This is a genomic window from Virgibacillus dakarensis (assembly GCF_900155625.1).
Classification (GTDB): domain Bacteria; phylum Bacillota; class Bacilli; order Bacillales; family Amphibacillaceae; genus Lentibacillus_C; species Lentibacillus_C populi.
Window position 1 is genome coordinate 2190725 of record NZ_LT732554.1, and the last position, 115343, is coordinate 2306067.

The window sequence follows — 115343 nt, forward strand, 5'->3', positions numbered from 1 at the left end:
CCGGAAAAGAAACATTACAACTTATACGTGAAAAAACGGTTGATTTGGTGCTTTTAGATATATATATGCCTGATAAACTAGGGACAAACCTTATTCGTGATATTCGTAATGTCAATCCGAATATTGATATTATCATGATTTCTGCTGCCACAGACAAACAAATAGTTGAAGATGCAATTCGGGGTGGTGTGTTTGATTACATTATCAAACCAGTAAAAATGGATCGATTCATGGAAACAATTGAAAAGTACAAACAGACAAAAAGAAGATTGGATGCAAGTTCGGAAGTAGATCAATCCTTTTTGGATGATTATTTTGGACATGCTTCATTAGAGAACCCAAATGTGAAAAAAACCCCAAAAGGAATTGATCCATTGACATTAAACAAGATTCAAGAGATATTACCAAAGCTGAATGGCGGAATTACTGCTGAGGAAATGGGAATGGAAGTAGGTGTGTCCCGAACGACAGCCAGACGGTATTTGGAATACTTAATTTCGGTTGGCACATGCATTGCTGAACTGGAATATGGAATTGTTGGCAGGCCAGAGCGAAGGTATCATATGGCTTCAAAAACATCTTGATAGTATATCAAGATGTTTTTTTGTGCATTTTTGCGCGTGAACAAAATAAACAAAATACGCAAAAAATTCTTATTGTCCATTATTTTGAAAACGATTACATGATAGGGGAATTGGATTAAAATTAATGGGACTAGCAATGATCTGAATCATTGCAAAAATAGAACAAGGGGGAATTTGTAGTGAAAAAGCGATTATCTTTATTTATCCTAATCTTGTTAATGGTCGTCGCTACCGCATGTTCAAGTGGAGACAAAAATGCTAGCGGCTCATCAGATGACCAGGGTGACTCAGGTGAGTGGAAACCAGAAAAGCCGATTGAAATTGTCGCTCCATCCGGGGCAGGCGGCGGCTGGGATACAACCGCCAGAATGACAGCTAAAATATTTAATGAAGCTGGTATTATCGACCAGGATATTGGCGTAGTGAATAAAGAAGGCGGTGGTGGTGCGGTAGGCTGGGCTTACACTGCCGGGAAAGATGGCAGTCCATATAATTTATTTGTTTCTTCACCACCGATCTTATTAGTACCTTTAAATGGACAATCCGAATATGGGCATGAAGATTTTACACCGCTTGTCAACGTAATTGCTGACTATGCTGCATTTGCAGTTGCGGCTGATGCGAAATGGGATAACTTGAATGAGTTATTCGATGATATGAAAAAGGATCCATCAAGTATTACCGTCGTTGGGGCATCATCTCCAGGCAGCATGGATCATATTCAGTTCATTAAAGTTGCCAAAGCTGCCGGAGTTGATATAACAAAAATCAAATACGTATCTGATCAGGATGGTGGAGCATTAACTGCTTTATTAAATGGCAGTGTGGATGTTTATTCAACTGGCGTTGCAGAGACGGTAGAACAAGTGAAAGCCGGCAAAATTAAAGTTTTGGGCGTTACTTCCGAAGAACGCCTGGAGGGAGATGTTCTCTCTGACTTCCCTACAGCGAAGGAACAGGGAATAGACGCTACATTCGTTAACTGGCGTGGATTCTTTGGACCGCCAAATATGGATCAAGCAGCAGTAAAATATTATGAAGAAAAATTCAAGGAATTAAGTGATTCTGATGAATTCTCCGAAGTCCGCGAGAAATATGGATGGGACGAAATGTATATGGACAGTGAAGAATACAAGACATTTTTAGATGAACAAAAAGAAGACATTAAAGGATTGCTTGATGAGTTAGGACTTGCAAAGTAGGAATAAGATGGTAAGCCAATGATTTTGGTCATTGGCTCTGCCTTTTAGAAAGGGCGTGTATGTATGTTTCAAACAATGAATAAAAAGGTTTCTATTATTTTAATTCTCATAGCTATTTTTTATCTTGTATTAAGCTTCCGGCTGCCAGCTTATGCCTACGTTCCGATTGATAGTGATATTGTACCAATCGGACTTGGCGTTATTTTATTGTTATTGTCCGGAATGCTCTATTTTATAAAAGATCAGGAACAACAAGAAAATAAAGAACATATCCCGAAAAGTGAACTGCCAGTCATTCTGGGGGTAATCTGTTTTATCATTCTTTATATTGCTTTGCTGGAAGTTATTGGTTTTATTATTATGACCGTATTATTTCTCTTTCTCTGTTCCTGGTTTCTTGGTTATAAAAAACATACGGTTAATGCGATTGTTTCCATTATACTTCCTACATTAATATTCTTGCTGTTTGACAAGTTTTTGCAGATTCAGCTGCCGATGGGAATTTTACCACTATAATGGAAAATTTTGGATTTGCACTAGAGGAGGTTACAACATGGACGTATTTAGTGGACTTGCCCAAGGATTTCAAATAGCTTTAAGCTTACAAGGATTAACTTTTGTCTTAATCGGCGTCATTGTTGGTACGGTTATCGGTATGATACCAGGACTTGGTCCGATTACCGCAATTGCCGTCATGATCCCGATAACATATGGAATGGATCCTGCAATTGCCCTGTTGTTAATGGCTGGGGTCTATTACGGTGCCGCATACGGTGGGGCGGCATCGTCGATTTTGCTGAATGCACCCGGCGTTTCTGAAGCCGTAGCGACAACATTCGACGGCTATCCACTGGCAAAACAAGGACATGCAGGGAAAGCACTTGCGATTGCCGCAATCGGATCATTCGTAGGTGGAACGATCAGTATCATTTTTTTGACATTTTTAGCTCCACTTTTATCCAAGGTAGCGGTTTCGTTTGGACCGCCGGAATATTTCGCCTTGATGCTTTTAGGGTTAACTGCGATAGCCAGTCTTTCCGAAGGGTCAACGATTAAAGCGTTAATTTCGGGTACCATCGGTCTCATGATTGCCACAATTGGTATTGATGCACAAACCGGCACACCTCGTTTTACATTTGGTAACCCGCATTTGCTAGAAGGAATTGACTTCCTTGTGATCGCGCTTGGTTTGTTCGCTCTTGCCGAAGTAGCATCGCTTATTAAAAATAGAAAAGAGAAAGCAAGCGACATGCATAACATTGGGAGTTTAAAACTTTCAAAAAAGGAAGCGAAAGAATTGACTCCTACAATGGGGAGGCAATCTGTTCTAGGATTCCTTGTTGGTGTTTTACCCGGTGCGGGAGGTACAATTTCTTCCTTTCTCGCCTATATAACGGAAAAGAAACTTTCTAAAAATCCCGAGGAATTTGGAAAAGGTGCAATTAGAGGGGTTGCAGCTCCAGAATCAGCTAATAATGCTGCATCAAGTGGTGCGTTCGTTCCATTGCTAAGCCTCGGCATTCCTGGTTCGGGGACAACTGCTGTTATGCTCGGTGCTTTGATTGTACTAGGTATTCAGCCAGGGCCGTTGTTGATGACCGATCATCCAGATATTTTCTGGGGGGTTATTGCGAGTATGTATATCGGCAACATTCTATTACTTATCCTGAACCTGCCGCTAATTCCGTACATTTCCCGGATTCTGCTTGTACCTAGACAGTTGTTGATTTCACTGGTGATTGTATTTTGTATTATTGGGGTTTATGCCATCAGCTTTAGCACGTTTGATCTTTACCTTCTGTTGGCATTTGGCATTCTTGGCTATGTCATGAGGCTGATTCAATTTCCAGCTGCACCACTGTTACTTGCATTTATCCTTGGAGGCATGATGGAACAGGCTTTCAGGCAATCATTGACCATTTCCAATGGAAGTCTTTCCATTTTTGTAACCAGTCCGATTGCAGCTGTCATGCTGCTTATTGCTTTCTTGGCGTTTTTGGTGCCAATTATGAAAAGTCGAAAACCAAAGAAGAAAGCGCCAGCAGAAAATGACCAAAGTGCTTAGGGATCCGATTGGATAAAGTACAAATCTATTTATCACGCAGTAACGGACTGTAATCCCTCACCTCTAAGCGTAAGTAAACCAAAAACTTGAAAGGCGGGGGATAAACAACTCGTAAATTCCTGAACGTTCAACTAGACAAATATACCCACCCGAAAAAATGGGATTCGTTCCAAAGGCACTTGTAGGGCGCATGCCTGGATGTTACGATAACCACGGATAAGGGAGGGATTCGTTGAATAAGGAAATGATTGACAGTTTACTGCAGAGGATTACTGATATGTCGGACGAAGTGAAAGATATCCAAACAAGCGGATATCGTTTAGATGAACATGTTACGGATATAGAAATGAGAATAAATGATATAGGACTTGGTTTAAACGGTTTACAGCGTGATATTCGCAATATTGACCGGGACGTTACCACCGTCGTCGATAAACTTTTGGAAAAGAATAGCCAAACCGATCAGTCGTAAGGAAATTAACTAAAGCGTGTCATGGGCAGGCTTATTTTTTTTGGCTATTTAATTTGCTATCCTTAAATTGATAACGTGCATAAAAATTTACCATCAAGGGAGGACCAACATGCAACATCAAACCAATTCATTTACCGCCATATTGCAAAAAAACAAAGCCATCCTGTGGGGGCTGATTCTAACTGTCACGATTCTTTGGGGATATGCATGGATTCTAATGAAGGAAGTGCTTGCCTATATGGGTCCGTTTACCTTTTCAGCATTCCGGTTTGGCACTGGTTCCATTGTGTTATTGTTGATCGTTTGGCTGTCCAAAAAGGGTTTTCCGCTTAAACAATATTGGAAACAGCTTATTATTCTGGGGATTTTACAGACATCCATCGTTTTTCTTTTTGTTATGTACGGGCTTCGGTTTGTTGATGCGGGTAAATCGTCCGTATTATTGTACTCAATGCCGATGTGGAGCAGCCTGTTAGCCGCGAAATTCCTTAGTGAAAAATTAACATCAGCAAAATTTATCGGGTTATTGATTGGGATGATTGGACTCCTAACCATATTAGGCTGGGATATTTGGATCGGACAGGATATAAGTGTCATCTTTGGAGAATTACTTATTATTATTGCGGCAGTTTCATGGGCGGTTTCCAATGTGTATTACCGGATTAAGCTTCAGCATTTGCCCAAGGTTGAGACCAATGCCTATCAAATGCTTTTCGGCACAATCGGAATAATTATTGCAACCGTATTTACAGAATGGAACCACCCAGTGGATTTAAACGTACATAGCATCTACTATATTTTATTTACGGGAATACTAGCTTCGGCACTATGTTTTACGGTTTGGTTTCTTATTTTAAGTTTGATCGATATGGTAACAGCCACAATCTCAACATTGCTCGTCCCGATATTTGGCCTGTTGTTTAGCAGTCTCATTATCGATGAAACAATGTCCGTTGGCGTTATAACTGGATCGGGTTTGATAATCGTTGGGATCATCATTGCTCAAGTGACAAGCAAACGGAACGTGAAATAGTTTAAAAAATCCCCGCAAGCAATTGCTTCCGAGGACTTTTTTCTGTTAAAAGAATAATAGACCGATAGCGATCGGGATAAAACTGTAAATCAAAATCATCACACAAAATCCCATGATATCGCGCACTTTTAAACCAGCGATGGCAAGCAGTGGTAACGCCCAGAATGGCTGAATCATATTCGTCCAGGCATCCCCCCAAGCAACCGCCATGGCTGTTTTTGCAGTGTCGGCGCCGATTTCAAGTGCAGCTGGAATCATAATAGGCCCCTGAACTGCCCATTGTCCACCGCCTGATGGAACGAAAAAGTTGACGATACCTGCACTGATAAAGGTGAACAGTGGCAAGGTCGTTTCATTGGAAATACTAACAAACCATAGTGACATTTGTTCTGATAATCCGGAGGTGACCATCATACCCATAATACCGGCATAAAACGGGAATTGAACAATGATCCCGCCAGCATTTTTCACCGCACCTGTCACACTGTTTAAAAAGCGGCGCGGTGTTTTGTGAAAAATAATCCCTAAGAATAGAAAGATAAAATTGACAATGTTAATATTTAGATCAAATCCGTTCTCTACAAAATAATAGATCACAAAGCATAGCCCGAGTATCCCGGTAATGATAGAAATGGTTTGGCTGTTTTCCAAGCGTTCAGCAGGTGTCAGCTTTTCCTTTTCTATTACATCTTCTGACTCATTTTCCGTAACTGCTTCAGGCTGCCAAAGAGATGCATCCGTATTTTGGAGTGGATCTCTGGATTTCATCAAAAACCGGTTCAAAAACGGCAAGGTGAATAGAAGGACCAATACAATGAAGATGTTGAAGCCACTGAATAACGTCTCCGAAACGGGAATGACTCCCATTGTGTCCTCTAAAAAATGCCCAGGTGTTGCAATTAACAATGGAATCGAACCGGATAGACCGCCATGCCACAGCAAAAACCCACTGTACGAGCTAGCCATCAATACCCGATAATCCACCGTCGGAACCCGCTTGGCAACATGAATGGCGTACAATGCCCCAACAACAAGTCCAAACCCATAATTGATCAAACAAGCAATAGATGCAATGAACGTAACTGCTAAAATTGCTTGCTCCGGTGTGTTTGCCAGACGGCTTAATTTGGACAGGAAATTTTTAATAATAGGTGTATTTGCCAAAATATAACCGGTCACGACGATTAACGACATCTGCATCGCAAAAGCCAGTAAATCCCAGAAGCCCGTTCCCCAATATTCAACCATATCGATGGGTGAGTTGTCCGTAAAGAAAATACCCAATAAAAACACAACAAACGTTAAAATGATGGCAAACAAAAATGCATCAGGTAAAAAGCGCTGCACCAACCGGTCAAAAAAAGATGTGATTGCTTTCAAAAGCTTTCTCCCCCTTCTCCGTAGATGTGAAAATGATTATGAAAAATATAATAGCAAAGGATTCATTAAATTGGAATATATTTTTAGTGTATGCTTGTCAGTGGGGAGAAAGAAATAGTATATTAAAACAAAACTGTTCCCCTTTACTTTCCCGTCGTCTTTGCTATCCTGTAATAAAAACCTTAAGAAAAGAGGAAGTCTAACGTGCAACTTGACCACACAAATTCGATACCACTACATATCCAGCTAAAAGAAATCATTGAAAACCAAGTAGCTGAAGGAATCCTTTCTGACCAGATTCCAAGTGAGCGCCAATTTATGGAGGAATATAGCATTAGCCGCAGTACCGTCCGTGAAGCTATCAACCTTTTAGTCCGGGAGGGGATATTGGAAAAGCGACACGGGAAGGGGACGTTTGTCTCATTGAAGCCAATTCATGATTGGCTGGGAAATTTAAGCAGTACAACCGAAACGATTCGCTATATGGGAATGAAACCCGGGGCAAGGCTTATTACGCATTATCTTACAACACCATCGGCGTATATTCAGCAGCAGACTGGTTTTAAGGAGGCTTATTTCATCAAACGAATCCGATATGCCGATGATATTGCAATCGGAGTGGAAAGGCACTATTATCCGATTGCAATTGGGAAAAAATTAACTCAGTATGACCTTGATAACGCAACACTTTATGATTTGGTTGAAAATGAACTAGGGATTCAGTTTGCTGAGGCAGACCAGACGATTACGAGCGGACAACTATTACCGGAGGATCAAGATTACTTGGACGTTCCCGCAAATAAAAATGTACTGATCGCCGAGCGGATTATAAAAGATCAGGGAGGCAATGTGATTGAGATGGAAGAAGCATATTATCGGAGTGATATGTACAGATTTAAAATTAATTTATCACGCAAATTCGGCTAGATCAATAGTGGAACCCCATTTATAAGTTATTCCAATAAGACTCATTTAATTTCTGAATATCAGAATTAAATAAAAACGTTGAAATTTATTTACGTTCTGGAATATACTTAATATAAACCTGCTACAACTGGTACGGACGTCGCGATCTGTATGTAGCTTGTTGTAGTGGTTATTTTTGGGGAGAATGGAGTGATGATTATGATAATTGGGGTTCCTCGTGAAGTTAAAAACAATGAAAATCGAGTTGCGCTAACCCCATCAGGCGTGACAGCGTTTGTTGACGCGGGACATCGTGTATTAGTGGAGACCCTGGCAGGTAATGAAAGCGGTTTCGTTGATGAAGAATACAAGGCGGTGGGTGCAGAAATTGTTGCAAAAGCACGTGATGCTTGGGCTGCAGAGATGGTAATGAAGGTGAAGGAGCCACAGCCGGAAGAATATGCATATTTACGAGAAGGGTTGATTTTATTCACATATCTGCATTTGGCAGCTGAACCGGAATTAACCCGTCGGCTTGTCGAGAAGAAAGTGACGGCGATTGCCTATGAAACAATCCAGAATAAAGATGGTTCCCTGCCGCTTTTAGCACCGATGAGTGAGGTTGCCGGACGGATGGCCGTACAAATTGGTGCACAATTTTTAGAAAAAAATCAAGGTGGAAAAGGCATTTTGCTTAGTGGGGTTCCAGGTGTTAAGCCGGCTCATGTAGTGATTGTCGGTGGTGGTATGGTAGGGACAAATGCTGCAAAAATGGCGATCGGACTGCGGGCTAATGTGACGATCATTGATATTAATGCAAAACGGCTAAGAGAACTTGATGACTTATTTGGCGGAGCTGTCGCAACCGTTATGTCCAATCCATTGAATATAAGAGAAGCAGTCAGACAGGCGGATTTATTAGTTGGTGCAGTATTGATACCGGGGGCTAAAGCACCACAACTCGTCTCAGAAGATATGGTGAAAGAAATGTCCAATGGATCGGTCATTATTGATGTTGCGGTAGACCAGGGCGGATCGATTGAGACAGTTGATCGCATTACCACACATGATGAACCAGTCTATTTGAAACATGGTGTACTGCATTACGCTGTAGCGAATATGCCTGGCGCTGTGTCACGGACATCGACCTTATCCCTGACAAATAATACAAGTCAGTACGGTGTTTTTCTAGCTAATCATGGGTTACAGAAGGCGGCTGAAACGAATGAAGCTTTTGCCAAAGGTGTGAACACGTATGACGGTTATGTAACGCATGAAAAAGTTAGTGATACACACAAATTACCATATCGGTCATTGACTTCTGTTTTAACGGAAAAGCCGGTTTCTACTTATTAGATTCAGTAGATTGCAACCTGTCCATGGAAGGGTTGCATCAAATGAGGATAACATCGTCCAATGGTAGACAGCAATCCAATTCTGGGAGACGCTTCACAAGGATTACCAGCTTCAAAGGGGTTTTTTTAATAAATGAAATGGGGGCAGATAATGATGAAGGCAGAAGTTGAAATGAGTCATGTTGCGGAGAAAACAACATCCCATTTATGGAATGCTATGCATCGTTATAATCCGGATGCACAGGACATGATGGCAGTATCTGGTGAAGGATCATGGTTTGTTGATGCGGATGGCAAAAAATATCTTGATGGTGTATCCGGGCTATGGTGTTTGAATCTAGGTTACGGGCGGAAGGAAATTGCGGATGCGGCGGCCGAGCAAATGAGGAAGCTAACCTATTTTCCGTTGACGATGAACCATCCGCCCGCAGTTGAGCTAGCAGGAAAGATTAGTCAGTTATTAGGGGGCGATTATCAAACGTTTTTCTCCAATAGTGGGTCGGAGGCAAATGAAACAGCGTTTAAAATTGTCCGGCAATATCATAATCAAACCGGAAATCAGGGTAAATACAAATTCATCTCGCGTTATCGGGCTTACCATGGATCAACGCTTGGTGCTTTAAGTGCAACAGCACAGGCGAATCGTCGCGTCAAATATGATCCAGGTGCACCAGGGTTTTTACACGTTTACCCGCCGTACAGCTATCGCTCTATTTTTGGCGGGGATCCGGAAGAGTCAGATTTAAAAGCTGCGCAAATGCTGGAGGAAATGATTAATTGGGAAGGGGAAGAAACTGTAGCTGCATTTATTATGGAACCATTCATCTCCGGCGGCGGTGTTATTATCCCATCCCCAAAGTATATCCAGCGTGTAGCGGAGATTTGTAAAAAACACAATGTCCTGTTGATTATGGATGAAGTTGTTTCCGGGTACGGCAGAACAGGGAAAATGTTCGGATTCATGCATGCTGAAGGGGTTCAGCCTGATATTGTGACGATGGCCAAAGGGTTAACGAGTGGTTACCTGCCGTTAGGCGCAACAGCAGTTAAATCGGAAATCTATGATGTGTTCAAACAAACTGGAAAAGATAATCATTTCCGCCACGTTTCAACATATGGTGGACACCCAGCTGCATGTGCCGTTGCACTAAAAAATATCGAGATTATCGAAAAGGAAAATATAGTCGAGCGGGTTCATGAATTAGGGAAAGCAAAACTCGGAAAACTTCATGCATTAATGGATCATGAAAATGTTGGGGAAGTTAGGCAGGTCGGTTTTTTACTAGGTTTGGAAATGGTAACGGATAAGCAATCGAAAGTACCACTTGACGAGGCGAAAATGGGGGAAATCGTCGGCAAGTGTAAAGAAAAAGGCTTAATCATCGGTAAAAATGGCGATACGGTGCCAGGGCAAAATAATGTTCTCATTATCGCGCCACCGCTGACAAGTACGGAAGCGGATTTGAATTTTGTTGTGGAAACAGTTGAGTCGGTGATTCGCAGTATCTAGATTAAAACCTGATTCACATGCTGCCAAGCTGGAGTAAACAGGAGTTGGATGGGAAGGTAATAGATATGAATTACGAACGGTTAAAGACATTTATTGCCGTAGCCGAAAAGAAGAGCTTTTCTGAAGCAGCAAAGATATTGTATGTTACACAACCAACGATTACCTCACAAGTAAAGGCACTGGAGGAAGAACTAAACACGAAATTATTTGAACGCACGACAAAGAAGGTAGCAATGACACAGTCGGCACACGTTTTATTAAAATACGCCAAAGAGATCATTCTTCTAAGTGATTCAGCACAGAAGGAAATTTTACAGATGGAGAAAACGGTTAGCGGTGATTTACGAATGGGGTGCAGTTTAACAGTTGGGGAGTATATACTTCCGGAGTTTTTAAAACGATTTAAAGAGACGCACCCATTGATTCAAATGAGTGTAGAGATCACCAATTCTCATAACATTGTTACCAACATTAAGGATCAACGAATCGATGTAGGTCTAATCGAAACGCCAATTGAGGATCCACATATTAATATGGAACCTATTTTAGAGGATGAACTCGTTTTGATAGCGGCACCAGATTACTTTCCCAATCATGAACTGAAAATTTCACTCGATAAATTAAAGGGAATACCGCTTATTGTTCGAGAAAAAGGATCCGGGACGCGTGAAGTTGTACAGCATTATTTGCAAAAAGCGGGGCTTAAGCTTGATGAATTAACGATTGTCATGGAGTTAGGCAGTACCGAAGCGATAAAGGCGGCGGTAGAATCTGGGCTTGGTGTCTCCTTTATTTCCAAAAATGCGATTAAGAAAGAGGAAAAGTTAAAACTGCTGAAGGCTCATCATGTCAAAAGCATAAATTTCTACCGTTATTTTTATATCGCATTTCGTAAGGGACATGTTTTAAAGTCAACTACTGAGCTTTTTATAGAAGAAATGCGGATGATTATTCAGGAAAAGGAGGTTGGCACGTTAATCCATCTGCCAACAAGTAATTGGTGATAGATTCATAAATTTTGAGGGAGGAATGTTATCATGGTAAAACAACAAGTAGAAGTAAAAAATGCAACAAGGCAAAAAGTAAAAATGACACCAAGTGAGGCAATCGTCGAAACGCTTGTCGCAGAAAATGTCAAAGAGGTGTATGGAATTGTTGGCTCTGCCTTTATGGATATGTTGGACCTATTCCCAACAGCTGGAATTCGCTTTATCCCTGTTCGTCATGAACAAAGTGCAGGTCATATGGCAGATGCGTATGAACGTGTTTCCGGAACTGCCGGGGTAATTGTTGGCCAAAACGGTCCAGGGATTACCAATATGGTAACGTCGGTAGCTGCGGCAAATCAGGCGCATAGCCCAATGGTAGTTATTTCGCCATCGGCAGGAACCGGATCCATTGGCTTGGACGGTTTCCAAGAGGCTAATCAGGTGTCAATATTTGAAGATATTACAAAGGAGACAGTACGTGTTACACACAAAAACCGTGTAGCGGATTGCCTCAGAACTGCTTTTCGAATTGCATACGCGGAACGTGGTCCGGTTCTATTTGATATCCCTCGTGATTTGTTCTATGGCGAATTGGAGGATTATATTTTGGAGCCAAATCAATACCGTGCGGACAAACGAGGCAGTGGTGATCCGGTATCCATTGAAAGAGCGGCTGCGTTGCTAAAGGATGCTAAAAATCCGGTCATTATTTCCGGTCGTGGCTCAGTTGACGCAGACGGTGTCGATTCGGTAGTGAAAATAGCGGAACATTTGACAGCACCTGCCGCATGCGCCTATATGCACAACGATGCTTTTCCGGCAGATCATCCGCTTGCAGTTGGACCAATCGGCTATATGGGCTCGAAAGCTGCCATGCACTCCTTAAAAAAGGCAGACGTTGTGCTGGCAATTGGCACACGATTATCCCAATTTGGAACGCTGCCTTGCTATGATATCGATTACTTCCCGAAAACAGCCAAAATCATTCAAATCGATATTAACCCGCGTCAGATTGGCCGTACACACCCTGTTGAAGTTGGGATTATCGGAGATGCCAAAGCAGCAAGTGACGAAATTTACCGTCGGCTGCAAGCGGATCTACCATCCCCGGTGAAAGACTCGGAACGTTTGACTGAAGTCAGTAACGTAAAGGAAGAATGGGAACAAGAATTAGTAGATCTGGCAATGGTCGATGGCAATCCGATTAACCCAAGGCGGGCGCTCTTGGAATTAACCAAGGCACTGCCGGAAAATACCATTATCTCGACTGATATCGGAAATGTATCATCGACGGCCAACGCTTATTTGAAATTTAATCAAACAAGAAGGCATATCGCCGCATTGACATTTGGCAACACTGGTTTTGCCTATCCGGCGGCACTTGGTGCACAGTTGGCTGAACCGGATACACCAGTTGCAGCGATCATTGGTGATGGAGCATGGGGCATGAGTTTACATGAGGTAAGTACAGCTGTTGAACAACATATCCCTGTCATTGCCTGTGTATTTAACAATAAAGCTTGGGCGGCAGAGAAGAAAAACCAAGTCGACTATTATGATGATCGATACGTTGGTTCTAATATTGAGGGTCCAGACTTTGCAGAAGTAGCAAAGTCCATGGGGGCAATTGGATATACGATTGATAAACCAGAAGACATTGGTCCGGCGGTGAAGGAAGTATTGGAACAGCGGAAACCGGCCGTACTAAACATCTATGTGGACGGAACCCAGCTGGCACCACCATTCCGCAAAGATGCTTTGCACATGCCAACCCGCTTGTTAGATAAATACAAGCACTTGGATTATAATGAGTGGAAAAAATAATAGAATGGAACACCCTTCACTGGCTGAGGCTGGTGAAGGGTTTTTTGTGTATGGAATCATTAACCGGACTTCCTGTAAAGAATGGTTGTATAAAACCAGGGAGCGGAAGCATAGCCCGAAAGTGAAATTATCAACCGAAGAGCGGAAACATTATTCAGGGAGCGAGCGCATCAATGGGAGAAAAGCCCCGCCTCCAGCAAAAAACGAGCACCTGCTTATTCTAAAGCAGGCGCTAGTCCTAACCTTTCCCTTAATCCGCTTCTTTCATATCCGCCACAACAGTAAAGGTATTCGGAGTTTTCTTATCTACATAATCACCTAAAATAAAATGATCCATTTCATCTTTTGGAATGGCACGGTAGCTTTTAAAACGGGTGAGGAAGAAGATCGCGCCAATAGCGACCCAGATAAATAAGGCGATCCACGAAGGCTTCCCTAAAAATCCAGGTGACCCTGGCACAACAAGTAAAAGGAAAAATGCCACACTGCTAATTACTCCTAACAGGGAAAGAAATTTTCTCCACGGGGATACGACAGAAAATGAACGATCATTTGCAACCTCCTGATCAGACCATTTAAAGAGCCGGAATGCTACATAACACGCGTAAAAATATGCGATTGTTACGCCTAGTGCTGACATATCAACGACCCAAAGCAATGCCTCACGACCGAAAAATGGTGCAATGCCGGTCAACACCATCGTAAAAAGAATTCCAATATGCGGCGTCTTGTATTTTGGATGTAATTTCCCAAATGCAGCGGGTAATATTTTCGCTCTACCCATAGCAAATAATAACCTGCTGGTCGATAAATAAAAGCCATTTAATCCTGTGAAAACCCCCATCATCAGGGCGAAGGAAAGTAAAATAATTCCTAATCCACCATAGGCGTTCCTAACAATATCCCCAGTACCCCATACACTTCCGGCCTCAACGGCACCCATCCAAGATTGCCCAACTCCTGTGGCGATAATGGATAATGTATAGGCAAAACCTGCACAGAGTAGTGAAATAACGATGATTTTGAACGACTTTTTAGGTGAAAAATTGAATTCTTCTGCTGCCTGCGGGATATTGTCAAAGCCGACATATGCCCACGGAGCGATAGCAACGATTGCAATAATGGAAGAAATGGCACCTATTTCTGGTTTAAATAATGGCTGTAAATTCGAAAATGAACTAGCAGGGTGAATTATCATCGCGATAGTTAGTAAAATCAGGCCACCAAGTAAAGCTAGGCAAAAAACAAATTGGGCAAAGCCTGATAGACTTGCACCGCGAATGTTTAGGATGGCAAAAATAACTAGTGCAAGACAAGCAATAACAACCTCCCCAGCATATACGTGCCATCCGGCAATATCATACATATATCCTTGCTCGATAATAGAGGGCAAAACAAATTTGCCGAGAAGAGCCAAGGCAGAAGCATTTAATGCCACAATGGACATGTAGCCAAGAGTTAAAAACCAACCACAGAAAAATGCATGGTATCTGCCTAATCCGTAATAGGCATATGCAAATTCACCTCCAGATACGGGCAACTTTTCAACAAGGAAACCATAACTTACGCCGATGATGATCATGAGCACTGCTCCAATCAGGAACCCAATAATGACACCTAACGGACCGGCCATTGACATCCAATCAACAGGTAAAACAAAGGCCCCCCACCCAATCGCAGATCCAAAGGCAATGGCCCAGACCCAATGCGGCTTTAACGTTTTTTGTAACTGTTCGCGCTGTGGCATGATTCTATCCTCTCCCTTTTTGTAAGCGTTGTCAATAAAGTGTAAAAATTAATTGCTTTATAGTTAATTTAATCATTTTAGTCTGTTGTAATCAATCATTTCTGCAAATTTAAATTATTGTAAAATATAATAATATTTATGGCAAATTTTTATAAACCACCATAAGTAATGTGTATAGGATAGTTAATGCACACTTCTCCTATTGTTTCAACATATTTCCATACCAACCCCCGCAAATGCAATGCTAGCTTACGTAACTTTCTGCATATTATAAACTATACAAGCATCCTAGCTTGTAGTTGATGGTATAGCGCACTACAAACAAAATGAAAAAAGCATCGTTTTTTCGCGTCATGAGTCTAAATGCATGATTCAAAGGACTTAGCAAAAACATGTACATCGATTGTTTTATACAAACAAATGTTCTATTTTTATGGTTATTTTACCTGAAACTGTGCTATACTATGTATTAGATAACGTTCTTTTAGGGATTGGTCGGCTAGCCCTTTATAAAAGGTGGTGATGCCATTGAGCATTTACGAGGTATTGATGGTCATGCTTACGTTTGGCACATTCCTGATTGCATTGCTTACACTCGTGTTAAGAATGATCAATAAAAAATAGACCTCCCTATTAACCCGCAAAAAAAGTTGTTGGGAGAGGCCTATTCCTGGATAGCCGAACCCCTGGGGGAACCGCTTATCTTGAGACCACAGTTGCAGCTGTGGTCTTTATAAGTATATGCATATTTCTACCTACAGTATACCATATATGAGGGCGATGAAAAGGAAAAAGAACTTTTATTTGTAAAACAAAAAATCGCACTTATATAATCTGAAATTGGCCTTTCAAATTTTAAAACCCTGGTTTTGGGTGCTAATCATACTGTTAAGATTCAGTAAATAATGTAAAATATCTGTAAATAATACTGAAATTACCTCTTAAATGTACTACTATTGATGTGTCCGCGACGAGAAATAAAATTAGTGGCGTTATATAGTTAAAGGGATAACCTTTATAAAAACATGAAAAAAATAAACAATTTTTTCTTCATTCCAATTATTTTATTAACACCCATCTATTAACTTCAAAGGAGCCTGAAATAAACTATGAAACGCATAACAATAATGAATGTTCCTTTCCTAAATACAGATCAACATTCTTTTGTAGCCTTACTAAACAAACGGATTCAGCAAAAAGAGAAGACTTTTGTTGTAACAGCAAATCCCGAAGTTGTCATGAAGGCACATGAAGATTCACACTTCATGCAGCATTTGAGACAAGCTACGTATATCGTCGCTGATGGAATAGGAATTGTAAAGGCTGCTAAAATGTTAAATCAACCATTACCCGAACGAGTTACAGGCTATGATACAATGATCAATTTATTGAAAATCGCAGACAAAAATCAATATCGTATTTTTTTACTTGGTGCTCAAGAAGAAACGTTACAAAAAACCGTTGCCAACATTCAAAATCAGTATCCACATATCAACATTGTCGGGTCTCAAAATGGTTATTTCAACTTGGACTCAAACGATATTACAAATTCAATCGTTCAGTTACAGCCTGATATAACCTTTGTTGCACTTGGATGTCCTAGGCAAGAGAATTGGATAGCTAGCAATCTATCTAGATTCAATCATGGATTATTCATGGGAGTTGGTGGTTCTTTCGACGTTATTGCAGGGACAGTTCAACGAGCACCTGTTATTTTTCAAAAGCTGAATTTGGAATGGTTCTACCGTTTATTGAAACAACCAGCCAGATGGAGAAGAATGCTTGCACTTCCGCAATTTGCTCTCCATATCGTAAAGCAGAAGACAAAGGAGAAAGCTTCATGAGCCGTTCCGCTTTTGTCAAAAGTACGTTACTATTAACGATCGCCACATTAGTATCTAAAATATTGGGAAGCATCTTCCGAATCCCTCTTCAAAATATTGCTGGTGATCATGTCTTAGGAATTTTTAGTCTTGTGTATCCCGTTTATATGGTGGCTCTTACGTTGTCTGTTGCAGGGATCCCTATTGCTATTTCAAAACTAATTGCCGGTGCCCGTGCGAAGGGTGAATTAGCTTACGTAAAAGAAATTTACATAACAGCCAGTATTCTTGCTTTGTTGTTCGGTATCTCCAGTTTTCTACTAATATTTAGCTTTTCTTCTCCTCTAGCATCTGCTTTAGGGGGACAGTCGACAAGACTTGCTTTAATCGTAGTAACAGCCACATTATTGGTTGCACCATACATGGCTGTTTACCGAGGTTACTTTCAGGGTTTTGAAGATATGAAACCAACTGCTATCTCGCAAGTAATTGAACAGTTTATTCGTGTGGGATTAATTTTAGTTATTGCTTATTACTTTGCCCAACAGGACTTTTCTGATGCCACGATAGCCGGCGGAATCATGATTGGTTCGGTTGTAGGGGCATTTGTGTCGTTAATCTATTTAAGAGTGAAATACGTGCGCGCTTCCTTTAAGCAGACATTGGCTAGAAAATATACGTTTAAGCAATTTTCGTCTTGGAGTAAGCGAATATTAAAGCTATCGATACCAATCGCATTTGGAACAATTACCATGGCGCTGATTAATTTTATCGATTCTTTTACCATTCCATATGGTCTACGGAATATCGGCGAATCTGAAACAAGCATTAATTATCTTTATGGTATCTATGGACGCGGCCTTTCGATTGTGCAAATTGCCACCGTGTTCTCTACATCGATTGTTTTACCGCTTATACCATTAATAACAACGAAACTAGCGGAAGGAGATGTAGATCAAGTCCGGTATATTACAAAAAAGACATATCGAATCACCCACTTACTTTCATGGCCTGCAGCAATGGGATTACTAGGGTTAACTTTACCGATCAATTTAGCCTTATTTACCGATTTAGCAGGAAGCTGGGTGCTAGCTATACTTGGATTCAGTTCTGTATTTACTTCATTAACGATTTTAAGTACTGGGATTCTCCAAGGTATGAACTTAGCTAAGCAGGCAGCCATAATTATTGTCTTTGGTATTTTAATGAAGGCTATACTCAATATTTGTTTCATACAATTCTTTGGGCTACGCGGAGCGGCTTTATCCACGTTATTGGTATATATTCTTCTGTTCATTATAAATACCTGGTATATCTTTAAGCATTATCCATTTTCAATCAAGAAAACACGGATAGCTAAAATTATGGCCGCTTCCATATCCATGGGAGCCATTATTGGCATACCAACATTATATGTCTCCATAATAGATTGGGCACGGAGCCAAGCCCTTCTCTATTTAGTTGGAGCTATTGTAATTGGCATTGCAGTTTATGTTTTACAACTATACCTCTTTAATGTGGTGAATAAAACGGACATCTTAAAGAATATTCCTTATTTCTCCCAGAAAGGAAGAGAAGATCAATGAGCAAACAGAAATGGCTTTGGATTACTTTAATCTTCTTACTCGCAAGTACAATACCGGGAATTGTTGAGCGTTGGAATACTGAAACTGAAAATAATACGTACGAGATTGCTGTTCCATATCAAGAAATTGACCAGTTGGCAACAGATCACGAAGATTTAGATACAAAAGCCATTCTCTCTTCTTTAAAAAAGTCTGGTTTAAATACCGTTAGCATCAGCCCTCTATCCTTAAATTGGATGGAGGATCAAGACATGATAACAATTTATAATGAACAAGAATTAAATAATGCGTTACGATTTAGCGATCAAGAGGAAACAATAGACACCGAAGAAAAGGGATACTACATTACCCAACCAAAGGATGCCTATTTTAATAAACTGATTAAAGAAAAGTTACAGCCTTCTTCCATTACAATTAGTGACCAAGCATTTTATTTTATTGAAAAAGAAACGGAGCTCCTATCTCAAAATATTGCTTACAGCGAGGAGACGCTTAAACAAATTAAAGCGCATGGTCTTAACTATATGTTTCGAGTAGAAAATACAAATCAATTCTGGAACCAAAAGAATGTAGATCAACTTATAGAATTAAAAAATACAAATACTACGAATTTATTATTCTACGGTCAGGATGTAATTGGTTATCCGAATATGGAGGCAGTGGAAAAATGGACAAACCAATTAACTAATGAAGGTTATCATTTTTATTCCATCGAATCTAGCCACCAAAAAGGACTGCAAACAGTGGCGCGTAATACAGATTACAATACGATTCGATTGCATAGTATGGACTTAAATAACAAGACGTTATCAGAAAATATTGATCAGGCTGCACGAGCTGTTAAAGAACGTAATATACGGTCTATCTTCTTTCATATTCAAGCCGGAGATCCTGTTGAAAGCGTAGAGAATGCAAATGCGTTTATTGAAGGCGTACATGATAAATTAGCAAGTAACTTCCAGCAGGGAACACCGAAACCATTTTCAGAAATCAACACACCAACATGGATGCTAGCAATTTTGTTCATCACCGGTATTCTGTTTACAGGATTGGCCTCATCTTTAATAAACAACAGAAAATGGATGATTGCTTCTGTGGTGTTTATGACGCTTTTAGTGATAGGCTATTTTCTTACAGGAAGATTATTCCTTATCCAGGGCTTTGCATTAATTATTGCGATTATAGCACCAATTTATGCTGTATTATCTACAATAAATACAGGAGAAAAGCAGCTCGGTCGTATTACTTTGCACTATTTAAAGGCACTAGGAATTGTCTTTATAGGAATAATCATTGTCATCGGCCTATTAAATGGAAATGCTTTTATAACCGGATTTGAAGTGTTTAGAGGGGTGAAATTAGTATACCTTATCCCTATCTTGTTTGTTGGTGTATTTTTATTCTGGAGAGAAATGTTAAAACTATTACAAGTTCCAGTGAAGTATTGGCACCTTGCAGTCATCTTTATCATTGGTGCAATAGGTATCTATTATATTACTAGAACAGGAAATGGTGCTACTGTTAGTGACATTGAGCTGATGATACGAAGCACATTAGAGGAGTGGCTATATGTACGTCCAAGAACAAAAGAGTTTCTCATCGGTTTTCCATTCTATTTATTAGCAATCTATGTGATCGGCAGGAATAGACTACTTGGCAAATTCCTGATTATTCCGGGAAGCATTGGATTTTTGTCAGTAATGAATACTTTTACCCACCTTCATATTCCATTGCACATTTCTTTACTGCGAACAGCTTATAGCATTGTTTTAGGATATATCTTAGGTCTGTTGCTTATCTTGATTTACCGAAAATGTGTACCCTTTATCACAAAACGCATTCGAAGGGAGTGGGTTTAATGCATATTGTAGTTTCCGGTTATTACGGATTTGGTAATGTTGGCGATGAAGCTATTTTATTTTCGATAATTGAACAACTACGAATGGTTGAGCCTACGATTAAAATTACTATTTTATCCAATAACCCTGAAGAAACCAAAAGAACCTATCAAGTGAATGCTGTAAACCGACGAAAGATCACCGAAATAAGTCAAGCATTACGAGAATCGGATGGATTAATAAGTGGTGGAGGTAGTCTTTTGCAGGATAAAACAGGGATGTTAACTATCCCTTATTATACAGGCATCATCAAATTAGCAAAATGGTTGCAGAAACCTGTTTTTATTTATGCACAAGGTATGGGGCCAATTAACGGAATTTTAAGCAAATGGTTAGTCAAATATACGTTAAATAATGTAGAGCAAATCACGGTGCGTGACGAAGCTTCACAACATTTACTCACTAAAATAGGTATCAAGCATGCATCTACTATTGTTCCCGATCCTGTATTAGGTTTAGATTCCAGCTCCTATGACCATCAATGGGAGCCAGCTCATAGATTCACGCAAAAATTCATAACGGTAAGTGTCAGGGATTGGCCAACAAACAAGCCCTTCACGCAAAAAATAGCATCCACCTTAGATCAACTCGTTCAAGATGGGTATGCAGTTGTATTCGTACCTATGCATGGGGAAAAGGATGAACGTAAATCGCAAGAAACAGCTGAATTAATGACGGAGCATAGTTATATTTCACCAGCTAATGCTTCCTTACAAGCAAAAATTGCCCTTATTGGGGAATCCAATCTACTCATTGGCATGCGTCTGCATTCCCTTATATTTTCGGCAATCAATTATACACCATTTGTAGCTATTTCGTATGATCCAAAAATAGACGCTTTTGCGTCGCTTTGTGATCAACCTGTAGTCGGACATGTGGAAGAAGATAACTGGGATAGCCAGCAGTTGTATCATCAAACAAACCACGCTCTCCACAATAAAGAATTTAAAAGGATGGAATTGAGAAAGAAAGTCCGCACGTATCAACGAGAGGCAAGAAATACACCTGAACTCGCATTAGCTGCCTTCTTTGGGCAAAGACAAAAACGTCCTTACAGCAATGTGTGAATTGACCACGATTGCAAGTAGATTGGTAGATAGAGATTCAGATGTAAAGTCACCATCACTAAGCAGCTTGGCTAAATAATAAATACGGGAAGTTGTACAAGAAAAATGCGAACAAAGCTGTTAAGCAGCCTTGTTCGCATTTCTTATTTTTCGATCCACGGAAAGCGTTTTAATTTTCGTAATTATCGTTACGATAGCATATCCATTTAATATACACATGATTGGTATAATAAAAAATCCGTATCGTGGAGTGGTTAAGAATAAATTAGCTAATCCTATATACATGATAAGAATAGAAGCGATTGCGATAGCTTCTTTTTTTCGAGAAATAAACGAAATAATCACGGTAATAAATGCTAGATTTACAATTAGGTTATGAATCATTCTAAGTTGCTGCAGTACTAGTTTCTTATTATAAGCTGGAACAATAATAATCGTTTTAGGAATATTTTTTATATCCATGACCATTACTTTCCCCCTGTCTAGGATTTTTTTCGAATTTTGGCTGATCCATTTTTCCAAAAAGTACCCAATAATAAGGGATAAACCGGTATGAGAAACGTACAGCTAACCAACTGAGTATACCAACCAGAATAAATGTTACCACTTGCCAGCTGTGATAAACGATTGGTGATCCTGGGCTAACAACTTGCCTGAACACCATTAAAAACAAGGGGTGAATTAAATATATTCCAAAGGATGTTGCCCCAATTTCCATAAACACAAATTTGGTTCTTGACTGAAACGTTTGATTTGCTAAGTGAGCTAAATAAAATAGGAAAACCCCTGCAAATAGGGCATGTGTTGCCCAAGTGAATTCACCAATATAACTAGTAACAAAACCAGGTAGATAATTAGCAATGGTTGTGAAAACACCAATTCTTGTTAAATACATATAACCTGTATATAGAAATACTAATACCCCGTAACCTAGGCTCAATGGAATAATGATTCGCTCTCTAAAAAGTGGCTGCTTCCATTTCGCTTTTAAATCGTTATAGTAGATTCCAAGAAATGCCCCCATAAAATAAAAGGATATATAGGATAAGGAAACAGATCCCTTCCAAGGGATATGAAAGTAATTATTATTTAAAACTACCCATGCCCATTGCAACAGCAAGCCAATCCATATGGCATGTTTTCTTAAAAATCCCAATTTCTTAAAAGCTATCAGCAATAAAGGAAATAGCACGTAGAATTGCACACTAATAAAGACGAAGTATAAATGAGTATGTGCTTTTCCTAATGCCAATAAAGTTAAAAATCGGTTTATTGCAAAAGAAATACTCGGATAATCATAATAGACTGCCATTTTTATAACAAAATAGAGTAAAGAAAATATAAAATAGGGAATTAAAATGAACTTTAGCCGCTTGACATAAAATCGCTTTATTAATCCCCAATTTGTTTCTCTAGGATAGTAATTATAAAATAATACAAAACTGCTTAACATGATAAATGTTGGCGTACCTAATTTTCCAGCTATATTCAAGAAATTATAAACTGGAAAAAGGAAAGAGTCTGGTTCAATGTTTGTTACTCCACTCGATGAAGCATGAACGGTCAGTACTGCCAAAATTGCAAAAGCTCTTGCTAGCTGTATTTCCTCCAATGTTCTCTTTCGCAAATGATTCACATTCATCACCATAACCTATATTATATTTCCGAAGTACTTATGTATTTGAGAAAATTACTAAGTTACTTCGTTTTTTCTTTACTGGTTTCAATCCAATTTAATATTGGGCGATACCTTTCACTGACAATACCAGTTACTTCTACAATTAACTCGATTACAATCAAGACAGTAAGTAATGTAATTGTCGTACCCCACATTGCTGAACGGGTTAATATAACGGCCGCTAAACTAAATAATCCACTTAAAGCATAGATCATGATTACCGTCTGACTATGACTGTAGCCCATACGGATAATACAATGATGTAAGTGAAACTTATCAGGGGAAGCTAATGGCTTCTTATGCACAATTCTACGAATAATCGCAAACAATGTATCTAAAATCGGAATAGCCAAAATAATAATCGGAACCATTAGGGAGAACAGCGCAACGTTTTTGAATAAACCCATTACTGCAATTACACTTATCATATAACCAAGAAACAAAGATCCTGTATCTCCCATAAATATCTTTGCAGGATGAAAATTATACACTAAAAACCCAAGTGTACTTCCTAACAGCATAAGAGAAATTAATGCAATTGGATAATTTCCCATAGAAATAGCAAGTACGGAAATCGTTAATAAAGCTATCGAAGACACTCCTGCTGCTAGCCCGTCCAAACCGTCAATTAGGTTAATTGCATTGGTAATTGCAACAATCCAAATAATCGTAAGCGGTATGGCTGCAGCCCCAAACTCGATTCGATCTCCAAACGGCACTGTAATAAATTCGATGGTGTATCCACCAAAAACAGGAACCATAGCTGCTATTAGTTGCCCTCCAAATTTTAACTTGGCAGATAGCTGCATGACATCATCCAAGATCCCGACAAGCATGATAATCGTCGCCCCAATTACAACTGACCAATAGTTAACTGTTTGAGGGAGAAAAAGTAGAAAACCAATTAAAAAGCTAATATAAATAGCAAGACCACCAAGACGTGGCATCATTTTTTGATGTACTTTTCGATGATTTGGTTTGTCAACTGCACCAATTAAAATCGCTAGTTTTTTTACGAATGGTGTTAAAATAATTGCCGCGATAAAACATGTAATAATACCACTATAGTTCACAGGAAGAATCCTCCTACTATTTTTTTAGCATCACAAAAATAAAAATGCTCATAAGAGCATAAATATTTTATCCTTCTTTTGTTCGAGGCATATTAAGAGATTAAACAATTACTTTTTGTGATTTTGCAGAAGAATCTGGATAATGATAGGCTTTATATTTTTCTAATTCATCTGTTGTTACCAAAACTGAGGGATAGTCCTTAAAGCGTTGCATTTGTTCCACGCTATTCACTGTCCATGCAACAACTTGAATTCCTAATCCATCACAATGTTTGACATATTTTTCTTTTAAACCATCATGTTTCACAGCGATATAACTCGCATCTAATTTTTCAATAAGCCGAAAATGGGAGCGTCTAAGTTTATTAACAAGTGGCCCTATTTTAATTTCACTTGAAAGTTCACGCAGTTTAGCAAGCGATTTATGATCAAATGAAATAACATAAACTTGGTCGATCATATCTACTTTTTGAATTACTTCGAAAACCTTATTTTCAACGGAATCATATAATTTGGTATTTTTCATTTCTATCGAAACAATAACTTGATTTTTAGCTAATCGAAGAACTTCTTCTAATGTAGGAATTTTTTCTGTTTCATCTACTGTGAATTGTTGAAGTTCCGAAACAGTATAATCACGAATTTCTCCATTTCCATCTGTCATTCGATCAATTTTATAATCATGCATCACGACTGGAACGCCATCTTTACTAAGATGTACATCCAATTCGATATGGGTAAAACCTAATTCAATAGCAGCTTGAAAAGAAGACATTGTATTTTCTGGATATTTAGCTGGATAACCTCTGTGTCCAATACCTCTAATAGTCATCGACATTCTCCTTTCTAATTTCGAAAATATAAGGTTTATTTTCGATTAATTTCATTATAAATCCCATGTATTAAGCGAATATTAGCTAAGAGTAAATAGTTTGTAAATTTTAAGAATTCATGTTGAATTTTTTAAACGGAAACTTAACGTTCAGGATTTTAACAAGGGAAGCTACATGGTATGAAAAAAGCTATAACATATGGAACATTTGATATTCTTCATACAGGGCATATCAATTTATTAGGACGTGCAAAAAAATACGGAGATTATTTAGCTTTTTCTATTATTTATCCTTATTGCAACCTTTCTCTCAATTTCAGACTTTCTTCCCTTTCGAAATGGTAGTGATTTCCTATATAATACAGATAGAATTAATGAGATTTTCACGAGAATAAAGGACCTAATGGGGGTGTGGTCTATCAAGGTATTAGATGTAAAAGGTTTGCGCGCCGGAATGAGGGCTACCAAAACAGGTCTACATACACTAGAAGAGCAGGTCAAGGATCTTGAGCAGCGAGTGCATGCGGTTATTACACTTGATCAATCCTTTAAAGGGAAAGCTGCCCAGGCGATTCGTTCGTTTTATCAGGAATTACATCTGCCATTCCTGCTATTTCTGGAAGGATTTATTGCGGATTATCAGGAAATTTTGACGGAAATGGAGAATGCCCTGCAGTCGCTGGAGGGTGCGGATAATGGCTATATCCACGAGCAATTTTTGGAGCATGATTTGGTGGATGGGTTAAAAAGAGCTGAGCGGGTAACGACTGCGTTAACGGATGAGGTAAATGCTTCGATCAAGACAGTAAGAGATATTGTCAGCTTGCCAACGCTCGATGATGAGGAATTTCTGTTTAACCTGACACAGGGCCGGACCCAGATATATGACACGCTTGAAAAGCTTCACGATTATGATGCCAGGCAATCCGCCAAACTTGAGGACGTGGAAGTGGATCTACAGGTGATGAAAAACTATCTGGAGCAGATCAGCAGCAAGGTTGCCAGTGGAGAGCTGAGCATAAAGCACTTTTCTGTCAAGCAACTGGAAGGCAATGATGCTTATGACTTGCTGCTGAATAGTGTGCAAAGAAAAGTGAGAGAAAATACGTTTTCATTCGATAATATTTTAAAGTATGGTGCAAAAGAGTTTTTGACCCAGTTCACGAAATTACCAATACCGGGAGCAGCGGTAACCTATGTTCGGAAAAAACCGGAAATACGGACGATGGACTATAGTGTCCGGGCGATGAAGGTGCTGGTGGGATATAAAAAGTGATTTCATTACGGCGGAATAGTTTGCGACCATTTCAGGCGGATATCACAGACATTGAGCAGGAGCGTGGATTTAGTTAATGGTGCTGTCAATCCGGATGAGTCAATACAAAAATATGACATTTGATAAAAATAACCCTACAACTAATTTTGTTGTAGGGTTATTTATGAAATGTGGCTATGATCACAATTTTATCTGAACAGATTTCTAATAGTGAGAAAGGTAAAATCTCAAATGTTTTAATGTATTGTGTAAAGGAGTTTTTAAGTTTACAAAATTGCCAATAACAAGGGCCGCTGTAACCTATGTTCAGAAAAGACTTGAAATGCAGACGGTTGACTATAGTGTCCAGGCGATGAAGGTACGTTAAATGATTTGTATGCGAGGATCCTTTAGACAATAACCTAGCATGTTTTAAATCGCCAAACTAAAAAATTTCTCGATAAAGCGGAGAATTGTCAATTCGTTTTAAATCCTGAATCCATACATTAAGTATAGTGAAAAGAAGAATCCAAGTATTGCCTGAAGGAATGATACTTCTTAAGGAGACAATGTAAATTAAGTATACCTTCTCACAGCCAATAAATAACATGATGTAACATGTTTATGCTATGATATGTAATATGAATTTGGGGAAAGAAAGGAAGAGTCTTTGTGGACGAACAACAAATAAGGACAGGAGATAATCAGAAACGTGCTTACCGAATCCTCTTGATTGCAGGTATTATGCTAGTTGCATTTAATTTGCGACCAGCAATTACTTCGGTAGGACCGGTTATTGGAATTATCCGGGATGAACTTGGTCTTGCAAATTGGAGTGCTGGACTTTTAACAAGCTTGCCACTTATTGCATTTGCGGTGATGTCGCCTGTTGCACCACGGCTGGGGAACAGGTTTTCCAATGAACGGGCGTTGGTATTCGGACTAATTTTACTGGTTTTTGGTATAGCTATTCGAGTCGTTACAAGCGTGACCTTTTTGTATGCCGGAACATTACTTGTTGGTTGTGGAATTGCAATTAGTAACGTTCTATTGCCCGGTGTACTAAAAGAAAAGTTTCCTAATAAAGTTGAATTGATGACTGGTGTCTACTCTACAGTGATGGGAACATTCGCAGCCATGGCATCAGGGATTAGTATCCCTATTGCAAAGGGTCTGGGGTTAGGCTGGCAGGTTGCTTTAATTATTTGGATAATTCCCGCTATTGCTGGTATGGTTCTTTGGCTTTACCTAAGTAAAAACAATCGATCCAATGATCAGGATAAGGTACACCAAGCAAGATCCAGTGCTCATGGTATGTGGCATTCACGTTTAGCCTGGCAGGTCGCTTTGTTTATGGGTTTTCAATCCTTCTTATTTTACGTGACCATCTCCTGGTTGCCGGAGATCCTGCACGATAAAGGGGTTAGTATAGGTGTGGCGGGCTGGATGCTGTCATTTACCCAGATTATTGGCTTGCCGTTTAGTTTTCTAGTACCATTAATAGCAGGGAAATTAAAATCACAATGGGGACTTGTGATCTTTTTGGGATTAAGTTCCTTTAGTGGATATACTGGCTTGCTTATTAGTCATTCGTTCCCTATGATAGTAATTAGCACAACTTTAATCGGAATCGCATTGGGCGGTATTTTTCCATTGGCATTGGCCTTTTTGGGGATGCGGGCACGTAATGCTAAACAGGCTGCAGAACTCTCGGGCATGGCACAATCACTTGGCTATCTTTTAGCTGCAATTGGTCCGATATTTATCGGGTACTTATACGATATAACAAACTCATGGAACGTACCACTACTTACATTGCTTGGTTTAACGTTAATTGTGGTTATATTCGGTTCTTTGGCAGGGCGGGACAAATACGTACTGGATTAGACCGGGAAAAGTTTTTGAATATTGGAAGTGACATCATGCCGCAACGTACCTATACAATAAAGGATTCATATTTTTGGAAAATCACAGTAAGCCTCGCGCTGGCATCTTTTTTTGTTTTTGCCAGCATGTATGCTGTTCAACCGCTTTTGCCTGTTTTTGTTGATGCATTCGGGGTATCCGTTTCGACATCGAGTCTCTCTCTGTCATTGACAATCATTGGGCTTATCGTTGGGCTGATTGTTCTTGGATTTTTATCGGATCGAAGCGGGCGAACGATTTTTATCAAGTTTTCGTTAATCGGATCCGTAATTCCTTTTTTCTTAATTCCGCTAACTCACTCGTTTATCCTTCTGCTTTTCCTGCGTTTGCTGCAAGGCTTTGCACTTGCTGGACTTCCCGCAGCATCATTGGCGTATTTAAATGAAGAAATCGACAAGCGCAGTGTCGGGGTTGCAACAGCCCTTTATATATCCAGTAATGCACTAGGTGGTATGGTGGGCAGGGTTTTGACCGGGTTTATTACGGATCATTATTCCTGGGAAACGGCATTTTACTTTTTGGCAGTGGCAGGTTTGGTCATATTGTTGGCTGTATTTATGTTGCTGCCGAAATCACGATTTTTCGAACCTAGTAATCTGTCATTTTCGCGGGATATTGAAGCATTTTTATTTCATTTGAAAAACCCCTCGCTACTACTTGTATTTGGATTAGGTATCGTTTTGCAATTTTCCTTTACCGGGATTTGGACATATTTGCCGTTTCATTTGCAAGGGGAGCCATTTTCCCTGTCATTGCAGGCAGTGTCCAATATGTTTTTTGCCTATGGTTTAGGAGTAGTCGGGTCACCGTTAGCTGGCTGGCTTGCTGGGAATTTAGGATTGCGGCGGATTCGTATATTCGGGATCCTGACACTTGCCGTTGGACTTTTTCTGACACTCAGTAATTCTGTGGTTGTCATTGTTATTGGTTTATGTGTTGCCTGTCTTGGCTTTTTCACCGCGCATTCTCTCACAGCTGCATCGGTAACAGAACAGGCGACGCATCATAAAGGCAGTGCTTCAAGCCTGTATCTTGTTGCGTATTACATTGGAGTTGCGCTTGGCAGTTCGGCGCTTGGTCCGGTTTGGCTCCATACTGGTTGGAAGGGTCTTGTACTTTTGACAGGAATTCTACCAGTAGTTTACTTGATTTTTGTAATGGTGGTGCAGAGCCGTCCCAGAAAAACCGCTGAATGATCCGGAAGTGGAAGATTGTGCTTATCCCGCCTCAATCGGCAGTAAGCCCCCACCCAAGACTTCAAAAGAAAGAGGCGTTGTTATTAATTGAACAGCGCCTCTTCCGTTTTAATCACCTTAAAGATCCGGAATTTTACTATTTAAACATTTCCGGAACATGTGTCAAGTCAATACCCCAAACTAAAGGCAGCAGGAAGTAGATAGCCAGGGTAACGAAAATAACTCCAAAAATGTTTAAGGCGAAACCTGCCTTTGCCATGTCCGGGATTCGTAAATAACCGGATCCGAACACGACAGCATTTGGTGGTGTTGCAACAGGCAGCATGAAGGCACATGATGCAGCGACTCCAGCTGCAACCATAACGGCATATGGATGTACACCTAATGCCATTGCCAGTGATGCCATAATCGGATACATCATTGAAGCTGTTGCAGTGTTGGATGTTATTTCGGTCAGGAAAATTACAAGTGTTGTTACAACAAGCAATACGATGAAAATATTGACGCCTTCCAGAGCACTTAATTGACCTCCGATCCATTCGGAAAGCCCTGAATCAACAAAGCCGGCCGCAATCGCCAAACCACCGCCAAAGAGTAGTAAAATACCCCATGGTAATTTTACCGCAGTTTCCCAATCTAGCAGGAAATCGCCTTTGTTATTTTTTGCCGGAAAAATGAATAAGACAATCCCCGCAGTCATCGCAATTATAGCGTCATTAATGTTTTCATTAATATATGGTGCCAATACAAATGTCCGGGTGATCCATGCTAATGCTGCCAGAACGAAAACAGTAAAGACGGCTTTTTCCTCAAATGATGCGGCACCAAGCTTCCTTTTTTCCGATTGGATAACTTCTTTTCCACCTGGAAGTGTTTTTAATTTTAGCGGGTAGGCAATTTTCACAAGATAGAACCAGGCAAAGATAATAAATATCCAGGCAACCGGGACACCAAAAAGCATCCAGCTGGCGAAGGAAAGTTCAATGCCATAAGTCTTTTCAATCGCACCAGCCAGTAATGTGTTTGGTGGTGTACCGATTAATGTTGCAATCCCGCCAAGTGAAGCGGAATAGGCGATCCCGAGCATCAATGCCTTGCCAAAGCCAAAATTTTCCTTTGATGTATCAATAGAACCATCATCCTTTAATGCATCAGACACTTGATATATAATGGCAAGTCCGATCGGTACCATCATCATCGCGGTTGCCGAATTGGAAATCCACATCGATAAAAATCCTGTAGCGACCATGAATCCAAGAATAATCCGATCTGTATTTGTACCGATGATGACAATAATGCTAAGGGCAATTCGTTTATGCAAGTTCCACTTCTCCATTGCCAGGGCGATCATAAAACCACCCATAAACAGAAAGATCGTATCATCACCATATGATGAGGTCGTTGTATCAATATCAAGTCCTCCCGATAGAGGAAACAGGACAATTGGCAGTAGTGATGTTGCCGGGATTGGAATTGCTTCTGTCATCCACCAGATCGCAATCCAGATGGTACTGGCTAAAATGGCCTGCCCCGCTGATGATAAGCCTTCCGGTGAAAAGAATAATAGCGTTAAAAAGAATAATACCGGTCCCGCGATAAGTCCGATTAATTGTACTGGCCTGTAATAGCGTTTACTGTTGCCGTTATCATCGCCATTTGAGGAAGACGCTTTTTCACTGTTAGAGCTTGGATTAGTTGAATTTGGTTTGACAAAAAAACGTAATAGCTCCTTTGCCTGGTCATGTTTATCCCATAACCAGCTCCACGTTGTCGAAATCATATTTTTCCCCCTTTACTTTAGTGTATTTAAATCTAGTTTTAGAATTTAAATCTATTATACAAATCTTTTGAACTACCAACAAGAAAAAAATGTTTACGCTTTCATTTTGGTTGATTTATTCCATTTTTTAAGGTTGATATATTTCGGAATACTATATTCGAAATCCTTTTCTTGATTATGCTACAATTCTAACTAGATATTCGTATTTTCTGGAGGCAGCTCATATGGATTTTTCAATAAAACCTGTCGGTGACCATGCAGTAAAAATACAATTTAATGAAGCCGTTTCACCGCAATTAAACAGGATAATAAAAATGTTTTGCGAGGATCTGGAATACGCTGCGATCGATGGTATAGAAGAGTGGGTACCCGCTTTTGACTCGGTGACGATTTATTACGAACCAAGTCGATTAGTATACAAAGAAATTTGCAAAAAACTGCGTCATGTCGTGCCGGATGATGGTGAGGATGCGATAGTGAATCCCAGGCATGTATATGTACCAGTTTTATATGGCGGGGAGCATGGTCCGGATTTAAAGCGGGTGGCTGAGTATAATCGGTTAACGGAAAAAGAGGTCATTGTCCGTCACCAACAGCCCGATTATTTTATCTACATGCTGGGATTCTTACCGGGTTTTCCATATCTTGGCGGGATGAGTGAAACAATCGCCACACCGCGTTTGCCTGAACCGCGTAAATTGATAAATGCCGGTGCAGTCGGTATCGCTCACGAGCAAACGGGAATCTACCCGGTTGCATCACCCGGCGGCTGGAATATCATTGGACAAACACCGCTTAAACTGTTTGATCCGAATAATGATGATCATGCTTTTTTATTTCGGGCTGGTGATGTTGTACATTTTTATGAAATTACCGAGTACGGGTTTTCAGAGATCAAAGAACAGGTGGCAGATGGTACCTTTAACGTGAAGCTAAAATGATGGGATGATGAGCAGGGTCTTGGAATACAAGATATTTCGCCTGCTGTTTATCTCTAAATTGGCAAATGACATGATCAGTTATAAAAAAATACGCTCGAAAGGACGGATAGACATGGGAAGGCGAATTGATTTGAACTGTGACATGGGTGAAAGCTTTGGTACTTATACAATTGGTGCCGATGCTGACCTGATGCAGCATATTACATCCGCAAACATAGCCTGTGGCGCGCATGCGGGCGATCCAGATGTGATGGATAGGACAGTAAGACTAGCAAAAAAACACGGTGTTGCAATAGGTGCCCATCCGGGATTTCCGGATTTGGCGGGGTTCGGCCGCCGGATGATCGATTTTTCCCCTGAAGAAATCTATCGCACCGTTGTCTATCAAGTAGGCGGACTGCAAGCTTTTTGCAACGTACATCAAGTGAAAATGCAACACGTTAAGCCGCACGGAGCATTGTACAATCTCGCAGCCCGGGATAGGGCAACAGCAGACGCAATCGCCCAGGCTGTCTACAATGTCGACTCATCACTGATTGTTTATGGATTAGCGGGAAGCGAACTGCTAACCGCTGGAAGGGAACGTGGATTGCGTGTCGGATCAGAAGTGTTTGCCGACCGAACCTATCAACCGGATGGCTCCCTGACCCCACGGAAAGAGTCTGGTGCATTGATTGAGCATGTGACAACAGCCATTCAACAAGTCGAGCAGATGGTAAAAAGTGGTGTTGCCAAGGCAGTTGATGGTACACTTATCGAAATCGAAGCGGATACGGTATGTGTCCATGGTGATGGTACACATGCGGTTAAATTTGCCAAGGAATTGCGGAAAGCGCTGGATGCTGGGGGAATTAGTGTAAGGGCAATTGGGAGTTAGTTGATTTGAATGAGCGGCACGATAGAAAAATACATGACCCTCGATCGAAAAAGAAAGTTTCTCGATCAAAAACTGGCGCCCCACGGTTGAAAAAGAGAGTTCCATGATCGAAAACAGACATTTTCTAATCAAAACATGTGGTGATTCTCATATGACAATCATCAAAACACGGAAGAAAAATCCTCAATTATAGAAGGCAGCCACCCAAACTCGGTGAGCAACAAATCGGTTTGATTGAAACACTTTTTAAATGGTAAACGAGGTGAAACGATGGCAAGCCAAAAAATTTTACACGTACATAAACCAGGAATACTAACTACATTTCAGGATATGGGACGTACCGGACATCAACGTTTTGGGGTTCCGGTATCTGGTGCCATGGACACATTTGCACTGCAAATTGCCAACATTCTTGTAGGGAATAAACGTGACGAAGCCTGCCTGGAAGTTACCTTAATCGGACCGGAGCTGGAAGCGTATCAGCCGGTAACGTTGGTAATTACCGGAGCAGATATCCAGCCCGCCGTTAATGGTAAACGTATCCGAATGTGGAGGTCGTTTCATATGGAGAAGGGGGACCGTTTGACATTTGGCAAGCCTCAATCAGGAGTTCGGGCATATATTGCGGTTGCAGGTGGCTTCGATGTACCGGCTGTATTTGGAAGCAAATCAACCGATCTTAATAGTGGGTTTGGGAAAATAATTGAAAAAGGCGAAATAATCTATGGTCATCATACCGAATGTTGTAAGGGGTTTGGGTATTCAAGTCAATCTGTTCCTATTTATGAGAAGTCGATTGAAGTAGCAGTTATTGAAGGGCCACACACAGAACAGTTTTCAAAACAAGACCGCCAGCAATTTTTTCAGTTAAGCTTTACGGTCGGAGCGAATTCCAATCGAATGGGCTACCGATTGCAAGCTGACAATGATGCCATCACAACGGCTGGTGAGATCTGGTCGGATGCTATTCCTTTCGGCGGTATTCAGATCCCGCCGAATGGCCAACCGATTATTTTACTGGCTGATCGGCAAACAACAGGAGGTTATCCAAGAATTGGAACGGTAATTTCCAGTGATCTGCCCAAAATTGCCCAGCTGCCACCACAAGGCAAAATACGCTTTTATCCCATATCGGTTGAAGAGGCACAGCAACGAGCGATCAGGATGGAATCCATATTATTTTGCCTGGAAAAATTCCGTGCTGGATTAGAGGTGGAAAAATGATGATTCAGACGAAACAAGACATCATTCAAATCATAAAAAAGGATGCTTGGATGATGGAAGCTTTATATACAGCAAAATCATTACAGTTACCCGATTGGTGGATTTGTGCGGGATTTGTTCGTGCAAAAGTTTGGGATGTGCTGCATGATTATTCGGAAAGAACGCCAATACAGGATATCGATGTGATCTATTTTGATACGGAAAATTTTGTTGAGCAAGAAGAAAAGCGATTGGAAAGGATTTTGCAAACAGCTAATGGTCACTATCCATGGTCTGTAAAAAATGAGGCACGGATGCATATTTGCAATGGAATCGAGCCGTATGTATCCTCAGAAGATGCAATCGCCAAATTCCCAGAGACTGCGACATCACTTGGCGTGAAGCTTAATGAACATGACAATATCATTTTAACAGCTCCGCACGGGATAGATGATTGTGTGCAGATGAGAGTAAAACCCACACCGTATTTTCTGGACAATCCAGAACTTTTGACAATTTACCATACCCGGTTGACAGAAAAAAACTGGTCAGCTGTTTGGCCGAAATTAACGTTTAAACGATAAAAAAACATCAAAAATTCATCCATCATTCCAATTGCTTAGTTACTCGAAATAGATTAGAATAGTCTAATCGAGTATGTTAAGAAGGTGAGATGAAGACTGTGCCTAGGTTCATTTGGGTGCTGGTGATAGCAACAACGATTAATGTTACAGGGGCTTCATTTTTGTGGCCGTTGAATACCATTTATATGCATAATGAGCTCGGCAGGAGTTTAGCTTTTGCGGGGTTTATTTTGATGTTTAATCAAGGTGCAACGATTGCGGGAAATTTAATTGGTGGAGTGTTGTTTGATAAATTTAGTGCGTATCGGACAATTCTTTATGGAACGGGACTTGCAATGGGGGCAGCAATTATTCTATCGTTTAACCATAACATATTGCCATATTCCATTTTGCTTATTTTAATTGGTTTTGGAACCGGTATTACCTGGCCGGTGATGTTTGCGATGGCTGGATCCATATGGCCTGAAGGTGGCCGGCGAGCGTTTAATGCCATCTACGTCGCACAAAATTTGGGTGTTGCACTGGGAGCGACAGTAGGCGGTTACGTCGCCAGCATTTCCTTTAATTATATTTTTATCGCGAACGCATTATTGTTTGTGGTTTTCTTCCTAATTGTACTCGTTGCTTTCAAAGGAATAGATAATGAACGCGATCGGCAAATGAATACAACGGTTATCGAGCAGAGTGGGAAAATCAGGAACAAATCTTCCTTTATGGCGCTAATTATTTTATGTGTCGGATTTTTTACAGCCTGGATTGCCTATAGTCAGTGGCAGTCAACGATTGCCTCCCACACGCAGGATGTCGGTATACCGCTTGATCGATACAGTTCATTGTGGGCGATTAATGGTATGTGTAAAATTATACTCGGTAGTAATTGCGGTACTTTTTGATAGCCAAAAAAGAGAAGGCGCTCTATCATTAAAATGTATGCTTTGCACGGCATAATACATTTTAGAAAGAGGCCTTCTCATGGATCATATTATATCAAAGCTGTATGAATTAATAAAGAATACAACGAATCTGGTGGAGTTTGAAGAAAGAGCTCAAATTTTAATGTATAACTTCTTTTCCTCTTTGATGGGGCGCATGTTCAGTGAATTAAATCAAGTCATTGTAGCACAAAGACGTGCAGATGACTGGAAAGTGGAAACCACAGATTCAAGAAGTGTACAATTTATGTTTGGGACGGTTACCTTTGATCATACGTTGATGAGGGATAAAAAAGGAAAGGCAGTCTATCCATTGGATGAGTGGATTGGTCTGCGGGATAGGCAACGATACAGTCCATTGGTGGAACTGAAAGTAGCCGAAATGGCGAGTGAAAGTACTTACCGGCAAGTGGCCCGTACTCTCAAGGAATGGACACCTGTAAGCTTAAGTCACCAAACGGTAGGAAATATGGTAAAGACTGTGGGTAAAGCCCAGGCAGAGATGGATCAAGAGATGGTGAAAGAGTTGGATGAAGCAGCGTCCCTGCCAGAAGGAAAAAAGGTTGATTTCTTTTATGCGGAGGCAGATGGTGTTTTTGTCCGCGGACTCCAAAAAAAACAGAGTATGGAAGTGCACCATGCGATCATGTATGAAGGATGGGAGAAAAACGGGAAACGTGTATCCCTTAAGGAACCGACAGTAATTATGACAACGCAATCTACAGATGCATTTTGGGATGAAACGCAGGCGATGGCATCCAGCCGATATACACTGGAAGACGCACAGGTTGTTACTAACAGTGACGGTGGCCCGGGTTATACAGTTGAAAGGTTTCAAGCTGCTTTTTCCCAATCGAATAAACCGATTTTAAACCAACTGGATGACTATCATATCTCACAAGGATTTAACCGTGCATTTGGCAGTGCAGGAAATGCCTATAAAGATGCAGGGAGAAAGGCACTGAAGGAACATGATTTAGAAGGATTCAAGCTTCAATTAGATACATACGAAAGCACATTGGAAGACGATAAGCAGATGGAGAAAATCAACGTCTTTCGCAGTTACATTCTCAACAATTGGGAACGCATTTACGACTGGCGGGATATTGTAACAGACAGCCCTAGAGATGCCAGGAAACTCGGTGCTATGGAATCCAACCAGCGGCATGTGTCTTTTCGTATGAAAAAGCGTGGAATGCATTGGAGTAATGATGGTGCGGAGGCAATGGTGAAAATCAAACAAGGCATGTTGAATAATACATTGCGTAACGCTTATCTGAAATGCAATGAACGGAGTACCAGGAAACAACGGGATGTAAAAAAAGCTGTCAGAGTGGCCCAATTATTACGTCAGCCAACACAACCATCTATTGGTGTAAAACAAGGTTCTGTCGCTTTATATGCGGCTCATTCAACAGCCATAGGTAACTTATTTAAAATATTACAATAAACCTCGTTTTTGATGGAACGGTCTTTGGTTTTTAAGACCGTTCTGTCAAAAATGAGGCCAGCAAGCGACAGCGCGGTAGCCGAACAAGGTGTACAAAATGGGAGCGCCTGAAATATTGGTATGAAAGCAACGTCGAGAAAAACTTGACACATACCGATTAATGGTTTTCTTATCGTTCTTGGTCAACCTCTGGTAAAATGGGTTACAGGTAAATTTAGATCGCAAAAAATACACATTTATCTCGGTAATGCCATACTATTCACTTCCTTTTTAATTGCCATGTTCGCAGAGGAATTTACGATGTTCGCGGTTGCGATGGTTATTTTAACAGTCGGAGAAATGCTAATGTGGCCGGCGGTTCCTACTATTGCAAGTGAACTAGCACCAAAAGGGAGAGCAGGATTTTACCAGGGATTTGTTAACAGTGTCAGTGCAGCCGGACGAATGATTGGACCGGTTTTTGGCGGCTTAATTGTCGATTTATATAATATACAGCTGTTATTTTTTGTTTTATTATTTTTGCTGTTGATTCCGTTTTTTACCACCTTTTTTTACGACAGTGGGATTCAAAAACTACATAAATTGGATAGGGAGCGTACGTATAATGGAAAAGAAGCATGAGATTAAATTAGTAGCATTAGATATGGATGGTACGTTATTAACAAGTGAACAGGAAGTTTCGAAACGTACACGGGAAGCAATTGCACAGGCACTTGCGAACGATGTACATGTTGTATTAAGTACGGGGCGCTGGATCAGTTCCTGTCGTCCGTTTGCTGAATCACTAAATCTGACGTCGTATTTGGTGACGGTAAATGGTGGAGAAATTTGGACCTTTGATAAAGAATTGAAGGAGCGGCATTTAATTGATACGAAATTAATGGAAATGATGTGGGAGTTAGGGGCAGAAAATGACATGACCAGTTGGATGGTTTCAACCGATGATATCTGGTATGACGCTCGCCCAGCTAACTTTAATGATCATGAATGGCTTAAAATCGGCTTTGATTCACATGATAAGGAAAAACTTGATGACCTTGTGAAGAAGCTATCGTATCACAAAGAATTAGAATTAAGTAACTCAACTCCAACCAATATTGAAGTCAATCCGATTGGTGTAAATAAAGCTACTGCATTGAGATCGGTTTGTGAATGGATTGGTACTACCATGAATAATGTAATGGCAGTTGGCGATAGTTTAAACGATATTAAAATGATTCAACAGGGCGGGATCGGTATTGCGATGGGAAACGCCCAGGATGCAGTGAAAAAAGCTGCCGATTTTGTAACCGATACGAACAATCAAGACGGCGTAGCAAAGGCGATTGAGCGATTTGTGTTGTAAAGACATGGCGGTTTTCCATTTAGGCAGGGAAAACCGCCTTATGTATGAAATAGTAAGAATTGGTCAATCCTTATAAGAGAGACGTTAACCAGACAAATTCACAAATGTTTGCAGTGATAAGCTGTCTGCCCTTTCTTTGTGTATGGGAAAGGAGTATAATATAAGTAGTACCATGAAAGGGGTTGCTATCATGTCTTTTTCACGTGGGCCTAAAGAGCCGCTTCCAGAAGTGGAGACGAAGGTCTGGTCATGTACAAGTGAGGACTGTCAAGGATGGATGCGCGAATCTTATAGCTTTGACGAAGAACCAAAATGTCCGCTTTGTAAATCATCAATGGAGCAGGAAGTTCGGATGCTTCCGGAATTGAAGTAATTTTAAATATTAATGGGCTGAAGCAATTCTTTTTAAAAATGAATCAGTAGGGATAGGCACTTTTTTTATGTTCATATATTTTGTTAAGATGTCCGGTTTGGCATCTTTTTTATATAGACGAAAAAAGTATAGTTGCTTCAGCACTGGAAACAAGTCCTCGGATAAATGGGCTTGTTTCCTTTTTTGTTTCAAACATGGTAAATGAAGTTCATATACGGTTATTGAATTGTTGGAATAATTCCGAATCAACTGGTATAATTTGAAACAGAGGCTGTTGTCCGTTAGTGTTCACAGCTAATTTATTGCAAACGCTTACAATTTATAAGGGGAGGAATGTTTATCATGAGGTACGCAAATCCAAACACAGAAGGCGCTAAGGTATCATTCAAGGAACGGTACGATAATTTTATCGGCGGGGAGTATCGACCGCCTGCCAGTGGAAAATACTTTGAAAACGTCAGTCCCGTCACCGGAAAAGTATTTTGTGAGATTGCCAGATCGAATAAAGAAGATGTAGAAGCAGCGGTTGAGGCTGCACATGTTGCTAAAGATGCGTGGGGTAAAACATCGGTAGCAGAGCGGGCAAATATCCTCAATAAAATTGCCGATCGAATCGAGGAAAATATGGAAATGCTCGCGGTAGCGGAAACGTGGGACAACGGTAAGGCAGTACGAGAACCGCTTGCTGCTGACTTGCCACTAGCGGTAGATCATTTCCGCTATTTTGCCGGAGTAATTCGAGCGCAAGAAGGCGGCATCAGCCAAATTGACAATGATACAGTAGCTTATCACTTCCATGAGCCACTTGGTGTTGTCGGGCAAATTATACCATGGAACTTTCCACTCTTAATGGCGACATGGAAACTCGCACCGGCACTTGCTGCAGGAAACTGTGTTGTGCTGAAACCAGCCGAGCAAACACCAGCGTCCATTCATATTTTACTAGATGTGATAAAAGATTTACTGCCTGCAGGTGTCGTCAACATTGTTAATGGCTTCGGCCTTGAAGCCGGGAAACCGCTAGCAACGAACAGTCGCATCTCGAAAGTGGCCTTTACTGGTGAAACAACAACTGGACGATTAATTATGCAATACGCGTCTGAAAATATTATTCCAGTGACGCTTGAGCTTGGCGGGAAATCACCGAACATATTCTTTGCAGATGTGATGGATAAGGATGATGGATTTCTTGATAAAGCGGTTGAAGGATTCGTCATGTTTGCGCTCAATCAGGGTGAGGTTTGCACATGTCCATCGCGCGCACTTGTGCATGAATCAATTTATAATCAATTCATTGAGCGGGCGGTTGAACGGGTAAACCAAATTAAAATCGGTCACCCACTTGATACGGAAACCATGATGGGGGCACAGGCATCGGAAGAACAAATGGAAAAAATTAAATCGTATTTGGATATTGGAAAACAGGAAGGCGCAGAAGTTGTTGTTGGCGGTGAAGTGAATAAACTTGATGATGAAGATTTGGAAAATGGTTATTATATTCAGCCAACCATTTTCAAGGGTAACAACAAAATGCGCATTTTCCAGGAAGAAATCTTTGGACCAGTTTTATCGGTAACGACTTTCAAAGATAAGGAAGAAGCAATGGCGATCGCAAATGATACATTATACGGATTAGGAGCAGGTGTATGGACCCGTGATATTAATACAGCATACCGTTTTGGGCGTGGAATTGAAGCGGGACGTGTATGGACTAACTGCTACCACCAATATCCAGCACATGCTGCATTCGGCGGCTATAAAAAATCTGGTATCGGCCGGGAAAATCATTTAATGATGCTTGATCACTATCAACAAACGAAAAACCTGTTAATAAGCTATAGTGAAGGTCCTGCTGGTTTATTTTAAAAAAATATGCGTACGGGGGGGAGGCGGGTGATTCGTGGAATTACCCGCCCTATACAAAATAGATAGGTTCCACCTAAAAATTTTGCTTATAGAAGGGGTGTGAAAAATGGTTGAACGTGTGACGGTTACCGATGAAGCTTTGGAATTAATTAATACATTAAAAAAGATTCATGGCCCGCTAATGTTTCATCAATCAGGCGGATGCTGTGACGGGAGCTCGCCGATGTGTTATCCGCGTGATGAATTTATAGTCGGGGAAGCGGATGTGTTGCTCGGGAAAATAGGAGACACACCATTTTACATGTCCAAGGATCAATACGAATACTGGAAACATACTCAGCTGATCATCGATGCAGTAGATGGACGCGGCGGAATGTTTTCATTGGAAGGTCCTGAGGGTAAGCGGTTTTTGACGAGATCGCGGGTGTTTACGGAGGAGGAACGGGCGGAATTGGCGTAAGGAGTAAAGAAGTCATGTGGATAGTATTATCTGCATGGCTTTTTTGTGGTGAGAAGGAATTTAATATGTTGCTTGTTATTGAATTACGATTGATAATGATAGTATCATAATTAAGTGGTATGTTACTAAAATGTACTCCAAGGTTCACAATTTTTTACCCTTGCATAAGTTAATAAAGGAGAATTAAATATACAAAAAAAGGGTGTGTTGTCCTTTGTCGCAAAAAACTTATTATTATGTTCACGGACATACAGCTTCCGGAAAGCAAGACTTTTCACAATCTAACATAAAGAATATTAAGAATGTATTTGTATTAACTCATCCCTCATTAAAAGTTAAGACAGCAGTAATAAGGAAATTTGTTAATTTTTATGAGGGTCAATTAAATCTGGAAATTATAAAAAGTGTCCATGGAAATGATTACTTAGATGGTTTGATTGTTCGTAATAAATCAGTTGCTTTATTTACTGAATCCACCCCGGAATTTGAAGATATGTTAAACGTAAATCTGGGAAATTTTTTTGATATAAAGAACACCGATTATGAGGTTTTAGATAAAGAGAAATTGGCCATTGAAAATGCGTATAATGATTTTTCTGCGGGATTAAAAATACATGATGATTTAGAAGAGATTTATATCAGCCAAATGGACTTCGCCCGTGCCGATGAACTTACAAAAGAATTTATTGAAAAACTTCTATATTCCCAACCAATATCGGAAACAAAAGGTCATACGTATCACCGTCTCTTTGGCACAAACACTTCAGATGGTGTTGTAAATGTAGTGCCGGAAATCATTCAGGGTGTAAATAATGTATATTTCATCAAAGGCCGCGCCGGTACTGGAAAATCAACTTTCATGAAAAAGATTGCAAATGCCTGCACTGAGCACGGTCTTGATATTGAATTGTATCATTGCAGCTTTGATCCAAACAGCATTGACATGGTACTGGTACGAGATCTTGATTTTTGCATTTTTGACAGCACTGATCCCCATGAATTTTTCCCGAAAAAAGACGGGGATTGTATAATTGACCTGTACGAAGAGTTAGTCACTCCCGGAACAGACGAAAAATATGCAGATAAAATAAGTGAATTGAATAATCGTTATAAAAGCTACATGAAAAAAGGAATTGAAAATTTAAAGAAAGCTGGACAATACCGTGATCAAATCGAGGAAAAGTATGCATTGCCGGGTGAAAATGAGTTTAATAAGGTCGTGGAAAATATTATTAATCAAATTAGTTAAAAACCTGTCAAAAATCCAGCCGATTCAAAAAATATTGGCTGGCTTTTGCTGATTCCATTTTAATTTATAGTCGTTTCCCATAATTTACCCTTGAATTTTTCAAAATAATTGTGTAAAATTAATTAACTGAATATTACAAGCATAAATAAGATTGGGAGGAGGATTATGATGGTTACCGTTAAGATGTTGAAGCCGTATTATATTAAAGCCGATGATGAGTATGTTCGTGTTATCCTGGCATATCAGTATTTCACAGTGTTAATTCATGATCAGTTGTACCATTTTGTCCCGGTTAAAGCAAAGGAAATCCGGATTAACCGGAGAACACAGGAGGTAGATAACATCGATGCCAGTTTTGCTTTCCAAAAAGGCAAGGACATCATTCACATTCCCATGACAAAGCTTGTATCCCTTCCTGATTTCATGAATGAGCTGAGAAAAATTATTCAGCCATACTATATTAATGATATAAGCAGTACCGCTAAAAATGAAATCGCTGTCATTATTGATGAGCTAGAACGACAAAACTTAAAGCGATTAATTGATCAAGCATTGGACGAACGTAATGAAGAAGCGTTTCATTCGTTGGTCAAAAAATTGTAATAAAGAACGAGGCATTTCTACTAGACTTTGGTATAATTGTAATATACAGAGTTGGGTACCAATCCGATTCCAGAGGATTGGTACCCGCCAAAACATCAACTCGCCCAGCAAACCTCTATCCAAATCGAAAACCTCAATAAAAGCTCTCAGAATAATCAGCTATCCTGAGAGCTTATTTCATCTATTTATGAAAATCCTTCAATATATTGGTAACCTTCTTAACGGCGTAACTGCTCCCGCCTTTATCCTCGGTATGCTCAATCATCATGGCAATCATTATATCCTGTTCCTCGGTTGGATATGCGACAAACCAACCGTTTTCCTGACCGGACTTATCATCTGCCGTCTTTTTAAGTTCAGCGGTTCCGGTTTTACCGGAGATGGCAAAATCAGCGTTTTTTGCACCCTTTGCGGTTCCTTTTGGTGAATCTACAACTTTACGCAGAGCATCCTTAATGACGTTTGTCTGATCACTTGTAACAAGTCCTTCCTTCCATGTTTGGCCGGTTTTCTCATCACCCAGTAATACAGGTTTCAGCATCTTTCCGTCGTTTAAAAAGGATGTATAAGCCATGGCGAGATGTAACGGGCTCATTTGAATTTGCCCTTGCCCATAGCTGGAATCTGCTAGTTGTACTTCATCGGCAAATTTTCCGTTTTCAGAAATAGTTGATGTTTCGATTGGGTATTCAAAAGGAACATCTTCACCGAAACCAAATTGCTTCAACCCCTTGGCAAAAGCCTCAGCACCCATGTCAACGGCTTTCATGGCAAAATAAATATTATCAGAGCGAACCAGTGCATCCGTGAGATCAACTGGGCCGTCTGAACTGGAGACACGATGTACCTTATAATCACCCCATCCTTTACCATTACTCCAGTCTAAACCATTGATTTCAATCCCTTTATCAGGATCAATGCTGCCATTGTTTAAACCAGCAGCCGCTGTAATAGGCTTCATAACCGATCCTGGTGCGAAGGTTGCGGAAAAACGGTTAATCATTGGCTTTTGCGGATCATCCTGCAATTTTTCCAATTCGCTTTGGCTGACACCGTAAAGCATTTTATTTGGATTAAATGCAGGGCTGCTGACAAGTGCCAACGTTTCTCCGGTTTTCGGGTTAACAGCAGCTGTTGTCCCTGCTTCTCCATCATAGGAGGAATAAATCTTTTCTTGAAGATCAACATCAATGGTCGTTTGAATATTTTCCCCATCTTTTACGGGTTTTTCGGCAAGTACTACATCATCCTCGCCCTCTTTGGAGACCGTGATTGTAACGCCTTGTTCCCCTTTCAATTGGTCTTCGTATAGCTGTTCAAGTCCGCGTTTACCGATCATGTCATTTGCCGTATATTCACCGGGTTCCTGTTTTTCCAGTTCCTCAGCGGTAATTTTCCCGACATATCCTACTAAATGTGCAGCAGCTTCCCCGGCAGGATATACACGTCCGGTAACTTCACGCTCTGTGACTGGATCAAGCTCCCACAGTTGATTAAGAACCGCTTCCTTCGTTTTTGGAACTTTCTTTAGTGGTACAAATAGATTTGGTTCGACCCAGTCGGCGTTTAAAGCGGCATCAATTCCATCAACCGACATGTCTAATAATCCAGCGATTTTCTTTTTCATGGCCTCTGGATTGTCACCTAGTTTCTCAGGAATAATGCCAATTTCGTAAACAATATCGTTGATTGCTAACGGCATCTTGTTCCGATCAAGGATTTCACCGCGCTTCGGTACTTCAGTCTGGATTCCGATTTCACCGCCGTCTTTAATTTCTGGAAAAATAAATCCCGGATCCCATTGTACAAACCAATTTTCCTTGTCATCTTCTCCTTCTTTTACAAGTGTCGCTTTATAATCAAACGAAATAGGGCCGGCAATCGTGTTCATTTTTACCGTTATCGGGAAAGTCGCCTTACCTTTATCCATGGCACTTTCCAGTTTTTCTTCACCCAACTTCTTAAAGGAAACCTTTAAATCTGATATACCAAGATCTTTGTATATTTTCTTATATCGATCAACAAATTGCTCCGTTGAGTGTTTCTCAGCTGATTTGGCCGAAAGCATGTCGTGCATCTCATTGAATTTTTGATCATTCCATTGTTTTACATATGTAGCGAAACGATCCTGTGGCTTTACCTCATCATTTGCGCAAGCAGCAAGAAATACGAAAAACAAAATAGATAAGATCATCGTTATTTTTTTCATATAGACCCCCTCAATCAATACAAACTCTTTATTTATCATACCATTTTCTGTTTTACAGCACATCCTTAAAAATTGGAAAATCCGGGTTGGATACAGCCGATTTTTGGTATTATACAGTATTCATATGATACTTGTTATATTGTTAAATTCCTCCTCGGTACACTTTATAATACTCTGGTTAAAAAACAAATAAAAATTGCTAAGCTGGCAGTTTCTGCGTTTGCGAAGTGTCAGTTGCCATTTTCAGTTGGCAATGCGGTTATAATATAACGTTCCGGTGCATTTCCAATGTAGGAAAACGGGTAGCATGTTGTCACCGTTAACACTTCCTTTGGCGCGGTCGAAGCAATAACAGTCCGGTCATCGGCATCCACAACTTTCGTATCGACGATCTCATAGGAGAAATCACCATAAGGGAGCTTAATCGTTAAAACATCACCAATGGCCAATTCCCCCATCCGTCGAAAAACCGTATCACGGTGGCCGGACAGGACGATTTGATCTTGCTGTTCCGGATAGGCCGTCCCTTTATAATGTCCAACCCCTTTTTCCAAATCATCCTCATCTGTTCCTTCTACAATTGGAAGGTCAGCGTGCAATTCAGGGATATGTAAAATGCCGACTGTTTCCCCAGTTGAAGGGGCGAACGATGCAGCTGCTTCCATACTGCTGGACGAGACAGTATCACGAGAAGTTTCATTTGTTAATAAAGCTTCTGCTTCGGCTAAACTTTTTTCCTGGGCTTTATTTGTTTTGAACAATTGATAGCCACCAAAGATAACAAAAAACAATCCAGCGGTGATAAAGATGATTGCAACTTTTTTCATAAAGCGTTCGCTCCTTCCGCTACTGTATCTAGTATATCGTTTATGAAAGCGGATTTAAACAACAATTTGCAAGACAATCATGATTTGTAAAAATGTTAAATGCTGAGTAAGGAAGAAGAAAATAATAGTAAATGGAAGAATACAAATATTTTGTGATGTATTTTCCAGATTTTGGACGTTTTCGATATAAGAAAAATTACCTATGCTGCAATTGTGCATGTTCTTTATAGAGTACACATTGTAATTTTAAGAGAACTGACACCTGGATCAAGCACAAAGCAATTGGACAAGCGGGAATGATCAACTACTTTTGAGAAGGTGGAATACTGAACGCAGATAGAACCGCAAAGTGTAAAATATAATGGTATCTGGGTAATAAGTAGTAATTATTTACAAAACTAGTTCTATTCTGACAAAACAAGACATCCACAAGCCTTCTCGTCTATAGTATAGTAGTCTTATACGAGAGTTGATTCCTCAGAAAAGAGCTAACTTATTGAAAAATAGGGGCGCAAAATCACGGGTCTAAGGCATTAGCTATGGCAGCCGGATTACCTGAAATGTAAATGGGGGAGGAAAACGATGATTGAAACGGCCAAAAAAAGAAAATTGGATAACGAGTGGATTAAGTTGATGAAAGAAGCGAAAACAATCGGGCTTACAATTGAGGAGATTCGAATATTTCTAAGCCAAAAAAAATGAGCGTGTATAATTTTCTAAAACAAAATGTGCTTTATAGAACCATTCACCTCATTGTGGTATAATCGTCACTGAAAGAAGGTGTGTGGGCTTGATTGGTGAAAAAATCAAACAATTTCGTCAGGATAAGAAGATGTCTATATCAGAGCTGGCTGAAAAAGCAGGTGTAGCCAAATCTTATCTGAGTTCCATTGAACGTAACCTTCAAACAAATCCATCCATCCAATTCATCGAAAAAGTTGGTGCGGTATTAGGTGTGTCTGTTAACGAGTTAATTCGTGAGGATAGTATGCAGATAGAGGATCAGCTAGATGATGACTGGTTAAAGATCGTTCAGGAAGCAATGGAATCAGGTGTATCCAAAGAGCAGTTTAAAGAATATCTCGAATTTAATAAATGGAAAAATAAACAAAACAAATAAACGGATATCAACCGTAGCAGCTTTGGTATACGGTTTTTTTTTGTAAAATAATAGTTGGATAAGATAGTTTGGTGACTTCAATGCAAAAAATTTGGTATTGGCTTTTGCCGTTGACTTGGATGGGTGTGATTTTTTACGCCTCGGCTCAACCCTATGAGAAACAGGATATGAAGCCGTTTTTAACAAATATGGTGGATCTTTCGTTTTTAGCACCTTATCTCGATTGGGTTTCCCTTTCTTACCACCAATCTGAGGTCAGTGTTGATGTTTTGGGTGTTGCTGGTTTTATCGAGTTCTTTATCCGAAAAGGAGCCCATGTTACCGTTTTCTTTGTATTAATGCTATTGTTCCTTGCTGCAGTTCGGAAAACAACTTCCTGTACTTTTCCGGTGAGCATATCCTTATCATTTACCTTAACGGTTGCATATGCTGGATTAGATGAGTTTCACCAAGGGTTTACTGCGGGTCGGACGCCATATGCCGGAGATGTAGTGCTTGACAGCTTTGGTGCTTTTATGGCGTTATTGCTTCTAATATATGTTCACCTGTTAAAACGGAAAAAACGATCATAAACATTGCTAGCCTAACGAACAATATGGTACAGGTAAAAACAAATTTGCGTGTCAAATTTGTTAATACGACAATTTTCGATATTGTTTTGTTTGGTTTTTGTGGTATGATGCGATTATGGGTCGAATTTCTAAAAATACGTGTTCAGAAAAGTTGCCAAATAGATGGTCAGCTAAGAGCCAGGCGTCCATAGCAACGTTGACACCAGCCGTTCTGTGCGTTGTAAGAAAGGTCGGGAGAAGGCAGTTTAGAGTGGCTGAAAAACAAATAGGAACTCGAATTCGCTGCTTGCCATTTGGAAAATTTTTTGAACACCCTTTAAAAGGCGGGAATATGTTGTGGGAGACCAAGAGAAATATAAATTGATGTTAAAGAAGCTGATTGAGCAAACGGAAAATTTTAAAATTCAATCATCTGAAGAATTAATCCAAGCTCTAGTGAATGAGTTAAGAAGCGATTCTTTTTCCAGTAATAGTATTGCAAATAAATAAGGAATAAAGGAACTGCACTTTCGTCAGCAGGACGGGTGTAGTTTTTTGTGTTAAGCGATGTTGTGGCGATTGGCTGATAAAATTCATTTCTATAAGATTTTTTTAGTCAATTTATATGTGTTCAACATGTGGAAAAATTTAGGAAGTGGCCAGGCGCCCATCCTACGAATATAATCCAGAAGGAGACACAAACATGAAAATAGAAATTATTACCTTGAATGCAGAGGACACGAGACTGGCGGCAGCGTTTGGCGCTGATCGAGTGGAGTTAGTCAGTGCGATTCACGAAGGCGGACTTACACCAAGCTATGGAGCAATCAAAAATGTTCTATCCACATCCGCCATTCCAGTCCAGATCATGATCCGCCCACACAGCCATGGATTTATATACGATGAAACGGATTGGAAGACGATGAAAGAGGATATTTCCATGATTCGAACACTTGGGGGAAATCGAATTGTCTTCGGGTGTATCACAGATGATGGCCAGATCGATGAGCACCTGTTGAATAAAGTTTTGGAACATGCCCCTGATTTTGATGTGACCTTTCATCGGGCTTTCGATTCGCTTCGTTCTCAGCTTGATGGCTATCGTGTCTTGCATAAATATAAGAAAAATATTAAGCGAATATTGACTTCAGGTGGAAAACCAAAGGCCAAAGACGCAACACTCGAACTAAAGCAGCTTGTTGCTTTATCAAATGAACTAGAGGGGCCAATTATTTTAGCGGGAAGCGGCATCTCTTCAGACAACATCGGTTCCATTCACAAACAAATAGGCACAAGTGAATATCATATTGGTTCTGGCGCCAGACTGGACGGGGATTTTAGTAAAGGGATTGACCGTAATAAAATGGATCATATAAGGCGGGAATTAGCCATTTAAGGTTGGTGAAATGTAATGAATGTCCTTTAGTCTCGTCCTCCACATAACTTCATTTTAAACATATCTAAGCCGCCTTCTGTAAAACGCCTATGTACATTTCACCATGTAAAAAGCGAACAGTTTACATACAATACTGTTCGCTTTCAAATACAATATACGATTTATTTCTTGCCACGAATTTTATTTACTTCATCGGCAACAAATTGTACACTTGTACCAACGATAACTTGAATACTTTGTTTACCTACTATATTAATCCCCGGGACACCCGTAGATTTGATTTTATCCTGGTCTACTTTGTCCATATCTTTTACTTCTACCCTTAACCGAGTCGTGCAATAATCAACCGCATCGACATTTTCATCGCCGCCGAGTCCTTCATAAATTTTGGCAGCCATGACAGTATATTTATCATCTCCGCTAGCTTGATCATCACCTTGTGCTTCTTCTGTCGTTTCATCTTCACGGCCTGGTGTTTTCAAGTTAAATTTAACAATCAGGAAGCGGAACAAGAAGTAGTAAATAACCGCAAATACAAGTCCCTGAACAATGAGCATATATGGCTGGCTAGCGATCGGGTTTGTAAAGCTCAAGAGATAGTCAACAAATCCGGCACTAAATCCAAAACCAGAAGTCCAATGAAATAAGGCTGCTATGAATAGGGACAGACCTGTAAGTAAAGCGTGAACAACATACAATGCTGGTGCCAAGAACATGAACGAGAATTCAAGTGGCTCTGTAACCCCAGTAAAGAAAGCAGCAAATGCAGCAGCCATCATCAAGGATGCAGCTTGCTTTTTACGCTTTGTTTTTGCTGTATGATACATGGCTAAAGCTGCAGCAGGTAAACCGAACATCATGATTGGAAAAAATCCTGCCTGATACATACCAGTAATACCTTTTGTTCCCTCACTGCCCAGGAACTTACCGATATCATTAATTCCCGCGACATCGAACCAGAATACCGAGTTCAGGGCATGGTGTAACCCTGTTGGAATTAAGAGGCGATTAAAGAAGCCGTACAATCCTGCACCCAATGCGCCCAGATCACTTATAGCTGTACCAAACGATACGAGCCATGAATAAACAACTGGCCATACAAAATACAGAATACCGGCCATAACAACCATTGCTGCTGCCGACATAATTGGTGCAAGCCGTTTACCACTAAAAAATGCAAGTGCATCAGGCAATTTCACGCCACTAAATCGATTGTACATCATTGCGGAAATAACACCTGATATAATCCCGATAAATACGTTTTCATTTTGTGCAAAGGCTGCGTTCACATTTTCAGGATCTATCCCCTGTAAGCCGGCAACCGCATCTGTGGATATTAATGTCGTTACAACTAAAAAACCAACCAGTCCACTTAGTCCAGCGGCACCATGTTTATCTTTTGATAATCCAATGGCAATACCGACAGCAAACAGGATCCCTAGATTATCAAGGATTGATGTTCCTGCAGTCTGCAAAAATGTACCGACAACATTACCTTCTGAAAGACCTAAAATCCAGTTCCCAATACCTGCTAAAATAGCAGCTGCGGGAAGGACAGCAACCGGCAGCATGATAGCGCGGCCAAGGTTTTGCAATTTTTTCATCATTTGACTTTCCCCCTATTGTTTTATTTAGTAAATAATTACGGAAATCTATTCCCAACAATCCCGCGAGAGGCTACTTCACCATCCGGATATTTCCGGCTAATTGTATCCGCTGCCAAAATAGAAAGTAAAAATATAATAGCGTATCGACTAATAGTGTCTTAACCGTTCTATGTGAAGTGTTATATAACCTAATTCTTCCTCTGGCAGCTCGATACCATGTGCGCGGGACAATTTTTTTGAAACCTCCAAAGCACAGCGAAAGGATACGTTAAATTTACGTTTTATCATTTGCAGCATTTCTTCATCCATGGAATGCACCTCATATTGATTCGCCCTGGATAAAGCAAAGCGAAGATGTGTAATAAGACGTTCGTAGGAAATATCGTCTTCTTCCATCTTGATTTGCAAATAATCTTTGATTGTTTCTACCATATCCCTTACAATTGCTGTTTGCCTGACGGTTTCGTGCAAATCACCTCCTTTAATTTTCATGGTGTGAATATGCAGAGCAATAAAGGCAGCTTCATCTATTGGCATCTCTACCTGATTTTTCTCCTTTATGTGCTGAAGTGCCCAAAGCCCAATTTCAAATTCTGGCTTGTATAAGATTTTTATTTCCTGCAATAATTTATTTTTAAGATGAATACCCTGCTTTTCACGTTCAATGGCAAAGGAAATATGGTCTGTAAGTGCCAAAAGTATATGGTCATTTAACTTCGTATCTAACTGCTTTTCCGCGTACGTAATAATTTCTTTTGAAAGGATAAAATGTTCTTCCGGTATCCGTAATAATAACTGTTGGAGTTTTTCATTTTCTTTTAGGACAAACAGCTTTTCAATTTTATTAATATTGACAATGTCGTTTTTTCTCTTTTCAAAGCCGACACCGGCACCGATAGCAATTTGCTCTTGCTGCTGTCCATCCATTACGATAACGGCATTATTATTTAATATTTTCGTTATTTTCACCGTCATTCACATCCCTATCCCAGCTGGCTTTTCCAAACATTTTTTTGCACGCCCCGATCATCTTAGGCAATGAAGGGTTGCGAAATAGCCAGGTTTTCTAAGAAACTGTAATAATTTCCGTTTCTGCTGCTCTACCCTCTTTCTGTTCAGTGATGACATATTGCTTGTCACTATTTTGACTATTTGTAATAACAATTGGGGTAATCACATCTTTGGCATGGTTACGAATATAATCCAAATCAAATTCCATCAGGAGATCCCCAACAGAAACCGGATCTCCTACATTTACTTTTGGTGTAAATCCTTCTCCTTTTAACGCAACTGTTTCTAAACCAATATGAATTAATAATTCCGTGCCATCATTGGCTTCGATTCCAACAGCATGTTTCGAATCGGGAACTTGTACAACTTTTCCATCTACTGGTGAGAGAACTTTTCCTTCACTCGGAATCATAGCAACTCCTTCTCCCATCATCTTCTGGCTAAATACCGGATCCGGAACCTCCTCAAGTGGTACAATCGTCCCGTTCATTGGCGCATAAATTTGCTGGGTGCTTGATTTTTTAAATAGATTTTTAAACATTCTAGCTGCTCCTTTCTAATCCTTGATGAAATAAATTAAATTTAAGAATTTCTCAATAAAACACTCAAACCGTATTTTACCCTTTTAGATTGTTTTCAACCAAACGATTAAGAACAGTATCGCAAGTTCTCTCATAAATACATGTTCAAAAAGTTGCCGAATTAGAATCTTAAAACTTCTTATCCAATTAAAAAAGGCATAGAGGTATAGGAGGACGAATTGCCCTCTATCATACCACCATGCCTAATCGAATCAGTAACATGTGATCTATTTTTAATTGTCAACAATATAGTAGCATTATCCTATACGAAGAGTCAAGAACAAAGGCGAAATTTTCCAGAGCCTGCATGAAATTTATGCTTTTAAGAGCTAAAGTTTATACACCTTATGCATCAGTCTTACACACAGACCATCCGCCAGTGATCCGTGAAGAAAGTTGGGAAGCGGCAACAAAAAAGCATGTACTAGCTTTTTTAATAATATTACCGTTTCATTTGTAATTTAAATTTATATTTGTCTGCCCGGTAGGCTGACTTCACGTATTCCAGCGGGGTTTCGTTGTCATCATTTAAATAAGTAATACGTTGCATCAGCAAGATTGGGTCACCTTGCTTCATGTGCAAATACTCGATTTCCACGTCATTGGCGATAACGGATTCAATGATTTGATCTGAATGTCCAATCGTCAATCGCAGCTTTTCCTCAATAAATTGGTAGAAGGATGAGGTGAAATCTTTCTCCTGCAATTTTCCAACCAATTTTTGCGGTGTATAAATCGTCTCCAATGCTATTGGTGTGTTGTTTGCCAGGCGTATCCGCTTTATCTCGTAAACCAAATCATCCATATTGATGTACAAAAGATTAGCAATTTTTTCATCAGCTTTGATTAATTGGAAACCAATAAGCTGATTGGCCGGGGTTAACCCACGTGCACGCATATCTTCACTAAAGCTTGTCAAACCTTGCAAATTTTGTTCAAACTTCTTTTCCGCAACAAACGTGCCTTTACCTTTAAGGCGATACAACAAGCCTTCTGCGGCTAAATTGTTAATGGCCTGTCTAACCGTCATTCGGCTTATATTGTATTTTTCCGCATATTCCCGTTCAGATGGCAGCAACTCTCCCGGTGTCAGCTGCTTTGTATTAATCAATCGTTTTATTTCTTCTTCAATTTGGTAGTAAATCGGTAATGGAGAGTTCTTATCGATCATAACGGCTATCCTCTTTTCCGGAATGTAGTTGCTTTATATTTTAACAAAGAAGATTTATGATGTATATACCTATATAAATGTATAGACAACTATATCTATGCTATAATAGGAATTTAATATTAATGTTCTGGAAAGGATTGAAAAAAATTGGGGAACGGAAACGTATTATACATTAAAAATGGAAAAATATTTACGGAAAACCAAATCATTATGAATGGTTCCTTGCTAATCGAGAACGGCAAAATAAAGGAAATTTATCCGGAAAATGAGCAACCTACAAAAATAACTGGGCAAGTTACCACCATTGATGCCCAACATCGCAATATTATTCCAGGGTTTATTGACGGACATATTCATGGTGCCAATGGGGCGGACGTTATGGATGCAACAGAAACGGCACTGGATACAATGGCGGCAGTATTGCCTAAGGAAGGGACAACCAGTTTTTTAGCGACAACAATTACGCAATCCCCCGAAAACATTGAAAATGCGCTCGTTAATGTAGCTAACTATGAAAATAAACCTGGACAAGCTGAAGTGATCGGTGTTCACTTGGAAGGGCCTTTTATTGAGAAAAGTAAAAAAGGTGCACAACCGCTGAAATATATTATGGAACCCAATATCGAGCAATTTAACAAGTGGCAAGCCCTTTCCGGCAATAACATCAAAACTATAACACTTGCACCAGAACATGATACAGATGGTTCGTTTATTTCCTATTTGCAAAAATCAGGAGTCAATGTTTCAGCCGGACACACTGGTACAGATTTTGCCGGAATGAAAAAGGCTATTTCCTATGGTGTAAGACAGGTGACCCATTTATGTAATGCGATGACAGGGATTCATCACCGTGATATTGGTGTTGTTGGTGCTGCATTGCAGCTGGAGGAATTACGTGCTGAATTAATTGCCGATGGTATTCATGTTTCACTGGAAATGCTGCAACTAATATACGATAATATGGGCAGCGAACGACTAATTTTAATTACCGATGCGATGCGGGCAAAATGCTTGCAGCCGGGTAATTATGAACTTGGCGGACAGCCTGTAAAAGTAACGAATGACCGTGCTGTATTGGATGACGGTACATTGGCTGGAAGCATTTTGAAAATGGTTCAAGGTGCACAAAATATGCTGCAGTTGCGTGACGTGACGATTGAAGAAGTGATTAAAATGGCAGCCTCCAACCCGGCCAAGCAGCTTCAAGTATATGATCACAAAGGAAGTATTGCTGTTGGCAAAGATGCCGATCTGTTGCTCGTAGATGACAAACTAACAATTGAAATGACCATTTGCCGTGGTATGGCAGCTTACAGGGAGGAATAAAGATGAAGATTATTAAGGTAGCCGATTATCAAGCAATGAGTGAAAAAGCATGCGAACTCGTAATGGAGAAAGTGAATACGATTGAAAAACCGGTTCTAGGTTTAGCAACAGGTTCCACGCCTGAGGGATTATACCAGCAATTAATCAAAAAGCATCACCATCATGAAGTTTCGTTTAAAAATACTACAACATTTAATCTGGATGAATATGTTGGTTTATCCAAACAGGATCCAAACAGTTATTATTACTATATGCAGGAAAAGCTGTTTAAGCATATTGATATTCCACGGGAACAGGCTCATTTGCCTAATGGTGAGGGAGATAATTTGCAAGCCAACTGTCAGGACTATGAACAACTGATTAAAGCTGCCGGCAATATTGATATCCAGCTGCTGGGGATTGGCCTGAATGGACATATCGGGTTTAATGAGCCGGGAACGTCCTTTTCCAGCAGAACACATATTGTTGAATTAGACGAATCTACAAGAAAGGCCAATGCCCGCTTTTTTTCCTCGCTTGCCGATGTTCCTGGTCAGGCGGTTACAATGGGGATTGGGACAATTATGGAAAGCAAGCAAATTATTTTACTCGTCTCCGGTGAAAAGAAAAGCGAAGCGGTTACCCGGCTTATCACTGGCGAGATAACGGAAGCATTTCCGGCTTCAATACTGCAAAAGCATGAAAATGTCGTGTTAATTGCTGATGAGGCTGCGCTTAAAGACAGGTAAAATGAAGATTGTTTGAAAAATGTGCTATACCTATCCAAGAATGTGATAGGTATAGCACACGATTATTTTTCGGTTTTTTCAACATCTATTTCGATATAGTTTTGTTCCGTTTCCATTATATTTGCCTGGCCACTAGTTAAATTAATAACCCATTCCATAAAGGCTTGTTCTGCCCCTTTTCTTACATAAACGATCAGTTCCACTTTTTCTAAGTAATTGATAGTAGATAAAATATATTCGGAATTGCGTAATTCGTTTTCAAGTTTGCCTAACATGGTATAATCAATAGTAACGGAAAATCCTTGCACTAATTGCCGCTGCACAATACCGGTAGTTTGAATGGTTTGTGATGTCGTGCTGCCATATGCACGAATTAAGCCGCCGGCACCAAGTTTAATGCCGCCGAAATAACGGGTGACGACAACAGCAGTATCTTTCAAGTGCTGCTTTTTCAACACTTCCAGAATAGGCACGCCGGCAGTGCCGCTTGGTTCGCCGTCATCATTGGCTTTTTGTATCTGATCGTGTTCACCGATAAGATAAGCAGAGCAGTTATGGGTGGCGTCATGATGTTTTTTCTTTATTTCCTGAATGAAGCGAAGTGCTGCTTCTTCCGTTTCAACACGTTTGACATGACCAATAAAACGGGACTTTTGAATAATTAGTTGGTCCGATCCTTCATTTTTTACGGTATAATAGTTAGATAACATGTTGCATTTAGCCTCCTGAGCAGACATTATAGTACATAAGGATATATGCCAATTTCGAAAAGGGGGATAGATTAGATTGAAAAATAGGATAATCTTTCCTGAAAACCCTATAAAAAAGAATGGAGCTTGCGAACTATTATAGCATAGGTTGGTGGTTTTACACGATGGTACTGAAAACTTCAGAAAAGGCGTTAGATACAGTAATTGATGAAATGATCGATGTGGTTGAAAACTCGAAGGACGAAATTTTTAATATTAGCGAAGCGGCTCGTAATGATTATGAGCAGCTTCAAAGGGAATTAACCGAAACAAAAGAAAAAGTTGTAAAGCATATCGATGTTGGTGACAAGCTGCAGCAAAAAGTACGATTTTCCAGACAACGTTTATCTGAGGTTAGCAAATATTTCGATCGTTATTCAGAAACGGAAATTAGAGAAGTTTACGAACGAACCCATAAAATGCAAACAGAATTGGCAATGCTTCGTCAGGAAGAAAAGGTGTTGCGGGAACGACGTGATGACCTGCAAAGAAGACTTATTTCACTGGATCAGACGATTGAACGTGCGGAAGGGCTTGCAGGAAAAATTTCGGTAATCCTAACCTATTTGAATGACGATTTTAAGCAAGTAAACGAGATGATTGAAGAGGCAAGGGAAAAACAGGAATTCGGGTTAAAAATTATTGAAGCACAGGAAGAAGAACGCAGAAAGATATCAAGAGAAATTCACGATGGGCCTGCACAAATGCTTGCGAATATTTTGCTTCGCTCGGAACTAGTAGATCGAGCCTTTCGTGAGGGCAGTGTAGAAAATGCATTAAAAGAGATTAAAAGTGTCCGGGGGATGATTCGCTCGTCCTTATATGAGGTTCGCCGGATCATTTATGATCTTCGTCCTATGGCACTAGATGATTTGGGGCTGATCCCAACATTAAAAAAATACTTATCAACAATAGAAGACTATCATTCTGTTAAAATGGAGTTTATTTCGATGGGCAGTGAAAAACGCCTGAATCAAAAGTACGAAATTGCTATATTCCGCCTGGTTCAGGAAGCTGTCCAAAATGCTACCAAACATGCGGAGGCAACGTTGATTAAGGTGAAATTGGAAATTAGCCCAAAACGCCTTACCGTAGCAATTAAAGACAATGGCAAGGGTTTTGATACAACAACGAAATGGGATAAGTCATTTGGTTTAATAGGCATGCGGGAGCGGGTGGAAATGCTGGAAGGAACAATGAAGATTAATTCAGTTATTGGGAAAGGTACAATCATTTTAATCAGTGTTCCATATAATGTAGAGTGACAAATGGACCGGAAACAGCCAAGAAAATTCGTGACAAAGGACTTATTCAGTGTCACTTGATATATACAGAGATAAAGGCTAATATAAAATCTATCATAGTCATTGTAATAGGGTAAATAGATAATATAGAATCAGAGATGTAGGAGGAACAATATCCATGAATAAAACCAAAACCAAATTAACGAAGATCGTGTTAATTGACGATCATAAGCTGTTTCGAGAAGGGGTTAAGCGCATTCTGGAATTTGAACCGTCGTTTGAGGTTGTGGCAGAAGGTGATGATGGCCTTAGTGCTTCCCAAATTGTTAAAGAACACCACCCTGATGTCGTTTTAATGGATATCAATATGCCAAACATGAATGGTGTGCAGGCAACTTCTGATCTAGTAAAACACTTTCCCCGTACCCGTGTCATTATTTTGTCCATTCATGATGATGAAAGCTATGTTACACATGCTTTAAAAACTGGTGCACAAGGGTATCTATTGAAGGAAATGGACTCAGATTCATTGATTGAAGCTATTAAAGTTGTCAGTGATGGAGGTTCCTACCTGCATCCAAAAGTAACCCATAATCTGGTACAGGAATACCGTCGTCTGGCACATGAGAATGTTATGGGCATATCGGAATATGGTATTGAGTACCGTAAACCGCTCCACCTGCTGACTAAACGCGAATGTGAAGTATTGCAATTGCTTGCAGAAGGCAAAAGTAATCGCGCAGTATCCGAATCTTTATATATCAGCGAAAAAACAGTAAAAAACCATGTCAGCAACATTTTGCAGAAAATGAATGTAAACGATCGGACACAGGCAGTTGTATCCGCTATTCGCAAAGGATGGGTAGAGGTACTGTAATGCATGGTCCAAAAGTCGCCTCTTATCATTTAGTTACTTTTTGAATGTCCTCTTGTAGAATAAATAGTTTTTCCTTTAGTTGTTTGGTAATACCCTGTTTGCAATCGTAGCAGGGTATTTTCTATGTCCAATAATAGAATATGCCGAAAGTTAGTGATGCAATTTGTTTTTGCTTCATGTAAAATAAAGTATGAATCCGAATTTATCATTTACATACATGCTTACTATTATTTAAAGGAGAAGGTATGACATGAGGATTGCTGTAATGACAGACAGTACGGCATATATACCTGCTGAAACACGGAAAGAACTGGGTATCCATATGGTTCCACTTAGTGTCGTATTCGGTGACACATCCTATCAGGAGGAAATTGACATAACGACCGAGGCGTTTTATCAAAAGGTGAGAGAAGCTGAAGAATTGCCAAAAACCTCCCAGCCATCGATCGGTTATATAACAGAAAAACTAACCAGGCTTGCGGCAGATTATGATGCAGTTATTTCCATTCATCTTTCCAGTGGTATTAGCGGAACCTGTCAAGCGGTGGCGAGTGCAGGTGAAATGGTGGAAGGAATCTCCGTTTACACCTACGATTCCGAATTAAGCTGTATGGCCCAAGGATTTTACGTTTTTGAGGCAGTGAAAATGGCCAAGGAAAATAAGACACCTGAAGAAATTATGGCACGGCTTGATGAGATGAAACAGAGCATGCGTGCTTATTTCATGGTTGACGATTTGAAAAATTTGCAGCGCGGTGGTCGTCTAAACAGTGCGCAGGCGATTGTTGGCAGTCTGCTGCAAGTGAAGCCAATCCTGCATTTTGTCGATAAGGTTATTGTGCCATTCGAAAAAATTCGTACACGGAAAAAGGCGCTAAATCGGATTGTTGGAATGCTGGAGGATGATATTAGTAAAGGAAAAGCCCTTAAAGTTGTGATCATCCACGCCAATTGTGAAGAAGCGGCACGGGAACTGCAACAAGAAATAACAGAAGATCATCCTGGATTAGATATCATGATAAGCTATTTTGGCCCGGTAATCGGCACCCATTTAGGCGAAGGAGCGATAGGAATCGCCTGGTATGCAAAATAGAATAAGCAATCATTCAGTGGTAGCGATTCTTATGTTTCCACTGAATGATAACGAATGTGATTCCCCAATCCAGCCAGATACCCGACTTGTTTATAATGTTCCTCAAATTAAGAAACAATTCTGCCTTTCTCTTAGATCAAACACTTCATTCCACCTAAACTTCACAGGGATATGTTCAAAAAATAAATAGGAGCGTGAAATCTGATGAACCCTGCAAACACGGAAACAATTGACATGCATGCCATGCGTTTTGCCGGGAAATTATTACTGCGAAGCGAGATTCCTCTAGACGATGATCTATTCCGGCAGCTGGTTTCTTCTGGTTATTTTAAACCCTTTCCTGCAATCACCAGAAAGTTTTTTCAGCATCAATGTACGAGATGTAGCAATCAAGACCCTTCCTTATTCGCAAAAATTCCCTGTTCCACCTGTAAAAAGGAGCATCTTTATTGCCGAAAGTGTATCGAAATGGGCAGAGTGATGGAATGTGAAGCCCTTTATCAATGGACAGGCCCCGTACCAGATTGGCAGACCTTTGAAAATCCCTGCTCGTGGGGTGGCCAGCTTACCGATCGACAGCAGCTTGCAGCAGACAGGATTGTACAAGCAATCGAAAGAAAGGAAAAAGAGCTGCTAGTTTGGGCAGTATGTGGAGCTGGAAAAACCGAGATGCTTTTCCCGGGAATTACAGAGGCGCTAAAACTTGGTAAACGTATTTGCTTAGCAACGCCAAGAGCGGATGTTGTACGGGAGCTTCTGCCACGCTTTAGAGAGGCATTCGGAAATGTTACGATCCAGGGGTTGTATGGTGGCAGTGAGGAGAAGGCCGGAACAGCACAAATGATTTTGGCAACAACCCACCAATTACTCCGCTTTCAGCATGCATTTGACGTGCAAATCATCGATGAAATTGACGCCTTCCCATTCCATGCTGATCCCTCCCTGCCTTTTGCCGCTAGTCGGGCGCGAAACCCGGACAGCACAACGATCTATTTAACCGCGACCCCACGAAAAAAGCAACGAATGCAAATCGCTAGCAAAAAATTGGAGCATATTTTTGTCCCAACCCGTTTTCATGGCAGGCCTTTGCCAGTACCTAAGTTAAGAATGTGTTTTTCCCTCAAAAAAGATCTAACAAACTATGTGCCACCCAAAGTGTTCATAAGATGGATACAAAGCCGTGTAAATCCGAAGCGTCAATTGCTCTTGTTTGTGCCGACAATTGAACTGGCCGAGAAAATGAGAAGAGAACTAACGAAACGATTACGGGATTTGGGATTGCTGGATGAGGAAAAAGCCATTACGTCTGTGCATGCATCGGATCCGGATCGGGCAGAGAAGGTACAGCAATTCAGACAGAAAGCGATTTTTATGCTGCTCACGACGACAATCCTTGAACGTGGTGTTACCTTTCCTTCCGTTGATGTTGTGGTGTTTGATGCTGGACATGTTGTATTTGATGAAGCGGCACTGGTACAAATCGCCGGGCGCGCTGGCAGAAGCCCTGATGATCCTGCAGGTGAAGTGCTATTCCTTCATGATGGGAAAACAGATGCAATGGTCGAGGCGGTAAAATCGATTGTTGCGATGAATAGGCGAGGAGGTTTTCGATGATGCAGTGCTTATGGTGTAACCAGCAGACAATTGCGGAAATGAATTGGAGTACATTGCTGTTTTTATCGAGGCCGGCATCTATTTGCAAAGCATGTGAACAGAAACTGGAAAAGCTGACAGGAAAACGATGTGCCCGCTGCAGCCGGATGTGTGAAGAGAACGTGTGCGCTGATTGTAAATGGTGGGAAACCCATAGCAAAGAGCGTGATGCCTTAACAAGCAATTATTCTGTTTTTGCTTATAATGAAGCGATACAGGATATGGTTACAAAGTGGAAATATCGTGGCGATTACTGTTTGGGCAACATTTTTAAAAGCCATTTTCATCAGGCATTCAAGCAGCATTTTCATTTTTTGCCAAAGCATACAATTGCTGTCCCGATACCATTAAGCGAAGAAAGATTGCTGGAACGCGGCTTCAATCAGGCGAAAATGCTGGCAGATTTTATCCCCTTAAAGCAAGCAGAAACCGTTGCCCGTATTCATGGAGAAAAACAGTCAAAGAAAACGAGAAAAGAACGGCTCAATACAAAAAACCCCTTTATCATTACGAAAAAAGTTAATAAACCGGTCCTTCTTGTCGATGATATATATACAACAGGTACAACGTTGCGTCATGCCGCCAGATTATTAAAGCAAAATGGTTGTCCGGACGTGTATTCGTTCACCCTGATTCGCGGATAAACGGGACCGGAGAGCTGGAATATCGACCGGAAAGCAGAAACATTGATGGCTTTTTGGTATAGTACAATAGAAGAGTAAGGGGGGACCTGGGATGGCTGAGTTAGCAAATTGCTCTCGCTGTGGTGCGGTGTTTGTGAAAAGTATCCGGGATATTTGTCAAAATTGTTATAAAGAGGAAGAAAAAGCCTTCGAAACAGTATACCAATTTTTACGTATACGGAAAAATCGGGAAGCAACATTGCTGGAAATTGTTAAAGCAACAGGTGTGGAAGAAGAGCTGATTATCAAATTCATTAAGGATAAGCGGTTGCGTACATCGCAGTTTCCGAAGCTTGCCTACCCATGCGACAAATGCGGGACAGCTATTATTTCTGGTAAATTATGTGCAACATGCTCGCGGGAACTTTTAAATGATTTAGAAAAACAGGAAGAAATGGAGCGAAGAGAAGTGGAACGGAAGGAAAGACTGGACAAACAGGAATCCATTTATTACACATTTGACAGTAACAAGAAAGTGTAATAGGTCTTTAACTTTTAAACAATTATGCCGATAATAAATGTATAAGAGGATGTTCAAAAGGTTGCTAAATGATAACCGGCGAACCCAGGAGATTGCTTGTTGCTAATTTGGCAGCTTTTGAACACGTACTTATAGCAGTTGATGAAAGGTGGGGTGATTTTTCACGATGAAAATCCATGGCCCGAACCAGACAAATTTCAATCCATATAAAAACCACATACAAAAACAGGCAGAATATAAAAAAGATCGAAACCAATCCGATCAATTGGAAATATCAAAGCAGGCAAAGCAGCTTCAGGAAAATAGCCAGCCGAATGCTGAACGTGCGAAATATGTGCAGGATATAAAACAGGCAGTAGAATCCGGCGAATATCAGGTGAATCCTGAAAAGACTGCACAAAAAATGATCGCTTTTTGGTCAAAGGAACGATAGAGGAGGACACCGGTTTTGACCATTCAAACAATCATACAATCGCTTGAGAAACTAGTCACCATACATGAATCACTTTTAGAACTTTCCGAACAAAAGACAGTTGTAATCAAAGAAGGCTCTGTTGAAAAATTGCAGTCATTACTTATTAAAGAGCGCCGTTACGTCCGGACATTGGGGCAGGAAGAAGAGAAACGGCAAAAAAAAGTAGAGGATTGGTTTTCCGAGCAGCGAATTTCTGGTAAAGAAGTGACCATAACGACTATGCTTAACGAAATTTCCGGTGAAGAAACTGGAACTGAAATGGCACAAATAGCCAATACCTTAACCGAGGTAATTGTAAAATTGAAGCAACAAGAGCAATTGAATCAAGCATTAATTCAACAATCAATGCAATTTGTTGAATTATCTCTGGACATGATCGATCCATCCATCAAAAAAATGAATTATGGTGATAAACATGCAAATGAATCAGCTAACCGATCGGTGTTCGATTCCAAGGCATAACAGGACTAAAGTTATTTGTGCTGCCAAGAGGGGGGTATAGGAAATTGAGTACATTTCATGGATTGGAAATGGCCAAGCAGGCACTGTTTGCCCAGCAATCGGCTTTATATACACTTGGCAATAATATTGCTAATGCAAATACACAGGGGTATACAAGACAACGTGTGAATTTTGAGACACTTCCAGGCTATCCAACTGCATCAAGAAACAGGCCGCAGATTCCTGGACAAATGGGTACCGGCGTTCAAGCGGGCGTTGTGGAACGCATTCGCAATAAGTTTTTAGATTACCAATATCGTGCCGAAAACAGTAAGGTGGGGTATTGGGAAACAAAGTCAGATGCGATTAGCCGGATGGAGGAATTGTTGAATGAACCATCTGAAAACGGTCTTAAGAAAACAATGGATGAGTTTTGGCAATCACTCCAGGATCTATCCGGGAATCCTGAAAACTCTGGTGCACGATCAGTAGTTGCACAACGGGGGCAAGCACTTGCAAATACGTTCAACTATTTCGCGAATTCACTAAATTCAATTCGATCCGATTTAAAAGCGCAAATTGATGTGACCGTAACGGATGCAAATTCATTAATACGACAAGTCAATGAGATTAATCAGCAAATAAAAAATATCGAACCGCACGGCTATCTGGCTAATGACCTGTATGACGAACGCGATCGTTTGATAGATGAATTATCAAATATTGTTAATATTAAAGTGAGTTATGATAAAAGTAGTGAAAGTTCATTAGATATTGCGGATGGCCTTGCGACTATCGAGGTCGTTGATAATGATGGAAAATCATTGAATCCGCCAATTACGTTGGTAAATGGCCAAACGGGAGAAATTCAGGAGTTTGCCGTAACCTATTCGGATGGTAGTGAGAATCGTAATGCAGTAGAAATGATCTCGATTGGAAATGAGCATTTTGATGTAGCAAATTTTTCTGTGAATGGCTCATTTAGAGGGTTTATCGAATCGTATGGATATATTGCTGAAGATTCAGCTGGCAATTCAACTGTAACAGGCGAATACACAGATATGCTTGCAAACTTAGACAAATTGGCAGAAGAATTCGCATCCGCATTTAATAAGGTACATGAAAATGGTAAAGACCTAGAAGGGAATAATGGTGGGGCGTTCTTTGAATTTACTAGCGGGATTGGTGCTGCTGAATCGTTAACCGTTTCCCAAGCCATTTTGGATGATCCGGATTTATTAGCTGCAAGTTCGGATGGAACGGCAGGAAATGGTGATAATGCTTCTGCATTAGCTGAGGTGTTTGATCAGGATATACCTGGATTAGGTAAAAATGCATCGGTAAGAGAATATTACGATTCCCTTATTGGTGACCTTGGCGTACGGGCACGGGAAGCAAACCGTATGACTAACAATACCGCCATTCTCCGTTCTCAAGTAGATGGCCGAAGGATGTCTGTCAGCTCCGTTTCATTGGATGAGGAAATGTCGAATTTGATCAAATTCCAGCATGCTTACAATGCAGCAGCAAGAAGTATGACGGCAGTTGATGAGATGATTGACCGGATAATCAATAATATGGGTTTGACAGGAAGGTAGGTTAGTAGTTATGCGAATTACGCAAAGTATGTTGTCCAATAATATGCTGCGAAATTTATCGAAAAGCTATGAAAACTTGGGTACATACATGGATCAGCTCAATACCGGTAAAAAGATTACCCGCCCGTCTGATGATCCTGTTGTAGCAATGAAAGGGATGAATTATCGAACCCAGGTAACGGAAATTGAACAATATATTCGAAATACCAATGAAGTACATAACTGGATGGATAATTCTGATGCTGCCCTTGATAAAACAACCCAAGCATTGGGGAGATTAAGAGAACTGGCAATACAAGCAAGTACAGATACGTATGATGAAGCGGAACGTAAAAATATCATGGAAGAGGCTGAACAGCTAAAAGAACATATAATTGATATAGCCAATACCAAGGTAAACGGGAAGTATATTTTTAATGGAACCAATACAGATGAGGCACCAATCACAGTTGATGATAATGGGGATCTGCAGATTAACCAAAACACAAATCCGGTCACGATTGAGGTCGCAAATGGTACAAAGCTGCAAGCTAATGTTAATGCTGAAAATGTATTTTCTGAAAAACTTTTCGATGATATCGACAACTTTATAAGTGCATTAGGAAATAATGACCAGAAAGCTATTGAACAAAGCATCGGCACTTTGGATAAAAATATTGATAATGTAATAAACACAAGAGCAGATCTTGGTGCACGGATGAATCGGCTGGAGCTTGTAGAAAACCGCTTAAATCAGCAAGAAATTATAGCAAAAAGAACAATGTCGAAAAACGAAGATATAGATTACGAAAAGGTTATTACAAACTTCATAACGCAGGAAAGTATCCATCGTGCTGCATTATCAGCTGGTTCAAGGATCATACAGCCGACATTATTAGACTTTCTCCGCTAGATATTTTTAAGCCTTGACTCCGCTGATAAGATGAGAATTCATTCAGCGGGGAAGGCGACCCACAGGACGTGGCGCTTTAGTCTATATTCCTTAATCAGACCTTTACGGGCAGTAAGACCCCCGCTTATCCTTCTATATTCTTTTGAAGGCTTGAAGTGGGGGTCTTATTGAGGCAGGAAAAATAGGACAGGGCGTTATTTTTTAAATTTTATCAGCCAGGAGGCAGGATCATGCAGTTGCCACAAATACGGATGACTTCACAAATGGCACAAATACGGGTTCAGCAAACAGCCGGTCAGCAGGAATTAAGGCAGCCGGAAGCTGAACTCTCGATTCAGCAGCCTAATGCAGAAATCTCCATGAAAACGACACCATCAAAGCTCACGATCGATCAAACACAGGCATGGGAAGATATGAATCAAATGCCTATTTTAAAACGAATTGAAAAGTTTGCGAGTGAGGGACAGCAAGGATTGATGGAAGGGATCAAGCGACGGGTTCAGCAGGGAAATGAGCTGATGGAAATTGAAAATAAAGGAAATCCCGTGGTTAGCCAAGCGATTGAAAATGGGTACGACGGGATGAAAACACTTGGGATAAAGTTTATTCCTTCATCATTCGCAGTAAAAATGGATTATCAGCCATCGAATGTACAAGTTGATGTAAAGGTACATCGGCCGATAATCAATGCGAAATCCCATCAGCCAATCCACCGATATGAACGAGGCAATGTCACGATCAGTATGAAGCAATATCAGGATTTAAACATTGATTTTGTCAATTTAAATTCAGAAGCATTAGAAAATGTACAGAAGTGAATGAGAAATAACGATTATCTCATTTTTTGCCAATTTAGGTAACTTTTTGATCACAAACTGCTAGTAAAGGAGTGGTGTAAAATGAAAATTCAAACAAAATATTTGGGGGAGCTGGAGATTGACGATGCAAAGCGAATTCAGTTTCCAGCTGGGCTGCCTGGGTTTGGGGAGGATAAAGAATTTGTGTTATTGGATTTTCCGGAGAACCCCGTTTTTCAATTATTACAGTCGGTAATGACACAATCCGTTGCCTTCGTTGTAACGACCCCGTATAACTTTTATCAGGGATATACATTTGATCTGGATGATAGCATACTGGAAAGCTTACAAATTGAAAATGAACGGGATGTTGCAGTTTTTTCCATTGTTACATTATCCAATCCATTTGAACAAAGCACGTTAAATTTAAAAGCACCAGTTATCCTGAATTGGAAAAACAGACAGGGAAAGCAATACATATTAAATACAGATGAGTACGAATCGAAGGCGCCAATTGCTCCGTCAGCTGTAACGAATGGGAAAGGGGAATAACGATGCTTGTCCTGACCAGAAAGAAAAATGAAGCGATACAAATAGGGGAGTCAATTGAAGTAAAGGTGCTGGAAATTGACGGCGACCAAGTGAAACTGGGGATTCATGCACCGAAATCGGTTGATATTCACCGAAGCGAAATTTATTTGGATATTCAACGGCAAAACAATGAAGCGGCAAGTACGCCAACAGACTTGCTGCAGCTATTAAACAATGAAAAGAACACATAAGAGTCTTCACTATTCCCTTATTTCAGCCGATATAAAAGATAAATAGCGGGGCAAGAGGAGTTGCATTGGGCAATGAGGTTAGAAATGGTGAAAGCCGGATCCCATCCCTTGCAATATAGAAATGACAGCAAGCAAATGACAACTGCATTAAACGGATCCAAAGTTCAAAATGTAATAACCCAAAACGTACAAGATGAAACGATCAACAATACAGATAAAGTTGAAACCGTTGTGTCAAACCTAAACGAAATGATGGAACCTTTGCAGACAAATTTAAAGTTTGTATTCCATGAAGAATTGCACGAGTACTACGTAACAGTTGTAAACCCGATTACCGATGAAGTAATCAAAGAAATACCACCGAAAAAAATGCTAGATATGTATGCCTCGATGGCCGAATTTATGGGGCTTTTGGTGGATGAAAAAATATAAGGAGTGATTTGCATGCGGATAGGCGGGTTAGCTTCTGGAATGGATATCGATCAGCTTGTCAATAAATTAATGGCGGCTGAACGAATGCCACTTGATCGAATGGAACAGGATCGGACAACCCTTACTTGGAAACGGGATAGTTTTCGAGACATTAATAAATCTTTATTGGAATTAGACGAAATGATGTACAATATGAAATTAAGCACCACATATAAAACAAAATTGGTAAGCTCTTCACAGGAGGGCGCTGTTACAGCAACCGGATCAACTAGCTCAACGAATGGGACATATAACATTGCTGTTACACAGCTTGCCAGTTCTGCGATCCGTACAGGTGAGTTGGATATCGACCCTGACAAGCTGTTGAAGGAGGTTGATATTGACCTTGGTTCGGAAATCAAATTTTCCACGTACGATGAAAAGGAAGGAAATATGGTTGAGCATACCGTACAGGTAACAGATGAGGATACGCTAAATAGCATCTTAAATAAAATTAACAAGGAAGATAAAAACGTCCGCGCTTTTTATGATTCACAGTCAAAGAAAGTGTTTCTGGAAACAACACGAACTGGTGATTATAATAAGGACGGGGCGGAAATCGTTTTTGACAAAAGCCCGCTTTTTGTACAAAATTTGAATTTAGGTGAAGAAAAAGGTGGAAAGGATGCCATATTTACCTATAATGACGTCGAAATGACTTCCAAGGACAATTCTTATAAATTAAACGGGATAACCTTTCAATTTAAAAATGTTACAGATGGCAGTGCAACGTTAACAGTTAAGAATGATGCTGATGCTGCGTTTGATTCCATCATGAAATTTATTGATAAGTACAATGAAGTAGTTGAAAAATTAAATGGCACACAACAGGAGGAAAAATACCGGGACTACAAACCACTGACTGAAGAACAGAAAAAGGAAATGTCGGAAGATGAGATTGAATTATGGGAAGAAAAGGCGAAAAGTGGTATTTTACGAGGTGAATCGGCTATTTCAGATGGCTTGTTTGCCATGCGCCGCAGCTGGTACGCCAACGTCAAAACAGGCGGAAAGATAACATCCTTGACCCAGCTGGGAATTACAACATCAAGTGACTATCTGGATGGCGGGAAGCTTATTGTAAAAGACGAAGCAAAATTAAAAGAAGCATTGCGAAATGACCCGGATAATGTGTACAAGCTATTTTCCAATGATGTAGAAGGCGACGACCGTGGAATTATTAACCGGCTTGACGATGCGATCACATCTACTATTAACAAAATTGAGGAACGGGCGGGTAAAGGATACCATACACTGGAAAACTATACACTTGGAAAACAAATGAAAAGCTTAAATAAACAAATTGATGCATTTGAGGATCGGCTGGTCCAGGTAGAAAACCGTTATTGGAGTCAATTCACGGCAATGGAAAAAGCGATCCAGCGAATGAATCAGCAGTCAACCTATTTAATGCAGCAGTTTGGCGGGCAGTAATAAGGGGGAGATCCGATGACAACAAGCAAGCAATACAAGGCCTATCAGGATAACGCAGTCAATACTGCTTCCGGTGGGGAGTTAACGTTAATGTTGTACAATGGCTGTATTAAGTTTATTAAGCAGGCAATAAAAGATATAAATGAAAAAAATTATGAATCCAAAAATACTAACATCCAGAAGGCCCAAAGTATTATTCAGGAGTTAATGATTACCTTGAATTCTGAAGTGGAGATCTCCAATCAACTATTGCCGTTATATGAATATATGCAATTTCAGCTTAAAGAAGGCAACGTAAAAAATGACGCTGCCTTAATTGAAGAGGTACTGGGTTTTGCAATGGAATTCCGGGATACATGGAAACAGGTTATTTTAAAAACACGGCAAAAGCAGTTTGCACAAGGGGCCAGTATCTAATGAACCGCCTGAAACCTTTTTACGAGATCACGGTAAAATTAGCAGAGCTGCTTGATCAGGATATCAATGCAAAGAACCGGGAAACAATTATTAGTCAGGTTAATCTTTTGATCGAAAAAAGAGGAGATCTGCTGCCAGAAGTTCCACCACCTTTTACTGAAGATGAAAAACGAGTGGGTAGCGATATCGTCCTGCTCAATAATAAGATCCAGCAAAAAATGAATGCACTTTTTATTGATTTAAAACGAGAAATGAAACAGTTCAAAAAACAGAAAAAATCGAATAAAACATACACAAATCCGTATGAAAAGATCCAAACGATGGATGGTATGTTTCTCGATAATAAAAAATGAAATGCTCTGTTGGGCTTTTCATTTTTTTATGGAATAAGATGTATTCAGTTAACGGAACCCAACAATGGTTTTGTGAATTTTATCGGTACTAATCCTTTCCGGTTTTGCAATTATTTATTGGTTTATGCAGGAATTGGACGGGGTATTGTAGTATAATAAATACATAAGGATGAAAGGAGGACACTTTTATGAAATACAACATTCGTGGTGAGAATATTGAGGTGACTGGAGCTATACGTGATTATGTGCAAAAGAAAATCAGCAAGCTGGAAAGATACTTTGATACACCACCGACATCTGATGTACATGTCAATTTAAGTGTCTATAATGATGAGCAGAGAATTGAGGTTACAATCCCAATGACCAATTTGTTGCTTCGCGCAGAGGAACAGCATGTGGATTTATATGCTGCCATCGACCTTGTGGTAGATAAACTGGAAAGACAGATTCGTAAATATAAAACGAAAGTAAATCGTAAATTTCGGCAAAACGGTTCTCCTAAGCATGTATTTGCCAACATTGAAACAGAATCAGCAAATGAACATTTGGAAGAAGATGAAATGGACATTGTCAGAACAAAACGATTTGATCTAAAACCAATGGATTCAGAAGAGGCAGTTCTGCAAATGGATATGCTGGGACATGCATTTTATGTCTTCACTAACGCTGCCTCAGGCGATACAAACGTTGTTTATCGCCGGAAGGACGGAAAATATGGATTAATTGAACCGAATAGTTAAAATAAAGAAAGGAGGGCTGATGATATGTCAGCCCTCCTTTCTTTATAAGTAAAAATTTAGGTTCTATTCTGCTTACGTCAGAGTCGGTGCGCTTTTCTTAATAGTCAAGGACGATTTTGTCCAATTTTGTCGAACGGATTGCTAAAATTTAATTTTGGCGTTGGATAAAACCTGCATTTTTAATATTTATCTGTAAAACGGTGTCGAATTTTGCTGTTTTTCATGAAAATATTGTCGAATTGCAAGCTAAAATTTAAAAATGGCGATTGGCCTTAAAATTTGTTCCATGATATAACTATCATAACGAATTACAAGGAGGAAATACATATGAACGAACAGGATTATATCGCGTTTGATGCCTTAGTTGTCAAAGTACAGCAACATGAAGAAACCATAACACAATTAATGGAAATTGTCGCAGCAACAAACCGGAAAATGACGGAGCTGGCACGTAAATATGATAACGAGAATCATTATACACTCTCATGATACGAACTCTCCTCGCAACAGCAGCCTCATATTTCCCGCAAAGTATCCGCAATGAGTCTTCATGGAAAGAGCAGCTCCGCCCCGGGCTGCTCTTTCATTATCGTCAAAGGAAGTATGGATAAGTTCCAGACCGGCGCAAGCAGTTGTCATTCTTGTCCACAAAGTGTTATTATAAGATGTGGATTATCATAAATTAAATAATTGATGTTCAAAAAGTCACCAAATGATAAATGGTGAACTCCAGAGTTGGTTTGCTGCTAATTTGGCAACTTTTTAAACACATACTATATCGATTTTTAACTTTACGAGGAGCGTTTTATTATGCCTGGATTATTGAAAAAGATTTTTGGGGATGGAAATCAAAAACAACTCAATCGTTATCAAAAGATTGTAGATAAGATAGAGGCGTTAGAGCCGGACTATGAAAGATTAACAGACGATGAGCTGAAAAATAAAACGGAAGAATTTAAAGAGCGCTATCAAAACGGAGAAAGTCTTGACGATATGATGGTTGAAGCATATGCCGTCGTTCGTGAGGCTTCCAAACGTGTCCTTGGCATGCGTCCGTTTCCCGTTCAGCTGATGGGGGCAATCGCGCTTCATGAAGGAAATATAGCGGAAATGAAAACCGGGGAAGGGAAGACGCTTGCTTCGACCTTGCCAGCTTATTTAAATGCACTTTCGGGAAATGGTGTGCACATTGTAACCGTAAACGAATATTTAGCTGACCGTGATGCGAGGGAAATGGGCGAGCTATTTGGCTTTCTTGGGTTGACGGTCGGATTAAATGGAAACGGGTTGTCAAAAGAAGAGAAGCGGGATGCATACTATTGCGATATCACGTATGGCACTAACAACGAGTATGGTTTTGACTATTTGCGGGATAATATGGTGCTTTACAAAGAGCAAATGGTGCAGCGGCCGCTAAACTTTGCCATTATTGATGAGGTTGACTCGATTTTAATTGATGAAGCGAGAACACCATTAATTATTTCCGGATCTGCTCAAAAGTCTGCTTCCCTGTACCAACAGGCAAATTCGTTTGTCAACACACTGAATAAGGAAACGGACTACACGTATGATGAGAAAACAAAGGGTGTGCAATTAACAGAGGAAGGTATCAATAAGGCAGAGCGTTACTTTTCGATCGAAAATCTATTCGATTTGAATCATGTAACGTTAACCCATCATATTAACCAAGCATTGAAGGCTCATGTTTCGATGCATCGGGATACCGATTACGTTGTCCAGGAAGGGGAAGTCGTTATTGTCGACCAATTTACCGGCCGATTAATGAAGGGACGACGCTACAGTGATGGACTTCACCAGGCGATTGAGGCTAAAGAAGGCCTGCAAATCCAAAATGAAAGCATGACACTTGCATCCATCACATTCCAGAACTTTTTCCGAATGTATCAAAAGCTTTCCGGAATGACTGGTACAGCGAAAACGGAAGAAGAGGAATTCCGTAATATTTATAATATGGATGTTATTGCAATTCCGACAAATAAACCGATTATACGTGATGACCGGGCAGATCTGATTTATAAGTCGATGGAGGGCAAGTTTCGGGCTGTTGTGGAAAATATCAAGGAACGTTATGAACAAGGACAACCGGTATTAGTTGGTACGGTTGCTGTTGAGACGTCTGAATTGATTTCTCAGCTGCTGAAAAAGAAGGGTGTCAAACATAATGTTTTGAATGCCAAAAATCATTTTAGAGAAGCAGAAATCATCGAAAACGCCGGACAAAAGGGTGCGGTAACTATCGCAACTAACATGGCCGGCCGTGGAACAGACATTAAACTTGGCGAAGGGGTAGTTGATCTCGGCGGACTTGCTGTTATCGGTACAGAGCGGCATGAATCACGCCGGATTGATAACCAGCTGCGCGGACGTTCCGGACGTCAAGGTGACCCGGGATTGTCGCAATTTTATTTGTCGATGGAAGACGAATTAATGCGCCGCTTTGGCTCCGATAATCTTCGTTCAATGATGGAGCGGCTTGGCATGGATGATACACAGCCAATTGAAAGTAAAATGGTTTCAAGAGCTGTTGAATCGGCGCAAAAACGAGTTGAGGGTAACAACTTTGACGCCCGCAAAACCGTATTGTCCTATGACGATGTTTTACGCCAACAACGTGAAATTATTTATAAACAGCGATTTGACGTTATTGATTCGGAAAATCTCCGTGAAATAATTGAAGGGATGATGCAATCTACGGTTGAACGCGTTATCCAGTCCCACACAGCTGATGACTTGGAAGAAAACTGGGAACTAAATACAATAATAGAGTATTTGCATGGAAACCTATTCGATCCGGAAGATATAACAGCTGATGATTTACTAGGCAAAGAGCCTGAAGAGATGATTGAGCTGATTATGGAAAAAATTAAAGAAAAATATGATGAAAAAGAAGAAGAACTAACACCTGAACAAATGCGGGAATTTGAGAAGGTTATTTTACTTCGAACTGTCGATACAAAATGGATGGATCATATCGATCAGATGGATCAATTGCGGCAAGGTATCCATTTACGGGCATACGGGCAAAACGATCCATTGCAGGAGTATCAGGCAGAAGGCTTCCATATGTTCGAACAAATGATTATTGCCATTGAAGAAGAGGTTTCTAAATATGTGATGAAAGCACAAATCCGCGAAAACCTGAAACGTCAGGAAGTTGTGAAAAATACCCAAGCTGTTTCCGGTGGGGAGGATAACAAGAAGAAATCGCGGAAACCATATGTGAAGAAAGAAAACGTTGGTCGAAATGATCCATGTCCGTGTGGAAGCGGCAAGAAATATAAAAATTGTCATGGGCGGTAAACGAACACTCCCTGAATTGGGGGTGTTTTCCATGAAATTGAAAATAACGAACGAGGTGAAGAGAATGGAATTAGTGGAAATTAATCATGAATTAGAAAACATTATGGCGCGTATTGCCGATTTTAGGGGGTCTCTTTGACTTAGAGACAAAGAAAGACCGAATTGAAGAATTGGAGCAGGAGATGACAGCCCCTGATTTTTGGGATGATCAAAACGCTGCCCAAAAAATTATTACTGAGACAAATGGCTTAAAAGGCTATGTCGATAATTTTACCGAACTTGAAGAAAAGCTGGATGATTTGCAAGTAAGCTATGAGCTCGTAAAAGAAGAGAACGATCCGGAACTATTTGCCGATTTGGAAAACGGGATTAATAACCTGCGCGAAAAAGTAAATAAATTTGAATTGCAAATGCTGTTAAGTGAGCCGTATGATGCAAACAATGCATTATTGGAACTTCATCCTGGTGCTGGAGGAACCGAATCACAGGACTGGGCAAGCATGTTACTAAGAATGTACCAGCGCTGGGCGGAGGATAAAGATTTTAAAGTAGAGACACTAAATTATTTGCCTGGGGATGAAGCTGGCGTGAAAAGTGTGACCTTGTTAATCAAAGGGCATAATGCTTACGGGTATTTAAAAGCAGAAAAAGGTGTCCACCGATTAGTAAGGATCTCTCCTTTTGATTCATCAGGCAGGAGACATACATCATTCGTTTCTTGTGACGTGATGCCAGAGTTTAATGATGAAATTGCGATTGACATCAAGACAGAGGATCTGAAAATTGACACGTATCGCTCCAGTGGTGCAGGTGGTCAGCATGTAAATACGACTGATTCGGCTGTTAGAATTACGCATATACCGACAAATATAGTCGTTACTTGTCAATCAGAACGATCGCAAATTCAGAACCGGGAACAGGCAATGAAGATGCTGAAGGCAAAATTGTACCAGTTGGAGATTGAACGCCAGCAGCAGGAGCTAAATGATATTCGTGGCGAACAAAAAGAAATTGGCTGGGGCAGTCAAATTCGTTCGTATGTTTTTCATCCATATTCCATGGTCAAAGATCACCGGACAAATGTCGAAGTCGGTAATACACAAGGAGTAATGGACGGGAATATTGACCCGTTTATTGATGCCTACTTGCGTTCCCAGATTAATTAAACTGCTCCATTTGTGATAGTAAAACAAATTCATGAAATAGACACAATTCGCAAAAGCATTGACATTGGTACATTTTGGCTATAAGTTAACATTTCCCGCCCCGTACTAGGGTTTTAAATTTTTATAAAATGGTTATAATAAATGTGATAGTTAAAAAATCTTTTGTTAGGGGGATTGAAGCATGAAGAAATGGCTATTTACAGTTCTTTTCGGATCTGCATTAGTGCTCGGAGCTTGCGGCGGCGGTGGGGATGACAACGCAGGTGACAACAATGCAGATAACGGTGACAATGCCACAGAAGAAAATGGATCATCAGATAATGGTGGTACAGTGGACGCTTCAGCTGCTCAGGAAGCGTTTGAAAGCAGTTGTGCATCTTGTCATGGCGCTGATTTATCCGGTGGTGCGGGTCCAGCTTTAACGGATGTAGGATCCAAGTATTCCAAGGAAGAGATTGTCGATATTATCGAAAATGGTAAAGAAGGCGATCAAGGAACAATGCCTGGAGGAATGGCCACTGGTGATGATGTAGATTTAATTGCTTCGTGGCTTGCAGACCAGAAATGACCTGGTACTGACGTTACAATTGATGGTTTAACGTATAGGAAAGCTTGACCCAACTTTTATATGGGCCAGGCTTTTTGTTCTTCAGGAATTTATAAAGTTTATGGGATGGGCTGCGTCCAGCACCAGGCTTCCCCGAAAAAATTCACTTCTTTAAAAACTTCCATTATTTTCACAGGAGTAAAAAAATTACAGCATTTGAAATGAAAATGTAATATTATTTTGTCTAAAAATCCTGTTGAAAAATGTTATACTATAGGAGTGTTAATCAAATAAATATGAATAAAAGTGAGATATTGTTTTTATTTATACGAAGCTTCGACATCTTAGAGTACACAACAATAAATTAAAAGGTGATTCAAATATGATAACAATGAAAGATGTTTCAAAAACATATCCGAACGGTGTGACAGCACTTAGTGGTGTCAATATAAGGATTGAACAAGGTGAATTTGTTTACATAGTCGGACCAAGCGGAGCAGGTAAATCAACCTTTGTCAGGCTGATGTACCGGGAAGTAAAAGCATCTAAAGGGTCAATTATTATTAATAATACGGATATGCAACGGTTAAAAGAAAGAAAAGTTCCCTTTTTAAGGCGCAATATTGGCGTTATTTTTCAGGATTTTAAGTTGCTGCCGAAACTATCAGTCTATGAAAATATTGCTTTTGCATTAGAGGTTATTGAAGAATCACCTCGTATGATACGTAAACGGGTAATGGAGGTTCTGGAACTTGTAGGACTGAAAAGTAAAGCCCGGTCTATCCCTGACGAATTATCAGGCGGGGAACAGCAGCGCGTTTCCATTGCCCGGGCAATAGTGAATCATCCGAAAATTGTTATTGCGGATGAACCAACAGGAAATCTGGACCCTGATACATCATGGGGAATTATGCGGATCTTTGAAGAAATCAACTCCAGAGGTACGACCGTTATCATGGCCACACACAGCAAAGAAATTGTCAATACAATTAAAAAACGTGTTATTGCAGTAGAGGACGGGTTAATTGTAAGGGACGAGCAACGAGGTGAATACGGCTATGAAATTTAGAACATTAAAGCGCCACTTTCGTGAGGGCATAAAGAATATTTTTCGTAATGGCTGGATGACGGTTGCCTCAATCGGAGCCGTTACAACAACTTTGATTTTAGTTGGTGTGTTTCTTGCTCTGATGCTTAATCTGAATAAAATGGCAGACAACATTGAAGATGATGTTGAAATAAATGTATTGATCGACCTTACTGCAAAAGAAGATCAGATTAAGCAATTAGGTGACAACATTGAAAAAATGGATGAAGTTGATAAAGTTGAGTTTTCGTCAAAGGATGAACAATTGGAAGGCTTGGTCAAAAGCATGGGGAAGGAAGGGGATTCATGGCAATTATTTGAACAGGATAACCCGCTGAACCATGTATTTATTGTTAAAACAAAAGACCCGCTGGACACAATCGACGTGGCGAACGATATTGCCGATTTTGATAATGTTCAGGAAGTTAATTACGGAAAAGATGTCGTCAATCGATTATTTCAATTTAATCAATATGCGCGCAATATCGGGCTTGTATTAATTGCTGGTTTGGTATTTACTGCGATTTTCCTTATTTCGAATACGATCAAACTGACAATCATGGCGCGAAGTAAGGAAATAGGCATCATGAAATTGGTTGGTGCAACAAACGGATTTATCCGCTGGCCGTTTTTCGTGGAAGGAATGCTTCTTGGAATATTCGGTTCGATCATTCCGATTGCAGCAATTCTCGGTGGTTACTATTACTTGGAAAATAATCTTAGTGAAAGATTTAACCTTAAATTTAGTTTTGTTGAATTATTGCCGTTTAACCCATTTGCCTGGCAATTATCACTCATTATTCTCGTAATTGGTGGATTGATTGGTATTTGGGGAAGTGTGATGAGTGTCCGCAAATTCTTGAAAGTTTAATAGAGGTCCTTCAAAAAGTTGCCAAATGCAAAGCGGTAAACAAAGATTTGGCAGCTTTTTGAAAAAACATAATCCAGAGAAATATTTACAACAGGAGAAGGAGATGCGAGATGAAACGAACAGCCTCATACATACTTGTCGGGTTCCTGTGTGCAGGGACAAGTTTTGCAAGCTTCAGTCATGTTGAAGCAAAGTCAATGGACGATGTAAATGATCAGATCAATCAGTTGGAAAAGGAAAAGGACCAATTAAAAGAAAAACAGGGCGAGGTTACCAATAAAAAAAGTGCTGCCGAACAGAAGATTGATAAAAATTTGTCGAAACAGGATAATGTGGAAAGTCAAATAAAGGGGATAGACCAAAAACTTTCCGATACCAAAAATAAGATCCAGAAAAAGGAAGACGAAATTAAGTCAACAAACGATGAAATTGAGCAATTGAAAGCAAAAATTGAACAGTTAAAGGAAGAAATTAAGGAATTACAAAAAAGCATCAAAGAGCGGGAAAACTTACTTAAGGAACGCCTCCGTGCAATCCAGAAAAGTGGGGGAAGCATGAAGTATATGGAGGTTATACTTGGCTCTCAAAGCTTTGGTGATTTTGTCAGCAGATCATCGGCTGTGAACACCATCATGGATTCTGATAAAAGTATAATGGAAGAACTGGAAGCAGACAAAAGAGCTATGGAAGCGAAAAAAGCTGAAGTACAGGAAAATAAAAAAGAAGTAGAAACCAAAAAAGCTGCATTAGAGAATCAAAAGAAAGAATTGGAGTCACTAAAAGGCCAATTGGATGAACAAGCAGCTGAAAAAGAAAAACTAAAGGCTCAATTGGAAGAAGAACATGAGCATCTGGAAGATTATAAAGTATCCTTGGAAGATGAACAGGAAATTTTACGTGCTCAAGCAGAAGCAACCAGCAAAGCAATAGAACTGGCAAAACAAAAGCAAAACGAGTTGGAACAAAAAGCTAAGGAACAAGCTGCAAAGGCAAGGAGTAATCAAACAAGCTCTAGTTCTTCAGCGCCTCCAACACTCAACAGTTCAAATGGGGGTGCCATGTTTAGCTTCCCTGTTTCCGGACCGATTACTTCAGGGTACGGAAGCCGCTGGGGGACTCTACATGCAGGTATTGATTTTGGTGTAGGAGTTGGAACAGCGGTTTCAGCCGCAGCACCGGGTGTTGTTATTTCTACTAACACGGAATATGATGGTATGATGAATGGCTATGGCAATGTTATACTGGTAGCTCATTCAATTGACGGTGTAACGTATACTACCCTTTATGCACATTTAAGCAGTATTTCAGTTTCGGCTGGACAAAGCGTAAGCAAGGGGCAAACGATTGGAGCTTCAGGTAATACTGGAAATTCAACAGGTCCACATTTACATTTTGAAATCCATAAAGGTGGTTGGAATGCAGCTAAGAGTAATTCAGTAAATCCATTGCAATCACCGTATCTCTACTAACATTTTAATGATATTTGCATTTTTAAAGCATAAAATATATTATTAAAGGCATCGCACATTACGGTGTGATGCCTTTTCCTATAAACTTTGAATCAAAACGTATTGATGGAAATAACTTCTCTTTTACTTGACATATGGGAACAGGAACCACCAATCAGAAAAAAATAAAAATTGGGGTGAAATGATGAAATTCAAAAAACAGTATATTTTTATTTTGATTGCGGCACTTGTTCTAGGTTTTGCTGGTGGTTTTGCTGGCGTTAAGTTAGCACAGCCGGATCAGGCGGAGCAAGACCACAAAGCGGACATTGATTTGCCTTTGGACAAGGATAATGAGGAAATGGAACAACCTAAAAATATGGATAAAGTTGTCCAAGCCTTCAATTTAATTAAAAAGCATTATTTAAAGGATGTTAAGGATCAGGAGCTGATTGAGGGTGCTGTAAAAGGGATGTTAGGCACATTGGATGACCCTTACAGTACATATATGGATGCTGAAACAATGGAACAATTCAATGAAACAATTGAATCATCCTTTGAAGGGATCGGTGCGGAGGTAAGTATGGTTAATGGAAAAGTTACCATCATTGCACCAATCAAAGATTCTCCGGCCGAAGAGGCAGGATTGCGGCCAAATGATCAAATTTTAAAAGTTGATAAGGAAAGTGTTGAGGGATTGGAACTGTACGAGGCTGTTGAAAAGATTCGTGGGAAAAAAGGTTCCAAAGTTGTTTTACAAGTGCAGCGTCCAGGCGTTTCAGAGCCATTTGATGTTACGATCAAACGAGACGATATTCCGGTAGAAACAGTTTATTCCAAAGAAAAAGAAATTGACGGTAAAAAGACTGGTATCCTCGAAATTACTACGTTTTCTGAGAATACAGCAACGGAATTCAAGGAGCAATTAACAAAGCTTGAGGAAGATGGAATAGAAGGATTAGTCATTGATGTGCGAGGCAATCCAGGAGGTCTCTTTAATGCCGTGGAAGATATTTTAAAATTGTTTATTACAAAAGATGTGCCATATGTTCAGATTGAAGACCAAAACGGAGAGAAGACACCATATTATTCGGATTTAAAGGAGAAGAAGGATTATCCGGTCAGTGTTGTCATTGATGAAGGAAGTGCGTCGGCTTCGGAAATTCTTGCTGTAGCAATGAAAGAAGCCGGGTATGATATCGTTGGGACGAAGAGCTTTGGTAAGGGTACGGTACAGCAAGCTGTTCCCATGGGTGATGGCAGCACAATTAAGTTAACATTTTATAAGTGGCTTTCGCCTGAAGGAAATTGGATTCATGAAAAAGGGGTAGAACCGACAATTAAAGTAAAACAAGCCGATTACTTTTATTCGAATCCTGTTCAAATAGATAAGCAGCTAACCTATAATCATACAGGTGATAATATAAAAAACATTCAGATCATGCTACTTGGATTAGGTTATGAACCTGGGCGAAAGGATGGTTATTTTAACAAAGAAACCGAAAAAGCCGTTAAGCAATTTCAGCAGGATAATGATTTACAAGCAACAGGCAAGATTGACAAGGAAACAGCCGGATTGATTGAAGCACAAATTGTTGATCATATTCGCAGTGGCGATGATGATCAGCAAATGGCTAAAGCGCTGGAAGAACTATATAAATAAACAAATCCGCGGGGAAACTCGCGGATTGGTTGTGTTTCGGAAGTAATATCGTGGTAAAATAGGAATTACGGATACGAATAGCAGGAACTAGCTCGCTATATCCCGAATATAAGAAGTGGATATTTAGCTGCTGGAAGGTGATCATATTGATAGAAGCATGGTTAATGGAATTGGCAAAAGGGATTGGCAAGCTATTTTTAAATCCATTATTGTATTGGGCAATTATTATAGTTGTCTTAAGTGGTATGGCCAGAATCAAAAAGGAACGAATGAACTTTGGAACTAAAGTGTTCGATGTGTTTTCAGAATGTAAAAATACATGGCTTGTTTCGCTTGTTACAGGGATTAGTCTGTCAGTGCTTGTTTTGGGTATCGGGATTGCTTTTTCGTATGAAACTATATTCTTGTTAAGCATTGTTACTATTGTACTCGGTCTTGGTTTAAGATTGAACCTTCTTTCGCCAAGCTATACCATTGGATTTACTTACTTTTTATTATTATTTATCCCATACTTTTTGGAGAAGCAAACGTATATTAATCTTGATACAGACCTGCTTACAGAAGCTAACTTTACCGGGTTGGTTATATTGTTGGGCCTGTTGCTACTTGTAGAGGCTGTGTTAGTATTGCGGGTCAAACGAAATGAGTCATTTCCCGATTTGGTTTTGGGGAATCGCGGGAAATGGGTTGGCCAGCATCATATAAAGAAATTGAGTGTCATTCCATTTTTTGTCTTGGTGCCGTCTGGATTAATAACAACATTTGCCCCTTTTTGGCCGTATTTTTCATTAGGTGGGGATACATACAGTTTGCTGCTGGTTCCATTTCTGCTTGGCTTTGATCATGTGGTTAGAGGACATGCACCATACCAGGTTAGGAGAAAATTGGCCAATTCAATCGGTACGCTTGGTGTGCTGGTTTTATTATTCGCTGCCGGAAGTGTGTTTGTTTCCTGGCTTTCACTAGCTGCCGTTATTATTGCTGTTTTAGGCAGGGAGTATATCGGTTATCGGCATCGGATTCATGATAAGGAAAACATACCCTATTTTCATGGATCCGGAAAGGGATTGAAAGTACTGGCTATTATTCCGGATACACCTGCAGATCGATTAGGCATTCTTATCGGTGAAACAATTCATAAGGTCAATGGCAAAAAGGTAAATGATGTAGCCGAATTTTATCATGCATTACAAGCAAGTGGCGCATTTTTCAAGCTGGAGGTTGTGGATGATTCTGGTGAGGTTCGTTTCATAAAGAGTGCACTCTATCAGGGAGATCATCATGAATTAGGCATTGTGTTTACGAAAGAGAAGTACCGGAACGGTGAACGCAAATGGAAAGAAAAGGCTGAATTGAATTGACATCAGGGCGGTGGAACAACACCCAGAGAGCTGAGCATGTTTACGACATCGACAGGAACCGCTAGAATATCGACCGGAAATGCAAGGATATCGTCAGGAAATATGAGACATCGACCGGAACCGCAGGAATATCGTCCAGAAATGCAGAGCATCAACCGGAATTGCGAGAACATCGACTGGATAGCCGGAACATCAACTGGAATGCCGGCAGATCGACAGGAACCGCGCACAAATCAAATGGAATGTGTGCACATCGTCCAGAATCACGTCCGCATTGCCTGGTATCACGGGAATATCGTCCAAAACCGGGCGGAACATCATCCCGTACCACAAGTCTCAGACATAACTAAAAGATAAAGTTACACTTTAAACGTGTATCTTTATCTTTTTTTGTTGTTCGCCTATTAACCCGATTAACACCGTATTCACAGTGTAAACTATAATAATAGAAAAACTCCTTAAATTCAAAAAAATAAATGGTTTTTAGTGATTTGGATCACTAGATAAAGCGATAAAATTTTATATGATATAGCCGATCACTGCTATATTTATAGGACTTTTTAATTGGAAACGCAAAAATTGAATGATGAAGGAGGTTTTACGGTGAGTGTTCAAACCGTGGCATGGGTAACAACATTGTTTTTTATGATGGTTATTGTAATGGTTTTTGGTATTGTTGCACTTAAATCGAGGGAGCGGAGGCCATATGAGCCTATTAAAAAGAAATGGTATGAGGCGCGGAATTTTTATGGTACAGCATTGGTCGTTTTTATGCTGGCCGTAACGATTTATACATTAAGGGAGTTACCGTACGACATACCAGTGTATGGGGAAGAAAACGAACCGACAGTAGTTGAGGTAGAGGCGATACAGTTTGCATTCAAGATGAGTAAAACGGAATTTGCGGCTGGAGAACCGATTGAATTCCATGTAACAAGTAGTGACGTGAATCACGGATTTGGAATTTATGATGAAAATATGACCTTAATTGCCCAAACCCAAGCAATGCCGGATTACACGAACAAAGTGTATATCACCTTTGACAAACCAGGGGCATATCAGGTGCTCTGCTTGGAGTATTGCGGTCTGGCGCATCATGCTATGGTTCAGAAATTTGAAGTCAACTAGTCAAATAGACGGAGGTGTTAAACATGAATGTAAATCAAGTAGCTGAAAAAACGCGGAATAATCAAGTTGTTACCTATCTGGCAATCAGTGGAATTATTGTTATTGCCATGATGATCTTTGGGATTTTGATGCTCCTGCAGCAAGGTGGTGTTATTAATTTGCCACCGGCTACATTCTATCAGTTTCTGACGATACATGGAACAGGAATGATAGGGGTTGCTGCATTAGCTGCCGCTGCAATCATGTGGTATTTTCTAAATAAATATGTAACATTATCTCAAAAAATATTGAGGATAAATTTAGCTTTATTTTTAATTGGTGTCGTAATGGTTATCATTGGTGTTTTTTCCTTCGAATATGCCAGCGCATGGACGTTCTTATATCCGCTGCCGGCTCTGTCAGCAAATGCATGGGGAACGATTGGAGCATTGCTATATCTTGGCGGAATGCTCGTTTTGGGAATTGGGTTTTTGCTCTTCTATCTTGATGCCGGCCGGGCAATTATTAAAAAATATGGCAGTCTGGGCAAAGGACTTGGCTGGGATGTAATTGCTGGCAAAAAGGCTGAACAAGACGCACCGCCCGGGGCTGTTGTAGCAAGCACAATGGTGACAATTGTAAACACGACCGCAATTACAGCTGGTGCGGTTGTACTGATAATGAATATTATTAATGTGATCAATCCAAGTTTTACCTTTGATCCATTACTTGCTAAAAACCTGACATATGCATTCGGACACATTTTTGCCAATGCGGTTATATACATGGCTGTGATTGCTGTATATGAAATCTTGCAGAAATATACGGATCGGCCATGGAAGTCGAGTAAATCATTTTTGGTTGCCTGGACAATGTCGACTGTATTTACGTTAATTATCTATACACACCATTTGCTGATGGATTCCGTTATGCCAAAATGGACATTGATTATGGCGCAGGTTCTATCATATTCGAATGGTTTGCCTGTATTGGTTGTTACAGCGTATGGTGCTTTAATGATCGTATATAAGTCAGGGATTAAGTGGGACATGGCGTCAGGGTTAACGTACGTCGCGATGTTCGGCTGGGTGCTTGGGGTTGTGCCAGCAATTATTGATGCAACAATTGTTGTCAACCATGTGATGCATAATACAAAATGGGTACCAGGTCATTTTCATATGTATATGGGACTCGGTGCGCTTGCGATGATATTCGGATTTATGTATTATGTGGCAAAAGTTGAATGTAATATGCGAATAAATATGCTTGATAAAATGGCGTTTGTTATCTATATACTGGGGATTATGGGGGTAAGCGGATCATTCCTCGTTTCTGGAGCTATTAGTACACCAAGACGCTGGGCCACACATTTCCCGGATTGGATAGGACCAGCACAATTTGGTGCCGTTTCCGGAATCTGTTTGGTCATGGCTGTTTCCATTTTTGTCTGGCATTTTGTGCGTTTTCTAATGAATCGAAATACATTGAATGCTGGCAGCGACTTTAGTAAGAAAAAACTTGCATGATTTAAAAAAAGGGGGAGCCGATAATGAAGCAGGCAGGAATTGGCCTTAGCTTGTATGGGTTGTTAATGATCCCACCTGTTGTTCATTTTTTAGAATCGGTTATGCTGTTCCATATGCTCGTCCAGCTGCCATTACTGATTGTGGCAGGTTGGCTGATGGGCGGAATTTTTATTGGGAAATTCATCAATTTTTTTACAAAATGGAATGCGAGTGGCATCCCAGGTATCTTGTTGTTCATTATTATTACCATGTATTGGATGCTCCCCCGTGTATTAGATGAGGCAGTCAGCCTTTGGTATATGGAGCTGTTCAAATTTATAAGTCTCCCCTTTTTAGCGGGATTGTGTTTACGGGATAGCTGGTGCAAGCTAAAAATAGTCGGTAAAAGTTTTGTTTATTTAAATTACTTGCCAATGTTCGGACTAATGGCATGGCTATACATCGATACACCAATTCAAATATGTAACAATTACTTGGAAGATCAGCAAAAAGTGCTCGGATGGGGATTTTTATTTATCACAATTTGCATGATCATTTATATACTGCAGCAAGTATTTTCAGACCAATCGGAAACCCCGAATCATTAGATTGGTTTTACGAATGCAGCTAGATCATTTTGGATTAAAAATGGAGCGAAAAGGGCACCGATGTTTTTATCGGAATGATCGCTTATATTACCGATATTGAAAAAGGGTAAACGTACAAAGCTTGACATTATTATCAAGAAAAACATGACGCGTTTTTTTGGCAGCCAAGAATATTCCCTCACTACTACATACCTTCAAAGTACTCCCTCCTTGTACGTGAATAGAAATGGTTTGATTGTACTGTATCCGGCTTCGGCCCCAAAACGTTTTAAGGCCATGATCTTAAAATAAATGTTATCAAAATTCCAGGAATCAAACTATCTTTTTAAAATTAAATGCCATTTCCCGCGGGATTTAAAGGCTGCCAAAAAATAGTGATCGATTTGGTGACATTTTGAACATCCTCTAAAAAATTCCTTTGATATTTTCTTTCCTTTAAAACAAACTATTGATGATGGAATGGAGAAAGGACAGGAAAATGAAAAGTCATTTACTAAGTATGTGGAATGTACTGGATCCCCTTTATTTTCGTTTTACCCGCTTACAATATGTAATGGATCAAAATAAAAAGAAAACACTGTTTCGTGTCAGGCTTACGCGATATAAAGGCAAACCGGTAATACTTCAAGATGGGACAGAAATCAATAAGAATGATGTATTACTTAAAATTCATTTGCACAATGTAAAGATGCTGCATGAATTAAAGCAAGTTAATGGTGATATCAAGCGTGGTGTGTATGTCTATCATATGATTAAACGTTCCTTACCAATACTGGATAGTTATGTCAGACTTCATTGGAAAGCAAATGAAATTAAAGGAATAATCGGAATTACAACATTATATCGAGGTGCTGAACGACTTGGGTTTGAAATTTTTCCGATCAGCAACCCCTATTACATGCTGTATAAAAAATGGACATTTGTACCAATTAACTCCAGATTAAGCCCCACGCTATGCGTGGGAGAACAAAAGTGGAAGTACCTTTACGTATGATAAAAAAATCCCCCTCTGGTATAATGACAAAGGTTTCGGAAGCCGATGTCAGTTAGAGGAGGAAATCCAAAATTGGATAAATCAAGTTTATCACATACGAAGTGGAATTGCATGTACCATATTGTGTTTATTCCCAAATATAGACGAAGAACAATGTATGGAAAACTTAGGGAAGATATACGTGAGATCATCAGAAAACTTTGCGAGTATAAGGGAATTGAGATAGTAAAGGGAAGTGTTTCTGTTGACCATGTTCACCTATGTGTGAAGATACCACCGAAGCTTAGCGTATCAACATTCATGGGATATTTAAAAGGAAAAAGTGCATTGATGATATTCGACCGACATCCTGAATACAAAAGTAAAGGAAATAGACACTTTTGGGCAAGAGGGTATTATGTAGATACCGTCGGTCGAAATGAAGAGGTTATCAAGAAGTATATAAAAAACCAAACCGATGCAGATATGATAGAAGATAAGCTAAATAAATAAATGTAGTCGGCTTGCGAAACCACGCCCTTAAGGCGTTGCAAGTAACATGCCCTTATAGGGCTAAGTCAAACCACCTGTTGAACAGGTGGTATGTGATTTTTTAGCAAATGCAGTTTGTCATCATAATCCTGTATATTTGTTTATGTCAAAAGATAAATTATCCCACCTTAACGATCAGTAAGCCCCCTATCATATGCCTATGGATTTCTATAAAGTGTACCGGGGGGCAACTGGCCGTAAAGATTCGATCATAGGAACAAAGACTAAGAACGTCACATCCTTATGCCTTCGTCCTTGTGCCCCACATCGAGTGGGCCTAATGCTAACATTCCGTGGGGAAAAGCGTCCACTTTATTAAAGCGGGGTATCTGACTGAATGGCAATATTATGGAAGGTGATTTCCGGTCTGCTGCCAATGCGGATATTAATTCCGGTTTGACCTAGCCCTTCGCTAATGTAATAAGGCATATTATCTTGTTTGTGCAGTCCTTTAATAATGTGCTGACGTGCAAGTTTTCCCATTTTTGCCAGATGGTATGCTTTAGGGTAGCAGATTTGTCCTCCATGAAAATGCCCCGCCATCAAATAATCAAATTTGTGGTTATCCATATCCAATACTACAGTTGGGTCATGGGTTAAAATGATATTTGTACCTTTTTGAACACGGTGAAATGCTAACGGGACGTCGCTTCGGCCGGTGCTATAATCATCAATTCCAATGATGTTGATCGTACTGCCGTTCACTTCGATTGTTTCACTGGCATTTTGCAATACGTGACAATCATACGCTTCCAGCAGGTTTTTCAGATCGTTTAAATCTTCATCCTTCAGAACGTAATCATGATTGCCAAATACCGCATAAATTCCGTGTCTGGGCTGCAACTCCTTCAGTACTTTCAAATATGGCTTCAGCTTCGGAATACTACGCTTACGATCTAAAAAGTCACCAGTCAAGGCGATGATATCAATAGTTTCATGACGCAATTTTTCTGACAACAGGAGGGGACTCAACGAAATATTTTCCAAATGCATATCGGAAAGATGCAGGATTGATAATGGCTGGTTTTGATTCGTTTGCTCCGTGCCGATTGAAATTTTATTTATGGTAATCTCTTTCGTGTTTTTATAAGCTTTATAAAATAAAATAATTATCGCCATAACAAGCACAATAAGAATAAACAACATTGTATAAACTCCTCTCCAATGGCAATTATAACATGCCAGTGACAATGGTTTTACAGGTAATTGATGGGATTAAAGTGCGTGTTCAAAAAAGAGGATAAAAAGGACCAAGGCCGGCTAAGGTCGCCATGTCCTGTTGCAACGCCGACACTAGCACGTCCAGTAGTCGCAGTTCGAGGCGGCGAAGTTTCGAGCAGCGGGCTTGAACAGGACGTGTCGGTACTTAGTCGAAGATTCCCTATCTCGATGTGTCATTTTTACCGGACTTTTTGAACAACCCCTTAAATGGAGATGATCGAATGAGCCAAACGGTAAAAGCTTTATTTTTACCATTTATGCAACTGCCAACCGGACATCATCATGTTGCAGACGCATTAATCCAGGAACTGGCGAAATGTGAGCGAAACATGAACTGCGACAAGGTTGATATTTTATCCTATAGCTACGGAAAAATGGAGCGCGTGGTCTCGTCCTCTTATTTAACATGGATTAAATTATTTCCAAATGTTTATAATCGCCTTTACCAGTACGTTGCATATAATAAGAGCCAGCAAACCGGTCATTATTTTCTCTATGAAGGACTGTTCTCACATTTTTTAAGGCGGCTAATCAACGAAAAAGACCCAGCGATCATTTTTTGCACCCATGCACTTCCCTCTTACATTGCCAGCAGATTAAAAAGGAAAAAACAGCTTAATAAAATGATCATTAATGTCTATACGGATTTTTTCGTTAATCGGGTTTGGGGGTTGGAAGAAATCGATTATCATTTTGTACCGACCGTTCATGTAAGAAAATTTTTAATGGAAAGAGGCGTTAGCAAGGAACGTATTTTCATAACAGGTATTCCGGTTCACCCAGCCGTTACCAGGCAGGGAAAACAGCGGCCTCTATCCGATAAGCGTGCCGTACTGGTTACGGGGGGAAGTTTAGGAGTTGGGGCAATTGGGCAGATACTTGCCAGCTCAGCAAATGTAAACCGGATTCACTATCATGTGCTTTGCGGTAAAAATGATAGCCTGTACAAACAATTGCTTCGCCAGAACAGACCGAACGTAACCCCATATTCTTATATTACCAGCAAGGATGAAATGAACGATCTGTACGACAAGGTGGATGCAGTTGTCACCAAGCCGGGCGGGGTAACGATTAGTGAAAGCTTGCAAAAGTATAAACCGATTTTTATTTACAATCCTTTACCGGGTCAGGAACAAATCAATGCCAGGCTCCTGGAAAAGCAAGGATTGATTATATCCAGCACAATAAATGAACTGGAGCGGGGGCTTAATCTTTTTTTTTCGGATAAACGTAAACAGGAAATACACAGAAGAAACATGAATGAGTATCATGATAACCTCATGAAGGAGCCAATTTATCAGATTATTGATAAGTGCTTACAAGCTGAATTATTTAAAAAACATTAGCCATTGGCTGATGTTTTTTAATTTGCTTTATTCCGCATGATTTTTTAGCCAAGCATTCGGGTACAATGGACAAAAGAGCACAATGCAAAATGCTCGAATACTTGTTCGGTTTATGTTAGAATAGATAATGGAAATTTCATAGTGAAGCTGAACATTCATTTTTTCCTGTTGAAGATTAGATTTCAAGTTAATTATGATATGATAGATTACAGACGAAAGAACGGAGGCTGGCTTGTGGAAAAACAGTTTGAACTAGTTGCTAACTATGAACCTGAGGGGGATCAACCCAAAGCAATTAAGGAATTAGTTGAAAAAGTGCTGGCTGGTCAGCGGCATCAGACACTGCTTGGTGCAACAGGTACCGGGAAGACATTTACCGTATCAAACGTTGTGAAGGAAATAAATCGGCCGACACTTGTCATTGCCCATAACAAAACATTGGCCGGACAGCTGTATAGTGAGTTTAAGGAATACTTCCCGAACAATGCTGTTGAATATTTTGTCAGTTATTACGATTATTATCAGCCAGAAGCATATGTACCATCAACGGATACGTTCATTGAAAAAGATGCAAGTATCAATGATGAGATAGATAAATTAAGGCACTCGGCAACCTCGGCGCTATTTGAGCGGAATGATGTATTGATCGTTGCCAGTGTATCTTGTATTTACGGGTTAGGTTCACCAGAGGAATATGGAAGTCAGGTTTTATCATTACGGATGGGCATGGAAAAAGACCGTGACCAGCTGTTACGCGAATTAGTCGGTATCCAATATGCCAGAAATGATATTGATTTCCAGCGTGGTACGTTTCGTGTGCGCGGGGACTCGGTTGAGATTATTCCGGCATCACATGAGGAGCATTGTATGCGGGTCGAGTTTTTCGGTGATGAAATCGATCGGATTCGGGAAGTAGATGCATTGACTGGTGAAATAATTGGCGACCGGGAGCATGTAGCGATATTTCCGGCATCCCACTTCGTTACCCGTGAAGAAAAATTGAAAATTGCAATAGAAAATATAAGAAAGGAATTGGCAGAACGACTAAAAGAGCTGCGTGATGAGAATAAATTATTAGAGGCACAGCGCTTGGAGCAACGAACTAATTATGATATTGAAATGATGGAGGAAATGGGCTTTTGTTCTGGAATCGAGAACTATTCCAGACATTTGGCGTTTCGTGAAGCAGGCTCGACACCATATACATTGCTGGACTATTTCCCGGATGACTTTTTGGTAGTTATTGATGAGTCACATGTTACACTGCCGCAAATCAGAGGAATGTATAATGGAGACAGGGCAAGGAAGCAAGTTTTAGTTGATCATGGATTCCGGCTGCCCTCTGCACTTGATAACCGCCCATTAAAATTTGCCGAGTTTGAAAAACAAACAAACCAGCTTATTTATGTCTCGGCAACTCCCGGGCCTTATGAAATGGAACACTCACCTGAAGTGACCGAGCAAATCATCCGGCCAACAGGGCTATTGGATCCAGAAATTGATGTAAGGCCGATTAAAGGTCAAATTGATGATCTAATTGGTGAAATTAATAAACGAACCGAGCGAAACGAACGTGTACTTGTGACAACATTAACGAAAAAAATGTCTGAGGACCTGACTGACTATTTGAAAGAAATTGGCATAAAGGTTGCCTATTTGCATTCGGAAATCAAGACGTTGGAACGGATTGAAATTATTCGCGACTTGCGTATCGGTAAATACGATGTACTGGTCGGGATTAACTTGTTGCGTGAAGGACTTGATATACCTGAAGTTTCGCTTGTAGCGATATTGGATGCAGATAAAGAAGGATTTTTGCGGTCAGAGCGTTCCCTGATCCAAACGATGGGCCGGGCAGCGCGAAATGAAAACGGCGAGGTTATTATGTATGCTGACAACATAACCCATTCGATGCAGGTAGCGATTGAGGAAACGAATCGCCGCCGGGAAAAACAAATAGCATATAATGAAGCACATCACATCACACCAACGACGATCAGGAAAGATGTTCGCGATGTGATTAAAGTTACCGTTGCTGCAGAAGATCAGGAGGTTTATGAAGAAAAGGGAACGAACGTGGCGAAACTGCCGAAGAAAGAAAAGCTAAAATTAATCGAGAATATGGAAAAAGAAATGAAAGATGCAGCAAAAGCGCTTGATTTTGAAAAAGCTGCTGAGCTGCGTGATATTATACTTGAGCTTAAAGCTGATGTTTCATAATTACTGCGGAAGGATGACCGTTTCATGCCTAGTAAAGCAATACAAATTAAAGGTGCCAGAGCACATAATTTAAAGAATATTGATATTACCATTCCAAAGAATAAACTTGTTGTTCTGACCGGGTTATCCGGATCAGGGAAGTCATCACTAGCCTTTGATACGATCTATGCAGAAGGGCAGCGCCGCTATGTTGAATCGCTATCTGCCTACGCCCGTCAGTTTTTAGGGCAAATGGATAAGCCGGATGTCGATACGATTGAAGGGTTATCACCAGCGATCTCCATCGATCAGAAAACGACGAGCAGAAATCCGCGTTCAACCGTTGGAACGGTTACGGAAATTTATGATTATTTGCGGCTGCTTTTTGCCCGGGTCGGCCATCCAACCTGTCCGAGACATGGGATTGAAATCAGTTCACAAACGGTTCAGCAAATGGTCGATCGTATTTTGGAATATCCTGAACGTACAAAACTGCAAATCCTTGCGCCGGTTGTTTCCGGACGCAAAGGTGAACATGTAAAAACGCTGGAGAAATTAAAGCAGGAAGGATATGTACGAATTCGTGTTGATAAGGAAATGCGGGAAGTAACGGAAGAAATAACACTGGAAAAAAACAAAAAGCACTCAATCGAGGTTGTTGTGGATCGGATTGTAGTAAAGGACGGGATTGCCGGGCGGCTTAGTGATTCGATCGAAACCGCTTTGGAGCTTGGGGAAGGTAACTTAATCGTTGATGTAATCGGAGAAGAAGAACTGAAATTCAGTGAAAACCACGCCTGTCCAATTTGCGGATTTTCGATTAGTGAATTGGAACCGCGTTTATTTTCATTTAACAGTCCGTACGGTGCATGTCCAACATGTGACGGATTGGGAACTAAACTGGAGGTTGACATTGATCTGGTGATTCCTGACTGGGATAAAACACTGAATGAACATGCGATTGCAGCATGGGAGCCGATTAGCTCGCAATACTATCCGCAGCTGTTAAAAAGTGTTTGTACACACTATGGAATTGATATGGATGTACCTGTAAAAAAACTGCCGAAAAAACAAATGGATATCATTTTAAACGGGAGCGGGAAAGAGAAAATTCATTTTCATTATGTGAATGATTTCGGCAATGTCCGGGATAACCAGATCATGTTCGAAGGTGTCTTAAACAATATAGCAAGACGTTATCGCGAAACATCATCAGACTTTATCCGGGAAACATTGGAAAAATATATGGCGCAGAAAAATTGTCCGACGTGTGATGGCTATCGGTTAAAAGAAGAAGCACGTGCAGTTTTGGTTAATGGGCTGCATATTAGCCAGGTGACCGATTTTTCCATAACCGAGGCAAACCACTTTTTTAGCCATCTGGAACTAAGCGAAAAAGAAGAACAAATTGCCAGAATGATTTTAAAGGAAATCGGCAATCGGCTTACCTTCCTTAACAATGTTGGACTGGACTATTTAACCTTGTCACGGGCAGCTGGGACATTATCAGGTGGTGAGGCACAGCGGATCCGGTTGGCGACACAAATCGGCTCGGCGTTAACTGGTGTATTATATGTTCTGGACGAGCCATCCATTGGCTTGCATCAGCGTGATAACGATCGGTTAATCAGCACCTTGAAACAGATGCGCGATTTGGACAATACATTAATCGTTGTGGAGCATGATGAGGATACGATGCTTGCTGCCGATTGGCTGATCGATATTGGCCCTGGTGCAGGAGAACATGGTGGTTCGATCGTTGCCAGTGGGACACCTGAAAAAGTAATGAAGAATAAGCATTCCCTTACCGGTAACTATCTATCGGGTGAAAAATTTGTCTCTTTACCTGTAAAGCGCCGTAAACCGACGAAAAAGAAAATTGAGGTCGTCGGTGCGGAAGAAAACAATTTAAAAAATGTTACGGCTAAATTTCCAATCGGCTTAATGACAGTTGTCACGGGTGTTTCCGGTTCAGGCAAAAGTACGTTAGTAAATGAAATTTTGTATAAATCATTGGCAAAACAGCTCTACAAGGGCAAACACAAACCAGGTAAACATAAGAAAATTAATGGCATTACGAACATTGAGAAGGTAATCGACATTGATCAATCACCAATCGGCCGGACACCAAGGTCAAATCCGGCAACCTATACGGGTGTGTTTGACGATATTCGCGATGTTTTTGCCCAAACGAATGAAGCAAAAATTCGGGGCTACAAAAAAGGCCGGTTCAGTTTCAATGTGAAAGGCGGACGTTGTGAGGCATGTCGTGGCGACGGCATAATTAAAATTGAAATGCACTTTTTGCCTGATGTGTATGTTCCATGTGAAGTGTGTCACGGAAAACGCTATAACCGGGAAACACTAGAGGTAAAATATAAAGGGAAAAGCATTGCCGATGTGCTCGATATGACGATTGAAGAAGCATTGGATTTCTTTGCCAACATTCCTAAAATCAAACGCAAATTGCAAACGATCTATGATGTCGGATTAGGCTATATAAAACTTGGTCAGCCGGCTACTACATTATCTGGTGGGGAGGCACAACGGGTGAAGCTGGCCAGTGAACTGCATCGCCGGTCAAACGGCAAGTCCTTCTATATTTTGGATGAACCGACAACAGGACTTCATGTCGATGATATAAAACGGTTACTCAGTGTCTTGCAGCGGCTAGTCGATAATGGTGACACGGTATTGATCATTGAACATAATCTTGATGTCATTAAAACTGCCGATCATATCATTGATCTCGGTCCTGAAGGCGGGGATCGCGGTGGACAGATTATTGCAACCGGAACTCCCGAAAAAATAGCAGAAACAGAAGGATCCTATACCGGACGTTACTTGAAACCAATCCTGGAACGTGACCGGAAGCGGATGGAAGAGGTACTTGTGGAAAAAGAGAAGGTGGGGACGAAGTGATAGAAGAGGATGTTCAAAAAGCACCAAATGATAAGCGGCGAACTCTAGAGTTGGCGGAAGGGGATCTTCTGCTAAAACCGCCCACATCCTGTGGGCAACGCAGAAGTCACCACATCCTGTGGAAGCCCGGTGCCGGGAGCTACGCCGCCTCGACCTTCTTGCGACGCACAGGAAGTGCTAGTGCCGGCGTTGCAACAGGACGTTGCGACTTTAGCCGGCCTTCTCATTCGGCGACTTTTTGAACACGCACTAGAAAGGTAGTAAGCCTGCTCGAGGGTTTGCTGCCTTTTTGTATTTTGTGAAAAGCAGCTTGGCAGCGTTATGCTGATTCTCGCTCGACAGGGTAATCCAGTAGTCAAATATTTTGACGCATTCCTTCCATTTCGGTAATGTAAAAGAGGAGGTTGTATGAGAGGAGCAAACAGATGAAACCAATAGAAATGGAAGCTGTACAACAGCATTTGGAACGTTTTATAGATAAGGAAGTTTATGTTCATTTAGAAACAACGAACGGTGCTTATGCAAGCCATGTTAATAGTGAAGCGTACAATGTTGGCGCGTATATTCGTAATGCCAAAGTGAAATTTTCGCAAGCAAGGATTGTTGGTGACGGAAAATCTTATCGAGCCGGATTGAAAATGGAATTTGGCTGGATTTACGCGGAAGGATTGAGCGATTGGACGATCCATGGGGACAATCAATTGTTACTCGCCGGTCATGACCGGGAAGGACGTTTAATGGTTTCCCTGGAGTTAAGTGAAGCACCATTCCGTTATTAACTTTTGAGAGGATGATAGACATGGAAAAACATGTTGTTGTAATCTATCCACATCCAGATGATGAGTCATTTGGTGCTGCTGGTACGATAACAAAATTTCGTAAACAAGGTGTGCCTGTTACATATTTGTGCGGAACACTAGGTGAAATGGGTCGTAACATGGGATCACCCACATTTGCCAATCGGGAAACATTACCGGAAATCCGCAAAGAAGAGCTGATCAACGCCTGTAAAGCACTTGATATCGATTTACGTATGCTCGGCTATCGTGATAAAACACTTGAATTCGAAGACCGGCAGACGGTAGCAGAACACTTGAAAGATATTTTGGAAGAAATTGAACCAAGTCTGGTGATTACCCATTACCCTGACTATGCCGTACATCCCGATCATAATGCACTAGGCGCTGCAGCTGTTGAGGCAGTCCGGCACATGGATGAAACAAAACGGCCGGTAGTGTGGGTGCAGGCAATTTCCAACAATTTTCCTGATGTACTTGGAGAACCGGATATTGTAAATGATGTTAGAGATATTTTCGATAAAAAAATGGCTGCCATATCGGCACATAAATCACAGGCAAACGGCGTGCTTGGGCAATTTCAGCAAAATCCCGCAAATAAAGCAGAAATCTTGGAAGGAGCTAAACAAGCATTAGGCAAAGAGCGATTTTATATTTGGGATTATGATAAATAGCTTCCTAAAACAACAACATCCCTTGCCAAAGGAAAATGGCAGGGGATTTTCAAAAAATGAAGCTTTTCATGTTCCGGGAACGTATACATAAGAGTAGAATGTTTATAAAAGTTCAATCAAAGGGAAAATAAAAGGAACAAGGAGGGGTTCGAATGCCAAAACGTTTAACCAGATCAATCAAGGATCGTAAAGTTGCCGGAGTTTTAGGAGGTATTGCCGAGTACTTTAATATAGATGCCACGATAGTAAGGCTGATATTTGTGATTGTATTAATTCCAAGTTTGTTTACATTATCACTGATTTACCTGGTCGCGACGATTATTATACCAAATGAGGGTGAGGTGTATTAATGTTTCTGAGATGGTTTTTATCGATTTTCTTAAATGCAGTCGCATTAATTGCCGTAGCACAGCTGTTTGATTCCTTTTACCTTGAAGGATTCGGGACGGCACTGCTAGCCAGTTTCATCTTATCTATTCTAAATGTTATCGTGAAACCAATCTTAATCGTGTTAACATTGCCGATTACGGTGTTCTCGCTCGGTTTGTTTTTGTTTGTCATTAATGCGATTACATTAATGATTACGCAGGGGGTAATGGATTCCTCATTTGTTATTAATGGATTCGGTACAGCTATCATTGCCTCTATCGTTATTTCTATACTAAATCTTTTATTGAATCAGCTTGTAAAAGATACGATGAGATAAGCTCCAATTTTATACGATATTCGTAATCGCAGGTACGTGCCCTGCGTTTTTTTATGGCCAAGTGTTACTCCATTCGTAAGAAATATGCTACAATGAAAAGCAGTTATTGACTGGAGGAAACCATACATGGAGAAAGTACGGACAAAAGATTTATTGGCAAATTTTAATTTGACGCTTGTAGCTGGTGAGGATGGCATACATAGGGAAATTATTACGAGTGATATTTCACGCCCGGGAATCGAAATGACAGGGTACTTTAAATATTATCCGAAAGAACGCCTGCAATTAATCGGTAAAACGGAAATGGCTTATTTTTTGGAACTTACCGATGACCAGCAAAAGGACCGAGCGGAAAAATTGTGTACCGATATAACACCCGGAATCGTTATCAGCAGGGGGATGGATATTCCGGAAGTAATGATAAATGCTGCGAATGACTCTGGTGTGCCTATTTTGCACTCGCCAAGGAAGACAACCCGCGTGATTAGCAGGCTTACCAATTATCTTGAAGCCAAATTTGCCCCGTTTACCGCAATCCATGGTGTACTTGTCGACATTTATGGTGTCGGCGTTTTGATTACTGGGCAAAGTGGTGTAGGAAAAAGCGAAACAGCACTGGAACTGGTGAAGCGTGGTCATCGGCTGGTAGCGGACGATAGTGTAGAAATACGTCAGGAAGATTACGATAGTTTAATTGGAAATGCGCCACCATTAATCGAACATTTACTGGAAATTCGTGGATTAGGAATTATCAACGTGATGACATTATTTGGAGCAGGTGCTGTCCGGAGTTACAAAAAAATTTCCCTAATTATCAATTTGGAATTATGGGATGAAAAGAAACAATATGACCGGCTTGGACTGGACGAAGAAAAAATGAAAATTATGGATGTGGATCTTCCAAAGGCGACTATCCCTGTTCGGCCAGGAAGAAACCTTGCTGTCATTATTGAGGTTGCTGCGATGAATTTCCGGTTGAAAAATATGGGAGTTAATGCTGCAGAAGAATTTTCCGAACGTTTAACAAACATGATTGAACAGGAAAAAGATGATATGGAATAGGAGTGATTTTGTTGACTTGCAGTGCACCTACACTTGATCGAGTATTTTTGGAGCTTGGTCCATTAACCATTTACTGGTACGGCGTTATCATTGCGTTTGGCGCGTTTATCGGACTATTTCTAGCAACAAGAGAAGCGAACCGGCTTGGTCTGAAGAAAGACATCATCGTTGATTTAATTGTCTTTGCTATTCCGATTGCCATTATTTGCGCACGAATCTATTATGTTATTTTTGAATGGGATCAATATAAGGGTGGCACATGGTGGGATGTGTTCGCCATTTGGAATGGTGGAATCGCCATTCATGGGGCATTAATTGGTTCCGTCTTAACAGCAATTGTCTTTGCTCGAGTGAAAAAGGTTTCCTTTTGGCAGCTGGCAGATATTGTTGCACCAAGTCTTATTTTAGGGCAAGCAATCGGCCGCTGGGGGAACTTCATGAATCAGGAAGCACATGGCGGGCCGATAGCAGAAGCTACATATAATAGTTTTCACCAGTACTTGCCCGATTTCATTATGAATCAGATGTGTATTGACGGGGTGATGTACCATCCGACATTCTTGTACGAATCCTTCTGGGACATTCTTGTGTTTATCTTTTTGTTACTATTAAGACGGTTTAATCCGGTTCGTGGTGAGGTGTTCTTAGCATATGCCATGACATACTCGATTGGACGGTATTTTGTTGAATCGATGCGTACCGATAGCCTCGTTTCCGGTGGGCTGCGTGCCGCTCAAGTCATTTCGATCGTGATTATTGTTGTTGGGATTGCCTTAATTATCTACCGTCGTAAATCAGGCATGGCAAAGCATCGTTATGATGGGACCAAAATTGCATCGAAAGATAAAAAGAAATAGCTACAGCATTGTACCAAAAGATAAGCGGTGAATGCAGCTGTTTGCCAACAGACAGTTTTTTGACCATACAACATAGGGGGATTTGGGATTGAGGGGAATTTTCTATCGGGGTTTTAAACAAGGGGTTCACGTAACATGGACATTAGGAAAGGTTATTTTTCCAATTACCCTTATCGTAACAATTTTACAATATACACCAATTTTACCTTGGATTATTAAGCAGCTCACTCCAGTTATGGGACTGTTCGGTTTGTCCGGTGAAGCGGCAGTGCCATTGGTGCTTGGCAATGCACTTAATTTATATGCAGGAATAGCTGCCATCGTATCGTTTGATTTTTCGGTTAAAGAGGTATTTATTTTGGCGGTAATGCTGTCCTTTTCGCACAACCTATTTATTGAATCAACGGTTGCGGCGAGAGTTGGCGTCAGTGGCTGGCTGATATCGGGAATCCGGATCATGCTTGCCTTGCTGGCAGCGACCCTTATTAACTTGCTATGGTCTGGTGGTGTGGAACCTGCCCAGTATGGATTGATTTCATCGTCTGAGCCCAACTTGGACAGCTGGTTAACGATTGTTGTCCAGGGAATCCAAACAGCGCTAGTTGCTGTTACTCAATTAGCATTAATCGTTATCCCATTAATGATTATCATGCAATTTCTTCGGGAAAAAGGCTTTCTGACAAAGTTTTCAAACGGCTTTGCGCCTTTTACTAAATTGCTTGGGATGGAAAAGAACACATCGATGACACTTGTTGCTGGTTTAACGATTGGACTAGCTTATGGTGCTGGACTAATGATTCAGGCAGTAAAAGAAGATGGTGTATCAAAGCGTGATATGTATTTAGCTTTGATTTTCCTCGTTTCCTGTCATGCGGTCGTTGAGGATACGCTTGTGTTTATTCCGCTTGGGATTCCGGTTTGGCCACTGCTTATCATTCGTTTACTTACGGCAATACTATTAACCATCATCATCGCTTTTGTTTGGAAGCGACCAGAATTCAGCAAAAGAAAGGAAGCTTCGCATGAGCATTCATACAATACTTTTTGATTTGGACGGTACTTTAATTGATACAAATGAATTAATTATTGCATCCTTTGAGCATACGTTTCACCATTATGGGAAACCTTTTTCCCGCGAAAAAGCGATTGAATTTATTGGCCCGCCATTAAAAGAATCGTTTCAGCAGATTGACCCGGCTCAAGTTAATGCAATGATTGCGACATATCGCGAGCATAATTTGCAGCATCATGATGAATATGTCACAGCATTTCCATATGTTGTGGAAACATTGACCCGGCTGAAGAAACATGGTTTGCAGCTTGGGATCGTTACCACAAAGATGCGCCATACCGTTAATAAGGGATTAAAGTTAACGGCGATTGATCATTTTTTTGAAACCATCATTACACTTGATGATGTTACCCATGCAAAACCACATCCGGAGCCAATCGTCAAGGCAATGAGCAATCTGAGTGCACAGCCTGAAACTACACTAATGGTTGGCGATAATTCACATGATATAGAGGCAGGACAGAATGCGGGTGTTGCAACGGCTGCTGTAGCATGGTCGTTAAGGGGAAAAGAAGAGCTGCTCGCGTACAATCCAACCTATATGCTTGATGATATAAGAGATTTGTTAACGATTATCGAGGTGTAAAAATCATGCGCAGGACGAACCGGTATCGTGTTAAAGACGCCAATTCTTTATGGCAGATTTATCAGACTGTATCATTCTGGAAGGTTATGAAAAACTTTATTGTGATCCAGATTGCCCGCTACACGCCATTTTTAGCAATGAAAAATTGGCTGTATCGGACGTTTTTACATATGGATGTTGGCAATCACACCGCTTTTGCCCTAATGGTTATGCCGGACATTATGTTTCCAGAAAAAATTACAGTGGGAACAAATAGTGTTATTGGTTATAATACCACGATATTAGCGCATGAGTATTTAATCAAGGAATACAGGATTGGTGAGGTTGTCATCGGAAATGAAGTCATGATTGGTGCAAATGCTACGATATTGCCCGGTGTTACCATCGGTGATCAGGCAATCGTCTCTGCTGGGACACTTGTTCACAAAGACGTGCCTGCTGGTGCTTTCGTTGGTGGAAACCCGATGCGGTTGATTTATACGAAAGAAGAAATGGATAAACGGCAGGCCAATGAGGAAGGTTTTTAGAGAAAGGCTTAGTAAATAGTTGGACAAGACACAATCCCTGCATTCAGGAGACGAAGGTAAAATTCTTTCCAAATTGCCATAACTATGGTATGGTAGAAGCAAGTTAATATGCTGGACGGAGAAATGGAGAAACCACAAATCACTAATGTGAAGAAATCATTAGTGCGATTTGTGGTTTTTTTATTGGGTTCCTGTCCTGCCAAAAGAAAATTCCACTTTCATACATGAATTTGCCAGTAGAAGGGTAATTATATCTAGAGAGTGGTTTTAGGGGAGTGATGAAAAGTGACGCAGTTTTCAAGCTTTAAACGCAATGATATTTTTAACAAATTAACGGAAAAACAGCTGGATGTATTTGTAATAGGCGGGGGGATAACTGGTTCGGGTATTGCATTAGATGCTGTCACACGTGGTTTATCGACAGGTGTTATTGAAATGCAAGATTTTGCAGCCGGTACGTCAAGCCGATCGACAAAGCTTGTCCATGGTGGCCTGCGCTATTTAGCACAATTTGAGGTGAAGGTGGTTGCGGAAGTTGGGAAAGAGCGTGCAATTGTTTACGAAAATGGCCCACACGTCACGACACCGGAATGGATGATGCTGCCATTTCATAAGGGAGGTACATTCGGCCCATTTACAACGAACATCGGTTTGCGTGTGTATGACTTTCTTGCCGGGGTGAAAAAAAGTGAACGTCGTAAAATGCTAAGTCCGGAACAAGCGCTGAACAAGGAACCACTGATTAAACAAGAGGATCTAAGAGGTGCCGGTTATTATGTAGAGTATAAAACGGATGACGCTAGGTTAACGATCGAGGTCATGAAAAAGGCTGTCCAAAAAGGGGCACATGCGATAAATTATGCAAAGGCTGCCGATTTTATTTACGGGGAATCAGGAAAATTGATTGGTGTTGTTGTTCGTGACCAGCTGACAGGCGAGACGTACAATGTTTATGCCAAAAAAATTGTCAATGCTTGCGGACCTTGGGTAGATGATCTGCGCGAAATGGATGGTTCGAAAAAAGGAAAATCACTGCACTTGACCAAAGGAGTGCATCTGGTATTTCCAAAAAAACGCTTTCCCTTACAACAAGCGATATATTTTGATGCCCCAGATGGCCGGATGATTTTTGCCATTCCGCGTGATAAGAAAACGTATGTCGGTACAACGGATACGAGTTATGACGGAAATATCGCTCATCCTACCATGACAGAAGCGGATCGTGATTATTTAATTGATGCGATTAATTACATGTTTCCATCACTTGCTATGAAAGCAACCGATGTTGAATCAAGCTGGGCGGGATTACGGCCGCTAATTGCTGAAGAAGGAAAAAGTCCAGACGAAATTTCTCGTAAAGATGAAATATTCATTTCCGATTCCGGTTTGATTTCCATGGCTGGCGGGAAGTTGACGGGCTATCGCAAAATGGCAGAACAGGCAGTCAATACGGTTGTCAAGCAATTGAAAGAAGAGGAAGGTATTTTATATTCCAAGTCAGATACGCATGATTTACCAATTTCGGGTGGTGAAGTCGGTGGCTCTAAAGGATTTGAGCGCTTCAAAAAGCGGAAAGCAGAGGAAGCCAAGGTACTGGGAATAGATGAAGAAATAGCATTAATGTTAATCAAGAAATACGGTGCAAATATTGATACCATTTTTGAACTTTATCAATCCAAGCAGGACGAAGCCAAAAAAGAAGCGATTGACCCGATTGTTTTCGCACAGCTCATATATGCATTAGAGTATGAGTTAACTTATAAACCGGTTGACTTCTTCATTCGTCGTACTGGTGGATTATTTTTCGACATCAACTGGGTACGTACTCATAAAGACAACGTAATTGCTTATATGGCAAAAGTATTGGATTGGACGGACGAACAGAAAAAAGCATACAGTAACGAACTGGATGACTTGCTTCATGAAGCAGTCCATCCTGAAAAATAATGTTATTTTAACAGATAAGTGAAATCGGCTAATTCGCCGATTTCTCCCATTCTGGCTTCTGACCTCTGACCTCTGGTTATGGCAGAAGTTTTTTATTTTGTTTGCAAAAGCAATCCCTTTTCTGATTAAATATGATATACTGTGTTCGGTATTATATAAGAAAAAACAGGGGGATAACAGTGCAGCATTTAGAGAATAATGTAAGAAAGAGCAAACAAAATAATGTTCTCCCTTTTATTCCTGAAGGTGACTTTTATTTCGCGAAAGGTGTCGAGGCCTTCCGCAGAAGAAAATTTGATCGTGCATTGAAATGGCTGCAGAAAGCGGTTGAGCAGGTGCCAAAAGACCCTTTATACCAGTGTCAAATGTCAATCGTATATACGGAAATTGGCGCGTACCATGAAGCAAATCAGCTGTTAACAAACGTGTTGCAATTTACCGGTGATGAATACACCGATTGTTACTATTTATTGGCAAACAACTATGCACATTTGGGCTTGTTAAATGATGCAAAAAAATATGCTGTATCATATCTTGATAAAGAACCGGAAGGCGAATTTAGTGAAGAGGCCAAAAGTTTGCTTGATTTAATTGACATAGATGAAGACGAGGATTGGGATTTAGAAGAAGAGGATGAACTCCTGATCTATCAGGAAACCGTTTTTTATCATATGGAAAATATGGAATGGGACAAGGCGTTGCCTTTAATTGAAGAAATGATTACTTTATTTCCAGAACATACACCAGTGAATCATGACTACGCTCAGGCACTGTTCTTTAGCGGATTTCAGGAAAAGGCGATCCAGCTAGAACTTGATTTGCTGAGGGATGAGCCGAATTCGTTGGTTAGTCATGCGAATCTAGCCATTTTTTATAATGAGATGGAGCAAAAAGCAGAACGTGAAAAATATCTTCAGGCACTGCAAAATGTATATCCGATTCAAGAACAGCAAAAGCTGCGGATAGCGGTAACATTGGCCAGAACAGGGGATTTTCAGGAAGCAAATAAACGTTTTCGTGCACTTCTCAAAGGTATCGTCAAAAATCATCCGTCATATTATCGCTGGTATAGTGTTTCCCTGTATCAGGCAGGCGCCCTGTCAAGTGCGTTAGCCTTATGGAAAGAGGGCTGCGGGAGACATCCAAAGCTTGCAAAGGAAGAAGGGCTTTGGAAGCATTAACTTGAGCAGAATAATAGACGAAAGTAACCGATTCTTATACCATTAGGTTGGCTTAATAAAAATAGATAAAGGGGCTGAATTACATGTCCGAGGAACGTATGTATGACGTGATTATTGCCGGTGCTGGACCTGCCGGGATGACAGCAGCTGTTTATGCGTCGCGTGCTGATTTGGATACACTAATGATTGAACGAGGAATTCCAGGCGGTCAAATGGCTAACACGGAAGATGTAGAAAACTATCCTGGGTTTGAAAATATTTTGGGACCGGATTTATCGAATAAAATGTTCGAGCATGCCAAGAAATTTGGTGCGGAATATGCTTACGGTGATATTAAAGAGGTAAAAGATCATGGTGATTATAAACTGATTAAAGCTGGCAAACATGAGTATAAAACGCGCGCACTCATTATTACAACAGGTGCACAGTACAAGAAATTGGGTGTTCCAGGTGAAGAGGAATTAGGCGGTCGCGGTGTTTCCTACTGTGCCGTTTGTGATGGAGCATTTTTTAAAGGGAAAGATCTTGCCGTAATCGGAGGCGGGGATTCTGCCGTTGAAGAAGGAATCTATTTAACCCGTTTTGCGAATAAGGTAACGATTATTCACCGCCGTGATGAACTAAGGGCACAGAAAATTATTCAACAGCGTGCTTTTGACAATGATAAGATTGATTTTATCTGGGATACGGTCGTGGACACGATCAATGGACCTGATGGCAAAGTAAGCAGTGTTTCGTTAAGCAATAAAGTCAATCGGGAGAAAAGCGAATTTCCTGCTGATGGTGTATTCATCTATATTGGAATGGTGCCATTAAGCGAACCATTTAAGTCACTTGGCATTACGAACGAAGATGGTTATATCCCAACTAATGAAAACATGGAAACGAGTGTACCAGGCATTTTTGCTGCTGGAGATATTCGTGAAAAAGAACTTCGACAAATTGTAACAGCAACCGGTGATGGCAGTATCGCCGCACAATCTGCACAGGGTTATATTGAAAATTTGCTGGAAGAACTAAAAACAGCACAGTCTTAAAAAAATATTGGAAGTAATTGCATTTTAACGCTGTTGTAACACGCTCGAAACATTTTTGGGGTACAATATAAATAACTAATTGACCCCCTTTTAATAGATAAATTAGTTTTTGCACAGGCGCTTGCCGCCTGTGTATTTTTTTGCTTAAGGGGTTTGTTCGATTTTGTCGATCAGTTCTGCCGATCAATTTCTTGTTGCTTACGAAAGGTTTCTTGTATAATAGTAATAACGGTTTTACGTTCAAAAATCACCTTATTGTAAGCAGTAAATGACAATATTGCTTGCTAATCTGGAATTTTTCAACGTACATTGTAAAATGATTTCCTCTGCAGAAAGAGGTGTAATGTATATGCAACGAGTTACAAACTGCATATTAATAAATAATGACCATGTATTAGTCTTAAAAAAACCGAGACGCGGCTGGTATGCGATTCCTGGCGGGAAGATGGAACAAGGTGAATCCATTAAAGAATCCGTAACAAGGGAATATAACGAAGAAACAGCGTTAACCTTAATGGATCCGCAATTAGCCGGTGTATTTACATTTAATATCTTTGAACAGGAGACATTTATTCAGGAATGGATGATGTTTACCTTTATTTGCCGCCAGTATACTGGTGAATTAACGAAGCATTGTAAAGAGGGGGAGCTTGAATGGGTTCCTGTTAATCGTGTTTGTATGCTGCCAATGGCGGAAGGTGATCGCTTGATATTTAAACATGTGCTTCAATCAAATGACATGTTATATGGTTCATTCCATTACACGACAGAGTACGAGCTGCTTGATATGCGGCTGGATCCGTTCGTTTCCGTCACATCATATGAGGGGGATGCACAGTGAGCAATACCGAACAAGAAACAAAATTGGTCATCATTACCGGAATGTCCGGTGCGGGAAAAACAGTTGTCGTACAGAGCTTTGAAGATTTAGGGTATTATTGTGTAGATAACTTGCCCCCAGCCCTTTTACCGAAGTTTTTGGAATTAATGCGGGATGCAACAAATAATATTCAGCGCGTTGCTTTAGTCATGGATCTGCGCGGCCGTGAATTCTTTGATTCATTGTTTGAAGCCCTCGATATTTTAGGGGAAGAAGATTGGCTTGAAGAACATATTATTTTTCTTGATGCAAAAGACGAAGAACTTGTTACAAGGTATAAGGAAACACGGCGTTCCCACCCGCTTGCTGTCGGAGGACTTCCGCTCAATGGTATTAAACAGGAACGAAAGATTTTGGATGAGTTAAGGGGAAGAGCTCAGCGCGTTATTGATACAACGAATTTAAAGCCACGGGAGTTACGTGAAAAAATTCTCAAGGCATACACAGAGGAGAAACAGGAAATATTCTCTGTTCATATGGTTTCATTTGGTTTTAAATATGGTGTGCCAATTGATGCGGATCTCATGTTTGATGTCCGATTTTTGCCAAATCCGCATTATGTTTCCCACTTACAGCCATTAACTGGGCTGAATCAGGAAGTTTCGTCATATGTATTTAAATGGTCGGAAACAAGAAAGTTTATTGAAAAAGTACTTGATTTACTGCAATTTATGCTGCCGCAATACAAAAAAGAAGGCAAGTCACAGCTTGTTGTGGCGATCGGCTGTACGGGCGGTCAGCATCGGTCTGTCGCTTTGGCCGAACACTTTGCAAAGCAATTATCATCCGGCTATATTACGCACATTACGCACCGGGATATCGATAAACGTAAGGGGCATCACGTATGAGCAGCAAAAAACAGCCAAATGTTGTCGTAATCGGTGGTGGAACCGGAATGCCGGTTCTTTTGCGCGGGTTGAAGGATTTGCCGATTCATCTTACCGCACTTGTGACGGTCGCAGATGATGGAGGAAGTACGGGAAGATTGCGTTCTGAAATGGCGATTCCCGCACCAGGAGATATCCGTAATGTAATTGCTGCTTTATCTGATGCTGAGCCAATGCTGCTTGATTTATTTCAGCATCGCTTTGCCAATGGAAACGGGTTATCCGGTCATTCGATGGGGAACCTGTTACTCGCGGCGATGACTTCTATAACCGGGGATTTTTATACCGGTATTAAAGAAATCTGCCGGGTACTTAATGTAAAGGGAAAAATCTATCCGATATCAAATGAAAATATGTCACTGCATGCGAAAATGACGGATGGCTCTATTGTGTCTGGAGAATCCTCCATTACGCTTGCAAATAAAAAGATTGAGCGGGTATTTTTAAAACCGCAGCCTGTTAAACCATTACCTAATGCGGTTAAGGCAATTGAGCAGGCGGATTTAATCGTGATTTCACCTGGAAGCTTGTACACGAGTATTATGCCGAATCTGATTATCCCGCAAATTGATGTGGCGATCCAGGAAGCAGAAGCTAAGGTCGTCTATGTTTGCAATGTCATGACGCAAGCAGGAGAGACTACTGGATTTACCGCCAGTGATCATGTAAAAGCCATCCATGATCATATTGGAGAGGGATGTGTGGACGCCATTATTGTCCACAATGAACCGATCAAAAAGTCTGTCCGCAGTATTTATGCAGAGGAGAATGCCGATCCTGTCATCTATGATACGGATCAATTGCTTGCCATGAACCTGCAAATTATTGAAGGGGATATTATCAATCATTCACAAGTAACCCTCAGGCATGATACACATAAAATTGCAAAACTGCTTTATTCGATTATTGATTGATAAGCAGCACTTTTAGGGCAGGGAGGTGTTAAGGTGTCCTTTGCATCAGAGATAAAAAAAGAATTAACGTCGATTGAGGTGGATGAATGCTGTAAAACAGCTGAACTCGCCGCATTAATTCGCATGAACGGTGCCATCTCACTGTCGAAACAGGTTTATATGCTTGATGTACAGACGGAAAATGCCGCAATTGCCCGTCGTATTTATACATTAATTAAATCCTCCTATTCGCTGCCTGTTGAACTGCTTGTCAGGAAAAAAATGAAACTGAAAAAGAATAATGTTTACATTGTCAGGTTGAAAGCGAATGTCCGTGAACTATTGGCGGATCTTGACATCCTAATAGAACCTTATACTTTTGTTCGGACAATTTCCGACCAGTTTACAGAAAAAATATGTTGTAAGCGAGCATATTTACGTGGTGCTTTTTTAGCAGGAGGTTCGGTTAATAATCCGGAAACATCTTCCTATCATCTGGAAATTTTTAATTTTTATCAGGAGCATAACGATGCATTGTGTGATCTGTTAAACAGCTTTCATCTTAAAGCCCGTAAACTGAAACGAAAAAAAGGCTATATTACGTATATTAAAGAAGCAGAGAAGATTACCGAGTTTTTAAATTTAATCGGTGCCCATAATGCCTTATTCAAGTTTGAGGATGTCCGGATTGTGCGCGATATGCGTAATTCTGTCAATCGATTGGTAAATTGTGAGACAGCTAATTTAAATAAAACAATTGGTGCTGCATTTCGGCAAATTGAAAATATTAAGCTTATCGAGGAGACAGTTGGATTGGATGTACTACCGGAAAAACTTCGGGAAATCGCCGTTTTACGTGTTCAAAACCAGGATGTTTCCTTAAAGGAATTGGGAGAGCTCGTAACAACCGGAAAAATTTCCAAGTCCGGTGTCAATCATCGCTTAAAAAAGATTGATCAGTATGCGGAGCAGATTCGTCGTGGCGGAAAATTTGCCGAAAGTTGAGCAAACATTCATTTTGGATACATTCCATGGTATACTAGTTGAAAATTTAGTTGTCCGTCGTGCTTACAGGTTGAGCAGAACCGATTCTTTAAGCGGACACATGGATGAAGGTTTCCTTTTTTTATAAACTCTCCTTCTTTTAAAGGAGGAGGGTTTTTGTAACCCACATTCGGCAGGTGAATAAATAAAGATAATGTATTTTTTAAAGGTTTTTTCCCGTCTTTCTCGAAACGTATAGGAAAGAAGAAAAAGGGAGGGAAATAGGATGAAGCCAAAAGATCGGGTTATGATGCTCTCTACAGGACCATCCCAGTTGATTTCTGCGATTTGCGATGAGATAGGTTTTGAGGACCTTCTTAACGAACAAATCGAATGGGATGAAAGTCGCTGCAAACTATCACCTGGTGCTCGCTTAAAAGCACTGGTTATTAATATTCTTTCGGATCGAGAACCGCTGTATCATGTTGAGCAATATTTTGAAGAACAAGATGTGGAGATGTTGTTTGGTTCTGATGTAGAAGCTTCACATATAAATGAATACGCACTTGGTCGTGCACTGGATGCCTTGTATGAAGTCAACCCGTGGAAGGTATATTCAACGTTGGCCATTTCAGCTTGCCATCAACTAGGCCTGCCTCTTGGGAGGCTGCATAATGATACGACTTCCTACTCTTTGTACGGCGAATACAACACAAAGGAAAAAGTACCGAAGTCAGAAGAAGCAGCGGAGGATTTGGAAATCACGCATGGATTCAGTAAACAACATCGGCCGGATTTAAAACAAATTGTACTCGGTATGAGTGTCACACCAGAACGTATTCCAATCTTAGCTACGGTTGAAAACGGAAATACGGATGATAAAACGTGGAATTTTACATTCATTCAAAAGCTTCGTAACTTACTGTCGGAGGAAGAATGGGGGCAACTGATTTATCAGGCAGATTCCGCCCTGATAACCCTAGATAACCTACGAGAAATACGGGGGAATCTCCACTTCATTTCCCGGCTTCCCGAAACATTCAGCTTGAGTTCTGAATTAAAAGAAAAAGCATGGAAAAAAGATAGATGGGAAGAAATCGGTCAGATAAAGCCACAAAAGAAAGCTGCTTCCTATAAACTCCAGTCATTTACAGAAAAACTGGATGGTTTTATGTATCGCTTTGTTGTCGTCTATTCGGACAAGCTCAATGAACAAAAGGAAAAAACTTTCCTGCGTAAACTGGGAAAGGAACGTATAAAACTCGAAAAGGCAATAGATACATTTGAAAGTACCGTGTATCATTGTGAATCAGATGCCAAGGAAGCTTTGGAGAAGTTTGAAAAAGAAAATGCAAGTCATTATTTCCAGTATTCATTTAAGATGGAACCGGAAGAACAAACGGAAAAACGAAAGAAACGGGGACGTCCAAAAAAGAATGAGGTTCCCAACGTCATCACGGTATATCGTCCTCATCTCCAATGTCTGGAGGAAATAGAGGAGGCAGTTGAGGAAAAGAAACGTAAATTAAGTACGTTCATCCTTATCACGGACAAATGTGATCGTCAAGAGATGACAGACTTAGAGATCCTTCAAACCTATAAAGGGCAAGAAGCTGCGGAAACGCGTTTTCGTGTTTTAAAAAGTCCTCAAATGATAGATGGGTTTTTCCTAAAAAAACCTAGCCGCGTGGCAGCATTAGGAATTGTTTTTGTGATGGCGCTTCTCGTATATGGCATTCTTGAAAATCGTGTTCGAGAAAAAATGAAACAGGAGGAGAAGCCTCTAAATTTAGCTGGAAATAGAAAGTTATTTAATCCGACAGGTCAAGTGTTATTGAAAGAGCTCAAAAAAATAAAAATCATATATATCCAGCAAAATGGAGAGACACTTCGCTTTCTTCCAGATAACATCAATGAAGAATGTAAACGAATCCTTGAACTTGCGGGTTATGATATGACAATATACGTGTCGAAACAAGCAGAAAATACAGTAGTTTAAGTGAGATATGGGGGATTGCGAAAATGAAATGTCGAATATAAAGGAAAAACAAAGAAGAAAGTCTACTATTAAGGAATTAACAAAATAGAGATATTAATTTTAAAAAATGCACCTGAAAAATAGGAGAAAGTTTATCTTTCAGGTGCCGAATATGGGTTGTAAGGATAATGATAGCGTTTACAAAACAGGGAGGATGATGAGATTGGTTGAAAGGTCTGTGACGGTGGGGCTTGAGACAGGATTGCAGGCAAGACCGGCGGCTCTATTTGTACAAGAGGCAAATCGTTATGGCTCGCATTTGTTTTTGGAAAAAGGTGGGAAGCGGATTAATGCAAAAAGTATTATGGGATTAATGAGCTTAGCCGTTGGAACTGGAGAAACCATTACGTTAATTGCTGAGGGTGCTGATGAGGAGGTTGCCATTAATCATTTGGTTTCTTTTGTAACAGCAACAAAGGTCTGACAAGAGTCCAATGAAGTAGACAATCAATGGAACCTGGTATTGTATTACCGATAGTTTCTATCCAAGTAACAGAAAATCCCCTGACCACTAGCAGTTCAGGGGATTAATCTATTATTTATCCGTTTTTTTCTCCATAACCTTATCAATTAAACCGTATTCTTTGGCTCTAGCTGCGGTCATGAAATTATCGCGTTCGGTATCACGTTGAATTACTTCCAGCGGCTGGCCGCTTCGTTCAGCAAGGATTTGGTTGATTTTTTCCCGCATTTCAAGAATACGTCTTGTGTGAATCTCAATATCTGTTGCTTGCCCTTGTGTACCGCCAAGTGGCTGATGGATCATGACCTCACTATTTGGTAACGCATAGCGCTTGCCAATTTCGCCGGCTGTTAATAAGAAGGCACCCATTGATGCAGCCATTCCGGTACAAATAGTTGATACGTCAGGCTTAATGAATTGCATGGTATCGTAAATAGCCATTCCAGCTGTGATTGAGCCACCTGGTGAGTTAATATAAATCGAGATGTCTTTATCGGGATCCTCTGCTTCAAGGAAAAGCAATTGGGCAACGATCGAATTTGCCACATTATCATCGATAGCACTGCCTAACATGATAATGCGGTCTTTAAGTAAGCGCGAGTAAATATCATATGCACGTTCTCCGCGGTTAGTTTGTTCAATAACTGTTGGTATTAAATTCATGTGTAAATCCTCCTTGATTCATTCAAATTAATCCATTGGTTTGGATAGTTTTATCATAACCTAATAGGTCAAAAAAGGTCAAACAAAAACGATCGACAAAAAAAGTGGCATTGGCGTTCTATGTATAGTTTGTACAATTGCCCGACATGACCGAAAGAATACACTTTCCATCATACCCTCTTTTATGGAATATAAACTATATTCCATCATATAAGTTTGTATGTATTTTTTGGTCGGCCTTTTTTACCGTATTGGGATATCACTTCAACTTCACCTTTTCCCTCCAGGTAGTTAAGGTAGCGGTGCACCGTTTGATATGCAACAGGCAATTCGTTTTGAATCTGATTGATGGTCAAAGGTCTTTCTTGCTGGAACAAATAATTTTTAATGGACATTAAAGTTGCCTGGTTTATCCCTTTATCAACAAACACATTGTCTTTACCCCCTATTAGCCTGCCGATTTTTAAATTAATCCGGATTCGTGATAACAGGTCTGGAGCTTTAATTGGTTTTAACGCAAAATCAGTTGCCCCGGCATTCAGAAATGTGTTGGCGATCTCCTGCCGTTCGTCAACTGTTAAAATGATAATCGGAACTGTCTGATTGAGCTTTCGTATTTCTTTTGTTGTTTTAACTCCATCCCAATCGGGCATATGATAATCCAGCAATACCAGATCCGGGTCCATTTTTGCAAATAATTCCGCCGCTTGTTTACCTGTCGCTGCTTCTAATACCTTCCATTCAGCAAACTTGCAAATTTCTTTTAATGTAAAACGAATAGCTTCATTATCATCAACGATAAGAATGGTTGTGCTCATTTCTTTGTTCACCTTCTTTTTGGATGGGCAGCATAATATTCATTTGCGTATGGCTTCCGGGGATGCTGTTCACTGAGATGCTTCCATGATGATTTTCTACTACTTTTTTAACGAAAGATAGTCCGATACCGGAAGAATTCTTTGTGCTGAAGCCGTCCTCCCATATATTTCTTAAATGGGATGTTTTGATGCCTGGACCATTATCCTGAACACGAAGTAAAATACCGTTATCTATTCTTTTGACATAGATGTGGATATATCCTGCTTTTCCAGCAAAAGAAGTAATCGCATTTTCTAAAATATTGGAGATTGCCCGGGAAAAACGTATTTTGTTTATATAAATTGGTGGTAAATTTTCCTCGATGTCAATGCCGAGATCAATTTGTTGTTCATTTAAATCGAGATGACTTGTTACATATTCCAATAATTCCTGAATGGAAATTTCCTGTTTGATATTTTCAGATAAAATTTCTGCAATCATGTCCTTCATTTTCAGCAGTGATTTATCCATCCGATTAAAATATTCCTGCAAATCGTCATTTTCCAGTGGCTGCATTTTTAACTGGATTAATGAGGTTAATCCTTCCACCGTTACCAGTGGTGTTTTCAGATCGTGCACCAATGTATTTATTTCCTGATAGACACTTGATTCGATAAGGGCGATCCGTGTTTCCTTTAACTCTTCCTCCTGTTGCTGATATTTTTTCAAGGTGTAAACTTGTTTATTTACCAAATGGACTAATAAGCTTAAAATGACCGCAATAGTGAGGAAAGCTGTAAAAAAGATCGTTGCTAGTGTATTGAATAATTTATTTTCGGTGAAATAGCTGTCGGCAATTTTAATGCTGACCGCAATATCGTTTGTACCGAACCCGAGATGTGAAAGTCCTGGAATAAGCTGCAACCAACTACTTGCCATTAAAATGAAAAACAGGATAAGCGAAAAAATAAAATAAAAGTACTTTTGCTTCGGTATGTAAAGCTGGAGCAGTGAGATAGCTCCAACCGTTACGATATGGCCAAGATAGGAAAAATGCTCATTGTAAACTTGATTAAACAGGATCATTGCTGCCATTGTTAAACCGATAAAGCCTAAAGAAAATGTGATCGATTTCAAATCTCTGGAAAGGGCGAGGGCAAAAAGCATTGCTCCAAAATAAATAAAAAAGGAAATAAGCACGTATTTTGCAATATACGCGAATGCCGTCACTAGAAGCTGTCCACTATCAAGTAACATAATACTGTTGTTTAAATTATCGATGATGTATAATGACCAGTTTGTGATAAATGTTGGAAACATCTCGCCGTATATAAGTAAAAGCAAACCCAGAAAACCTATAAGGGAATAATTCTTTTCTTTGGACATGATAAATTCCTTTCCGAGGGCAGTCATTAAAACTATTGGAAAGCTTTGATGAGCAAAGGATTACCCTCATTTGCTAACGGAATGCTGAATTAAATGGGGTGGACAAATCATCCAACCGGGTAACAAGCGTCGCAGGTACATGGTGTTTTTTCAATGTGGTAAGCAGTTTGTCCGGGTGCTTTACATTTTTTAATCCAATGTAATAATCGGCAAAAGGAACGATCTGCACAAATAACTTCTCCGTTTCGTCATTCTCACGTTGTTCACCGGAAAGATCGACGAGTACAACAGGTAAATTCATATGTTCTGCTTCTTCGACGAGCTGATCTGTTCGTGTCAATTCTTCTGCAAATGATCTTGGTGTATGGGCTATACCGTTGGCACTGTATCCAAGGACGATCACAACGCTTGCATAATCATATAGATCTGTTGCTAGTGCTCTTGGCCGATAGTCCGCTTCCAGATTGAGGTTCTCTGCGATTTTTAACAGAATTGTTCCTTCTGCAGCCTGGCCGGCCGATGTAATTAAAATTTTTTCCCCGCCAATCGGTGCCGGCAAATTAGGATAGGAGTTAATAGGCTTACTCGGGGAAGAACGGATGGTTGTACATAATAAGATGAAGGCCAACATGATACATATAAATACCGGAATATATTTTTTCATTTACTCACCCCCGTTACATGAATTATTTTTTCAAATAAAAAAGGCAAAGCGATTGCTTCACCTTCTATCATACAATAGTACTATCTGAAATGTCATTATTGTTTTAATCTTGGATCCAGTGCATCACGTAATCCATCACCGAAAAGGTTGAAACCAAGCACAACAAAGAAAATGGCGATTCCTGGAAATGCAACAACCCACGGTGCATTTTGCAAAGCTGCACGTCCATCACTGAGCATTGCTCCCCATTCCGGTGTTGGTGGCTGTGCGCCAAGCCCCAAAAAACTTAAGCCGGCTGCATCCAAAATTGCTGTACCAATGCTAAGTGTTGTTTGAACAATAATCGGGGCAAGGCAATTAGGGAGAACGTGCTGCATTAATACTCTTCCATGTTTTGCACCAATTGCACGTGCCGCTTCCACGTATTCCGTTTCTTTAACGGACAGCACCGCCGATCGGACAATTCTGGCAAATTGCGGAACACCGACAATCCCGACAGCAATCATCGCATTCCGTAAACTGGGACCGAGAACAGCTACAAGCGCTATTGCCAGCAGAATACTGGGAAAAGCC

The 115343-nt window shown here is 40.3% G+C and carries 114 protein-coding genes and 1 riboswitch (2 of these 115 running past the window's edge); of the genes, 94 read left to right on the top strand and 20 right to left on the bottom strand.

The features are described from left to right. The 6 genes from CZ382_RS19970 to CZ382_RS19995 form a co-directional block, all read left to right on the top strand. On the top strand, window positions 1–584 hold the 3' portion of the coding sequence (locus tag CZ382_RS19970) for a response regulator (protein WP_088052895.1). It extends 103 nt beyond the left edge of the window; 584 of the gene's 687 nt are visible here — the last part of the coding sequence; its start codon lies off the left edge, out of view; the stop codon is at window positions 582–584. Between the two features lie 218 nt (window positions 585–802). Further along, entirely contained in the window at window positions 803–1786 is a 984-nt protein-coding gene (locus CZ382_RS19975) for a tripartite tricarboxylate transporter substrate binding protein (protein WP_088053561.1), read from the top strand. Between the two features lie 63 nt (window positions 1787–1849). Then, on the top strand, window positions 1850–2302 hold the full coding sequence (locus tag CZ382_RS19980) for a tripartite tricarboxylate transporter TctB family protein (RefSeq protein ID WP_088052896.1): 453 nt from the start codon (window positions 1850–1852) through the stop codon (window positions 2300–2302). A 37-nt stretch (window positions 2303–2339) separates the two neighbouring features. Beyond that, complete coding sequence (locus CZ382_RS19985) at window positions 2340–3851, top strand: tripartite tricarboxylate transporter permease (RefSeq protein ID WP_088052897.1); 1512 nt, start codon at window positions 2340–2342, stop codon at window positions 3849–3851. Between the two features lie 232 nt (window positions 3852–4083). After that, window positions 4084–4323, top strand: a complete 240-nt coding sequence (locus CZ382_RS19990; protein ID WP_088052898.1) for a hypothetical protein — start codon at window positions 4084–4086, stop codon at window positions 4321–4323. 109 nt (window positions 4324–4432) lie between these two features. Next, window positions 4433–5356 carry a DMT family transporter gene (locus CZ382_RS19995; protein ID WP_088052899.1) on the top strand — a complete coding sequence of 308 codons (924 nt, stop codon included), beginning with the start codon at window positions 4433–4435 and terminating at the stop codon, window positions 5354–5356. A 45-nt stretch (window positions 5357–5401) separates the two neighbouring features. On the opposite strand, the gene CZ382_RS20000 is transcribed toward CZ382_RS19995, so the two are convergent. Next, complete coding sequence (locus tag CZ382_RS20000; protein WP_088052900.1) at window positions 5402–6736, bottom strand: short-chain fatty acid transporter; 1335 nt, start codon at window positions 6734–6736, stop codon at window positions 5402–5404. Window positions 6737–6940: 204 nt separating this feature from the next. Between CZ382_RS20000 and CZ382_RS20005 the strand changes: the two genes are divergently transcribed. The 5 genes from CZ382_RS20005 to xsc all read left to right on the top strand — a co-directional run bounded on the left by CZ382_RS20005 (window position 6941) and on the right by xsc (window position 13320). Beyond that, a complete protein-coding gene (locus tag CZ382_RS20005) occupies window positions 6941–7663 on the top strand; it encodes a GntR family transcriptional regulator (protein ID WP_088052901.1) in 723 nt (240 codons plus the stop codon). A 198-nt stretch (window positions 7664–7861) separates the two neighbouring features. Next, the gene (gene ald / locus CZ382_RS20010; RefSeq protein ID WP_088053562.1) at window positions 7862–8998 is read left to right on the top strand and encodes an alanine dehydrogenase; all 1137 of its coding nucleotides are present in this window, start codon (window positions 7862–7864) and stop codon (window positions 8996–8998) included. 153 nt (window positions 8999–9151) lie between these two features. Next, a complete protein-coding gene (locus CZ382_RS20015; protein ID WP_200809568.1) occupies window positions 9152–10507 on the top strand; it encodes an aminotransferase in 1356 nt (451 codons plus the stop codon). 65 nt (window positions 10508–10572) lie between these two features. Then, window positions 10573–11511: a selenium metabolism-associated LysR family transcriptional regulator gene (locus tag CZ382_RS20020; RefSeq protein ID WP_088053563.1), complete on the top strand. Its 939-nt coding sequence runs from the start codon at window positions 10573–10575 to the stop codon at window positions 11509–11511. Window positions 11512–11544: 33 nt separating this feature from the next. Continuing rightward, window positions 11545–13320: a sulfoacetaldehyde acetyltransferase gene (gene xsc / locus CZ382_RS20025; RefSeq protein WP_088052903.1), complete on the top strand. Its 1776-nt coding sequence runs from the start codon at window positions 11545–11547 to the stop codon at window positions 13318–13320. A gap of 250 nt (window positions 13321–13570) precedes the next feature. On the opposite strand, the gene CZ382_RS20030 is transcribed toward xsc, so the two are convergent. Next, a complete protein-coding gene (locus tag CZ382_RS20030; protein ID WP_088052904.1) occupies window positions 13571–15067 on the bottom strand; it encodes an APC family permease in 1497 nt (498 codons plus the stop codon). A 528-nt stretch (window positions 15068–15595) separates the two neighbouring features. Here CZ382_RS20030 and CZ382_RS20035 point away from each other — a divergent pair. The 5 genes from CZ382_RS20035 (at window position 15596) to csaB (ending at window position 21441) form a co-directional block, all read left to right on the top strand. Beyond that, window positions 15596–15691, top strand: a complete 96-nt coding sequence (locus CZ382_RS20035; RefSeq protein WP_200809552.1) for a putative holin-like toxin — start codon at window positions 15596–15598, stop codon at window positions 15689–15691. A gap of 485 nt (window positions 15692–16176) precedes the next feature. Next, window positions 16177–16911 carry a WecB/TagA/CpsF family glycosyltransferase gene (locus CZ382_RS20040; protein WP_088052906.1) on the top strand — a complete coding sequence of 245 codons (735 nt, stop codon included), beginning with the start codon at window positions 16177–16179 and terminating at the stop codon, window positions 16909–16911. Then, on the top strand, window positions 16908–18476 hold the full coding sequence (locus tag CZ382_RS20045; RefSeq protein WP_088052907.1) for a putative polysaccharide biosynthesis protein: 1569 nt from the start codon (window positions 16908–16910) through the stop codon (window positions 18474–18476). The genes CZ382_RS20040 and CZ382_RS20045 overlap by 4 nt, the downstream gene beginning before the upstream one ends. After that, window positions 18473–20335: a DUF5693 family protein gene (locus CZ382_RS20050; RefSeq protein ID WP_088052908.1), complete on the top strand. Its 1863-nt coding sequence runs from the start codon at window positions 18473–18475 to the stop codon at window positions 20333–20335. The genes CZ382_RS20045 and CZ382_RS20050 overlap by 4 nt, the downstream gene beginning before the upstream one ends. Then, window positions 20335–21441, top strand: coding sequence for a polysaccharide pyruvyl transferase CsaB (csaB, locus tag CZ382_RS20055; RefSeq protein WP_088052909.1), 1107 nt, complete (start codon window positions 20335–20337; stop codon window positions 21439–21441). The genes CZ382_RS20050 and csaB overlap by 1 nt, the downstream gene beginning before the upstream one ends. A 120-nt stretch (window positions 21442–21561) precedes the next feature. Here csaB and CZ382_RS20060 read toward each other — a convergent pair whose 3' ends face one another. From CZ382_RS20060 to CZ382_RS20075, 4 genes are all read right to left on the bottom strand, one after another. Next, window positions 21562–21903 (bottom strand): hypothetical protein, encoded by a 342-nt coding sequence (locus CZ382_RS20060; protein WP_159457846.1) that lies wholly within the window; start codon window positions 21901–21903, stop codon window positions 21562–21564. Beyond that, window positions 21881–23083: an acyltransferase gene (locus CZ382_RS20065; protein ID WP_159457847.1), complete on the bottom strand. Its 1203-nt coding sequence runs from the start codon at window positions 23081–23083 to the stop codon at window positions 21881–21883. Before CZ382_RS20065 ends, CZ382_RS20060 begins: the two co-directional genes overlap by 23 nt. Before the next feature lie 56 nt (window positions 23084–23139). Further along, window positions 23140–24192 carry a glycosyltransferase family 4 protein gene (locus tag CZ382_RS20070; protein ID WP_088052912.1) on the bottom strand — a complete coding sequence of 351 codons (1053 nt, stop codon included), beginning with the start codon at window positions 24190–24192 and terminating at the stop codon, window positions 23140–23142. A gap of 100 nt (window positions 24193–24292) precedes the next feature. Next, a complete protein-coding gene (locus CZ382_RS20075) occupies window positions 24293–25024 on the bottom strand; it encodes a glycerophosphodiester phosphodiesterase (RefSeq protein WP_088052913.1) in 732 nt (243 codons plus the stop codon). Window positions 25025–25204: 180 nt separating this feature from the next. Between CZ382_RS20075 and CZ382_RS24930 the strand changes: the two genes are divergently transcribed. The 4 genes from CZ382_RS24930 to CZ382_RS20095 all read left to right on the top strand — a co-directional run bounded on the left by CZ382_RS24930 (window position 25205) and on the right by CZ382_RS20095 (window position 29401). After that, complete coding sequence (locus CZ382_RS24930) at window positions 25205–25369, top strand: adenylyltransferase/cytidyltransferase family protein (RefSeq protein ID WP_200809553.1); 165 nt, start codon at window positions 25205–25207, stop codon at window positions 25367–25369. A 64-nt stretch (window positions 25370–25433) separates the two neighbouring features. Beyond that, the gene (locus CZ382_RS20085; protein WP_159457848.1) at window positions 25434–26300 is read left to right on the top strand and encodes a ribonuclease YeeF family protein; all 867 of its coding nucleotides are present in this window, start codon (window positions 25434–25436) and stop codon (window positions 26298–26300) included. Between the two features lie 651 nt (window positions 26301–26951). Then, entirely contained in the window at window positions 26952–28166 is a 1215-nt protein-coding gene (locus CZ382_RS20090; RefSeq protein WP_308778223.1) for a CynX/NimT family MFS transporter, read from the top strand. 35 nt (window positions 28167–28201) lie between these two features. After that, the gene (locus tag CZ382_RS20095; RefSeq protein ID WP_088052915.1) at window positions 28202–29401 is read left to right on the top strand and encodes an MFS transporter; all 1200 of its coding nucleotides are present in this window, start codon (window positions 28202–28204) and stop codon (window positions 29399–29401) included. Between the two features lie 136 nt (window positions 29402–29537). Here the strand turns inward: CZ382_RS20095 and CZ382_RS20100 are convergent, their stop codons facing one another. Beyond that, window positions 29538–31181: an SLC13 family permease gene (locus CZ382_RS20100; RefSeq protein WP_088052916.1), complete on the bottom strand. Its 1644-nt coding sequence runs from the start codon at window positions 31179–31181 to the stop codon at window positions 29538–29540. 224 nt (window positions 31182–31405) lie between these two features. Between CZ382_RS20100 and pxpB the strand changes: the two genes are divergently transcribed. The 13 genes from pxpB to CZ382_RS20165 all read left to right on the top strand — a co-directional run bounded on the left by pxpB (window position 31406) and on the right by CZ382_RS20165 (window position 43064). Further along, window positions 31406–32122, top strand: coding sequence for a 5-oxoprolinase subunit PxpB (gene pxpB / locus CZ382_RS20105; protein WP_088052917.1), 717 nt, complete (start codon window positions 31406–31408; stop codon window positions 32120–32122). Between the two features lie 112 nt (window positions 32123–32234). Next, window positions 32235–32999, top strand: a complete 765-nt coding sequence (locus CZ382_RS20110; RefSeq protein WP_088052918.1) for a LamB/YcsF family protein — start codon at window positions 32235–32237, stop codon at window positions 32997–32999. Window positions 33000–33269: 270 nt separating this feature from the next. After that, window positions 33270–34223, top strand: a complete 954-nt coding sequence (locus CZ382_RS20115; RefSeq protein ID WP_088052919.1) for a 5-oxoprolinase subunit C family protein — start codon at window positions 33270–33272, stop codon at window positions 34221–34223. Beyond that, window positions 34220–34786, top strand: coding sequence for a nucleotidyltransferase family protein (locus CZ382_RS20120; protein ID WP_088052920.1), 567 nt, complete (start codon window positions 34220–34222; stop codon window positions 34784–34786). Before CZ382_RS20115 ends, CZ382_RS20120 begins: the two co-directional genes overlap by 4 nt. An 89-nt stretch (window positions 34787–34875) precedes the next feature. Beyond that, window positions 34876–35679, top strand: coding sequence for an MFS transporter (locus tag CZ382_RS20125; RefSeq protein WP_235000481.1), 804 nt, complete (start codon window positions 34876–34878; stop codon window positions 35677–35679). Window positions 35680–35758: 79 nt separating this feature from the next. Continuing rightward, a complete protein-coding gene (locus CZ382_RS20130; RefSeq protein WP_088049371.1) occupies window positions 35759–37168 on the top strand; it encodes an ISLre2 family transposase in 1410 nt (469 codons plus the stop codon). Between the two features lie 171 nt (window positions 37169–37339). Continuing rightward, the gene (locus CZ382_RS20135; RefSeq protein WP_268811351.1) at window positions 37340–37789 is read left to right on the top strand and encodes an MFS transporter; all 450 of its coding nucleotides are present in this window, start codon (window positions 37340–37342) and stop codon (window positions 37787–37789) included. Beyond that, window positions 37773–38513: a Cof-type HAD-IIB family hydrolase gene (locus CZ382_RS20140; protein WP_088052923.1), complete on the top strand. Its 741-nt coding sequence runs from the start codon at window positions 37773–37775 to the stop codon at window positions 38511–38513. The genes CZ382_RS20135 and CZ382_RS20140 overlap by 17 nt, the downstream gene beginning before the upstream one ends. Window positions 38514–38703: 190 nt before the next feature. Beyond that, complete coding sequence (locus tag CZ382_RS20145) at window positions 38704–38886, top strand: cold-shock protein (RefSeq protein ID WP_088052924.1); 183 nt, start codon at window positions 38704–38706, stop codon at window positions 38884–38886. 342 nt (window positions 38887–39228) lie between these two features. After that, window positions 39229–40752: an aldehyde dehydrogenase gene (gene adh, locus CZ382_RS20150; protein WP_088052925.1), complete on the top strand. Its 1524-nt coding sequence runs from the start codon at window positions 39229–39231 to the stop codon at window positions 40750–40752. A gap of 106 nt (window positions 40753–40858) precedes the next feature. Further along, complete coding sequence (locus CZ382_RS20155) at window positions 40859–41212, top strand: DUF779 domain-containing protein (protein WP_088052926.1); 354 nt, start codon at window positions 40859–40861, stop codon at window positions 41210–41212. 214 nt (window positions 41213–41426) lie between these two features. Further along, on the top strand, window positions 41427–42461 hold the full coding sequence (locus CZ382_RS20160; RefSeq protein WP_088052927.1) for a hypothetical protein: 1035 nt from the start codon (window positions 41427–41429) through the stop codon (window positions 42459–42461). Window positions 42462–42626: 165 nt separating this feature from the next. Further along, the gene (locus tag CZ382_RS20165; protein ID WP_235000482.1) at window positions 42627–43064 is read left to right on the top strand and encodes an IDEAL domain-containing protein; all 438 of its coding nucleotides are present in this window, start codon (window positions 42627–42629) and stop codon (window positions 43062–43064) included. 181 nt (window positions 43065–43245) lie between these two features. Here CZ382_RS20165 and CZ382_RS20170 read toward each other — a convergent pair whose 3' ends face one another. Both CZ382_RS20170 and CZ382_RS20175 read right to left on the bottom strand, forming a co-directional pair. Further along, a complete protein-coding gene (locus tag CZ382_RS20170) occupies window positions 43246–45273 on the bottom strand; it encodes a penicillin-binding transpeptidase domain-containing protein (RefSeq protein WP_088052929.1) in 2028 nt (675 codons plus the stop codon). A gap of 230 nt (window positions 45274–45503) precedes the next feature. Next, window positions 45504–46100 (bottom strand): class D sortase, encoded by a 597-nt coding sequence (locus tag CZ382_RS20175; protein ID WP_088052930.1) that lies wholly within the window; start codon window positions 46098–46100, stop codon window positions 45504–45506. Window positions 46101–46576: 476 nt separating this feature from the next. Next, a riboswitch (cyclic di-GMP riboswitch) is annotated at window positions 46577–46659 on the top strand. 23 nt (window positions 46660–46682) lie between these two features. On the opposite strand from CZ382_RS20175, the gene CZ382_RS20180 reads away from it, so the two are divergent. The 5 genes from CZ382_RS20180 (at window position 46683) to CZ382_RS20195 (ending at window position 49167) form a co-directional block, all read left to right on the top strand. Further along, window positions 46683–46802, top strand: a complete 120-nt coding sequence (locus CZ382_RS20180) for an anti-repressor SinI family protein (protein ID WP_088052931.1) — start codon at window positions 46683–46685, stop codon at window positions 46800–46802. Window positions 46803–46890: 88 nt separating this feature from the next. Beyond that, entirely contained in the window at window positions 46891–47220 is a 330-nt protein-coding gene (locus CZ382_RS20185) for a helix-turn-helix domain-containing protein (RefSeq protein ID WP_088052932.1), read from the top strand. An 80-nt stretch (window positions 47221–47300) separates the two neighbouring features. Continuing rightward, a complete protein-coding gene (locus tag CZ382_RS20190; protein ID WP_088052933.1) occupies window positions 47301–47792 on the top strand; it encodes a VanZ family protein in 492 nt (163 codons plus the stop codon). 336 nt (window positions 47793–48128) lie between these two features. Next, a complete protein-coding gene (locus tag CZ382_RS24035) occupies window positions 48129–48281 on the top strand; it encodes a hypothetical protein (RefSeq protein WP_188725630.1) in 153 nt (50 codons plus the stop codon). Window positions 48282–48474: 193 nt separating this feature from the next. Further along, window positions 48475–49167 (top strand): copper homeostasis protein CutC, encoded by a 693-nt coding sequence (locus CZ382_RS20195; RefSeq protein WP_088052934.1) that lies wholly within the window; start codon window positions 48475–48477, stop codon window positions 49165–49167. A 161-nt stretch (window positions 49168–49328) separates the two neighbouring features. On the opposite strand, the gene nagE is transcribed toward CZ382_RS20195, so the two are convergent. The 4 genes from nagE to CZ382_RS20215 form a co-directional block, all read right to left on the bottom strand. Continuing rightward, window positions 49329–50774, bottom strand: a complete 1446-nt coding sequence (gene nagE / locus CZ382_RS20200; RefSeq protein WP_088052935.1) for an N-acetylglucosamine-specific PTS transporter subunit IIBC — start codon at window positions 50772–50774, stop codon at window positions 49329–49331. Window positions 50775–50921: 147 nt separating this feature from the next. Then, the gene (locus CZ382_RS20205) at window positions 50922–51749 is read right to left on the bottom strand and encodes a PRD domain-containing protein (protein ID WP_407701312.1); all 828 of its coding nucleotides are present in this window, start codon (window positions 51747–51749) and stop codon (window positions 50922–50924) included. A 91-nt stretch (window positions 51750–51840) separates the two neighbouring features. Continuing rightward, on the bottom strand, window positions 51841–52326 hold the full coding sequence (locus CZ382_RS20210; protein ID WP_088052936.1) for a PTS sugar transporter subunit IIA: 486 nt from the start codon (window positions 52324–52326) through the stop codon (window positions 51841–51843). Between the two features lie 482 nt (window positions 52327–52808). Then, window positions 52809–53537 (bottom strand): GntR family transcriptional regulator, encoded by a 729-nt coding sequence (locus CZ382_RS20215; protein WP_088052937.1) that lies wholly within the window; start codon window positions 53535–53537, stop codon window positions 52809–52811. 147 nt (window positions 53538–53684) lie between these two features. Between CZ382_RS20215 and nagA the strand changes: the two genes are divergently transcribed. Continuing rightward, window positions 53685–54863, top strand: a complete 1179-nt coding sequence (gene nagA / locus CZ382_RS20220; protein WP_088052938.1) for an N-acetylglucosamine-6-phosphate deacetylase — start codon at window positions 53685–53687, stop codon at window positions 54861–54863. A gap of 2 nt (window positions 54864–54865) precedes the next feature. Then, window positions 54866–55591 carry a glucosamine-6-phosphate deaminase gene (nagB, locus tag CZ382_RS20225; RefSeq protein ID WP_088052939.1) on the top strand — a complete coding sequence of 242 codons (726 nt, stop codon included), beginning with the start codon at window positions 54866–54868 and terminating at the stop codon, window positions 55589–55591. Between the two features lie 62 nt (window positions 55592–55653). On the opposite strand, the gene CZ382_RS20230 is transcribed toward nagB, so the two are convergent. Continuing rightward, window positions 55654–56301, bottom strand: a complete 648-nt coding sequence (locus CZ382_RS20230; RefSeq protein ID WP_088052940.1) for a YigZ family protein — start codon at window positions 56299–56301, stop codon at window positions 55654–55656. A gap of 164 nt (window positions 56302–56465) precedes the next feature. On the opposite strand from CZ382_RS20230, the gene CZ382_RS20235 reads away from it, so the two are divergent. The 33 genes from CZ382_RS20235 (at window position 56466) to tnpA (ending at window position 86941) form a co-directional block, all read left to right on the top strand. After that, window positions 56466–57605, top strand: coding sequence for a sensor histidine kinase (locus tag CZ382_RS20235; RefSeq protein WP_088052941.1), 1140 nt, complete (start codon window positions 56466–56468; stop codon window positions 57603–57605). Between the two features lie 157 nt (window positions 57606–57762). Next, a complete protein-coding gene (locus tag CZ382_RS20240) occupies window positions 57763–58461 on the top strand; it encodes a response regulator transcription factor (RefSeq protein WP_088052942.1) in 699 nt (232 codons plus the stop codon). Window positions 58462–58711: 250 nt separating this feature from the next. Next, window positions 58712–59554, top strand: coding sequence for a DegV family protein (locus CZ382_RS20245; RefSeq protein ID WP_088052943.1), 843 nt, complete (start codon window positions 58712–58714; stop codon window positions 59552–59554). 204 nt (window positions 59555–59758) lie between these two features. Beyond that, the gene (locus tag CZ382_RS20250) at window positions 59759–61168 is read left to right on the top strand and encodes a DEAD/DEAH box helicase (RefSeq protein ID WP_088052944.1); all 1410 of its coding nucleotides are present in this window, start codon (window positions 59759–59761) and stop codon (window positions 61166–61168) included. Continuing rightward, window positions 61165–61851: a ComF family protein gene (locus CZ382_RS20255; protein ID WP_230856109.1), complete on the top strand. Its 687-nt coding sequence runs from the start codon at window positions 61165–61167 to the stop codon at window positions 61849–61851. The genes CZ382_RS20250 and CZ382_RS20255 overlap by 4 nt, the downstream gene beginning before the upstream one ends. Before the next feature lie 91 nt (window positions 61852–61942). Beyond that, complete coding sequence (locus tag CZ382_RS20260; RefSeq protein ID WP_088052945.1) at window positions 61943–62371, top strand: TIGR03826 family flagellar region protein; 429 nt, start codon at window positions 61943–61945, stop codon at window positions 62369–62371. 166 nt (window positions 62372–62537) lie between these two features. Continuing rightward, window positions 62538–62804: a flagellar biosynthesis anti-sigma factor FlgM gene (flgM, locus tag CZ382_RS20265; protein WP_088052946.1), complete on the top strand. Its 267-nt coding sequence runs from the start codon at window positions 62538–62540 to the stop codon at window positions 62802–62804. 15 nt (window positions 62805–62819) lie between these two features. Next, on the top strand, window positions 62820–63308 hold the full coding sequence (locus tag CZ382_RS20270) for a flagellar protein FlgN (RefSeq protein WP_088052947.1): 489 nt from the start codon (window positions 62820–62822) through the stop codon (window positions 63306–63308). A gap of 44 nt (window positions 63309–63352) precedes the next feature. Next, window positions 63353–64885 carry a flagellar hook-associated protein FlgK gene (gene flgK, locus CZ382_RS20275; protein WP_088052948.1) on the top strand — a complete coding sequence of 511 codons (1533 nt, stop codon included), beginning with the start codon at window positions 63353–63355 and terminating at the stop codon, window positions 64883–64885. Between the two features lie 10 nt (window positions 64886–64895). After that, entirely contained in the window at window positions 64896–65777 is an 882-nt protein-coding gene (gene flgL / locus CZ382_RS20280; protein ID WP_088052949.1) for a flagellar hook-associated protein FlgL, read from the top strand. 230 nt (window positions 65778–66007) lie between these two features. Continuing rightward, on the top strand, window positions 66008–66595 hold the full coding sequence (locus tag CZ382_RS20285) for a DUF6470 family protein (protein ID WP_088052950.1): 588 nt from the start codon (window positions 66008–66010) through the stop codon (window positions 66593–66595). 81 nt (window positions 66596–66676) lie between these two features. Continuing rightward, window positions 66677–67126 (top strand): flagellar assembly protein FliW, encoded by a 450-nt coding sequence (gene fliW, locus CZ382_RS20290; RefSeq protein ID WP_088052951.1) that lies wholly within the window; start codon window positions 66677–66679, stop codon window positions 67124–67126. A 2-nt stretch (window positions 67127–67128) separates the two neighbouring features. Next, window positions 67129–67356, top strand: coding sequence for a carbon storage regulator CsrA (gene csrA / locus CZ382_RS20295; RefSeq protein WP_088052952.1), 228 nt, complete (start codon window positions 67129–67131; stop codon window positions 67354–67356). A gap of 72 nt (window positions 67357–67428) precedes the next feature. Further along, a complete protein-coding gene (gene flaG / locus CZ382_RS20300) occupies window positions 67429–67788 on the top strand; it encodes a flagellar protein FlaG (protein WP_088052953.1) in 360 nt (119 codons plus the stop codon). Between the two features lie 12 nt (window positions 67789–67800). After that, the gene (locus tag CZ382_RS20305) at window positions 67801–69261 is read left to right on the top strand and encodes a flagellar hook-associated protein 2 (protein ID WP_088052954.1); all 1461 of its coding nucleotides are present in this window, start codon (window positions 67801–67803) and stop codon (window positions 69259–69261) included. A gap of 15 nt (window positions 69262–69276) precedes the next feature. After that, window positions 69277–69678, top strand: a complete 402-nt coding sequence (fliS, locus tag CZ382_RS20310) for a flagellar export chaperone FliS (protein ID WP_088052955.1) — start codon at window positions 69277–69279, stop codon at window positions 69676–69678. Next, window positions 69678–70031, top strand: a complete 354-nt coding sequence (locus tag CZ382_RS20315; RefSeq protein WP_088052956.1) for a flagellar protein FliT — start codon at window positions 69678–69680, stop codon at window positions 70029–70031. The genes fliS and CZ382_RS20315 overlap by 1 nt, the downstream gene beginning before the upstream one ends. A 188-nt stretch (window positions 70032–70219) precedes the next feature. Further along, a complete protein-coding gene (gene hpf, locus CZ382_RS20320) occupies window positions 70220–70771 on the top strand; it encodes a ribosome hibernation-promoting factor, HPF/YfiA family (RefSeq protein WP_088052957.1) in 552 nt (183 codons plus the stop codon). Window positions 70772–71098: 327 nt separating this feature from the next. Further along, window positions 71099–71260 (top strand): hypothetical protein, encoded by a 162-nt coding sequence (locus CZ382_RS23835; protein ID WP_155554865.1) that lies wholly within the window; start codon window positions 71099–71101, stop codon window positions 71258–71260. 321 nt (window positions 71261–71581) lie between these two features. Next, window positions 71582–74092 (top strand): preprotein translocase subunit SecA, encoded by a 2511-nt coding sequence (gene secA, locus CZ382_RS20325; protein ID WP_088052958.1) that lies wholly within the window; start codon window positions 71582–71584, stop codon window positions 74090–74092. Window positions 74093–74156: 64 nt separating this feature from the next. Next, a protein-coding gene (gene prfB / locus CZ382_RS20335) for a peptide chain release factor 2 (protein ID WP_102416309.1) occupies window positions 74157–75258 on the top strand; the annotation gives its coding sequence in 2 pieces (ribosomal slippage) (window positions 74157–74228 and window positions 74230–75258; 1101 coding nt in all). A gap of 181 nt (window positions 75259–75439) precedes the next feature. Next, window positions 75440–75826, top strand: coding sequence for a cytochrome c551 (cccB, locus tag CZ382_RS20340; RefSeq protein ID WP_088052961.1), 387 nt, complete (start codon window positions 75440–75442; stop codon window positions 75824–75826). 361 nt (window positions 75827–76187) lie between these two features. Next, a complete protein-coding gene (gene ftsE / locus CZ382_RS20345; RefSeq protein ID WP_088052962.1) occupies window positions 76188–76874 on the top strand; it encodes a cell division ATP-binding protein FtsE in 687 nt (228 codons plus the stop codon). Then, on the top strand, window positions 76864–77763 hold the full coding sequence (ftsX, locus tag CZ382_RS20350) for a permease-like cell division protein FtsX (protein ID WP_088052963.1): 900 nt from the start codon (window positions 76864–76866) through the stop codon (window positions 77761–77763). The genes ftsE and ftsX overlap by 11 nt, the downstream gene beginning before the upstream one ends. 110 nt (window positions 77764–77873) lie before the next feature. Then, window positions 77874–79232, top strand: coding sequence for a murein hydrolase activator EnvC family protein (locus tag CZ382_RS20355; RefSeq protein ID WP_088052964.1), 1359 nt, complete (start codon window positions 77874–77876; stop codon window positions 79230–79232). Window positions 79233–79416: 184 nt separating this feature from the next. After that, window positions 79417–80874 carry a S41 family peptidase gene (locus CZ382_RS20360; RefSeq protein WP_188725561.1) on the top strand — a complete coding sequence of 486 codons (1458 nt, stop codon included), beginning with the start codon at window positions 79417–79419 and terminating at the stop codon, window positions 80872–80874. 146 nt (window positions 80875–81020) lie between these two features. Beyond that, the gene (locus tag CZ382_RS20365; RefSeq protein WP_088052965.1) at window positions 81021–82235 is read left to right on the top strand and encodes a PDZ domain-containing protein; all 1215 of its coding nucleotides are present in this window, start codon (window positions 81021–81023) and stop codon (window positions 82233–82235) included. 36 nt (window positions 82236–82271) lie between these two features. Beyond that, complete coding sequence (locus CZ382_RS20370) at window positions 82272–82592, top strand: hypothetical protein (protein ID WP_088052966.1); 321 nt, start codon at window positions 82272–82274, stop codon at window positions 82590–82592. A gap of 246 nt (window positions 82593–82838) precedes the next feature. Beyond that, a complete protein-coding gene (locus CZ382_RS20375) occupies window positions 82839–83363 on the top strand; it encodes a cupredoxin domain-containing protein (protein ID WP_235000483.1) in 525 nt (174 codons plus the stop codon). A 23-nt stretch (window positions 83364–83386) separates the two neighbouring features. Beyond that, on the top strand, window positions 83387–84868 hold the full coding sequence (locus CZ382_RS20380) for a cbb3-type cytochrome c oxidase subunit I (RefSeq protein ID WP_088052967.1): 1482 nt from the start codon (window positions 83387–83389) through the stop codon (window positions 84866–84868). 23 nt (window positions 84869–84891) lie between these two features. After that, window positions 84892–85455, top strand: a complete 564-nt coding sequence (locus tag CZ382_RS20385; RefSeq protein WP_188725562.1) for a hypothetical protein — start codon at window positions 84892–84894, stop codon at window positions 85453–85455. Window positions 85456–85933: 478 nt separating this feature from the next. Further along, complete coding sequence (locus CZ382_RS20395) at window positions 85934–86449, top strand: YkoP family protein (protein WP_088052970.1); 516 nt, start codon at window positions 85934–85936, stop codon at window positions 86447–86449. A gap of 72 nt (window positions 86450–86521) precedes the next feature. Beyond that, window positions 86522–86941, top strand: coding sequence for an IS200/IS605 family transposase (tnpA, locus tag CZ382_RS20400; RefSeq protein WP_268811323.1), 420 nt, complete (start codon window positions 86522–86524; stop codon window positions 86939–86941). A 354-nt stretch (window positions 86942–87295) separates the two neighbouring features. Here tnpA and CZ382_RS20405 read toward each other — a convergent pair whose 3' ends face one another. Then, window positions 87296–88126, bottom strand: coding sequence for a metallophosphoesterase (locus CZ382_RS20405; RefSeq protein WP_088052971.1), 831 nt, complete (start codon window positions 88124–88126; stop codon window positions 87296–87298). A gap of 296 nt (window positions 88127–88422) precedes the next feature. On the opposite strand from CZ382_RS20405, the gene CZ382_RS20410 reads away from it, so the two are divergent. The 21 genes from CZ382_RS20410 to CZ382_RS20515 all read left to right on the top strand — a co-directional run bounded on the left by CZ382_RS20410 (window position 88423) and on the right by CZ382_RS20515 (window position 111220). After that, window positions 88423–89547: an MGDG synthase family glycosyltransferase gene (locus CZ382_RS20410; protein ID WP_088052972.1), complete on the top strand. Its 1125-nt coding sequence runs from the start codon at window positions 88423–88425 to the stop codon at window positions 89545–89547. 234 nt (window positions 89548–89781) lie between these two features. Then, the gene (gene uvrB / locus CZ382_RS20415) at window positions 89782–91767 is read left to right on the top strand and encodes an excinuclease ABC subunit UvrB (RefSeq protein ID WP_088052973.1); all 1986 of its coding nucleotides are present in this window, start codon (window positions 89782–89784) and stop codon (window positions 91765–91767) included. A 24-nt stretch (window positions 91768–91791) separates the two neighbouring features. Next, complete coding sequence (gene uvrA / locus CZ382_RS20420) at window positions 91792–94668, top strand: excinuclease ABC subunit UvrA (RefSeq protein ID WP_088052974.1); 2877 nt, start codon at window positions 91792–91794, stop codon at window positions 94666–94668. 425 nt (window positions 94669–95093) lie between these two features. After that, window positions 95094–95447, top strand: a complete 354-nt coding sequence (locus tag CZ382_RS20430) for a YojF family protein (RefSeq protein WP_088052976.1) — start codon at window positions 95094–95096, stop codon at window positions 95445–95447. A 20-nt stretch (window positions 95448–95467) separates the two neighbouring features. Beyond that, window positions 95468–96139, top strand: coding sequence for a bacillithiol biosynthesis deacetylase BshB2 (bshB2, locus tag CZ382_RS20435; RefSeq protein WP_088052977.1), 672 nt, complete (start codon window positions 95468–95470; stop codon window positions 96137–96139). A 152-nt stretch (window positions 96140–96291) separates the two neighbouring features. After that, a complete protein-coding gene (locus CZ382_RS20440; RefSeq protein WP_088052978.1) occupies window positions 96292–96489 on the top strand; it encodes a PspC domain-containing protein in 198 nt (65 codons plus the stop codon). Beyond that, complete coding sequence (locus CZ382_RS20445) at window positions 96489–96845, top strand: phage holin family protein (protein WP_088052979.1); 357 nt, start codon at window positions 96489–96491, stop codon at window positions 96843–96845. The genes CZ382_RS20440 and CZ382_RS20445 overlap by 1 nt, the downstream gene beginning before the upstream one ends. 126 nt (window positions 96846–96971) lie before the next feature. After that, window positions 96972–97907: an HPr(Ser) kinase/phosphatase gene (hprK, locus tag CZ382_RS20450; protein ID WP_088052980.1), complete on the top strand. Its 936-nt coding sequence runs from the start codon at window positions 96972–96974 to the stop codon at window positions 97905–97907. An 11-nt stretch (window positions 97908–97918) separates the two neighbouring features. Continuing rightward, window positions 97919–98764, top strand: a complete 846-nt coding sequence (gene lgt / locus CZ382_RS20455; RefSeq protein ID WP_088052981.1) for a prolipoprotein diacylglyceryl transferase — start codon at window positions 97919–97921, stop codon at window positions 98762–98764. Between the two features lie 88 nt (window positions 98765–98852). Beyond that, a complete protein-coding gene (locus tag CZ382_RS20460) occupies window positions 98853–99812 on the top strand; it encodes a nucleoside recognition domain-containing protein (protein ID WP_088052982.1) in 960 nt (319 codons plus the stop codon). Then, window positions 99787–100422, top strand: coding sequence for a pyrophosphatase PpaX (ppaX, locus tag CZ382_RS20465; RefSeq protein WP_088052983.1), 636 nt, complete (start codon window positions 99787–99789; stop codon window positions 100420–100422). The genes CZ382_RS20460 and ppaX overlap by 26 nt, the downstream gene beginning before the upstream one ends. Window positions 100423–100427: 5 nt before the next feature. Next, window positions 100428–100949 (top strand): acyltransferase, encoded by a 522-nt coding sequence (locus CZ382_RS20470; protein ID WP_088052984.1) that lies wholly within the window; start codon window positions 100428–100430, stop codon window positions 100947–100949. A 285-nt stretch (window positions 100950–101234) separates the two neighbouring features. Further along, window positions 101235–102896 (top strand): glycerol-3-phosphate dehydrogenase/oxidase, encoded by a 1662-nt coding sequence (locus tag CZ382_RS20475; RefSeq protein ID WP_088052985.1) that lies wholly within the window; start codon window positions 101235–101237, stop codon window positions 102894–102896. 179 nt (window positions 102897–103075) lie between these two features. Beyond that, a complete protein-coding gene (locus CZ382_RS20480; RefSeq protein ID WP_196406334.1) occupies window positions 103076–104077 on the top strand; it encodes a tetratricopeptide repeat protein in 1002 nt (333 codons plus the stop codon). Between the two features lie 83 nt (window positions 104078–104160). Further along, entirely contained in the window at window positions 104161–105114 is a 954-nt protein-coding gene (trxB, locus tag CZ382_RS20485; protein WP_088052987.1) for a thioredoxin-disulfide reductase, read from the top strand. Window positions 105115–105463: 349 nt separating this feature from the next. Next, window positions 105464–105955, top strand: coding sequence for an NUDIX hydrolase (locus CZ382_RS20490; protein ID WP_088052988.1), 492 nt, complete (start codon window positions 105464–105466; stop codon window positions 105953–105955). Next, entirely contained in the window at window positions 105952–106842 is an 891-nt protein-coding gene (gene rapZ, locus CZ382_RS20495) for an RNase adapter RapZ (protein WP_088052989.1), read from the top strand. Before CZ382_RS20490 ends, rapZ begins: the two co-directional genes overlap by 4 nt. Then, window positions 106839–107795 (top strand): gluconeogenesis factor YvcK family protein, encoded by a 957-nt coding sequence (locus tag CZ382_RS20500; protein WP_088052990.1) that lies wholly within the window; start codon window positions 106839–106841, stop codon window positions 107793–107795. Before rapZ ends, CZ382_RS20500 begins: the two co-directional genes overlap by 4 nt. A gap of 33 nt (window positions 107796–107828) precedes the next feature. Further along, complete coding sequence (whiA, locus tag CZ382_RS20505) at window positions 107829–108779, top strand: DNA-binding protein WhiA (RefSeq protein WP_088052991.1); 951 nt, start codon at window positions 107829–107831, stop codon at window positions 108777–108779. Between the two features lie 265 nt (window positions 108780–109044). After that, window positions 109045–110757, top strand: coding sequence for an IS1634 family transposase (locus CZ382_RS20510; protein WP_088049437.1), 1713 nt, complete (start codon window positions 109045–109047; stop codon window positions 110755–110757). Between the two features lie 202 nt (window positions 110758–110959). Further along, on the top strand, window positions 110960–111220 hold the full coding sequence (locus tag CZ382_RS20515) for an HPr family phosphocarrier protein (protein WP_088052992.1): 261 nt from the start codon (window positions 110960–110962) through the stop codon (window positions 111218–111220). 111 nt (window positions 111221–111331) lie between these two features. Here the strand turns inward: CZ382_RS20515 and clpP are convergent, their stop codons facing one another. The 5 genes from clpP to nikC form a co-directional block, all read right to left on the bottom strand. Next, a complete protein-coding gene (gene clpP / locus CZ382_RS20520; RefSeq protein ID WP_088052993.1) occupies window positions 111332–111922 on the bottom strand; it encodes an ATP-dependent Clp endopeptidase proteolytic subunit ClpP in 591 nt (196 codons plus the stop codon). 206 nt (window positions 111923–112128) lie between these two features. Next, complete coding sequence (locus CZ382_RS20525) at window positions 112129–112740, bottom strand: response regulator (protein ID WP_088052994.1); 612 nt, start codon at window positions 112738–112740, stop codon at window positions 112129–112131. Continuing rightward, window positions 112715–114106, bottom strand: coding sequence for a sensor histidine kinase (locus tag CZ382_RS20530; protein WP_159457849.1), 1392 nt, complete (start codon window positions 114104–114106; stop codon window positions 112715–112717). Before CZ382_RS20530 ends, CZ382_RS20525 begins: the two co-directional genes overlap by 26 nt. Window positions 114107–114179: 73 nt before the next feature. Continuing rightward, a complete protein-coding gene (locus tag CZ382_RS20535) occupies window positions 114180–114770 on the bottom strand; it encodes a DUF6305 family protein (protein ID WP_088052996.1) in 591 nt (196 codons plus the stop codon). 95 nt (window positions 114771–114865) lie between these two features. Then, window positions 114866–115343, bottom strand: the 3' portion of a protein-coding gene (gene nikC, locus CZ382_RS20540; RefSeq protein ID WP_088052997.1) for a nickel transporter permease. 434 nt of this gene lie beyond the right edge of the window; the window shows 478 of its 912 coding nt (coding positions 435–912); the start codon falls outside the window, past its right edge; it ends in the stop codon at window positions 114866–114868.

Excerpts from the sequence above, each read along its gene's own strand:
- CZ382_RS19975 (WP_088053561.1), top strand. The coding sequence starts at position 803 with ATGGTCGTCGCTACCGCATGTTCAAGTGGAGACAAAAATGCTAGCGGC.
- CZ382_RS19980 (WP_088052896.1), top strand. The coding sequence starts at position 1,850 with ATGTTTCAAACAATGAATAAAAAGGTTTCTATTATTTTAATTCTCATA.
- CZ382_RS19985 (WP_088052897.1), top strand. The coding sequence starts at position 2,340 with ATGGACGTATTTAGTGGACTTGCCCAAGGATTTCAAATAGCTTTAAGC.
- CZ382_RS19995 (WP_088052899.1), top strand. The coding sequence starts at position 4,433 with ATGCAACATCAAACCAATTCATTTACCGCCATATTGCAAAAAAACAAA.
- ald (WP_088053562.1), top strand. The coding sequence starts at position 7,862 with ATGATAATTGGGGTTCCTCGTGAAGTTAAAAACAATGAAAATCGAGTT.
- CZ382_RS20015 (WP_200809568.1), top strand. The coding sequence starts at position 9,152 with ATGAAGGCAGAAGTTGAAATGAGTCATGTTGCGGAGAAAACAACATCC.
- CZ382_RS20020 (WP_088053563.1), top strand. The coding sequence starts at position 10,573 with ATGAATTACGAACGGTTAAAGACATTTATTGCCGTAGCCGAAAAGAAG.
- xsc (WP_088052903.1), top strand. The coding sequence starts at position 11,545 with ATGGTAAAACAACAAGTAGAAGTAAAAAATGCAACAAGGCAAAAAGTA.
- CZ382_RS20030 (WP_088052904.1), bottom strand. The coding sequence starts at position 15,067 with ATGCCACAGCGCGAACAGTTACAAAAAACGTTAAAGCCGCATTGGGTC.
- CZ382_RS20040 (WP_088052906.1), top strand. The coding sequence starts at position 16,177 with ATGAAACGCATAACAATAATGAATGTTCCTTTCCTAAATACAGATCAA.
- CZ382_RS20045 (WP_088052907.1), top strand. The coding sequence starts at position 16,908 with ATGAGCCGTTCCGCTTTTGTCAAAAGTACGTTACTATTAACGATCGCC.
- CZ382_RS20050 (WP_088052908.1), top strand. The coding sequence starts at position 18,473 with ATGAGCAAACAGAAATGGCTTTGGATTACTTTAATCTTCTTACTCGCA.
- csaB (WP_088052909.1), top strand. The coding sequence starts at position 20,335 with ATGCATATTGTAGTTTCCGGTTATTACGGATTTGGTAATGTTGGCGAT.
- CZ382_RS20060 (WP_159457846.1), bottom strand. The coding sequence starts at position 21,903 with ATGGATATAAAAAATATTCCTAAAACGATTATTATTGTTCCAGCTTAT.
- CZ382_RS20065 (WP_159457847.1), bottom strand. The coding sequence starts at position 23,083 with ATGAATGTGAATCATTTGCGAAAGAGAACATTGGAGGAAATACAGCTA.
- CZ382_RS20075 (WP_088052913.1), bottom strand. The coding sequence starts at position 25,024 with ATGACTATTAGAGGTATTGGACACAGAGGTTATCCAGCTAAATATCCA.
- CZ382_RS24930 (WP_200809553.1), top strand. The coding sequence starts at position 25,205 with ATGAAAAAAGCTATAACATATGGAACATTTGATATTCTTCATACAGGG.
- CZ382_RS20095 (WP_088052915.1), top strand. The coding sequence starts at position 28,202 with ATGCCGCAACGTACCTATACAATAAAGGATTCATATTTTTGGAAAATC.
- CZ382_RS20100 (WP_088052916.1), bottom strand. The coding sequence starts at position 31,181 with ATGATTTCGACAACGTGGAGCTGGTTATGGGATAAACATGACCAGGCA.
- pxpB (WP_088052917.1), top strand. The coding sequence starts at position 31,406 with ATGGATTTTTCAATAAAACCTGTCGGTGACCATGCAGTAAAAATACAA.
- CZ382_RS20110 (WP_088052918.1), top strand. The coding sequence starts at position 32,235 with ATGGGAAGGCGAATTGATTTGAACTGTGACATGGGTGAAAGCTTTGGT.
- CZ382_RS20115 (WP_088052919.1), top strand. The coding sequence starts at position 33,270 with ATGGCAAGCCAAAAAATTTTACACGTACATAAACCAGGAATACTAACT.
- CZ382_RS20120 (WP_088052920.1), top strand. The coding sequence starts at position 34,220 with ATGATGATTCAGACGAAACAAGACATCATTCAAATCATAAAAAAGGAT.
- CZ382_RS20125 (WP_235000481.1), top strand. The coding sequence starts at position 34,876 with ATGAAGACTGTGCCTAGGTTCATTTGGGTGCTGGTGATAGCAACAACG.
- CZ382_RS20130 (WP_088049371.1), top strand. The coding sequence starts at position 35,759 with ATGGATCATATTATATCAAAGCTGTATGAATTAATAAAGAATACAACG.
- CZ382_RS20140 (WP_088052923.1), top strand. The coding sequence starts at position 37,773 with ATGGAAAAGAAGCATGAGATTAAATTAGTAGCATTAGATATGGATGGT.
- CZ382_RS20145 (WP_088052924.1), top strand. The coding sequence starts at position 38,704 with ATGTCTTTTTCACGTGGGCCTAAAGAGCCGCTTCCAGAAGTGGAGACG.
- adh (WP_088052925.1), top strand. The coding sequence starts at position 39,229 with ATGAGGTACGCAAATCCAAACACAGAAGGCGCTAAGGTATCATTCAAG.
- CZ382_RS20155 (WP_088052926.1), top strand. The coding sequence starts at position 40,859 with ATGGTTGAACGTGTGACGGTTACCGATGAAGCTTTGGAATTAATTAAT.
- CZ382_RS20165 (WP_235000482.1), top strand. The coding sequence starts at position 42,627 with ATGATGGTTACCGTTAAGATGTTGAAGCCGTATTATATTAAAGCCGAT.
- CZ382_RS20170 (WP_088052929.1), bottom strand. The coding sequence starts at position 45,273 with ATGAAAAAAATAACGATGATCTTATCTATTTTGTTTTTCGTATTTCTT.
- CZ382_RS20175 (WP_088052930.1), bottom strand. The coding sequence starts at position 46,100 with ATGAAAAAAGTTGCAATCATCTTTATCACCGCTGGATTGTTTTTTGTT.
- CZ382_RS20180 (WP_088052931.1), top strand. The coding sequence starts at position 46,683 with ATGATTGAAACGGCCAAAAAAAGAAAATTGGATAACGAGTGGATTAAG.
- CZ382_RS20190 (WP_088052933.1), top strand. The coding sequence starts at position 47,301 with ATGCAAAAAATTTGGTATTGGCTTTTGCCGTTGACTTGGATGGGTGTG.
- CZ382_RS20195 (WP_088052934.1), top strand. The coding sequence starts at position 48,475 with ATGAAAATAGAAATTATTACCTTGAATGCAGAGGACACGAGACTGGCG.
- nagE (WP_088052935.1), bottom strand. The coding sequence starts at position 50,774 with ATGATGAAAAAATTGCAAAACCTTGGCCGCGCTATCATGCTGCCGGTT.
- CZ382_RS20205 (WP_407701312.1), bottom strand. The coding sequence starts at position 51,749 with ATGACGGTGAAAATAACGAAAATATTAAATAATAATGCCGTTATCGTA.
- CZ382_RS20210 (WP_088052936.1), bottom strand. The coding sequence starts at position 52,326 with ATGTTTAAAAATCTATTTAAAAAATCAAGCACCCAGCAAATTTATGCG.
- CZ382_RS20215 (WP_088052937.1), bottom strand. The coding sequence starts at position 53,537 with ATGATCGATAAGAACTCTCCATTACCGATTTACTACCAAATTGAAGAA.
- nagB (WP_088052939.1), top strand. The coding sequence starts at position 54,866 with ATGAAGATTATTAAGGTAGCCGATTATCAAGCAATGAGTGAAAAAGCA.
- CZ382_RS20230 (WP_088052940.1), bottom strand. The coding sequence starts at position 56,301 with ATGTTATCTAACTATTATACCGTAAAAAATGAAGGATCGGACCAACTA.
- CZ382_RS20235 (WP_088052941.1), top strand. The coding sequence starts at position 56,466 with ATGGTACTGAAAACTTCAGAAAAGGCGTTAGATACAGTAATTGATGAA.
- CZ382_RS20240 (WP_088052942.1), top strand. The coding sequence starts at position 57,763 with ATGAATAAAACCAAAACCAAATTAACGAAGATCGTGTTAATTGACGAT.
- CZ382_RS20245 (WP_088052943.1), top strand. The coding sequence starts at position 58,712 with ATGAGGATTGCTGTAATGACAGACAGTACGGCATATATACCTGCTGAA.
- CZ382_RS20250 (WP_088052944.1), top strand. The coding sequence starts at position 59,759 with ATGAACCCTGCAAACACGGAAACAATTGACATGCATGCCATGCGTTTT.
- CZ382_RS20255 (WP_230856109.1), top strand. The coding sequence starts at position 61,165 with ATGATGCAGTGCTTATGGTGTAACCAGCAGACAATTGCGGAAATGAAT.
- CZ382_RS20260 (WP_088052945.1), top strand. The coding sequence starts at position 61,943 with ATGGCTGAGTTAGCAAATTGCTCTCGCTGTGGTGCGGTGTTTGTGAAA.
- flgM (WP_088052946.1), top strand. The coding sequence starts at position 62,538 with ATGAAAATCCATGGCCCGAACCAGACAAATTTCAATCCATATAAAAAC.
- flgL (WP_088052949.1), top strand. The coding sequence starts at position 64,896 with ATGCGAATTACGCAAAGTATGTTGTCCAATAATATGCTGCGAAATTTA.
- CZ382_RS20285 (WP_088052950.1), top strand. The coding sequence starts at position 66,008 with ATGCAGTTGCCACAAATACGGATGACTTCACAAATGGCACAAATACGG.
- fliW (WP_088052951.1), top strand. The coding sequence starts at position 66,677 with ATGAAAATTCAAACAAAATATTTGGGGGAGCTGGAGATTGACGATGCA.
- csrA (WP_088052952.1), top strand. The coding sequence starts at position 67,129 with ATGCTTGTCCTGACCAGAAAGAAAAATGAAGCGATACAAATAGGGGAG.
- flaG (WP_088052953.1), top strand. The coding sequence starts at position 67,429 with ATGAGGTTAGAAATGGTGAAAGCCGGATCCCATCCCTTGCAATATAGA.
- CZ382_RS20305 (WP_088052954.1), top strand. The coding sequence starts at position 67,801 with ATGCGGATAGGCGGGTTAGCTTCTGGAATGGATATCGATCAGCTTGTC.
- fliS (WP_088052955.1), top strand. The coding sequence starts at position 69,277 with ATGACAACAAGCAAGCAATACAAGGCCTATCAGGATAACGCAGTCAAT.
- CZ382_RS20315 (WP_088052956.1), top strand. The coding sequence starts at position 69,678 with ATGAACCGCCTGAAACCTTTTTACGAGATCACGGTAAAATTAGCAGAG.
- hpf (WP_088052957.1), top strand. The coding sequence starts at position 70,220 with ATGAAATACAACATTCGTGGTGAGAATATTGAGGTGACTGGAGCTATA.
- CZ382_RS23835 (WP_155554865.1), top strand. The coding sequence starts at position 71,099 with ATGAACGAACAGGATTATATCGCGTTTGATGCCTTAGTTGTCAAAGTA.
- secA (WP_088052958.1), top strand. The coding sequence starts at position 71,582 with ATGCCTGGATTATTGAAAAAGATTTTTGGGGATGGAAATCAAAAACAA.
- cccB (WP_088052961.1), top strand. The coding sequence starts at position 75,440 with ATGAAGAAATGGCTATTTACAGTTCTTTTCGGATCTGCATTAGTGCTC.
- ftsE (WP_088052962.1), top strand. The coding sequence starts at position 76,188 with ATGATAACAATGAAAGATGTTTCAAAAACATATCCGAACGGTGTGACA.
- ftsX (WP_088052963.1), top strand. The coding sequence starts at position 76,864 with ATGAAATTTAGAACATTAAAGCGCCACTTTCGTGAGGGCATAAAGAAT.
- CZ382_RS20355 (WP_088052964.1), top strand. The coding sequence starts at position 77,874 with ATGAAACGAACAGCCTCATACATACTTGTCGGGTTCCTGTGTGCAGGG.
- CZ382_RS20360 (WP_188725561.1), top strand. The coding sequence starts at position 79,417 with ATGAAATTCAAAAAACAGTATATTTTTATTTTGATTGCGGCACTTGTT.
- CZ382_RS20370 (WP_088052966.1), top strand. The coding sequence starts at position 82,272 with ATGTTTACGACATCGACAGGAACCGCTAGAATATCGACCGGAAATGCA.
- CZ382_RS20380 (WP_088052967.1), top strand. The coding sequence starts at position 83,387 with ATGAATGTAAATCAAGTAGCTGAAAAAACGCGGAATAATCAAGTTGTT.
- CZ382_RS20385 (WP_188725562.1), top strand. The coding sequence starts at position 84,892 with ATGAAGCAGGCAGGAATTGGCCTTAGCTTGTATGGGTTGTTAATGATC.
- CZ382_RS20395 (WP_088052970.1), top strand. The coding sequence starts at position 85,934 with ATGAAAAGTCATTTACTAAGTATGTGGAATGTACTGGATCCCCTTTAT.
- CZ382_RS20405 (WP_088052971.1), bottom strand. The coding sequence starts at position 88,126 with ATGTTGTTTATTCTTATTGTGCTTGTTATGGCGATAATTATTTTATTT.
- CZ382_RS20410 (WP_088052972.1), top strand. The coding sequence starts at position 88,423 with ATGAGCCAAACGGTAAAAGCTTTATTTTTACCATTTATGCAACTGCCA.
- uvrA (WP_088052974.1), top strand. The coding sequence starts at position 91,792 with ATGCCTAGTAAAGCAATACAAATTAAAGGTGCCAGAGCACATAATTTA.
- CZ382_RS20430 (WP_088052976.1), top strand. The coding sequence starts at position 95,094 with ATGAAACCAATAGAAATGGAAGCTGTACAACAGCATTTGGAACGTTTT.
- bshB2 (WP_088052977.1), top strand. The coding sequence starts at position 95,468 with ATGGAAAAACATGTTGTTGTAATCTATCCACATCCAGATGATGAGTCA.
- CZ382_RS20440 (WP_088052978.1), top strand. The coding sequence starts at position 96,292 with ATGCCAAAACGTTTAACCAGATCAATCAAGGATCGTAAAGTTGCCGGA.
- CZ382_RS20445 (WP_088052979.1), top strand. The coding sequence starts at position 96,489 with ATGTTTCTGAGATGGTTTTTATCGATTTTCTTAAATGCAGTCGCATTA.
- hprK (WP_088052980.1), top strand. The coding sequence starts at position 96,972 with ATGGAGAAAGTACGGACAAAAGATTTATTGGCAAATTTTAATTTGACG.
- ppaX (WP_088052983.1), top strand. The coding sequence starts at position 99,787 with ATGAGCATTCATACAATACTTTTTGATTTGGACGGTACTTTAATTGAT.
- CZ382_RS20470 (WP_088052984.1), top strand. The coding sequence starts at position 100,428 with ATGCGCAGGACGAACCGGTATCGTGTTAAAGACGCCAATTCTTTATGG.
- trxB (WP_088052987.1), top strand. The coding sequence starts at position 104,161 with ATGTCCGAGGAACGTATGTATGACGTGATTATTGCCGGTGCTGGACCT.
- CZ382_RS20490 (WP_088052988.1), top strand. The coding sequence starts at position 105,464 with ATGCAACGAGTTACAAACTGCATATTAATAAATAATGACCATGTATTA.
- CZ382_RS20500 (WP_088052990.1), top strand. The coding sequence starts at position 106,839 with ATGAGCAGCAAAAAACAGCCAAATGTTGTCGTAATCGGTGGTGGAACC.
- CZ382_RS20510 (WP_088049437.1), top strand. The coding sequence starts at position 109,045 with ATGAAGCCAAAAGATCGGGTTATGATGCTCTCTACAGGACCATCCCAG.
- clpP (WP_088052993.1), bottom strand. The coding sequence starts at position 111,922 with ATGAATTTAATACCAACAGTTATTGAACAAACTAACCGCGGAGAACGT.
- CZ382_RS20525 (WP_088052994.1), bottom strand. The coding sequence starts at position 112,740 with ATGAGCACAACCATTCTTATCGTTGATGATAATGAAGCTATTCGTTTT.
- CZ382_RS20530 (WP_159457849.1), bottom strand. The coding sequence starts at position 114,106 with ATGTCCAAAGAAAAGAATTATTCCCTTATAGGTTTTCTGGGTTTGCTT.
- CZ382_RS20535 (WP_088052996.1), bottom strand. The coding sequence starts at position 114,770 with ATGAAAAAATATATTCCGGTATTTATATGTATCATGTTGGCCTTCATC.